Origin of the sequence: Mesorhizobium sp. CA7, from assembly GCF_020165015.1 — a bacterium.
Taxonomy (GTDB): domain Bacteria; phylum Pseudomonadota; class Alphaproteobacteria; order Rhizobiales; family Rhizobiaceae; genus Mesorhizobium.
In genome coordinates this window covers 730,803-843,880 of record NZ_JAIUHH010000001.1, presented here as the reverse complement: position 1 = coordinate 843,880, position 113,078 = coordinate 730,803, and the positions used below count along the sequence as shown (strand labels likewise).

The 113,078-nt window shown below is 64.3% G+C and carries 105 protein-coding genes, 2 tRNA genes, 3 pseudogenes and 1 riboswitch (2 of these 111 cut by a window edge); of the genes and pseudogenes, 67 read left to right on the top strand and 43 right to left on the bottom strand.

The window, feature by feature from the left end; translation table 11 throughout:
* From modB to LB552_RS04065, 3 genes are all read left to right on the top strand, one after another.
* Positions 1–527 carry the 3' portion of a molybdate ABC transporter permease subunit gene (gene modB / locus LB552_RS04075; RefSeq protein WP_224602039.1) on the top strand. It extends 178 nt beyond the left edge of the window, so only the last 527 of its 705 coding nucleotides appear in the window; its start codon lies beyond the left edge, outside the window; the stop codon is at positions 525–527.
* Entirely contained in the window at positions 524–1,636 is a 1,113-nt protein-coding gene (modC, locus tag LB552_RS04070; protein WP_224602037.1) for a molybdenum ABC transporter ATP-binding protein, read from the top strand. The genes modB and modC overlap by 4 nt, the downstream gene beginning before the upstream one ends.
* Before the next feature lie 88 nt (positions 1,637–1,724).
* Complete coding sequence (locus LB552_RS04065) at positions 1,725–2,075, top strand: winged helix-turn-helix domain-containing protein (protein ID WP_140727877.1); 351 nt, start codon at positions 1,725–1,727, stop codon at positions 2,073–2,075.
* Between the two features lie 65 nt (positions 2,076–2,140).
* Here LB552_RS04065 and cobF read toward each other — a convergent pair whose 3' ends face one another.
* On the bottom strand, positions 2,141–2,905 hold the full coding sequence (cobF, locus tag LB552_RS04060; RefSeq protein ID WP_224602036.1) for a precorrin-6A synthase (deacetylating): 765 nt from the start codon (positions 2,903–2,905) through the stop codon (positions 2,141–2,143).
* Positions 2,906–3,048: 143 nt separating this feature from the next.
* On the opposite strand from cobF, the gene LB552_RS04055 reads away from it, so the two are divergent.
* From LB552_RS04055 to LB552_RS04030, 6 genes are all read left to right on the top strand, one after another.
* The gene (locus tag LB552_RS04055) at positions 3,049–4,062 is read left to right on the top strand and encodes a DUF4424 domain-containing protein (protein WP_224602034.1); all 1,014 of its coding nucleotides are present in this window, start codon (positions 3,049–3,051) and stop codon (positions 4,060–4,062) included.
* A complete protein-coding gene (locus tag LB552_RS04050) occupies positions 4,062–4,580 on the top strand; it encodes a dihydrofolate reductase (RefSeq protein ID WP_224602032.1) in 519 nt (172 codons plus the stop codon). Before LB552_RS04055 ends, LB552_RS04050 begins: the two co-directional genes overlap by 1 nt.
* A gap of 246 nt (positions 4,581–4,826) precedes the next feature.
* Complete coding sequence (gene hflK, locus LB552_RS04045; protein ID WP_224602030.1) at positions 4,827–5,942, top strand: FtsH protease activity modulator HflK; 1,116 nt, start codon at positions 4,827–4,829, stop codon at positions 5,940–5,942.
* The gene (gene hflC / locus LB552_RS04040; protein WP_224522814.1) at positions 5,942–6,892 is read left to right on the top strand and encodes a protease modulator HflC; all 951 of its coding nucleotides are present in this window, start codon (positions 5,942–5,944) and stop codon (positions 6,890–6,892) included. Before hflK ends, hflC begins: the two co-directional genes overlap by 1 nt.
* A gap of 5 nt (positions 6,893–6,897) precedes the next feature.
* On the top strand, positions 6,898–7,083 hold the full coding sequence (locus tag LB552_RS04035) for a DUF2065 domain-containing protein (RefSeq protein WP_095764777.1): 186 nt from the start codon (positions 6,898–6,900) through the stop codon (positions 7,081–7,083).
* A 147-nt stretch (positions 7,084–7,230) separates the two neighbouring features.
* Entirely contained in the window at positions 7,231–8,748 is a 1,518-nt protein-coding gene (locus LB552_RS04030; RefSeq protein ID WP_140545373.1) for a DegQ family serine endoprotease, read from the top strand.
* Between the two features lie 46 nt (positions 8,749–8,794).
* Here the strand turns inward: LB552_RS04030 and LB552_RS04025 are convergent, their stop codons facing one another.
* Both LB552_RS04025 and serB read right to left on the bottom strand, forming a co-directional pair.
* Positions 8,795–9,367, bottom strand: coding sequence for a GNAT family N-acetyltransferase (locus LB552_RS04025; protein ID WP_224602028.1), 573 nt, complete (start codon positions 9,365–9,367; stop codon positions 8,795–8,797).
* Entirely contained in the window at positions 9,364–10,251 is an 888-nt protein-coding gene (gene serB, locus LB552_RS04020; RefSeq protein ID WP_224602026.1) for a phosphoserine phosphatase SerB, read from the bottom strand. The genes LB552_RS04025 and serB overlap by 4 nt, the downstream gene beginning before the upstream one ends.
* Between serB and miaA the strand changes: the two genes are divergently transcribed.
* Positions 10,241–11,185: a tRNA (adenosine(37)-N6)-dimethylallyltransferase MiaA gene (miaA, locus tag LB552_RS04015; RefSeq protein ID WP_224602273.1), complete on the top strand. Its 945-nt coding sequence runs from the start codon at positions 10,241–10,243 to the stop codon at positions 11,183–11,185. The genes serB and miaA overlap by 11 nt on opposite strands.
* A 124-nt stretch (positions 11,186–11,309) precedes the next feature.
* Complete coding sequence (locus LB552_RS04010) at positions 11,310–12,101, top strand: GGDEF domain-containing protein (RefSeq protein ID WP_140839836.1); 792 nt, start codon at positions 11,310–11,312, stop codon at positions 12,099–12,101.
* A gap of 166 nt (positions 12,102–12,267) precedes the next feature.
* Here LB552_RS04010 and LB552_RS04005 read toward each other — a convergent pair whose 3' ends face one another.
* A complete protein-coding gene (locus LB552_RS04005; RefSeq protein ID WP_140839838.1) occupies positions 12,268–14,100 on the bottom strand; it encodes an ATP-binding protein in 1,833 nt (610 codons plus the stop codon).
* A gap of 152 nt (positions 14,101–14,252) precedes the next feature.
* On the opposite strand from LB552_RS04005, the gene LB552_RS04000 reads away from it, so the two are divergent.
* From LB552_RS04000 to LB552_RS03990, 3 genes and pseudogenes are all read left to right on the top strand, one after another.
* A complete protein-coding gene (locus tag LB552_RS04000) occupies positions 14,253–14,819 on the top strand; it encodes a helix-turn-helix domain-containing protein (protein WP_095764782.1) in 567 nt (188 codons plus the stop codon).
* Between the two features lie 5 nt (positions 14,820–14,824).
* Positions 14,825–15,133 carry a hypothetical protein gene (locus LB552_RS03995; protein ID WP_140839842.1) on the top strand — a complete coding sequence of 103 codons (309 nt, stop codon included), beginning with the start codon at positions 14,825–14,827 and terminating at the stop codon, positions 15,131–15,133.
* A gap of 38 nt (positions 15,134–15,171) precedes the next feature.
* Positions 15,172–15,696, top strand: a pseudogene (locus LB552_RS03990) (N-acetyltransferase family protein); the annotation flags it as partial.
* A gap of 12 nt (positions 15,697–15,708) precedes the next feature.
* Here the strand turns inward: LB552_RS03990 and LB552_RS03985 are convergent.
* Positions 15,709–16,587 carry a LysR family transcriptional regulator gene (locus LB552_RS03985; RefSeq protein ID WP_224602024.1) on the bottom strand — a complete coding sequence of 293 codons (879 nt, stop codon included), beginning with the start codon at positions 16,585–16,587 and terminating at the stop codon, positions 15,709–15,711.
* A 110-nt stretch (positions 16,588–16,697) separates the two neighbouring features.
* Here LB552_RS03985 and LB552_RS03980 point away from each other — a divergent pair, with 110 nt between their 5' ends.
* Positions 16,698–17,849, top strand: coding sequence for a gamma-butyrobetaine dioxygenase (locus tag LB552_RS03980; RefSeq protein ID WP_224602022.1), 1,152 nt, complete (start codon positions 16,698–16,700; stop codon positions 17,847–17,849).
* Positions 17,846–18,436: an HD domain-containing protein gene (locus LB552_RS03975; RefSeq protein WP_224602020.1), complete on the top strand. Its 591-nt coding sequence runs from the start codon at positions 17,846–17,848 to the stop codon at positions 18,434–18,436. The genes LB552_RS03980 and LB552_RS03975 overlap by 4 nt, the downstream gene beginning before the upstream one ends.
* Before the next feature lie 52 nt (positions 18,437–18,488).
* Here the strand turns inward: LB552_RS03975 and LB552_RS03970 are convergent, their stop codons facing one another.
* Together LB552_RS03970 and LB552_RS03965 are read right to left on the bottom strand one after the other, a co-directional pair.
* Positions 18,489–20,297, bottom strand: coding sequence for an NAD(P)/FAD-dependent oxidoreductase (locus LB552_RS03970; protein WP_224602018.1), 1,809 nt, complete (start codon positions 20,295–20,297; stop codon positions 18,489–18,491).
* 83 nt (positions 20,298–20,380) lie between these two features.
* Complete coding sequence (locus tag LB552_RS03965) at positions 20,381–20,536, bottom strand: hypothetical protein (protein WP_224545423.1); 156 nt, start codon at positions 20,534–20,536, stop codon at positions 20,381–20,383.
* Positions 20,537–20,881: 345 nt separating this feature from the next.
* On the opposite strand from LB552_RS03965, the gene LB552_RS03960 reads away from it, so the two are divergent.
* The 10 genes and pseudogenes from LB552_RS03960 (at position 20,882) to LB552_RS03915 (ending at position 32,817) form a co-directional block, all read left to right on the top strand.
* Complete coding sequence (locus LB552_RS03960) at positions 20,882–22,663, top strand: acetolactate synthase 3 large subunit (RefSeq protein ID WP_224602016.1); 1,782 nt, start codon at positions 20,882–20,884, stop codon at positions 22,661–22,663.
* A gap of 83 nt (positions 22,664–22,746) precedes the next feature.
* Positions 22,747–23,322 (top strand): acetolactate synthase small subunit, encoded by a 576-nt coding sequence (ilvN, locus tag LB552_RS03955; RefSeq protein WP_027169049.1) that lies wholly within the window; start codon positions 22,747–22,749, stop codon positions 23,320–23,322.
* 111 nt (positions 23,323–23,433) lie between these two features.
* Positions 23,434–24,029: pseudogene (locus LB552_RS03950) on the top strand (LysE family translocator).
* A gap of 357 nt (positions 24,030–24,386) precedes the next feature.
* Positions 24,387–25,691: an efflux RND transporter periplasmic adaptor subunit gene (locus LB552_RS03945; protein WP_224602014.1), complete on the top strand. Its 1,305-nt coding sequence runs from the start codon at positions 24,387–24,389 to the stop codon at positions 25,689–25,691.
* Positions 25,688–28,840, top strand: a complete 3,153-nt coding sequence (locus tag LB552_RS03940) for an efflux RND transporter permease subunit (protein WP_224602012.1) — start codon at positions 25,688–25,690, stop codon at positions 28,838–28,840. The genes LB552_RS03945 and LB552_RS03940 overlap by 4 nt, the downstream gene beginning before the upstream one ends.
* Positions 28,841–28,904: 64 nt before the next feature.
* Positions 28,905–29,522: a nitrile hydratase subunit alpha gene (nthA, locus tag LB552_RS03935; RefSeq protein WP_224602010.1), complete on the top strand. Its 618-nt coding sequence runs from the start codon at positions 28,905–28,907 to the stop codon at positions 29,520–29,522.
* A complete protein-coding gene (gene nthB, locus LB552_RS03930) occupies positions 29,519–30,178 on the top strand; it encodes a nitrile hydratase subunit beta (RefSeq protein WP_224602009.1) in 660 nt (219 codons plus the stop codon). Before nthA ends, nthB begins: the two co-directional genes overlap by 4 nt.
* Positions 30,165–30,509 carry a nitrile hydratase accessory protein gene (locus tag LB552_RS03925; RefSeq protein ID WP_224602007.1) on the top strand — a complete coding sequence of 115 codons (345 nt, stop codon included), beginning with the start codon at positions 30,165–30,167 and terminating at the stop codon, positions 30,507–30,509. Before nthB ends, LB552_RS03925 begins: the two co-directional genes overlap by 14 nt.
* A 135-nt stretch (positions 30,510–30,644) precedes the next feature.
* Positions 30,645–31,524: pseudogene (gene fusA / locus LB552_RS03920) on the top strand (elongation factor G); the annotation flags it as partial.
* Between the two features lie 165 nt (positions 31,525–31,689).
* Positions 31,690–32,817 (top strand): ATP-dependent RecD-like DNA helicase, encoded by a 1,128-nt coding sequence (locus LB552_RS03915; protein ID WP_224602005.1) that lies wholly within the window; start codon positions 31,690–31,692, stop codon positions 32,815–32,817.
* 231 nt (positions 32,818–33,048) lie between these two features.
* On the opposite strand, the gene LB552_RS03910 is transcribed toward LB552_RS03915, so the two are convergent.
* The gene (locus LB552_RS03910) at positions 33,049–33,447 is read right to left on the bottom strand and encodes an STAS/SEC14 domain-containing protein (protein WP_140626916.1); all 399 of its coding nucleotides are present in this window, start codon (positions 33,445–33,447) and stop codon (positions 33,049–33,051) included.
* Positions 33,448–33,556: 109 nt separating this feature from the next.
* Between LB552_RS03910 and LB552_RS03905 the strand changes: the two genes are divergently transcribed.
* The 3 genes from LB552_RS03905 (at position 33,557) to LB552_RS03895 (ending at position 38,361) form a co-directional block, all read left to right on the top strand.
* Positions 33,557–34,297 carry a pyridoxine 5'-phosphate synthase gene (locus LB552_RS03905; RefSeq protein WP_224602003.1) on the top strand — a complete coding sequence of 247 codons (741 nt, stop codon included), beginning with the start codon at positions 33,557–33,559 and terminating at the stop codon, positions 34,295–34,297.
* An 86-nt stretch (positions 34,298–34,383) separates the two neighbouring features.
* Entirely contained in the window at positions 34,384–36,297 is a 1,914-nt protein-coding gene (locus tag LB552_RS03900; RefSeq protein ID WP_224602001.1) for a potassium transporter Kup, read from the top strand.
* Between the two features lie 147 nt (positions 36,298–36,444).
* Complete coding sequence (locus tag LB552_RS03895; protein ID WP_224601999.1) at positions 36,445–38,361, top strand: potassium transporter Kup; 1,917 nt, start codon at positions 36,445–36,447, stop codon at positions 38,359–38,361.
* A 145-nt stretch (positions 38,362–38,506) separates the two neighbouring features.
* Here the strand turns inward: LB552_RS03895 and LB552_RS03890 are convergent, their stop codons facing one another.
* Complete coding sequence (locus LB552_RS03890; RefSeq protein WP_224601997.1) at positions 38,507–39,400, bottom strand: SDR family oxidoreductase; 894 nt, start codon at positions 39,398–39,400, stop codon at positions 38,507–38,509.
* A 168-nt stretch (positions 39,401–39,568) separates the two neighbouring features.
* Here LB552_RS03890 and LB552_RS03885 point away from each other — a divergent pair, with 168 nt between their 5' ends.
* Both LB552_RS03885 and LB552_RS03880 read left to right on the top strand, forming a co-directional pair.
* On the top strand, positions 39,569–39,979 hold the full coding sequence (locus tag LB552_RS03885; RefSeq protein ID WP_140543143.1) for a winged helix-turn-helix transcriptional regulator: 411 nt from the start codon (positions 39,569–39,571) through the stop codon (positions 39,977–39,979).
* 83 nt (positions 39,980–40,062) lie between these two features.
* Complete coding sequence (locus tag LB552_RS03880; RefSeq protein ID WP_224601995.1) at positions 40,063–41,292, top strand: FAD-dependent oxidoreductase; 1,230 nt, start codon at positions 40,063–40,065, stop codon at positions 41,290–41,292.
* On the opposite strand, the gene LB552_RS03875 is transcribed toward LB552_RS03880, so the two are convergent.
* The gene (locus tag LB552_RS03875) at positions 41,246–41,965 is read right to left on the bottom strand and encodes a glutathione S-transferase family protein (RefSeq protein WP_224601993.1); all 720 of its coding nucleotides are present in this window, start codon (positions 41,963–41,965) and stop codon (positions 41,246–41,248) included. The genes LB552_RS03880 and LB552_RS03875 overlap by 47 nt on opposite strands.
* A gap of 1 nt (position 41,966) precedes the next feature.
* Positions 41,967–42,272 (bottom strand): Rieske (2Fe-2S) protein, encoded by a 306-nt coding sequence (locus tag LB552_RS03870; protein ID WP_224601992.1) that lies wholly within the window; start codon positions 42,270–42,272, stop codon positions 41,967–41,969.
* Positions 42,273–42,368: 96 nt separating this feature from the next.
* Here LB552_RS03870 and LB552_RS03865 point away from each other — a divergent pair, with 96 nt between their 5' ends.
* Positions 42,369–42,824 (top strand): MarR family winged helix-turn-helix transcriptional regulator, encoded by a 456-nt coding sequence (locus LB552_RS03865; RefSeq protein ID WP_224601990.1) that lies wholly within the window; start codon positions 42,369–42,371, stop codon positions 42,822–42,824.
* Positions 42,825–42,845: 21 nt separating this feature from the next.
* Here the strand turns inward: LB552_RS03865 and LB552_RS03860 are convergent, their stop codons facing one another.
* Positions 42,846–43,280 (bottom strand): DUF1772 domain-containing protein, encoded by a 435-nt coding sequence (locus tag LB552_RS03860; protein ID WP_411965452.1) that lies wholly within the window; start codon positions 43,278–43,280, stop codon positions 42,846–42,848.
* Between the two features lie 118 nt (positions 43,281–43,398).
* On the opposite strand from LB552_RS03860, the gene LB552_RS03855 reads away from it, so the two are divergent.
* Both LB552_RS03855 and ilvC read left to right on the top strand, forming a co-directional pair.
* The gene (locus LB552_RS03855; RefSeq protein WP_224601988.1) at positions 43,399–44,052 is read left to right on the top strand and encodes a TetR/AcrR family transcriptional regulator; all 654 of its coding nucleotides are present in this window, start codon (positions 43,399–43,401) and stop codon (positions 44,050–44,052) included.
* 26 nt (positions 44,053–44,078) lie between these two features.
* Positions 44,079–45,098: a ketol-acid reductoisomerase gene (gene ilvC, locus LB552_RS03850; RefSeq protein ID WP_224522787.1), complete on the top strand. Its 1,020-nt coding sequence runs from the start codon at positions 44,079–44,081 to the stop codon at positions 45,096–45,098.
* Positions 45,099–45,385: 287 nt separating this feature from the next.
* Here ilvC and LB552_RS03845 read toward each other — a convergent pair whose 3' ends face one another.
* Both LB552_RS03845 and LB552_RS03840 read right to left on the bottom strand, forming a co-directional pair.
* Positions 45,386–45,670, bottom strand: a complete 285-nt coding sequence (locus LB552_RS03845; RefSeq protein ID WP_095764807.1) for a PilZ domain-containing protein — start codon at positions 45,668–45,670, stop codon at positions 45,386–45,388.
* A gap of 170 nt (positions 45,671–45,840) precedes the next feature.
* A complete protein-coding gene (locus tag LB552_RS03840; RefSeq protein ID WP_224601986.1) occupies positions 45,841–46,425 on the bottom strand; it encodes a BA14K family protein in 585 nt (194 codons plus the stop codon).
* Between the two features lie 167 nt (positions 46,426–46,592).
* On the opposite strand from LB552_RS03840, the gene LB552_RS03835 reads away from it, so the two are divergent.
* Together LB552_RS03835 and LB552_RS03830 are read left to right on the top strand one after the other, a co-directional pair.
* The gene (locus LB552_RS03835; protein WP_224601984.1) at positions 46,593–47,705 is read left to right on the top strand and encodes an endonuclease/exonuclease/phosphatase family protein; all 1,113 of its coding nucleotides are present in this window, start codon (positions 46,593–46,595) and stop codon (positions 47,703–47,705) included.
* 5 nt (positions 47,706–47,710) lie between these two features.
* Complete coding sequence (locus LB552_RS03830) at positions 47,711–48,427, top strand: hypothetical protein (protein ID WP_224545534.1); 717 nt, start codon at positions 47,711–47,713, stop codon at positions 48,425–48,427.
* A gap of 73 nt (positions 48,428–48,500) precedes the next feature.
* Here the strand turns inward: LB552_RS03830 and LB552_RS03825 are convergent, their stop codons facing one another.
* From LB552_RS03825 to LB552_RS03815, 3 genes are read right to left on the bottom strand one after another with little or no spacing between them, the layout of a single operon-like run.
* Complete coding sequence (locus tag LB552_RS03825) at positions 48,501–49,718, bottom strand: ABC transporter permease (RefSeq protein ID WP_224601982.1); 1,218 nt, start codon at positions 49,716–49,718, stop codon at positions 48,501–48,503.
* Complete coding sequence (locus LB552_RS03820; protein ID WP_140839896.1) at positions 49,715–50,419, bottom strand: ABC transporter ATP-binding protein; 705 nt, start codon at positions 50,417–50,419, stop codon at positions 49,715–49,717. Before LB552_RS03820 ends, LB552_RS03825 begins: the two co-directional genes overlap by 4 nt.
* A 4-nt stretch (positions 50,420–50,423) precedes the next feature.
* Positions 50,424–51,710: an efflux RND transporter periplasmic adaptor subunit gene (locus LB552_RS03815; RefSeq protein WP_224601980.1), complete on the bottom strand. Its 1,287-nt coding sequence runs from the start codon at positions 51,708–51,710 to the stop codon at positions 50,424–50,426.
* Positions 51,711–51,843: 133 nt separating this feature from the next.
* Here LB552_RS03815 and LB552_RS03810 point away from each other — a divergent pair, with 133 nt between their 5' ends.
* Both LB552_RS03810 and LB552_RS03805 read left to right on the top strand, forming a co-directional pair.
* Positions 51,844–52,746: a PhzF family phenazine biosynthesis protein gene (locus LB552_RS03810; RefSeq protein WP_224601978.1), complete on the top strand. Its 903-nt coding sequence runs from the start codon at positions 51,844–51,846 to the stop codon at positions 52,744–52,746.
* 163 nt (positions 52,747–52,909) lie between these two features.
* Positions 52,910–52,985: transfer RNA gene (locus LB552_RS03805), tRNA-Lys, on the top strand.
* A 181-nt stretch (positions 52,986–53,166) separates the two neighbouring features.
* On the opposite strand, the gene LB552_RS03800 is transcribed toward LB552_RS03805, so the two are convergent.
* The 8 genes from LB552_RS03800 to cbiE all read right to left on the bottom strand — a co-directional run bounded on the left by LB552_RS03800 (position 53,167) and on the right by cbiE (position 60,038).
* A complete protein-coding gene (locus LB552_RS03800; RefSeq protein WP_224601976.1) occupies positions 53,167–53,592 on the bottom strand; it encodes a hypothetical protein in 426 nt (141 codons plus the stop codon).
* 136 nt (positions 53,593–53,728) lie between these two features.
* A complete protein-coding gene (cobT, locus tag LB552_RS03795) occupies positions 53,729–54,739 on the bottom strand; it encodes a nicotinate-nucleotide--dimethylbenzimidazole phosphoribosyltransferase (RefSeq protein ID WP_224601974.1) in 1,011 nt (336 codons plus the stop codon).
* A 24-nt stretch (positions 54,740–54,763) separates the two neighbouring features.
* Positions 54,764–55,531, bottom strand: a complete 768-nt coding sequence (locus tag LB552_RS03790) for an adenosylcobinamide-GDP ribazoletransferase (protein ID WP_224601972.1) — start codon at positions 55,529–55,531, stop codon at positions 54,764–54,766.
* Positions 55,528–56,844 (bottom strand): cobyrinate a,c-diamide synthase, encoded by a 1,317-nt coding sequence (locus LB552_RS03785; RefSeq protein WP_224601970.1) that lies wholly within the window; start codon positions 56,842–56,844, stop codon positions 55,528–55,530. The genes LB552_RS03790 and LB552_RS03785 overlap by 4 nt, the downstream gene beginning before the upstream one ends.
* Entirely contained in the window at positions 56,841–57,638 is a 798-nt protein-coding gene (gene cobA / locus LB552_RS03780) for a uroporphyrinogen-III C-methyltransferase (RefSeq protein ID WP_140839908.1), read from the bottom strand. Before cobA ends, LB552_RS03785 begins: the two co-directional genes overlap by 4 nt.
* A 14-nt stretch (positions 57,639–57,652) precedes the next feature.
* Positions 57,653–58,417: a precorrin-4 C(11)-methyltransferase gene (gene cobM / locus LB552_RS03775; RefSeq protein ID WP_224545449.1), complete on the bottom strand. Its 765-nt coding sequence runs from the start codon at positions 58,415–58,417 to the stop codon at positions 57,653–57,655.
* Positions 58,414–58,800: a cobalamin biosynthesis protein gene (locus tag LB552_RS03770; RefSeq protein WP_095764849.1), complete on the bottom strand. Its 387-nt coding sequence runs from the start codon at positions 58,798–58,800 to the stop codon at positions 58,414–58,416. The genes cobM and LB552_RS03770 overlap by 4 nt, the downstream gene beginning before the upstream one ends.
* A complete protein-coding gene (cbiE, locus tag LB552_RS03765) occupies positions 58,797–60,038 on the bottom strand; it encodes a precorrin-6y C5,15-methyltransferase (decarboxylating) subunit CbiE (protein WP_224601968.1) in 1,242 nt (413 codons plus the stop codon). Before cbiE ends, LB552_RS03770 begins: the two co-directional genes overlap by 4 nt.
* A gap of 1 nt (position 60,039) precedes the next feature.
* Between cbiE and LB552_RS03760 the strand changes: the two genes are divergently transcribed.
* Complete coding sequence (locus tag LB552_RS03760; RefSeq protein WP_224601966.1) at positions 60,040–60,807, top strand: cobalt-precorrin-6A reductase; 768 nt, start codon at positions 60,040–60,042, stop codon at positions 60,805–60,807.
* Here LB552_RS03760 and LB552_RS03755 read toward each other — a convergent pair.
* The 8 genes from LB552_RS03755 to LB552_RS03720 form a co-directional block, all read right to left on the bottom strand.
* Positions 60,771–61,535 (bottom strand): precorrin-3B C(17)-methyltransferase, encoded by a 765-nt coding sequence (locus LB552_RS03755; RefSeq protein ID WP_140839917.1) that lies wholly within the window; start codon positions 61,533–61,535, stop codon positions 60,771–60,773. The two genes, LB552_RS03760 and LB552_RS03755, sit on opposite strands and share 37 nt — an antisense overlap.
* Complete coding sequence (locus LB552_RS03750) at positions 61,532–62,281, bottom strand: precorrin-2 C(20)-methyltransferase (protein ID WP_224601964.1); 750 nt, start codon at positions 62,279–62,281, stop codon at positions 61,532–61,534. Before LB552_RS03750 ends, LB552_RS03755 begins: the two co-directional genes overlap by 4 nt.
* Positions 62,278–62,910 carry a precorrin-8X methylmutase gene (locus LB552_RS03745; RefSeq protein WP_224601962.1) on the bottom strand — a complete coding sequence of 211 codons (633 nt, stop codon included), beginning with the start codon at positions 62,908–62,910 and terminating at the stop codon, positions 62,278–62,280. Before LB552_RS03745 ends, LB552_RS03750 begins: the two co-directional genes overlap by 4 nt.
* Positions 62,911–64,386: a precorrin-3B synthase gene (gene cobG / locus LB552_RS03740; protein ID WP_224602270.1), complete on the bottom strand. Its 1,476-nt coding sequence runs from the start codon at positions 64,384–64,386 to the stop codon at positions 62,911–62,913.
* On the bottom strand, positions 64,383–68,147 hold the full coding sequence (locus LB552_RS03735) for a cobaltochelatase subunit CobN (protein ID WP_224601960.1): 3,765 nt from the start codon (positions 68,145–68,147) through the stop codon (positions 64,383–64,385). The genes cobG and LB552_RS03735 overlap by 4 nt, the downstream gene beginning before the upstream one ends.
* 15 nt (positions 68,148–68,162) lie before the next feature.
* Complete coding sequence (gene cobW / locus LB552_RS03730; RefSeq protein WP_224601958.1) at positions 68,163–69,200, bottom strand: cobalamin biosynthesis protein CobW; 1,038 nt, start codon at positions 69,198–69,200, stop codon at positions 68,163–68,165.
* Complete coding sequence (locus LB552_RS03725; protein ID WP_224545536.1) at positions 69,197–69,628, bottom strand: DUF1636 family protein; 432 nt, start codon at positions 69,626–69,628, stop codon at positions 69,197–69,199. Before LB552_RS03725 ends, cobW begins: the two co-directional genes overlap by 4 nt.
* 39 nt (positions 69,629–69,667) lie before the next feature.
* Positions 69,668–69,872: riboswitch (cobalamin riboswitch) on the bottom strand.
* 509 nt (positions 69,873–70,381) lie between these two features.
* A complete protein-coding gene (locus tag LB552_RS03720; RefSeq protein ID WP_224601956.1) occupies positions 70,382–71,581 on the bottom strand; it encodes a winged helix-turn-helix domain-containing protein in 1,200 nt (399 codons plus the stop codon).
* A 334-nt stretch (positions 71,582–71,915) separates the two neighbouring features.
* Between LB552_RS03720 and LB552_RS03715 the strand changes: the two genes are divergently transcribed.
* The 23 genes from LB552_RS03715 (at position 71,916) to LB552_RS03605 (ending at position 96,968) form a co-directional block, all read left to right on the top strand.
* On the top strand, positions 71,916–72,281 hold the full coding sequence (locus LB552_RS03715) for an NADH-quinone oxidoreductase subunit A (RefSeq protein ID WP_042643187.1): 366 nt from the start codon (positions 71,916–71,918) through the stop codon (positions 72,279–72,281).
* Positions 72,272–72,853, top strand: coding sequence for a NuoB/complex I 20 kDa subunit family protein (locus tag LB552_RS03710; RefSeq protein ID WP_015317338.1), 582 nt, complete (start codon positions 72,272–72,274; stop codon positions 72,851–72,853). Before LB552_RS03715 ends, LB552_RS03710 begins: the two co-directional genes overlap by 10 nt.
* A gap of 4 nt (positions 72,854–72,857) precedes the next feature.
* Positions 72,858–73,460 (top strand): NADH-quinone oxidoreductase subunit C, encoded by a 603-nt coding sequence (locus tag LB552_RS03705; protein WP_224545455.1) that lies wholly within the window; start codon positions 72,858–72,860, stop codon positions 73,458–73,460.
* An 8-nt stretch (positions 73,461–73,468) separates the two neighbouring features.
* Positions 73,469–74,659, top strand: a complete 1,191-nt coding sequence (locus LB552_RS03700) for an NADH-quinone oxidoreductase subunit D (RefSeq protein ID WP_224522764.1) — start codon at positions 73,469–73,471, stop codon at positions 74,657–74,659.
* Positions 74,660–75,982: an NADH-quinone oxidoreductase subunit E gene (locus LB552_RS03695; RefSeq protein ID WP_224601954.1), complete on the top strand. Its 1,323-nt coding sequence runs from the start codon at positions 74,660–74,662 to the stop codon at positions 75,980–75,982.
* A 10-nt stretch (positions 75,983–75,992) separates the two neighbouring features.
* The gene (gene nuoF, locus LB552_RS03690; RefSeq protein WP_095764862.1) at positions 75,993–77,297 is read left to right on the top strand and encodes an NADH-quinone oxidoreductase subunit NuoF; all 1,305 of its coding nucleotides are present in this window, start codon (positions 75,993–75,995) and stop codon (positions 77,295–77,297) included.
* A 75-nt stretch (positions 77,298–77,372) separates the two neighbouring features.
* Positions 77,373–78,056 carry an NADH-ubiquinone dehydrogenase gene (locus tag LB552_RS03685; RefSeq protein WP_224545457.1) on the top strand — a complete coding sequence of 228 codons (684 nt, stop codon included), beginning with the start codon at positions 77,373–77,375 and terminating at the stop codon, positions 78,054–78,056.
* A 74-nt stretch (positions 78,057–78,130) separates the two neighbouring features.
* Positions 78,131–80,212, top strand: a complete 2,082-nt coding sequence (gene nuoG / locus LB552_RS03680) for an NADH-quinone oxidoreductase subunit NuoG (protein WP_224545458.1) — start codon at positions 78,131–78,133, stop codon at positions 80,210–80,212.
* A gap of 2 nt (positions 80,213–80,214) precedes the next feature.
* Entirely contained in the window at positions 80,215–81,258 is a 1,044-nt protein-coding gene (nuoH, locus tag LB552_RS03675) for an NADH-quinone oxidoreductase subunit NuoH (RefSeq protein ID WP_095764865.1), read from the top strand.
* Positions 81,258–81,749, top strand: a complete 492-nt coding sequence (gene nuoI / locus LB552_RS03670; protein WP_095764866.1) for an NADH-quinone oxidoreductase subunit NuoI — start codon at positions 81,258–81,260, stop codon at positions 81,747–81,749. The genes nuoH and nuoI overlap by 1 nt, the downstream gene beginning before the upstream one ends.
* A gap of 229 nt (positions 81,750–81,978) precedes the next feature.
* Positions 81,979–82,599: an NADH-quinone oxidoreductase subunit J gene (locus LB552_RS03665; RefSeq protein ID WP_140545674.1), complete on the top strand. Its 621-nt coding sequence runs from the start codon at positions 81,979–81,981 to the stop codon at positions 82,597–82,599.
* A 1-nt stretch (position 82,600) separates the two neighbouring features.
* On the top strand, positions 82,601–82,909 hold the full coding sequence (gene nuoK / locus LB552_RS03660) for an NADH-quinone oxidoreductase subunit NuoK (RefSeq protein WP_027168992.1): 309 nt from the start codon (positions 82,601–82,603) through the stop codon (positions 82,907–82,909).
* Positions 82,910–82,920: 11 nt separating this feature from the next.
* A complete protein-coding gene (gene nuoL / locus LB552_RS03655) occupies positions 82,921–84,894 on the top strand; it encodes an NADH-quinone oxidoreductase subunit L (protein WP_224601952.1) in 1,974 nt (657 codons plus the stop codon).
* Complete coding sequence (locus LB552_RS03650; RefSeq protein ID WP_224601951.1) at positions 84,894–86,399, top strand: NADH-quinone oxidoreductase subunit M; 1,506 nt, start codon at positions 84,894–84,896, stop codon at positions 86,397–86,399. Before nuoL ends, LB552_RS03650 begins: the two co-directional genes overlap by 1 nt.
* A 14-nt stretch (positions 86,400–86,413) precedes the next feature.
* A complete protein-coding gene (gene nuoN, locus LB552_RS03645; protein WP_224601949.1) occupies positions 86,414–87,850 on the top strand; it encodes an NADH-quinone oxidoreductase subunit NuoN in 1,437 nt (478 codons plus the stop codon).
* 4 nt (positions 87,851–87,854) lie between these two features.
* Complete coding sequence (locus tag LB552_RS03640; protein WP_224601947.1) at positions 87,855–88,676, top strand: biotin--[acetyl-CoA-carboxylase] ligase; 822 nt, start codon at positions 87,855–87,857, stop codon at positions 88,674–88,676.
* 96 nt (positions 88,677–88,772) lie between these two features.
* Positions 88,773–90,443 carry a ribonuclease J gene (locus LB552_RS03635; RefSeq protein ID WP_224601945.1) on the top strand — a complete coding sequence of 557 codons (1,671 nt, stop codon included), beginning with the start codon at positions 88,773–88,775 and terminating at the stop codon, positions 90,441–90,443.
* 113 nt (positions 90,444–90,556) lie between these two features.
* Positions 90,557–90,961 (top strand): methylmalonyl-CoA epimerase, encoded by a 405-nt coding sequence (gene mce, locus LB552_RS03630; RefSeq protein ID WP_140542006.1) that lies wholly within the window; start codon positions 90,557–90,559, stop codon positions 90,959–90,961.
* On the top strand, positions 90,958–91,242 hold the full coding sequence (locus LB552_RS03625; RefSeq protein ID WP_224601943.1) for a DUF1467 family protein: 285 nt from the start codon (positions 90,958–90,960) through the stop codon (positions 91,240–91,242). The genes mce and LB552_RS03625 overlap by 4 nt, the downstream gene beginning before the upstream one ends.
* A gap of 574 nt (positions 91,243–91,816) precedes the next feature.
* Positions 91,817–93,145 (top strand): proline--tRNA ligase, encoded by a 1,329-nt coding sequence (proS, locus tag LB552_RS03620; protein ID WP_224601941.1) that lies wholly within the window; start codon positions 91,817–91,819, stop codon positions 93,143–93,145.
* Positions 93,142–94,428 (top strand): lipoprotein-releasing ABC transporter permease subunit, encoded by a 1,287-nt coding sequence (locus tag LB552_RS03615; protein WP_140839951.1) that lies wholly within the window; start codon positions 93,142–93,144, stop codon positions 94,426–94,428. Before proS ends, LB552_RS03615 begins: the two co-directional genes overlap by 4 nt.
* Entirely contained in the window at positions 94,425–95,108 is a 684-nt protein-coding gene (locus tag LB552_RS03610) for an ABC transporter ATP-binding protein (RefSeq protein ID WP_176476897.1), read from the top strand. The genes LB552_RS03615 and LB552_RS03610 overlap by 4 nt, the downstream gene beginning before the upstream one ends.
* 609 nt (positions 95,109–95,717) lie before the next feature.
* Positions 95,718–96,968, top strand: a complete 1,251-nt coding sequence (locus LB552_RS03605) for a site-2 protease family protein (RefSeq protein ID WP_224601939.1) — start codon at positions 95,718–95,720, stop codon at positions 96,966–96,968.
* Between the two features lie 154 nt (positions 96,969–97,122).
* Here the strand turns inward: LB552_RS03605 and lipB are convergent, their stop codons facing one another.
* Positions 97,123–97,866 carry a lipoyl(octanoyl) transferase LipB gene (gene lipB / locus LB552_RS03600; protein WP_224601938.1) on the bottom strand — a complete coding sequence of 248 codons (744 nt, stop codon included), beginning with the start codon at positions 97,864–97,866 and terminating at the stop codon, positions 97,123–97,125.
* Between the two features lie 240 nt (positions 97,867–98,106).
* Here lipB and LB552_RS03595 point away from each other — a divergent pair.
* Positions 98,107–98,191: transfer RNA gene (locus LB552_RS03595), tRNA-Leu, on the top strand.
* Between the two features lie 150 nt (positions 98,192–98,341).
* Here LB552_RS03595 and LB552_RS03590 read toward each other — a convergent pair.
* From LB552_RS03590 to LB552_RS03565, 6 genes are all read right to left on the bottom strand, one after another.
* Positions 98,342–100,978 (bottom strand): phosphoenolpyruvate carboxylase, encoded by a 2,637-nt coding sequence (locus tag LB552_RS03590; RefSeq protein WP_224601935.1) that lies wholly within the window; start codon positions 100,976–100,978, stop codon positions 98,342–98,344.
* Between the two features lie 242 nt (positions 100,979–101,220).
* Positions 101,221–102,120 carry a succinate--CoA ligase subunit alpha gene (gene sucD, locus LB552_RS03585; RefSeq protein WP_095764879.1) on the bottom strand — a complete coding sequence of 300 codons (900 nt, stop codon included), beginning with the start codon at positions 102,118–102,120 and terminating at the stop codon, positions 101,221–101,223.
* Positions 102,121–102,133: 13 nt separating this feature from the next.
* Positions 102,134–103,321 carry a malate--CoA ligase subunit beta gene (locus tag LB552_RS03580; protein ID WP_224545537.1) on the bottom strand — a complete coding sequence of 396 codons (1,188 nt, stop codon included), beginning with the start codon at positions 103,319–103,321 and terminating at the stop codon, positions 102,134–102,136.
* A 20-nt stretch (positions 103,322–103,341) separates the two neighbouring features.
* The gene (locus tag LB552_RS03575) at positions 103,342–104,304 is read right to left on the bottom strand and encodes an HpcH/HpaI aldolase/citrate lyase family protein (RefSeq protein WP_224601933.1); all 963 of its coding nucleotides are present in this window, start codon (positions 104,302–104,304) and stop codon (positions 103,342–103,344) included.
* Between the two features lie 8 nt (positions 104,305–104,312).
* Entirely contained in the window at positions 104,313–105,503 is a 1,191-nt protein-coding gene (locus LB552_RS03570; RefSeq protein ID WP_224601931.1) for an aminotransferase class V-fold PLP-dependent enzyme, read from the bottom strand.
* Positions 105,504–105,624: 121 nt separating this feature from the next.
* The gene (locus LB552_RS03565) at positions 105,625–106,296 is read right to left on the bottom strand and encodes a response regulator transcription factor (RefSeq protein WP_224545470.1); all 672 of its coding nucleotides are present in this window, start codon (positions 106,294–106,296) and stop codon (positions 105,625–105,627) included.
* 361 nt (positions 106,297–106,657) lie between these two features.
* On the opposite strand from LB552_RS03565, the gene mgtE reads away from it, so the two are divergent.
* Together mgtE and LB552_RS03555 are read left to right on the top strand one after the other, a co-directional pair.
* Positions 106,658–108,076, top strand: coding sequence for a magnesium transporter (mgtE, locus tag LB552_RS03560; protein WP_224601929.1), 1,419 nt, complete (start codon positions 106,658–106,660; stop codon positions 108,074–108,076).
* Positions 108,077–108,217: 141 nt separating this feature from the next.
* Complete coding sequence (locus LB552_RS03555) at positions 108,218–108,604, top strand: MerR family transcriptional regulator (RefSeq protein WP_027168973.1); 387 nt, start codon at positions 108,218–108,220, stop codon at positions 108,602–108,604.
* Positions 108,605–108,851: 247 nt separating this feature from the next.
* Here the strand turns inward: LB552_RS03555 and LB552_RS03550 are convergent, their stop codons facing one another.
* A complete protein-coding gene (locus LB552_RS03550; RefSeq protein WP_140839969.1) occupies positions 108,852–109,331 on the bottom strand; it encodes a methyltransferase family protein in 480 nt (159 codons plus the stop codon).
* Entirely contained in the window at positions 109,328–110,329 is a 1,002-nt protein-coding gene (locus tag LB552_RS03545; RefSeq protein WP_224601927.1) for a heparan-alpha-glucosaminide N-acetyltransferase, read from the bottom strand. The genes LB552_RS03550 and LB552_RS03545 overlap by 4 nt, the downstream gene beginning before the upstream one ends.
* A gap of 227 nt (positions 110,330–110,556) precedes the next feature.
* Here LB552_RS03545 and LB552_RS03540 point away from each other — a divergent pair, with 227 nt between their 5' ends.
* Complete coding sequence (locus LB552_RS03540; RefSeq protein WP_224601925.1) at positions 110,557–111,756, top strand: MFS transporter; 1,200 nt, start codon at positions 110,557–110,559, stop codon at positions 111,754–111,756.
* Here the strand turns inward: LB552_RS03540 and LB552_RS03535 are convergent.
* The gene (locus LB552_RS03535; RefSeq protein ID WP_224601923.1) at positions 111,725–112,915 is read right to left on the bottom strand and encodes an aromatic ring-hydroxylating oxygenase subunit alpha; all 1,191 of its coding nucleotides are present in this window, start codon (positions 112,913–112,915) and stop codon (positions 111,725–111,727) included. The genes LB552_RS03540 and LB552_RS03535 overlap by 32 nt on opposite strands.
* A gap of 103 nt (positions 112,916–113,018) precedes the next feature.
* Here LB552_RS03535 and LB552_RS03530 point away from each other — a divergent pair, with 103 nt between their 5' ends.
* Positions 113,019–113,078 carry the start of a gamma-glutamylcyclotransferase gene (locus LB552_RS03530; protein ID WP_224601921.1) on the top strand. 627 nt of this gene lie beyond the right edge of the window, so the window shows 60 of its 687 coding nt (coding positions 1–60); its start codon is at positions 113,019–113,021; its stop codon lies off the right edge, out of view.

Below are 113,078 nucleotides of genomic sequence, written 5' to 3'. Positions count from 1 at the left end.
TCCTGCCGCCGGTGGTGACCGGCTATCTGCTCTTGCTCACCTTCGGCCGGCGCGGCCCGGCCGGCGCCTTCCTTGCCGAGCATTTCGGAATCGTCTTCTCGTTCCGCTGGACAGGCGCGGCACTGGCCTGCGGGGTCATGGGCTTTCCGCTGATGGTGCGGGCTATCCGGCTCTCGATCGAGGCTGTCGACCGCAGAATCGAAGCGGCGGCCGGCACGCTTGGCGCCAATCCGCTCTGGGTGTTCGCCACCATCACGTTGCCGCTGATCCTGCCTGGCCTGATCGCGGGAGCGATCCTTTCCTTCGCCAAGGCGATGGGCGAATTCGGCGCCACCATCACCTTCGTCTCCAACATCCCTAACGAAACGCAGACGCTGCCCTCGGCGATCTACACCTTCACGCAGGTGCCGGGTGGCGATGAAGGCGCGCTCAGGCTGACGCTGATCTCGATCGTCATCTCAATGGTCGCGCTCATCGCCTCGGAGGTGCTGGCGCGCCGCGTCGGCCGGCGGATGGACATCGAATGACGCTCTCGGCCGACATCAGCCATCGCCTCGGCGATTTCGCCGTGGAAGCCCGTTTCGAGAGCTCCGGCCGGCTGACGGCGCTGTTCGGGCCCTCCGGCTCGGGCAAATCGACGCTGATCAACCTGATCGCCGGCCTGATCCGTCCGGACAAGGGGCGTATCTCGGTCGACGGCAATGTGCTGGTCGACACCGCCGCGCGCATCTTCGTGCCCATGCACAAGCGGCGCATCGGCATGGTGTTCCAGGATGCGCGGCTGTTCCCGCATATGAGCGTCGCCGGCAATCTGCGCTACGGCCGCTGGTTCACGCCGTCTTCCGAGCGCTACGCCAAGATGGATGCGGTGGTCGACCTGCTCGGCATCGGTCACCTGCTCGATCGGCGGCCGGCGAAACTGTCGGGCGGCGAAAGGCAGCGCGTCGCGATCGGCCGCGCGCTGCTTGCCAGCCCGAAACTGCTTCTGATGGACGAACCGCTCGCCTCGCTCGACGAAGCGCGCAAGGCCGAGATCCAGCCTTACATCGAACGGCTGCGGGACGAGACGAAGATCCCGATCGTCTATGTCAGCCATTCCGTCGCCGAGGTGGCGCGGCTGGCGAGCGACGTGGTTGTGCTTTCGCAGGGCAAGGTCGCGGCCGCGGGGCCGACCGAGGCGATCATGCGGCGGCTCGACCTGTTGCCGGCGGAGGAGCGCGGCGAGGGCGGTGCGGTGCTCGATACCAAGGTGCTGCGTCACGACGAGGTCTTTGGCATGACGGTGCTTGCCTCGCAGGCCGGCGAAATCCGCGTGCCGAAACTGGCGCGGGCGGCGGGCGCTCCGGTGCGCATTCGCATCCGGGCCCGCGACGTGATGGTCGCTACCGAGAAACCCGCCGGCCTCAGCGCGCTCAATATCCTGTCGGGAACGATCGTCGGCATGAAGCCGGGCGAGGGGCCCGAGGTCGAAATCGGCATCGATTGCCATGGCGCGGTTGTGATCGCGCGGATTACCGAGCAATCGCGGCAGGCGCTTGGCCTCAAGCTGGGAAGCCAGGTCTTCGCGGTCATCAAGACGGTGAGCTTCGATCGCGCAAACACCGGCGCCGGCCTGCCGGCCGAAGCCGACGTTTGAGGATCTCGATCATGTCGCTATGTATATTTGGAATAGCGCTTCCTTCCCATAGGGACTATTGTCGTGCCGTGGAATCCGAGGATATGAAATGCCGTCGCTCAGCCTGCGGATAAATCTCGACCCCGATGGCCGGATCGGCCCGGGCAAGATCGAGTTGCTGGAGCAGATCGCCGCCTTCGGCTCGATCTCGGCCGCGGCGCGCGGCATGGAGATGTCCTATAAGCATGCCTGGGATCTGGTCGAGGACATGAACCGCGTGTTCGGCAAGCCGCTGGTCGCGGCGCAGACCGGCGGCCGCAAAGGCGGCGGCGCGCAACTGACATCGGCGGGTTTGGCGGTCGTCAGCCGGTTTCGCGCCATAGAGCGCGCCGCTTCATCGGCCGCCGCCGTCCATATGCAGGCCCTGCAGGCGGAGATCGATGCTGGAGTAGGGGAGTAGGGGAGTAGGGGAGTAGGATATGACGTCCTGGCCGCCTGCGCATGCGATGTGCGCCCCCTATTGCCTTACTCCCCTGATTTTCTCAGCAGATAAATGTCCATGATCCAGCCCTTCTTGCGGCGGGCTTCTTCGCGGACCTTCTCGATTTCGGCACCGACGTCACCCAGGCGTCCGGAGACGACGATCTCGTCCGGCGTGCCGAGATAGGCGCCCCACTGGATAAGGACGTCCTTGTCGGCAAGCGTGTTGAAGGCGCATTTGCCGTCGAGCATGACGACGGTGGAGCCGGCATTGGCGGGCAGTCCTTCTTCGGTTAGCCGGCGACCGGTCGTCACCAGGATCGAATCGCCGATGCGGTTGAGCGCGGTCGCGTGGGCGGCGGCCAGCGCCTGGATCGCGGTGATGCCGGGGATGACCTCGAGCTCGAAACCGACATTGCGTCTCAGGCGCACGCGCTCGAGGATGCGCAGCGCGCTGTCATAGAGCGACGGATCGCCCCAGATCAGGAACGCGCCGCAGCCATCTTCGGCAAGCTCGTCGCGGATCAGAGCCTCATAGATCTCGGCGATCGCTTCGTGCCAGTCGTCGACTGTCACACGATAGGACGATGTCGGTTCGGCCCGAACCGGCACATCGAACTCGACCCGGCGCGATTTCGGATTGGTGACGAAGCGGTCGCAGATCTGCCGGCGCAGATCGGCAAGATCGTCCTTCTTCGCTCCCTTGTCGGGAATGAACAGCGCGTCGGCGCGGTTCAGCCCGTCGATGGCCTGGACCGTCATGTGGTCGGGATTGCCGGCGCCGATGCCGATGACGAGAAGCTTGCGCATGGCGATCTCCTGCCCGATCAGCGACGCGGTGTCCAGAAGTACCCGTATCCGGTGACGAAGGGCTTTGAAACGCTATCTTGAAACGGGTAGATGGAAGAGCGCATCCGGCTGATCCGGGTATCGCGGCACAGAGGAGGGGGTCCATGTTACGCACCGTAACGACCGCAGCGCTTGTAATAACGGCCGCTCCGGCCTTCGCCAATGATTCCGTCGCCGAGCTCGGCACAGGCGGGCTGATCCTGTCGCGCAGCGACGCCGTCGCCATGCAGAGCGAGGACCTTTTCATCTCGCCGGAGAAGGTGACGGTCGACTATGTCTTCCGCAACAACACCGACAAGGATGTCAGCTCCATAGTCGCGTTCCCGATGCCCGACATCGAGGGCGATCCGAACGAGATGCCGGCAATCCCGGAGACTCAGAGCGATAATTTCCTCGGCTTCGAGGTGACGATCGACGGCGTCGATGCGAAGCCGCAGCTGGAGCAAAAGGCGCTGGCGCTCGGCATCGACATCACCGCTGACCTCAAGGCGCAGAACGTGCCGCTCTATCCATTCGGCGGCGCCGCCAAGGCGGCGCTGGCGAAGCTGCCCAAGGATATCGCCAAGGACTGGGAAGATCGCGGCATCATCATCGAAGATACCGCCGATGACGGCTCGGGCATGCAAACCACCTTTGCGCCGTTCTGGCAGCTGCGCTCGACCTACTGGTGGCGCTCGACCTTCCCGGCCAACAAGGAGGTTCATGTCTCGCACCGCTACAAGCCCAGCGTCGGGGGCACCTCCTCGGTCAGCTTTTTCTATGATGGGCAGTTCCAGGGCCAGTATGCGGCCTACAAGACCCGCTATTGCATGGATCAGACGTTCGAGAACGCGGTGCGCAAGGCGGCCAAGGCAAATCCGGACGGTTATCCGAAATATTACGAGAGCCGCATCGCCTATATCCTGACCACCGGCGGCAACTGGGCGGCCGGGACGATTGGCAATTTCAAGCTCACTATCGACAAGGGCAGCCCAAAAAACCTCGTCTCGTTTTGCGGCGACAATGTCAAAAAGGTCGGGCCGACGACGTTCGAGGTCACCGCGAAGGATTTTTATCCCGAGCACGATATCGACATCCTTCTGCTTGAGCCGTCGGACAATGGCGGGAACGGCGGCTGATGGATATCGCGATCTATGTCGCCATCGCCGAAAACGGCGTGATCGGCCGCGAAGGCGGCCTGCCGTGGCGGCTTTCCACCGATCTCAAGCGCTTCAAGGCCGACACGATGGGCAAGCCGATCATCATGGGCCGCAAGACCTATGAAGGCATCGGCCGGCCGCTGCCCGGCCGGCTCAATATCGTGGTGACGCGCGACAAGGCCTGGCGCACCGAGGGCATCGAGGTGGCCCACTCGCTGGATGACGCGATCGCGCTGGCCAGGGTGCGCGGACGCTGCATGGCGGGAGTTGAGGAGGTCTGCGTGGTCGGTGGCGGCGAGATCTATGCCCAAGCCTTGCCGCTTGCCGACCGGCTGCATGTGACCCATGTGCTGGCCAGCGTCGATGGCGATGCGCATTTCCCGCCGATCGATCCAAGCATCTGGCAAGTCGTCAGCGCCGAGGATTTTCCTGCCGGAGAGAAAGACAGCCACGCCACGCGTTATACGGTTTACGAGCGCCGGCGCGACGATCGTTGACGACGACAAAGGGTCGCTACCCGTCCAAATCGCACGGGACGATGGCACATCGCGTTGAAAGCGGGTCAAGGCGTCCCTATAGAAGAACGGTGTTGCAGCGGCGCGCGTCCAACCGGACGCGCAACAGGCCGCCGTAATACTTTGATTTTGGGGCATGATTCCTTTTCGAAAACCGATATGGGTTTTCGTGGTCATGCGCTAGGATTGCGCCGCAAGGCCCGAGGGAACCGAAGCGAAAGGACATTCATGCCCTGGAACGACAAGAGCGGTGGCGGCGGCCCATGGGGCGGCGGCGGCAATCAGGGGCCCTGGGGGCAGGGACCGAAAGGGCCAAGCGGCCCGCAGGGTTCGCCCCCCGATCTTGAGGACATCATCCGCCGCGGCCAGGACAGGCTGCGGCGCGCGCTTCCGGGCGGCGGCGGCGCGAGCCCCGCCGTGCTCGGGCTGATCGCGGTGGCGCTCATCGTGCTGTGGGCCTTCAAGGCGATCTACACCGTGCAGCCCGACGAGGTTGCGGTCGAACTGCGCTTCGGCCAGCCGAAGTCCGAGCTTTCGCAGCCGGGCCTGCATTTCCACTGGTGGCCGATCGAAACGGTCGAGACCGCCAAGATCTCCGAGCAGCTCGTCAGCATCGGCGGCGGGTCGAGCAGCGGCTCCGGGCTGATGCTCTCCGGCGACCAGAACATCGTCAACGTGCAGTTCTCGGTCGCCTACCAGGTCTCCGATCCCAAAGCCTATCTGTTCGATGTTTCAGATCCCGACGGCATGCTGACCCAGGTCGCCGAGAGCGCCATGCGCGAAGTCGTCGGCCGGCGGCCGGCGCAGGACATCTTCCGCGACGACCGCCAGGGTATCGCAACCGGGGTGCGCGAGATCATCCAGGGCACGCTCGACGGCTACAAGACCGGTCTCCAGGTCAACGCAGTCTCGATCGAGGACGCAGCGCCCCCGCGCGAGGTGGCCGACGCGTTCGACGAGGTGCAGCGCGCCGAGCAGGACGAGGACAAGTTCGTCGAGCAGGCCAACCAGTATTCCAACCAGAAGCTCGGCCAGGCGCGCGGCCAGGCGGCTCAGGTCCGCGAGGACGCCGCCGCCTACAAGAATCGCGTGGTGCAGGAGGCGGAAGGCGAGGCGCAGCGCTTCATCTCCGTCTACAACGAATATGCCAAGGCGCCCGACGTTACGCGCAAGCGCCTCTACCTCGAAACCATGGAGAAGATCCTGAAGGACTCCAACAAGGTCGTCGTCGAGCAGGGCAACGGTCAGGGCGTGCTGCCTTACCTGCCGCTGCCGGCCTTGCAGCCGAAAGCGCAGCCGGCGCCGGCTCCGCTGGGCGGCGTCACGACGGGAGGCAACCAGTGATGGCCAACCGTCTTCCCATCATCGCCGTCATCGCGGCTGTCCTTCTGTTCCTGCTCTACTCCGCGGTGTTCGTGGTCAATGCCGGCCAGCAGGCGATCGTGCTCAGGTTCGGCGAGATCATCGACGTCAAGAACGAGCCCGGCATCTACTTCAAGGCGCCGTTCGCCTTCTTCGATGCAGACAGCGTGCAGATGGTCGAGAAGCGGGTGATGCGCTTCGATCTCGACAACATCCGCGTCCAGGTCTCGGGCGGCAAGTTCTACGAGGTCGACGCCTTCATCGCCTATCGCATCTCGGATCCGCGCACGTTCCGCGCGGCGGTGTCCGGTCAGGTTGAATTGGCCGAGGCACGGCTGCGGACACGTCTCGACGCGGCGCTTCGCCGTGTCTACGGCCTGCGCGACTTCGAGGCCGCGCTTTCGGAGGAACGCGGCGTCATGATGCGCGAGGTGCGCGATCAGCTTCGCCCCGATGCGACCTCGCTCGGCCTCGACATCGAGGATGTGCGCATCCGGCGGACCGACCTGACGGCGGAGGTCTCGCAGCAGACCTATGACCGCATGAAGGCCGAGCGCCTGGCGGAAGCCGAGCGTCTGAGGGCGCGCGGCAACGAGGCCGCACAGCGCATCAGGGCAAGGGCCGACCGCGAGGTCGTCGAGATCGTCGCCGAGGCGCAGAAGGAATCGGAGATCCTGCGCGGCGAGGGCGAGGCGCAACGCAGCGCGACCTTCGCGGACGCCTATAAGCGCGATCCGGCCTTCTTCGATTTCTATCGCTCGATGAATGCCTACGGCACGGCGCTGGACAGCACCGGAACGACGATGGTGCTCTCGCCCGAATCCGAGTTCTTCCGCTACTTCCGCGATCCGGGCAGCAAGCCTCAGCCCGGGCAGCCGGCCGCGCCCGCGACGCCTGCTGCACCGGCCGCGCAACCCAGCACCGCCCAGTAGCGGCGGTGCAGGACTTTGTCGCGGCGATCGGGCTGGTCCTGGTGATAGAGGGCCTGGTCTATGGCGGGTTTCCGGGCCTTGCCCGGAAACTGGCGAGCGAAATGCAGTCGATGCCCGAGAACGCGCTGCGGTTCGGAGGATTGGCGGCAATCGCGGTTGGCGTCGCCATTGTGTGGCTGGTTCGCGGCTGATGAAATTCATTGGTGCCGCGGCGACGGACGATTTATCCTGAGAAGACTGGCATAGCCGCAAACGTGCCGTATTTCTTGCCAACATGAGCCGGACAGGGCGTCTTTGCGGAAAACGCCTGTCCTTTTCAGACACACCGGGAGGCCACGATGATATCCGACACCCTGTTGCGCGCGGCGCGGCGCATGGTCTTCGCCGGCGCCACCGCATTTGCGGTCGGCATTGTTGCCGTCCCGTCCTTCGTCACACCGACGATCGCCTCCGACGGGCCCCCCTCGGTCGCCGATCTCGCCGAGCGCCTGCTTGGCGCGGTGGTCAACATCTCGACCTCACAGACGGTGAAAGGCACGGAAGGGCCGGGCGCGGTGCCGATGCCGCAGCTGCCCGAGGGCTCCCCGTTCCAGGACTTCTTCGACGATTTCTTCAAGAACCGTGGCGGTGACAAGGGCGGCGCCGGGCAGAAGGTGCAGTCGCTCGGCTCCGGCTTCGTCGTCGACGCCGAGCAGGGTATTGTGGTGACCAACAACCACGTCATCGCCGATGCCGACGATATCGAGGTCAATTTCTCCGACGGCATCACGCTGAAGGCGACGCTCGTCGGCACCGACACCAAGACCGATGTCGCGGTGCTGAAGGTCGACCCCAAGGGTCACAAGCTGACGGCGGTGAAATTCGGCGATTCCACCAAGATGCGCGTCGGCGACTGGGTGATGGCGATCGGCAATCCTTTCGGCCTGGGCGGCACGGTGACGGTCGGCATCGTCTCGGCGCGCAACCGCGACATCAATTCCGGCCCCTATGACGACTTCATCCAGACCGACGCCGCCATCAACCGCGGCAATTCCGGCGGCCCGCTGTTCAACGCCGAGGGCGAGGTCATCGGCATCAACACGGCAATCATCTCGCCGTCAGGTGGCTCGATCGGCATCGGTTTTTCCATCCCTTCGCAGCTTGCCGCCGGCGTCGTCGACCAGCTTCGCCAATATGGCGAGACGCGGCGCGGCTGGCTTGGCGTGCGCATCCAGCCGGTGACGGCGGACATCGCCGAAAGCCTCGGCATGGCGACCGCCAAGGGCGCGCTGGTGGCCGGCGTCATCAAGGGCGGGCCGGTCGACAACGGGTCGGTGCAGGCCGGCGACGTCATCATCAAGTTCGACGGCAAGGATATCCATGAAATGCGCGACCTGCCGCGTGTCGTCGCCGAAAGCCCGGTCGGCAAGGCGGTCGACGTCGTCATCGTGCGCAAGGGCGTCGAGCAGACCGTCAAGGTGACGCTCGGACGGCTGGAGGACGGCGAGAAGCTGGCCAGCGGCGAGAACGGCAACACCGACCAGGACAAGGGCGACAAGGCGACGCCTCCGGTGTCGACGGCCTCGGTGCTCGGCATGACGGTCGGCGAGCTCAACGACCAGACACGGCAGAAGTTCGGCATCGCGGCCGATGTGTCCGGCGTGGTCATCACCGACGTCGCCAAGAATTCGGCGGCGGCCGAGCGCGGCATCCAGCCCGGCGAGGTGATCACCGAGATCGCGCAGGAATCGGTCGGCACGCCGAAGGACGTGATGGACCGGATCGGCGCGCTGAAGGAGCAGGGCCGCAAGAATGCGCTCTTGATGCTGGCGTCGAAGACCGGCGAACTGCGCTTTGTAACGATCCGGATGGATTGAGTCCGGAACGTCCGGTAACCGATTGATGTTTCAATGAACAGGGCGGCTAGCGAGCCGCCCTTTTTCGTGCCTGCCAATCCTGGCGCGACAGCCTGTAGAGGACATGCCGCTTGAGATGCGGGTGGGTGTCCGGCACGGCGGGGTGGTCGAAATCGGCACCAGGATCCGCTCGCATGCCGAGGCGCTTCATCACGGCGATGGAGCGATAGTTTTTGGCGACGGCGAAGGAGACGATCTCCTCCAGCCTCAGTGTTTCGAAGCCATAGGCGAGCCAGGCTTCAGCCGCTTCGGTGACATAGCCCTTGCCCCAGAATTCCGGCCCCAGCCGCCAGCCGATCTCGATCGTGCCGTCGGGTAGCGATGGCACATCATCCGTATCCAGGAGACCGACGAAGCCGATGCATTCGCCGGTGGCCGCGATCTCGGCGGCGGCGAAGCCGTAGCCATCCTCCTCGATCCAGCCGCGGAATTCGTCCATCATGGCGTCGGCGGTCGCACGGTCGCGGCGGAACGGGAAGAATTCCATCACGCGCTCGTCGGAGTTGATGCGCTGGAAAAGCGCGCGGTCGCGCTCTTCCCAGTTGCGCAGGATCAGGCGCTCGGTGCGGATCGGCTTCATTCTGAAAACTCATCCCGGCGATAGCCCTGGAGATAGAGCAGCGCGGTCAGATCGCCGTGATCGATGCGGATGCGGGCCTGCTCGGCCACAGCCGGCTTGGCGTGAAGCGCGATGCCAGTGCCGGCAAGACGGATCATATCGAGGTCGTTGGCGCCGTCCCCAACCGCAATCGCGTCCTCGGTGGTCAGTCCGAGCCTCTTCGCGATATCGAGCAGCGCTTCGGCCTTGGCGGCGCGGCCGAGGATCGGCTCGGCCACCATGCCGGTGAACGTGCCGTCTTTCTCGATCAGGCGGTTGGCGCGGTTTTCCTGGAAGCCCAGCATGGCGGCGATGCGGCTGGTGAAGACGTCGAAGCCGCCGGAGACCAGCGCCGTCCAGGCGCCATGGGCGCGCATCGTTTGCACCAGCGCCCGGCCGCCGGCGGCGAGCGTCAGCCGGTTGGCGATGATGCGGTCGACCACGGCTGTGTCGAGGCCTTTCAGCAAGGCGACGCGCTCGCGCAAGGCGGGCTCGAAGGCGATCTCGCCATTCATCGAGCGCGCGGTGATCGCCGCCACATGGTCCTTGACGCCGATCTCGTCGGCAAGCTCGTCGATGCATTCTTGGTCGATCATGGTCGAATCCATATCGGCGAGCAGGATCTTCTTGCGCCTGCCTTCGGCCGGTTGGACGATGACGTCGACCGGCTCGGAAGCCAGCGCCGCGCGCAGATTGGCGGTCATTTCGCCGATATCCGGCGTCTGTGGCAAAACGAGATCGCAGGCGACGTCCTCGGCCAGCCAATGAACGGCGCTTGCGCCGGCGGCCCGCAAGGCCATATTCGCAAGCGAGGCCGGCACGGCGCGGGCTTCTGGACGGGACACTAAAGTGGCGATCAGCGGCATCGAAGATTCCGGCAGGCAGGCGGGCGAAGGCCGCATCAAGAACGCGATCCTGATAGCCGGGCCGACAGCCAGCGGCAAGTCGGCGCTGGCGCTCGATCTCGCCGAACGCAATGGCGGGGTCATCGTCAACACCGATTCCATGCAGGGCTATTCGGTGCTCGACGTCCTGACGGCGCGGCCGAGCGCCGCCGAAATGGCACGCGTTCCGCATTTCCTTTACGGCCATGTCCATCCCGCCACCGCCTATTCCACCGGCGCCTGGCTGCGCGACGTGACAAAGCTGATCGACGACGGCGTGCTGTCGGGCCGTCCGGTCGTTTTCGTCGGCGGCACCGGGCTTTATTTCCGCGCGCTGGCCGAAGGTATCTCGGATATGCCGGACATTCCGGCGTCAGTCCGCGAGCGCTGGCGCTACGAACTCAAGGAACAAGGCGCCGAAAGGCTGCATCGCCTGCTGATGCACGAGGATTCGGCTATGGCCATGCAACTCAGGCCGACCGACGGCCAGCGTATCGTGCGGGCGCTCGAAGTGCTCGACGCTTCCGGGCGCTCGATCCTCAAATGGCAGGCGGTGCGCGGACGGCCGCTAATCGATCGCGACAGCGCGCGCTTCCTGGTCATCGAGCCGGACCGCGAGCAACTGGTCCGGCGCATCGAGGCGCGTTTCGACCAGATGCTCGACAAGGGCGCTCTCGACGAAGTGCGTCGACTCACCGCGCTCGGCCTCGACCCGGACCTGCCGGCGATGAAAGCGATCGGCGTGCGGGAGCTGCAGGCGGCCATGGCCGGACAATCGGATTTTCCCGAAGCCATCGAGCGCGCCAAGATCGCGACCCGACAATATGCCAAGCGTCAGTCGACATGGTTCAGGCATCAGCTGGGCGCGGAGTGGCGCAGGCTGCGGCCGGGCGACAAACCGGCTGTTCAGGACTGACTAAAGCTTTTTCAATCAGCGCCTTAAAATCGCCGGCTCCAATTCTCGCCAGGGTTGTTCGGATTAACGGTCCGTAAGGTCGGCCATGCCATAACCTTTGGGGCTACAGTGCCGCGGGGAGTTGATGCGTTTCCATAAGGCGGAATCCGCATTTTTCGTCTTTATTTTTGTGATCCTGGCCGCGGGCCTGGTGACCTTCCATGCCTATGGCCAGTTGCAGGACATCGCCGCCGACCTCGATGCCGCATCGCGCGTCGACAGAATCGTCTATCTCAACAAACTTCTGTTCGTCACCGGGGCGCTGCTGGCAACTGCGCTGTTCTTCGGCACCTTCTTCATCTACCCGCTGATCCGCGGCCAGGTGCGGGAAGAGGGCAAGCTCAGGGCCATGACGGTTTCGCTCAGTGCCCGCTCGCAGACGCTCGAGCAGGCGGCGCTCACCGACAGTCTCACCGGAATGCAGAACCGCCGCTATTTCGATGATGCGCTGCGCGAATATCTCCACGAGTTTCGCCGCATCGACAGGCCGGTCGGGCTGATGATCCTCGATCTCGACCATTTCAAGCAGGTCAACGATACGCATGGCCATGACGTCGGCGACGAGGTGCTGAGGGCCGTCGCCACCTGCCTGCGGGGCATGACGCGCTATCACGACGTGGTGGCGCGGCTGGGCGGCGAGGAGTTTGCCGTCGTCACCCCCAACATGGATGTCGAATTGCTCGCCAGGTTCGCCGAGCGCATCCGCAAGGCGGTCGCCAACATGTCGATCATGTCGGGCAACGTGCGGCTGAAGGTCACCACCAGCGTCGGCCTTGCCGTCTGGGACCACAAGGAGAGCGCGGAGGACTTCTACCGCCGCGCCGACCGCCAGCTCTATGAGGCGAAGAAGCAGGGCCGCAACCGTGTCTGCGCCTAAAATTCCGACATGAATTCATGAGGCCGGTCAACTGACGCGCCTTTCTCGACTTCCGGTGCTCACGGACTACATGTCCGCTCCGCTCCGGCTTCTCGAAAGCCACGTCATTCGATCCGGCCTGATGAATTCCTGTTCGGAATTTGGCTGTGCTTGCGAAGTTGGTCGTTCAATCGTTGAGCTGGCGCATGCCGAAGGTCGAGGGCTTCAGGCCGTAGCGCGTGTCGAAGTCGTCGTCCGGCTGCACGCGCGCGGCGGTGGCCGGCTTCTTGTAGTCCGGGTCGCCGGCCTGGCGGGAAGAATCCACAGCCTCGGCGAAGGCCATGGCCTGCTGCGGCTTCGGCACGTTGCGCAGCCGCTCGACGATCATGGCGAGATCGACGTCGTTGCCATCCACGGAAGACTCGATCTTCTCGCCCTTAGCGGTGCCCGGGATGAACTCCTGCGGCAGCTTCTCGAACTTCAGCCGCATGGTGGTCGCCACGCCTTCGCCGAAGGCGATGGCTTCGCGCTGCCCCATCGAGGAGAGGAACGCCAGGGTCGAGGCCGAGGAATCGGCGATCGCCGAGCGGATGATGGCCTGGTCCTGCTCGTTGGCAAGCCGCATGGCGAAGAAGGTCGAGCATTGCGACAGGATGGTCGGGTCGAGCTCGCCCGGGCGCTGGGTGACGACGCCGAGATAGCAGCCATATTTGCGGCCTTCCTTGGCGATGCGCGACAGCGCGTGCCTTGTCGGCGCGAAGCCGAGACGCGGATCGGCCGGCATGTAGCGATGGGCTTCCTCGCAAAGCAGCAGCAGCTTCAGCCGGCCCTCGCTCCACAGCGCCAGGTCGAAGGCCAGGCGTGCCAGCACCGAGCAGACCGAATTGACGACTTCCGAAGGCATGCCCGCCATCTCGAAGCAGGTGACCGGGCGTCCATGGTTGGGGACGCGGAAAATGTTGCCGATCGTTTCGTGGATGGTGTCCTCGATCAGCCGCGAATTGAACATGAAGCGGTAGCGCGGATCGGCTGCCGCCGATTCGATGCGCGTTTTCAGCGACTTCAAGGTCGGGCGGTCGTTCTTGCTTTCGAGCATGCCCATGCGCTCGTCGATCTGCTTGATGAGATCAGCGACACGGTAGGGCACTGGCGTGTCCGCCGTCAGCGCGTCGCTGCCGCGCCTGACATAGGTGCCGGAATTCGGGTTGCGATAAAGGTTCTTGGCGGCGGGGATCAGGTCGCGCAGGACATCCACTTCCTCGGGCACCGTCTCGCGGCCGCGAAACAGCACTTCGGCGAACTCCTCCAGCCTGAACATCCAGAACGGCAGGTCGAGCGTCTTGGAATCGACCTTCACGCAATATTCCGGCAGCGAGGCGGCGAACTCGTTATGCGGGTCGAGGATGAGCACGCGCAGATCCGGACGCGCTTCGATCGTCTTGCGCAACAGCAGCGAGACAGCTGTCGACTTGCCGACACCGGTGGTGCCGACGATGGCGAAATGACGCGCCAGCGTGTCGTCGATGGCGATGTTGGCATCGATCGATTCATCCTGCGACAGGGTACCGATCGTCACTGAATGGCGCCCGGCCAGATCGTAGACCGCCTGCAGGTCGCGGGTTCGGATGCGGTGAGCAATGGCGCCGATATGCGGGTAGGTGGTGATGCCACGGTCGAACACCGGCTTGGCGCCGGGCTCGACGCCGTCGCGAACCTCGCCGACCAGTTCGACGCTGACTTCGATCGGATTCTGCCCTTCGTGGTTCCAGGCGCGATCCGATTTGCCGATGGCATAGACAAGGCCGACCGTTCGTGTCGAACCGAGATTGATGGAGATCATCTTACCGACGGTCCAAAGGCCGCTGATCGCGCCTTCGGTGTCTTCGGCATGGGCACTGATGGTTGCACGCGCGCCGTCGCATTGCACGACATTGCCCAGAATCCGCTTGTCGTTCTGCTGGATGTTGCGGCGCTCCTGCGAAGTCGGTTCGCCAACGGAGGCTTCGCGTTCGACAAACATAGCTGACCTGATCCCATTCCATGGAGCCTCGACCCTACCCAATCGGGGTTAAAGTCAGGTGAGGTCGGATGGTGTAGGCGGCGTTAAGCCTAGCGCGACAATTCGATCGACTGACCTCTTTCCAGGCCGAGAAAATCCGATATATTGGACGGATGGATGATATATCGAATAGCATTACCGCCACGATCGGCCGGCGGATACGCTCCGAAAGAACGCTGAGGGGCTGGTCGCTTGCCGAATTGGCTGAGCGCTCGGACGTTTCGAAGGCGATGCTGAGCGCCATCGAACGCGGTACGACCAGTCCGACCGCAGCGCTTCTGGTGCGCATCGCGGCGGCCTTCGGCATGACGCTGTCGACGCTGATCGCGCGGGCCGAGATGCAAGGCGGCGGTATTTCGCGCCGGGACGAGCAGCCGATCTGGCAGGATCCGGCAACCGGGTACATCAGGCGGCATCTATCGCCGGCATCGCAGATGCCACTGGAACTGGTCAGGGTCAGCCTTCCGGCAGGTGCCAAGGTCATTCTGCCGGCGGCGTCCTACGCCTTCATCAAACAGCAGATATGGCTGATCGACGGAAGGCTGGATTTCACCGAGGGCGATGTGGTGCACCGGCTCGAGCCTGGCGACTGCCTGGCGCTGGGCGCGCCCTCGGATTGCGTCTTTCATGCTCCCGGACCGGATGCGGCGGAGTATCTCGTGGCGCTGGTCAGGGACTGACTCCGATGTCTCGCCGGCCAAAACGCTCGCACAATGGCGGGCCGCCGCTCGACGACTATGACGGCCCGCCCTGGGGCAAGGGCGATGCCTACATTTTCCTCGCCTGGCGCGCCGCCCACGACAAGGCTTGGAAGGCGCCAAGCCACGCCGTCATGCTGATGCGGCTGGAGAGAGCCGAACGGCTCGGTCTGACCTACGAGGAATATACGCTCGAGATTTTGGAGCGCGGCCGTCATCTCAGCGAGGACGACGCCGACCGCATCGCCGAAATCAGGCGGGCGCGACGACGCAAACGCATCAGCCATTTCGAATGACCTCGTCAACGACATATCATCACCTGGAGAGCGCCAGCATGAACTCCCTTGAAATCCGGGCGTTGCGCGACGATGCAGCGACCATCGCTATGCTCACCGATCTGCTGATCGAGACGGTCGCCGCCGGCGGATCGGTGAGCTTCATGCATCCATTGTCGGCGGAGGCCGCGCGGGAATTCTGGCGCAAGTCGCTTGCCGCGGCGGCGCGCGGCGAAAGGGCGGTGCTGGGCCTATGGCAGGGCGAGGTGCTTGCCGGCACCGTCACGTTGTTGCTCGACTTCCCGCCCAACCAACCGCACCGCGCCGAGATCGCCAAGCTGATGACCGGCCGGAACCATCGCGGCAAAGGCATCGCGACCGCCCTGATGCGGGCGGCGGAGAAACTGGCCGTCGACAAGGGCCGTACGCTGCTGGTGCTGGACACCGCCAGCGAAGAGGGCGCGGCCGGGCTTTATGAGAAACTTGGTTTCACATTGGCCGGTGAGATCCCCGATTTCGCGCTTAAGCCACACGGCGGGCTCACCGGCACCCTCATCTACTGGAAACGGATCGGGGCAGCGGCCGACGCGCTATCCTCAACTTCCGGCCACATGCGACAGAAGCCAACGGCGGAAATCCTGCTCGGCGCCGGAGAGTCGCGACGATGAGGGTCTCGTCAGGAAATGGCCCGACGGGCTCGAAAGCTCGAAATCCGAAAGCCTGACGAGAACCTTGTCCTTGAGGGCCGCGTCGATCAGCGGCCGCGAGCCGAGCAGCGCCCCGGCGCCGACCTTCGCGGTTTCCATAGCGGCGACGAAACTGTCGAAGCGGTGCGAGCGCCGGGGATGGCCGGCAACTCCCGCGGCTGCGAACCATTCCGCCCACATCTCGCGCGCGCCCGCCACCAGGAGAAGCGGCAACGACGTCCACTCGCCACCTTGGGCGAGCGGCGGAGCCGCGACCGGGACAAGCCGCTCGACGGTCAGCCGGTCGGCCTCGCGCCCGGGAAAGGATCCGTTGCCGAAACGTATGTCGAGCGCCGAGCCCGGCTGGTCGTAGTCGGTCGGCCGATGGATGGTCACCAGATCGAGCCGGATCTGCGGCAGCACCTTTGCCAGGTCCGGAAGAGCCGGGACCAGCACCAGCATCGCGAAAGAGATGGGGACGCGGATGCTGACGATCTGCACGGCACGCGGCTCGAACAGCTCGTTCGTGCTGTTGCCGATGGTCGCGAATGCCGACTGGATGTGCGGGAGATAGGACGCACCTTCCGGCGACAGAGCCACGCCGCGCGCCAGACGCGCGAACAATCGCGTTTTGAGCCGCTCCTCCAGAAAACGGATGTGCTGGCTGACGGCGGCTTGCGTGAGTCCGAGCTCGGCGGCCGCGGCAGTGAAGTTCGACAGGCGGGCGGCCGCCTCGAAACTGCGCAGCCAGTCGAGCGGAGGCATCGTATCGAGAGCTCTTCCAGCCATCAGAAATTTAGCGCCAATACCCGTAAAACGATAATTTGAATTATGCCTCTGGTGAAGCCACCATGCAATCCATGCTCGCGGTAATGATAGAGAATGGGAGCTTCCGGGATATGCTGACGACGGCAAGGCTGAGCGACGACGGGCGAGTGATCGAGCTTGGCTGGAAAGACGGAAGGGTGAGTCGCTTCCATGCCATATGGCTGCGCGACAATGCGCTGGACGACAAGACGCGCAGCGCCGGCAACGGACAGCGGCTGATCACCATCCTCGACATTCCGGCCGAGACGCGGATCGGCGCGGCTGAGATCAGGGGCGGAGCGCTGGAGGTCACATTCGCTCCTGAAGGCAAGGCCGTCAGCTTTCCCTCAAGCTGGCTCCGCTCTCATGCCTATGATCGCCAGCAGGCGCGCGAACCCGGCTGGACGGGAGGCGACATAGAGCGCTGGACGAAAGCCACGATGCAGAATTCCGTGCCGCGCGCAACCTATACGGAGGCCAGCCGCGACAGCAACGTCTTGCGGCAATGGCTCGCCGCGGTCCGCAGCTTCGGCTTCGCTATCATGGACGGCCTGCCTGCCCAATCCGGCGCGCTGTGCAAGGTGGCCGACCTGTTCGGCTACATCAGGGAGACCAATTACGGGCGCTGGTTCGAGGTGCGCGCCGAGGTCAATCCGAACAATCTGGCCTACACCAATCTCGGGCTGCAGGCGCATACCGACAACCCCTATCGCGATCCGGTGCCGACGCTGCAGATCCTCGCCTGCATCGAGAACACGGTGGAAGGCGGCGAATCCAGCGTCGTCGACGGGTTCGCGGTGGCGGCGGCGCTTCAGGCGGAGAACCCGAACGGCTTCCGGCTGCTCTCTTCCTATCCGGCGCGTTTCGAATATGCCGGCTCGTCGGGCGTGCGGCTGCAGTCCAAGCGGCCGATGATCGAGCTCGGGCCCGATGGCGAGTTGATTTGCATCCGCTTCAACAACCGCTCGCTGGCGCCGGCGGTCGACGTGCCCTTCGCCGAGATGGAGAAATACTATTCGGCCTATCGCCGTTTCGCCGAACTGATCGAGGATCCTGCCTTCGAGGTGACCTTCAAGCTTGAGGCGGGAGAATCCTTTATCGTCGACAACACCCGCGTCATGCATGCGCGCAAGGCGTTTTCCGGCAGCGGCAAGCGCTGGCTGCAGGGCTGCTACGCCGACAAGGACGGCCTGCTGTCGACGCTTGCGGCGATCGAGCATGGTTTCAAGGAGGCGGCGGAATGAAGCCCAACGAATTGAACGCAGGCAACATCGTCGAATTCATCGCCGATATTTTCGAGCGCCGCGGCGCCGAATCCTATCTCGGCGAGCCGGTCACCATGTCGGAGCATATGCTGCAGGGCGCGTGGCTGGCCGAGCAGGACGGCGCGCCGGACGAGCTTGTAGCGGCGGCGCTGCTGCACGACATCGGCCACTACACCAGCGAGTTCGGCACCTATTCGCCCGACGACGTCGAGGACAAGCACCATGACGAGGCGGGCGGTGAGGTGCTGGCGCCCTTCTTCCCGCCGGTCATCGTCGAATGCGTCAGGCTGCATGTCTCGGCCAAGCGCTATCTCTGCGCCACCGATCCGACCTATTTCAGCAAACTGTCGCCGGCCTCGGTGCATACGCTGTCGCTGCAGGGCGGGCCGATGAGCGCGAAGGAGGTGGCTGAGTTCCGCAGCAATCCCTTCCACGACGAAGCGGTGCGCGTGCGCATCTGGGACGAGGGCGGCAAGGTCGCCGACATGAAGACGCGGGCCTTTCGCGACTACGTGCCCTTGCTGGAGCGGGTGGTGAAAAAGTTCGCTGCTGAAAAGGCAGCATAGATGGCAGAAGCCCGGCCGGTCGGGCTTCTACCATCCGCGAGAGCGCCGTGCGTCAGCTCTTGTGATGGACCTCCTGCAGCCCGTAGACAGGCGTCGGCAGGCCAACTTGGCGCGCCTTCAGCTGCAGCGACAGATATTGCGAATAGTGGCGCGACTGGTGCAGGTTGCCGCCGTGGAACCACAACGCTTCCTGCTGCGTCGGCTTCCACATGTTGCGCTGCTCGCCCTCCCAGGGACCCGGATCCTTGGTGGTGGCGGAGCCGAGGCCCCAGACCTTGCCGACCTTGTCCGCCACCTCTTGCGAGATGAGGTCGGCGGCCCAGCCGTTCATCGAGCCGTAGCCGGTGGCATAGATGACGAGGTCGGCCGGCAATTCGGTGCCGTCGACGAATTTGACACCGGCTTCGGTGAGTTCCTGCACCGCGGCGCCCGGTCCGCTCTTCAATTTGATCGAGCCGTCGATGACGAGGTCGCAGGCGCCGACGTCAATGTAGTAGCCGGAGCCGCGGCGCAGATATTTCATGAACAGGCCCGAGCCGTCGTCGCCCCAGTCGAGCATGAAGCCGGCCCTTTCCAGGTCGTCGTAGAATTTCGCGTCGCGTTCCTTCATCTGCCGGTAAAGTGGGATCTGGAACTCATGCAGGATGCGGTAGGGCAACGAAGCGAAGATCATGTCGGCCTTGCCCGTCGTCATGCCGTTCTCCACCGCCTGCTCGGAGTAGAGCGCGCCAAGCCCGATATCCATCAGCGTGTCCGACTTGACGATGTGGGTCGACGAGCGCTGCACCATGGTCACGTCGGCGCCGCCTTCCCACAGCGCCGCGCAGATGTCGTGGGCCGAGTTGTTGGAGCCGATGACCACCACCTTCTTGCCGCGGTATTTGTCCGGTCCGGGATGGGTCGAGGAGTGCTGTTGCTCGCCCTTGAAGATGTCCTGGCCTTTGTATTTCGGCCAGTTCGCCTTGCCCGACATGCCGGTCGCCAGCACCAGTTGCTTCGGCTTGAGCACGATCTCCTTGCCGCCGCGCTCGACGACGATCGTCCATTCCTTGGCCTTCTCGTCGTATTTGGCGGATTTGGCGGTGGTGGAAGACCAATAGTTCAGCTCCATCACCTTGGTGTACATTTCCAGCCAGTCGCCGATCTTGTCCTTGGGCGCGAAGACCGGCCAGTTCTTCGGGAAGTCGATATAGGGCAGGTGATCGTACCAGACCGGGTCGTGCAGGCAGAGCGACTTGTAGCGCTTGCGCCAGGAGTCGCCCGGACGCTCGTTCTTCTCGACGATGATGGTGGGCACGCCGAGCTGTTTCAGCCGGGCGCCGAGCGCGATACCGCCCTGGCCGCCGCCGATGATCACGACATAGGGTTGCTGGGTGTGGCCGAGCTCGGTGATCTCGTCGTCGCGCTCCTCACGCCACGTCTTGCGGCCCTTGCCGTGGCCGTGCTTGGCGCCGAGAGGACGCGTGAAGCCGGCCTTCTCCTCATGGCCTTTCAGCTCCGCCATGGTGGTGAGCAGGGTCCAGATCAGGTCGCCCTTGAACCGCACGAGGCCAAAGCCGCGCGCCACGCTCGTCTCGAAGGTGATCCAGGCAGTGGTGACGCCGCTGTCCTCGCTCGCTTCCTCGCCCTTGGCCACCGCCCATCCGGTCGGCTTGGTGCTGGCCAGCGTCGCCTGCAGCATGTCGCGGATCTGGTCCTGGCCCTCCATCGTCTTCAGGTTCCAGGTGAAGGTGACGAGGTCGCGCCAGTAGCAATCGGCCTGGAAGCAGTTGACGGCGCTGTCGATGTCGCCGGCTTCCAGCGCCTTGCCGAACTTGTCGAGCAGCGCTTGCGCCTTGGTGGTGGGTGTTCTCTCGAGCATTTGTTCTCCTCCACTTTGCTAGAGTCCGGCATGAGCAGTAAGCAGCCTGCCAACCGCGATGCTCATGAGCGATTGCAATGAAATCAATCTGTTAGGACGATATGGGCTTCGATCGGCCGTGCCGGGTCGAGTCGATGGGTATCGATGCAGCGCAGCCAGGATTGAACTATGACATCGTCGCGAGACGATCGCACGCCGGACAGGACCTGCTCGATCTCGCGTATGTGCTCGCCAGCCATGCGTCCTCCTCGCACGTCTTTTGCCAGCGTATAGTGGTGCGTCGGAGAGCGACGCTCAACTGTACTATGGTAGCTGTGGGGTGGTTGCGCGCAGGCGCCGTCTCTCACAGGCGAGTGAATTCGCGTTGGACCCCATTGACGAGCTCGCGTTTTGGCCCTTATTGTCCGCGCCCATGAAAACGGCACTCATTCTCGTAGGCTGGCGCGTGGGCAAGGCGGTGTAACCGCCGGGCGAAAACCTCCCATGCGCATCACACAGGCTCCCTCGGGGGCCTTTTTTATTGCCTTGAACACGACTAAACGACCAGCAAATCGCCAGGCGGCGAACATTACGGGACCAGACCGATGAGCAACGGACAGAACGAACGGCGCGAAATGACGGGCGCTGAAATGGTGGTGCAGGCGCTGAAGGACAACGGCGTCAAGCATGTGTTCGGCTATCCGGGCGGCGCCGTGCTTCCGATCTACGACGAGATTTTCCAGCAGGACGAGGTCGAGCACATTCTGGTGCGGCACGAGCAGGGCGCCGGCCACGCGGCCGAAGGCTATGCGCGCTCGACCGGCAAGGCCGGCGTGCTTTTGGTGACGTCCGGTCCCGGGGCCACCAATGCGGTGACGCCGCTGCAGGACGCGCTGATGGATTCGATCCCACTGGTCTGCCTCACCGGCCAGGTGCCGACCTCGCTGATCGGCTCCGACGCCTTCCAGGAATGCGACACGGTTGGCATCACGCGACCCTGCACCAAGCACAACTGGCTGGTGAAGGACGTCAACGAGCTCGCCGCCACCATCCATGAGGCGTTCCATGTCGCGACGACCGGCCGACCCGGCCCGGTCGTGGTCGATATTCCGAAGGACGTGCAGTTCGCCAAGGGCACCTACGTGCCGCCGCAAACGGCGCCGCGCACCAGCTACCAGCCGAAGGTCCAGGGTGACCTGGAAAAGGTGAAGGCCGCGGTCGAGCTGATGGCCGGCGCGAAGAGGCCGATCATCTATTCGGGCGGCGGCGTCATCAATTCCGGTCCGGAAGCCAGCCATCTGCTGCGCGAGCTGGTCGATCTCACCGGTTTTCCGATCACCTCGACGCTGATGGGCCTCGGCGCCTATCCGGCATCCGGCAAGAACTGGGTCGGCATGCTCGGCATGCACGGCACCTACGAAGCCAATATGGCCATGCATGATTGCGACGTGATGGTCTGCATCGGCGCGCGCTTCGACGACCGCATCACCGGCCGGCTGAGTGCGTTCTCGCCGAACTCGAAGAAGATCCACATCGACATCGATCCATCCTCGATCAACAAGAACGTCCATGCCGATGTCGGGATCCTCGGCGATGTCGGCCGGGTGCTCGAAGATATGGTGCGGCTGTGGCGGGCGACCGCCAAGGTCGACAAGAAGGCGCTTTATCCGTGGTGGGAGCAGATCGCGAAATGGCGGGCGCGGGATTCGCTCGCCTACAAGATGAACAACGACGTCATCATGCCGCAATACGCGATCCAGCGGCTCTACGAACTGACCAAGGATAAGGACACCTACATCACCACCGAGGTCGGCCAGCACCAGATGTGGGCGGCGCAGCACTATCATTTCGACAAGCCGAACCGCTGGATGACGTCGGGCGGCCTCGGCACGATGGGCTATGGCCTGCCGGCCGCGCTCGGCGTGCAGATCGCGCATCCCGACGCGCTGGTCATCGACATTGCCGGCGACGCTTCGGTGCAGATGACCATGCAGGAGATGAGCTCGGCGGTGCAGTATGAAGCGCCGATCAAGATCTTCATCCTCAACAACCAGTATATGGGCATGGTGCGCCAATGGCAGCAGCTGCTGCACGGCAACCGGCTGTCGCATTCCTACACCGAGGCGATGCCGGATTTCGTCAAGCTGGCGGAAGCCTATGGCGGCCACGGCATACGCTGCGACAAGCCGGACGAGCTCGACGACGCGATCAAGGAGATGATCTCGGTCAAGAAGCCGGTGCTGTTCGACTGCCGCGTGGCGACCTTGGCCAACTGCTTCCCGATGATCCCGTCGGGCAAGGCGCACAACGAGATGCTTCTGCCCGACGAAGCGACCGACGAGGCGGTGGCCAACGCCATCGACGCCAAGGGCAGGGAACTGGTGTAGGCAGCCATCAAGGCGGGGCTGTCGCGAGAAAGCCGTGCGCAAACAGAGAATTAGCTCAAAAGTTTGAAATCGAGATTCACGTCATGAACGCACAGCACCTTCAACCGACCGGCTCCGCCTATTTTATCGCCAAGGAAACCGAAAAGCCGGAAACGCACACGCTTTCAGTGCTGGTCGACAACGAGCCGGGCGTGCTTGCCCGCGTCATCGGCCTGTTCTCAGGCCGTGGCTACAACATCGAAAGCCTTACCGTTTCCGAGACCGAGCATGAGAAACATCTGTCGCGCATCACCATCGTGACGCGCGGCACGCCGCATGTGATGGAGCAGATCAAGCACCAGCTCGAGCGCATCGTGCCGGTGCACCGGGTGGTTGACCTGACCGTGCGCTCGCATGAGCTTGGGCAGGAGCGGCCGCTGGAGCGGGAGCTGGCGCTGGTCAAGGTCGCCGGCACAGGCGACGCCCGGGTCGAGGCGCTGAGGCTCGCGGATGCTTTCCGCGCCTCGGTCATCGACGCCAACACCGAGCATTTCATCTTCGAGATCACCGGCAAGGGGTCCAAGCTCGACCAGTTCATCGCCATCATGAAGCCGCTCGGCCTGGTCGAGATCTGCCGCACCGGCGTCGCCGCGATGAACCGCGGCCCGCAGGGAATGTGAACAGGGCGACCGTACCGTCCTGTTTCAAAACTTTGGCCCGGCGGTTGCCCGCTTCTGGCTTTTGCGCATTTGCTAAAAGGACAGTAAGGCTGACATATCTGGGAGGATAACATGTCGCTCGACACATTCCTTGCCCTGTTGGTCTATGCCTTCGTGACTTCGATCACGCCGGGGCCGAACAACCTCATGCTGCTCGCTTCCGGCGTCAATTTCGGCATCGCCAGGACGGTTCCGCATATGCTGGGCATCAGCATCGGCTTTCTGGTCCTGCTGCTGGCCGTCGGCTTCGGGCTCGGCGCGGTGTTGACCGCGGTGCCGGCGCTGCATACGGCGCTGAAGATCGCCGGCGCCGCCACCTGCTCTACCTCGCCTGGAAGATCGCCATGTCGCGCTCGATAAGCGACGGAAAAGGGGCGCAGGGGCGGCCGATGCGCTTCATCGACGCCGCCGCATTCCAGTGGGTCAATCCCAAGGCATGGGTGATGGCGATCACCGCGATGGCCGTCTACACCAATGCCGATCACCCGTTCGTCTCGGTGGCGCTCATCTCGATCGCCTTCACCATCGTCAACCTGCCCAGCGTTTCGGTATGGGCCGGCTTCGGCACGGCGCTGCGCGGCTTCCTGTCGGATCCGGTGCGGCTGAAATGGTTCAACATCGCCATGGGCGTGCTCTTGGCGGCGACGCTGTGGCCGATGCTCCGTTAGATGTGCCGATATTCAGGTGAGGCCGGCCTGCAAACGCTGGCTTTCTGCGCTTCCGATGCTCACGTACGAAAAGTACGCTCCGCTCCGGTTCTCGAAAACCATCGTTTTCGATTCGGCCTGACCTGAATCTCAACACATCTGACAGTTTTCGGACTGGTCGCAGAGGCGTTCGTTGGGTTCGTTTGCCGGCTGCTTAGCTATTGTGCAGTGCACATTAAATCTTCGTAATGCCCCGTTTTGGCCCTTTTCCGCCAAAGCCATGTCCTATCTACTCCACGAAAATCGCGGCACGAGGTCGTGAAGCGAGCTACAATGGACCACCGGGATCGGCGTGTCGGGTAGAAGGCTTATTTGTCGATGCGCGGAAAAATCGCCTTTGCAGTTGTCGCGGCCGCCTGCGTGGCCGGCGCCGGGCTCTATCTTTCGCCCACGACGTCGGCCAAGGTCCAGCAGCTGATTTCGGGCAAGCAGGAAAGCGCGGCCGCCACGGACAAGGCATCGAGCGGCGATAAAGCGGCCGGTGCCCCGGACAATGCGAAAGGCGACAATGCGAAAGGCGGCGGTCCGCGTTCAGCCTCGATCGTCTCCGCCACCGCGACGACAGCCGATTTTCCGATCCGCCGCTATGCCATCGGCTTCGTCTCGTCACCGGAGGTGGTCAATATCAATGCCCGTGTCTCCAGCCAGATCGTCTCCATCGCGGTCAAGGACGGGCAGATGGTCAAGGCCGGCGATCTGCTTATTTCGCTTGATGATCGCGCGCTGAAGGCGCAGCTCGCCAAGGACCAGGCGCAGCTCGCCAAGGACCAGGCGATGCTGGTAAGCGCCCAGGCCGATCTGCAGCGCGCGAAGGACCTCGTCGCCAAGCAGGCCGGCACGCAGCAGACCTACGATCAGGCGCTGGCGGCGCAGAAGGCCGCGGCCGCCACCATCGACGCCGACAAGGCGACCATTGATGCCGACACCGTGCAATTGAGCTATGCAACGATTACGGCGCCGATCTCGGGCCGGCTCGGCGCTGTCAACGTCTCGGTCGGCGATCTCGTCACTACCAGCAACGGCAACTCGAGCAGCTCGACGCCGCTGGTCACCATCACGCAGATGGATCCGCTGCAGGTGAACTTCACGCTGCCCGAGAGCAACCTTGCCCTGTTGCACAAGGCGCTCGCCGACCCGCAGCAAGGCGACGTGACGCTGACCAAAAACGGCGATCCCACGCCGATCGGCAAGGGCACGCTCGATTTCGTCGATTCCAGCGTCGACACGGCCTCCGGCACCATCGCCACGCGGGCAAGCATACCGAATCCGGATCTTTCGCTGTGGCCTGGGCAGTATGTGAACGTGGTGCTCGACGCCGGCATGATGCCGCAGATGACCTCCGTTCCGACGGTCGCGGTGCAGCCGAGCCAGAAGGGGCCGTTCGTCTATGTCGTCAAGCCGGACAACACCGTCGAGATGCGGCCGGTGCAGGTGGCGCTGACGGAAGGCCAAAACAGCGCCATCAGCGACGGGCTCAAGAGCGGCGAGAAGGTCGTCGTCGAAGGCCAGACACGGTTGAAAAACGGCGCGGCGGTGCATGAAGGCAAAGCGGCGGCCGGATCCGGGGATCAGGCATCGCCCAAGGTCGCGGAAGCCGACAAGGCCGGCGGGGCGAGCCAATGATCTTCGAATTCTGCATCCGCAAGCCTGTCGCTACGCTTCTGATGTCGTTCGCCCTTATTCTGGGCGGTATTTTTGCCTACAAGTTCCTGCCGGTGGCGGCGCTGCCCAGCGCCGAATTTCCGGTGGTCAACGTTTCGGCCAGCCTGCCCGGCGCCTCGCCGGAGACGATGGCGACATCGGTGGCGACGCCGCTGATCAAGCAATTCGCGACGATCGCCGGCATCGATTCGATCTCGACCACCAATTCGCTCGGCCAGACCTCGATCGCCATCCAGTTCGTGCTCAACCGCGACATCGATGCCGCGGCGGCGGACGTCCAGGCGGCGATCGCGCGCACGCAAAGATCGCTGCCGCCGGAAATGACCTCGCCGCCAAGCTATCGCAAGGTCAATCCGGCCGACGCGCCGATCCTTCTGATGTCGCTGGTCAGCGACACGGTCCCGCTGACCGACCTCGACGCCTTCGCGGAAAACGTCATGTCACCGTCGCTGTCGACCATCGACGGCGTGGCCCAGGTCTCGATCTTCGGCCAGCAGAAATACGCCGTGCGCATCCAGATCGATCCGACCGCGCTGGCCGCGCGCGGCATCTCGATCGATCAGCTGCAGGCCGCAATCACCTCGGCCAACAGCAACACTCCGCTCGGCGTGCTGCAGAACAACAAGCAGCAGCTGACGATTACCGCCAACACGCAGCTTACCGACGCCGCAGGCTTCTCCAACCTCATCATCGCAACCAAGAACGGCCGTCCGGTGCGGCTGGGCGACGTGACGCGCGTCGTCGATTCCGTGCAGACCACGACGACGGCGAGCTGGTATGACGGCACGCGCGCGATCATCATGGCCGTGCAGCGCCAGCCCGACGCCAACACCGTCGACGTCGTCGACAAGGTCAAGGCGATGCTGCCGTCCTTCCAGGACCAGATGCCGGGCGCCGCCCAGATCAAGCTGCTCAATGACCGCTCGACATCGATCCGCCAGGCCGTCGACGACGTCCAGTTCACGCTGCTCTTGACCATTGCGCTTGTGGTGCTGGTGATCTTCGTATTCCTGCGCCGGGTGACGGCGACGATCATCCCGGCGGTGGCGGTGCCGATCTCGCTGATCGCCACGCTTGGCGCGATGTTCCTGTTCGGCTTCTCGATCGACAATATCTCGCTGATGGGACTGACTTTGGCCGTCGGCCTTGTCGTCGACGACGCCATCGTCATGTTGGAAAACATCTTCCGCCATATGGAAGAGGACGGGCTGTCCGCCTTCGACGCTTCTTTGAAGGGAGCGCGCGAAATCGGCTTCACCATCATCTCGATCTCGATCTCGCTGGTGGCGGTGTTCATTCCGGTGCTTCTGATGGGCGGCGTCATCGGCCGCATCTTCAACGAATTCGCCGTCGTGGTGACCGTCGCCATCCTGGCCTCGATGTTCGTGTCGCTAACGCTGACGCCGATGCTCTGCTCGCGTCTGTTGTCGGTGACCAAGGCCGATCGCGAAAAGCACGCCCCCGGTCATAAGCCGGACCTCATCACGCGCGGCTACGACCGGATCCTGGGCTTCTGCCTGCGAAACACTTTCCTGGTGTTCCTCGTCTTCATCGCGACCGCCGCGGCGTCGGTGTGGGTGATCCAGGTCTCCCCGAAGGGCTTCTTTCCGCAGGAGGATATCGGCCAGATATCGGTGACCACGATCGCGCGCCAGGACATCTCGTTCGACGCCATGGCGAAGCTGCAAGGGCAGGTGGCCAGCGTGTTTTCGAAGTCCCCCTATGTCGACCATGTGGCCTGGTCGGCGGGCAGCGGCAACAACGCGCTCAACCAGGGCCAGCTCTTCGTCCAGCTCAAGGGCAAGGATCAGCGGCCCAACATCGAGAAGGTACTTTCGGATCTCAGACGCCAGTTGGCCGGCGTGGCGGGCATCGAGACCTATATGCAGCCCGTGCAGAACCTGCGGCTCGGCTCGCGGTCGTCGGCCAGCGCCTATCAGCTCGTGGTGCAGGGGCTCGACACCGGCCAGACCGACATCTGGGCGCAGAAGCTGAACGACGCGATGGCCGCGGACCATACGAAATTCACCGACGTCACCAGCGATCTGCAAAACAACGCATTGCAGGCCTCGCTGGTAATCGACCGCGACAAGGCCGCCCAACTCGGCATCGACACCGACACGCTGCGTTCCGCCCTCTATGGCGGCTTCGGCACCGACCAGGTTTCGACGATCTTCGGTTCGGCCGACAGCTATGAGGTCATCACCGAGCTTGATCCCAAGATCGAATGGTCGCCCGAGCGGATGCTCGCCATCCAGATGCGGACGGCGAGCGGCAGCCTGGTGCCTCTCGGCGCCTTCGCCCATGTCGACCGCACGGCCGGCGCGCTGACGATCAATCAGCTCGGTCAGCTTCCGGCGGTGACGATCTCCTACAACCTGCCGCAAGGCGTATCGCTCGGCGACACGGTGACCCGCATCGACCAGCTCAAAGACCAGATCGGCATGCCGAAGGAGATCTCGACGAGCTTTGCCGGCACGGCCAAGACCTTCCAGGATTCGCTTGCCAATCAGGGGCTGCTGATCGGCGGCGCGATCCTGACGATCTATATCGTGCTTGGCATGCTCTATGAGAGCTTCATCCACCCGCTCACCATCCTCACCGGCCTGCCGTCGGCGGTGCTGGGCGCCGTGGTGGCGCTGCGCGTCGCCGGCATGGATCTGTCGGTGATCGCGGTGATCGGCATCCTGATGCTGATCGGCATCGTCAAGAAGAACGGCATCATGATGGTCGACGTCGCGCTGGAGCTCAGGCGGCAGGGCATGTCGGCGAGGGACTCCATCCACAAAGCCTGCCTGATGCGCTTCCGGCCGATCATGATGACGACGCTTGCGGCGTTGATGGGCACGTTCCCGATCGCGCTCGGCACCGGCGCCAGCGCCGAATTGCGCCAGCCGCTCGGCGTTGCCGTGGTCGGCGGCCTGCTCGCCTCGCAGGCGCTGACGCTGTTCGTCACGCCGGTGATCTACGTCTATTTCGAGAATTTCTCGGGCTGGCTGCTCAGCTTCTCGTCGAAGAAGAGCCGGCCGGCGCTGCATGTGGTGGAAAGCGGCGAGCAAGCCTCGCTGTTCGACGGCGAACCCGAGCCGCAGAAGACGGCAGCCGAGTAGATCGCTCCGACTGGCCCAAGCCGTGGCGCTTGCGGCCAGCCGCAGCCGATCCTAGTCTGTGACCATGTCCCATGATCATGACCACGACAACGAGCTCGATCCGTTCGCGGCGCGCGTGCGCGCGCTGGAGACGATCCTGACCCAAAAGGGCCTGATCGACCCTGCGGCCATCGACGTCATCGTCGACACCTATGAGACGAAGATCGGCCCGCGCAACGGCGCGCGGGTGGTGGCGAAGGCCTGGAACGATCCAGCCTATGCCGAATGGCTCAAGCGCGACGCGACCGCGGCAATCGCGTCGCTGGGCTACACCGGCCGGCAGGGCGAGCACATGCAGGCCGTGTTCAACACCGAGGAGACGCACAACCTCGTCGTTTGCACGCTCTGCTCCTGCTATCCGTGGTCGGTGCTCGGCCTGCCGCCGGTCTGGTACAAGGCGCCGCCTTACCGCTCTCGGGCGGTCATCGATCCGCGAGGCGTGCTGGAGGAGTTCGGATTGATACTGCCGGCGGAGAAGAAAATCCGCGTCTGGGATTCGACGGCAGAGCTTCGCTACCTGGTGGTGCCGATGCGTCCCAAGGGGACCGAGGGCTGGAGCGAAGAGCAGCTCGCCGGACTGGTCAGCCGCGATGCGATGATCGGCACCGCGCTTGCCAAAGAGCCGGAAGGGGAACCGGCATGAACGGGCCGCAGGATCTCGGCGGTCAAATGGGTTTCGGGCCGGTCGCGCCCGAGAAGGACGAGCCCTATTTCCACGCGGTGTGGGAGCGGCGGGCGCTGGGCGTGACGCTCACCGCCGGCGGCATGGGGGCCTGGAATATCGACGAGAGCCGGCATGCGCGGGAATCGCTGCATCCCGCCGACTATTACTCATCGAGCTACTACCAGATCTGGATCAAGGCGCTGGAAACGCTCCTGAAACGCCACGGGTTCATCACCGAGCGCGACCTTGCCGCCGGCAAGGCCGTGGATGCGGCCACGGTGCCGAAAAGAGTGCTGAAGGCGGCGGATGTACCCGCAGTGCTCGCCAAGGGCGGGCCGTGCAGCCGGCCGGTCGCCGCGCCGGCGCGTTTCCGCGCGGGCGATCGCGTGCGGACGAAGAATTTCAACCCGACCGGCCATACGCGCCTGCCGCGTTATGCGCGCGGCAAGAACGGCAGGATCGAGGCGGTGCGCGACGGCTTCGTCTTCCCCGACAGCAATGCGCACTGCAAGGGCGAGAACCCGCAATGGGTCTACACCGTGGTGTTCGACGGGGCCGAGATCTGGGGCGAGGGCGCCGATCCGACGCTCAGCGTCTCGATCGACGCCTGGGAGAGCTATCTTGAACCGGCATGAAGGTGCGTTGCCGGCCGGTTTCGACGAGCCGGTCTTTGCCGAGCCGTGGCAGGCCGAAGCCTTCGCACTGACCATTGCGCTGCACGGCAATGGCCTGTTCTCGTGGAGCGAATGGGCGGAGGCCTTATCCGCCGCGGTGAAACAGCCTGCCGCGGCGAGCGACGGGCACGATTACTACGAGCACTGGCTGACGGCGCTGGAGAAGCTTTTGTCCAGGAAGGGTGTCGCCCGCAAGAGCGAGGTTGATGAACTCGCTGCCGCCTGGGAACGCGCCGCGCATGCGACGCCGCACGGCAAGCCGATCCTGCTGGAGAACGATCCGGGCCCCTGACGGCGGACTATGTGCTGCCGGACTAAAAGGTCAGTTTATATTTCCGTTATCCCAGTTCGGGTTCCGTATGCGCACTCGGTTGCAAATATTAAAGCTGCCTGCGACCATGCAATCATGATGAAAATATCCGGCGCGCCATGGCCTTTGCTGCAAATCGCGATCGAGGCGAAGTTGAGAGCCGATGAGGAGAAGTTACGTGTCGCCCTGTCGACGCTGGCCGAGGAGGATCCGTCCTTCCGCGTCAAGACCGACGCGGAAAGTGGCCAGAGCATCATTTTCGGCACAGGCGAGCTTCACCTCGACATCATCGTCGACCGCATCCGCCGCGAGTTTCAAGGTCGAGGTCAATGTCGGCGCGCCGCAGGTGGCTTATCGCGAGGCGATCACCCGCAAGCAGGAGCAGGACTACACGCACAAGAAGCAGACTGGCGGTACGGGTCAGTTTGCTCGCGTCAAGATATTGTTCGAACCGAGCCCGGAAGGCATTGAGTTCGAGTTCGAATCGAAGATCGTCGGTGGCGCGGTTCCGAAGGAATACATCCCGGGTGTCGAGAAGGGCATCGGCAGCGTCATGACGTCCGGCCCCTTTGCGGGCTTCCCGATGATCGGCGTAAAGGCGACACTGATGGACGGCGCCTATCATCATACCGACTCTTCGGCGCTCGCATTCGAGATCGCCGGCCGCGCCTGTTTCCGTGAAGCCGCACCCAAGCTTGGCGTACAATTGCTCGAACCGATCATGAAGGTCGAGGTGGTGACGCCGGAAATCTATGTCGTCAGCATTATCGGCGACCTGCACGGCCGCCGCGGTCTGGTCAAGAGTCGGATAAGCCGCGGCGAGGCCATCGTCGTCAACGCGATGGTGCCGCTGGCCAACATGTTCAAGTACGTCGACAATCTCCGCTCGATGGGCCTGGACCGCGCGGCCTACACGATGCAGTTCGACCACTACGCGCCCGTTCCGAGACCTGACCGCGACCCGCCGCCGCCGCCGGCAGTGGCTGCCTACGGCTGACTTGTTCTTCGTCGGAGCCAACCGAGGTACTGCGATTTTGTTCTCTTTACGTTCCAGTTCGTGACTGATAGCCTGAGTTGTTGGAGGCGGTAACGAACGTCGCCGACAACGGTCGATATGGCGGCCAATCTTGTCTTTCGCCTGCGAATCCGGTCTGTCGCACTGATGGAATTTTCTCCCCAGCAGGATGAGGCTTTGAAAGCGGTCGGGCGCTGGCTCAAGGAGGGCCGGCCGCAGGTCTTTCGGCTGTTCGGCTATGCCGGCACCGGCAAGACGACGCTGGCGCGCTATTTCGCCGAGCATGTCGACGGCCAGGTGCAGTACGCCGCCTTCACCGGCAAGGCGGCGCAGGTGCTGCGCTCGAAGGGGGCGACCAACGCCCGCACCATCCATTCGCTGATCTATAGGCCGAAGGGCGAGGAATCGGTTGAGGACGAGGTGACCGGCAAGACCTCGATGTCGCCGACCTTCTCGCTCAACCGGCAAAGCCCGATTTCGCGCGCCAAGCTTGTCGTCATCGACGAATGCTCGATGGTCGACGAGCAGCTCGGTCGCGACCTGCAGAGTTTCGGCACGCCGATCCTGGTGCTCGGCGACCCGGCGCAGCTGCCGCCGATCTCGGGCGGCGGCTTCTTCACCGAGCATGAGCCGGACGTTCTGTTGACCGAGATCCATCGCCAGGCGCGCGACAATCCGATCATCCGGCTGGCGCTCGACGTGCGCGAGGGCCGCGAATTCATGCATGGCGACTACGGCACGGCGCAGGTGATCGGCAGGGAAGCAGTCAACCAGGAGCTGGTTCTCAAGGCCGATCAGGTGCTGGTCGGCACCAACCGCACGCGCCGGCGCTACAATCAAAGGCTGCGCGAGCTGAAGGGGTTCAACGCCGACTTCCCGCAAGCCGGCGACAAGCTGGTCTGCCTGCGCAACGACCCGGCCAAGGGGCTGCTCAACGGTTCGCTGTGGAAGGTGATGACCTCGTCGCGCGAGACGGTGAAGCCCGGCATCAACCTTTTGGTCTCGCCGGAAGAGGACGACCCCGACCGCGGCGTCGCCAAGATCAAGCTGCTCAAGGCGGCATTCGAGGATCCGGATGCCGAAATCCCCTGGCAGCAGAAGAAGCGCTTCGACGATTTCGATTACGGCTATGCGCTGACCGTGCACAAGGCGCAGGGCTCGCAGTGGAACGACGTGGTGCTGTTCGACGAGAGCTGGGCGTTCAAGGAGACCAGGCAGCGCTGGCTCTACACCGCCATCACCCGCGCCGCCGAGCGGCTGACGGTCGTGCGCTAGAGTTGTTGGGATTTCAGGTGAGGCCGGCCTGCAAATGGCGGCTTCCTGCGCTTCCGGTGCTCACGCGCGTCAAGCACGCTCCGCTCCGGCCTTCGCCGGCCGAAGCTCTCATAAGCGTCTCCGCTCTATGAAGGCTACGGCCGGCGTAGGCCGGTTCCCGGAAACCATCCAGTTTGGTCGCTTCGCGCCCGTCTTCGACTCCGGCTCGGCCTGACCTGAATCTCAACAACCCTAGTCCGTTGGTCTTGCGCCAAGCCATTGCCAGGCGGCTTCCTCGTCGTCGACGCCAAAGCGCCTGAATTCGAAAGGCAGCGTCTTGGGGAAAAGACCGGCGACGAGGGGGGCCCAACTCGGCTCGCCGATGGCCGCGCAGCGCACGACATGTTGCATCGCGTCGGCCACGCCCTGCTTGAGCGTGTCTTGCTTGATATTGGCCCAGTCGACGCTTTCCTCGTCGGTCAACCTGACCAGCACGTCGATCCTGGGATGCAGCGCGTAGGCGGCCTCCAGCAGGCCGAACAGGTTTTCCGCATCGGCCGGCGAGACATCGCCGACGACGTCGATGGCGAAAAGCGCATCGCGATTGGTCTCGATGCGGCGGATCGCCGGCACGGCTTCGAGGAAATTCACTGGCAAATCCTTATCTTAGCCTCCATCTATCCCCTGGAACACGCGAAACCCTCTATCTGTTCCCGTCAAAGGCGCTATAGATGCGCGCCGATCCACTGGACCCCAGCTCATGCCCGCCAAGCTTTCGGTCAATCTCAACGCCGTCGCCATGCTACGCAACCGTCGCGACCTGCCATGGCCGAGCGTGACCGGACTTGGCCGCATAGCGCTTGCCGCCGGCGCGCACGGGCTGACGGTCCATCCGCGCCCTGACGAGCGGCACACCAGGTATTCCGACCTGCCGGAGATCAGGGCGCTGATCGATGATGAGTTTCCGGGCGCGGAGTTCAACATCGAGGGCTATCCGACCGAGGATTTCCTGGCGCTTGTCGAAAAGAACCAGCCCGAGCAAGTGACGCTGGTGCCGGACGACCCGGCGCAGGCGACTTCTGACCATGGCTGGAACTTCGTCGCCCAGGCGGCGTTCCTCACTCCGATCGTCAAGCGGTTGAAGAAGGGCGGGTTTCGCGTGTCTTTGTTTTCCGACGCGGATCCGGACGCGGTCAGTGCGGCTCGCGACACCGGCGCCGACCGCATCGAGCTCTATACCGGGCCATATGGAGGTTGCCACTCTTATTCCGCAAAGGCGGCGAAAGAACTGGAAAGGTTGGGAAAAACCGCTGATGCGGCGTTCGCGGCCGGGCTCGGTGTCAATGCCGGCCACGATCTCACCGTGAAGAACCTGCCGCCGCTGGCCAAACGCATTCCGGCATTAGCCGAAGTATCGATCGGACATGGGTTGACAGCGGATGCGCTGGAGTATGGCATGGCCGGCACTGTCGGGCGGTTCTTGAAGGCCTGCGGATGGTAGGGCGCCTTGCGTAACTCCGGCAGTTTCGGTGCGTCCCGCGCGTTGCGGCGACCTCGAAGCGTGGCGAATCTGATGAAATGGGGTTCATGGTGCTAGCCAACGCCAGCGAGACGGAATCCCTCGAACGCTCGGGCCATGCCGAAACCGAGCGGCAGCACAGCACCAAGGTTCTCATGCTTGGCGCGCTGGGCGTCGTCTACGGCGATATCGGCACGAGCCCGATCTACGCCTTCCGCGAGGCGCTGCATGCCTCGTCGAGCTCGGTCGCCCGCCATGACGTGCTCGGCGTGCTGTCGCTGATCGTCTGGGCGCTCACCATCATCGTCACGATAAAATATGTCGCCTTCGTGCTCAGGGCCGACAACAAGGGCGAAGGCGGCACGCTGTCGCTGATGTCGCTGGCGCGCAGCGCCTACCCCCCGGGCTCGCGTTTCATCCTGGTTATCGGCCTTTGCGGCGCGGCATTGTTCTTCGGCGATTCGATCATCACGCCGGCGATCTCGGTGCTTTCGGCGGTTGAGGGCCTGAAAGTCGTCACCCCGGCGCTCGAGGCCTATGTGGTCCCGATCACGCTGGTCATCCTGGCCGTGCTTTTCGCCGTGCAACGCTTCGGCACGGGCAAGGTGGCGGCGGTGTTCGGACCGGTGACGGCGACATGGTTCGTGGCGATCGGAGCGGCTGGGGTCTATCATATCGTCGACGACCCGTCCGTCTTCCTGGCGATCAATCCATATTACGCGATCTATTATCTCGCCACCACGCCGACGGGCGCCTTCGTCACCGTGGGTGCCGTGTTCCTGGCCGTCACCGGCGCTGAGGCGCTCTATGTCGACCTTGGCCATTTCGGCCGCAAGCCGATCGTGATGGCCTGGTTCGCAATCGTCTTCCCTTGCCTGCTCCTCAATTATTTCGGGCAGGGCGCCTTCGTGCTCTCGCATGGCGGCAAGCCCACCAACCCGTTCTTCCAGATGCTGCCTGAATGGGCGCTGATGCCGATGGTGGGCTTGGCGACCGCAGCCACCGTCATCGCCAGCCAGGCCGTCATTTCCGGCGCCTTCTCGCTGACACGGCAGGCCGTGCAGCTCAACCTTCTGCCCCGTATCGAAGTGCAGCACACATCCGAGATGCAGAGCGGCCAGATCTATATGCCGAGGGTCAATCTCCTGGTGGCACTCGGCGTCATGCTTCTGGTCGTCGGTTTCGGCAGCTCGAGCGCGCTCGCCTCGGCCTACGGCATTTCGGTGACCGGCGAGATGCTGATGACGACGATCCTTTTGTTCGTCGTCATGCGCTGGCTCTGGAGATGGCAGGTTGCGGCCGCGCTGGCGCTGGCATTGCTGTTCGGCGTCATCGATCTCGGCTTCTTCTCGGCCAATGTCGTCAAGATCGTCGAAGGGGGCTGGGTGTCGATCACCGTCGCCTGCCTCATGGGCCTGATCATGTGGACCTGGATCCGCGGAACCCGCTACCTTTTCGATAAGACTCGCCGCAACGAGATCCCGCTCGATTTCCTCGCGGCGAACCTGTTGAAGAAGAAGCCGCAGCTCGTCTCGGGCACCGCCGTGTTCCTGACTAGCGATCCGCTGAGCGCCCCCACGGCGCTGATGCACAGCCTGAAGCACTACAAGGTGCTGCACGAAAAGAATGTCATCCTGTCGGTGGTGACGGCGCCGCAGCCGGTCGTGCCCGACAGCGAGCGCGTCAAGCTGGAGACGGTCAACGAGCTGTTCATGCGGGTGACTTTGACCTTCGGCTACATGGAGCAGCCCAACATTCCACGCGCCTTGGCTATCTGCCGCAAGCAGGGCTGGAAGTTCGACATCATGACGACGTCCTTCTTCCTGTCGCGACGCTCGCTTAAGGCCTCGCCCAATTCCGGCATGCCGGTCTGGCAGGACCGGCTGTTCATCGGCCTTGCGCGGACGGCAGCGGATGCGACGGAGTATTTCCAGATTCCCACCGGACGCGTGGTCGAGATCGGCACGCAGGTCGCTATCTGACGAGGCCGTTTCTATCGGATGACGATGCAGGCGCGCTCCGTGCACAGTGAAGCCGTGCGTCGGCGGCATGGGAGCCCTCACGCTAGGGCACTTGATATTGCACTGCAGCAAGCGTAGAGCACCGCGCGTTTTATCGGAGTGTGGTCCATGGCCCTTGCCAATGGTGCTGAGGCAGAACCCGTCGACCAATCGAGCCATCCAGAGATCGAACAGCACAGCGCCAAGGTGTTGATGCTGGGGGCGCTCGGCGTCGTCTATGGCGATATCGGCACGAGCCCGATCTACGCCTTCCGCGAGGCGCTGCACGCCTCGTCGGGCGGCGACGTGGCTAACCGCGCCGACATTCTCGGCGTGCTGTCGCTGATTATCTGGTCGCTCACCATCACGGTCACGGTGAAGTACATCATGTTCGTGCTGCGCGCCGACAACCGCGGCGAGGGCGGCGTGCTGTCGCTGATGGCGCTGGCGCGCGGCACTTTTCCGACACGCTCGGCGATCGTGCTCGGCATCGGCATCGTCGGCGCGTCGCTGTTCTTCGGCGATGCCGTTATCACGCCCGCCATCTCGGTGCTGTCAGCGGTCGAGGGCATGAACGTCGTCACCCCCGCCTTCCAGCCCTATGTGGTGCCGCTGACATTGCTCATTCTCGCAGCCGTGTTTGCCGTGCAGCGTTTCGGCACGGGCGGCGTGGGCCTGGTGTTCGGGCCGGTCACCGCCATATGGTTCCTTGCCATCGGCGTTTCCGGGCTGAAGCACATCATCTCGGACCCGGAAATCCTGTGGGCCATAAGCCCGCACTACATCGTGGCCTTCTTCATCAATTCGCCCGACGTGTCCTTCGTCACGGTTGGCGCCGTCTTCCTGGCCGTCACTGGCGCCGAGGCGCTCTATGCCGACCTCGGCCATTTCGGCCGCAAGCCGATCGTGCTGGCCTGGCTTGCGATCGTGTTTCCCTGCCTGCTTTTGAACTACGCCGGGCAGGGCGCCTATGTGCTTGCCAAGGGGGGCACGGTCGGCCACCCGTTTTTCGAGATGAATGAGGGCTGGGCACTCATCCCCATGGTGGTCCTTGCGACCGCAGCGACCGTGATTGCCAGCCAGGCCGTCATCTCCGGCGCCTATTCGCTGACCAGACAGGCGGTGCAGCTCAACATGCTGCCGCGGCTTGAAATCCTGCATACGTCGGAGAAGCAGTCCGGCCAGGTTTATATGCCGCGCGTCAACATGCTCCTGGCGCTGGTGGTGATGCTGTTGGTGGTTGGCTTCGGCGAATCCAGTAGGCTCGCCTCGGCCTATGGCATTTCCGTCACAGGCAACATGCTGGTGACGACGACGCTGCTGTTCATCGTCATGACACGCATCTGGAAGTGGAATATCTGGCCGGCGATCGGCCTGACGGCGGTGTTCGCCCTGATCGACATAGGCTTCTTCGCCTCCAACATCGTCAAGGTGTTCGAGGGGGGCTGGGCCTCTCTCGCGGTCGCCTTCGCCATCATCCTGGGCATGTGGACCTGGGTGCGCGGCAGTCGCTACCTCTTCGACAAGACGCGGCGCAACGAGATCCCGCTCGATTTCCTGGCGGGAAACCTGTTGAAGAAGAAGCCGCAGCTGGTCTCGGGCACCGCCGTGTTCCTGACTAGCGATCCGCTGAGCGCCCCCACGGCGCTGATGCACAGCCTGAAGCACTACAAGGTGCTGCACGAAAAGAACGTCATCCTGTCGGTGGTGACGGCGCCGCAGCCGGTCGTGCCCGACAGCGAGCGCGTCAAGCTGGAGACGGTCAACGAGCTGTTCATGCGGGTGACTTTGACCTTCGGCTACATGGAGCAGCCCAACATTCCACGCGCCTTGGCTATCTGCCGCAAGCAGGGCTGGAAGTTCGACATCATGACGACGTCCTTCTTCCTGTCGCGACGCTCGCTTAAGGCCTCGCCCAATTCCGGCATGCCGGTCTGGCAGGACCGGCTGTTCATCGGCCTTGCGCGGACGGCAGCGGATGCGACGGAGTATTTCCAGATTCCCACCGGACGCGTGGTCGAGATCGGCACGCAGGTCGCTATCTGACGAGGCTGGGCCATGCCTGCCGCGGCTGGACACCGCATCTCGGAAAGGCGCGCTTGTCGCGACCGGTGAAAGCCCGATCCGGCTCGGATGCCCAAGAAGTCGAAGTGAAGCGCGCCGGGGGAACACCTCCCAGGCGCGCCAGACTTCAGCCGAGCAATGCGGCCTTGTTCGCTTCGAGGAACTGCTTCAGCGTCCGCGGCTTGCGGCCTGAGAGCTTCTCGACCGCATCGGTCACCTCGCCTATGCGGCCGGCGCGGGTGTTGGCATCGAAGGAGACGATGATACGGGCGAAATCCTCGGGAACGCCCGCCGCTTTCACCCCTTCGGTCAGCGCCTCGTCCGGCAGTTGGATGACCTCCAGCGGCTTGCCGGTCACCTCGCTTACGAGCGCCGCAATTTCATTCGTGGTATAGGCCTGCGGGCCGGTCAGCGTGTAGATGTGGCTTTCCTTGGAGCCGGATGCGAGGCCGGCGGCGATGGCGGCCGCCATATCGTCGCGCGCGCCGTGAGCGACGCGGCCGTCGGCGGCCGAGCTGTACCACTTGCCCGACGAAATGGCATGCGGCAGCGACATGAACAGGTTCTCCTGGTACCAGCCGTTGCGGAAGATGGTGTAGGGGATGCCGCTCGCCTTGATCGCCTCTTCGGTGCCGTAATGGTCGCCGGCAAACAGCACCGGCGAGCCGGGCTCCGGATTGGGCATTGAGGTATAGAGCAGGTGCGAGACCTTGGCCGCCTTGGCCGCCGCCACCGCTGCCTGGTGCTGCTTCAGGCGCCGGTCGCTTTTCAGATCGAGCTCGCCGGTCGAGATGACAAGCACCCGGTCGGCGCCCGTGAACGCTGCTTCCAGCGAAGCCTCATCGTCGAAGTCGGCGGCTCTCACAGCGACGCCCCGCGCGGCCAGATCGGCGAGATTTTCCGGGTTACGCGTGGTGGCGATGATATTGGCTGGCGCGACTTTCCGTTCGCCAAGCAGATGATTGATGACGGCGCGGCCAAGATGGCCGGAAGCACCGGTTACGAGAAGGGTTTCGGTCATCGGGTTATCCCTTGAAAATGCCAATGGGGGGTCTGATTCGTGGTCTCAAAAAGAGACCAGCGCTAAAATAGGAATTGACCGCAGGCCGTAAAGAAGGCAGTTTTTCGGGAGGTAGGCACTGCCAGGGAACCACCCCGGCCGGCCACGTGTCGACCAAAGGATGTCGCGATGGACAGCAAGATCTTCAATCTGAAAGCCAAGCTCGAGGTCTACAAGGCCATGACGAACGGCGCCAATTTCGCCGATTGTCCGGTCCGCGACGTGATCCAGGGCATCAGCGGCAAATGGAGCTCGCTGCTGGTGATGGCGCTGGCCGAGAAGCCCTATCGCTTCGGCGAGCTGCGCCGGTTGGTTCCCGATATCTCGCAGCGCATGCTGACGCAGACGCTCCATGATCTGCAGCGGGACGGCTACGTGCACCGCGAGGTGTTCCCGACCAAGCCGCCGAGCGTCGAATACAGCCTGACCGATCTTGGACGTTCGATGTTCCTGCCTCTGCAACAGCTCGTTCAATGGGCCGAACTCAATCATGACGCGGTGCGCGATGCGCGCGCCGCCTTCGACGCCGCCCAAGGCTGATCTCTCGATACAAGCGTCAAAGCGCCCGATTGATCCGGCGCGTTCCAAGCGGGATTGTCCCCGCAGGGTCGGGTCGGGGGACGATGGGCAAGTCTTACGAGATCGCGATTGCCGGCGCTGGTCCGGCCGGGCTGGCGGCAGCGCTTTACCTCAAGCGGGCCGGACACAAGGTCACCATTTTCGAGCGTTTCGACGCGCCGAGGCCTGTCGGCTCAGGCCTGATCCTGCAGCCGACCGGGCTGACCGTGCTCGCCGATCTCAGTCTGCTCGACGAGATCCTTTCACTTGGCAGCCGCATCGAGCGGCTGCACGGCACTGACGCCGGCAGCGGGCGCACGGTGCTCGAAGTCCGCTATGACGCGCGGCGCGGCCGCCGCTTCGGCCTCGCCGTGCATCGGGCGGCGCTGTTCGGCGTGCTCTACCGTGCCGCCCTGCGCAAAGCGATCGCCATCGAAACCGATGTCGAGGTCGAAACGCTGGAAGTCGGCGAACGGGCGACGCTGGTCTGCGGCAACGGCAGGCGGCTCGGGCCGTTCGACCTCATTGTCGATGCCAGCGGCGCGCGCTCGAAACTGCGGTCATATCTCGGCGATAACGCCATGCCACGGCCGCTCGCCTATGGCGCATTCTGGGCGTCGCTTGGCTGGCGGGACGGCTTTGACAGAAGCGCGCTGCTGCAGCGCTATGACAAGGCGAGCGTCATGGTCGGCGTGCTGCCGATCGGCCGGCCGGAGCCCGGCGCGCAAGAGATGGCGGCCTTCTTCTGGAGCCTCAAGCCGGCCGATGCCGAACAGATAAAGGCGAAGGGCCTCGATGCCTGGAAGGCGAGGGTAGTCTCTGTGTGGCCAGAGTGCGAGGCTTTCACCAGCCAGATCGACAGTTTCGAGCAGCTCTCGCTCGCCCGCTATGGCCACCATACGATGACATTGCCGGCCGGCCGGCGGCTTGCCGTCATCGGCGATGCCGCGCATTCGACCAGCCCGCAGCTCGGGCAAGGCGCGAACATGGCGCTGCTCGACGCCGCGGCGCTCAGCCATGCGCTGGAGCATGCGAACGGCATAGATGAAGCGCTGGCGACCTATGTAAGTGCGCGCCGTTGGCATGTGCGCGTCTTCCAGGCGCTATCGCTGTCGCTGACGCCGTTCTACCAGTCGGACTCCGCGGCCTTGCCCTTTGTCCGCGACCGTGTGGTCGCGGCGCTGGCGAGAGTTCCGCCAGGGCCGCAACTCCTTGCGGCCATGGTCGCTGGTACGGTAATCGACCCGTTCAGGCGGATCGGGCTTGCGGAGTTGCAATGGCCTGCAGCCGGATGATCTCGGACAGGTAAGACCCCTTTGCCCGAAGGAAGGCATGCAGCCGCCGCGGATAGTCCGGGCTGACGGCTTCCTTCACCGATTTCCGTTCGCTCAACGCCTCGCGCAAGGCTTGGACGAGCGGCTTGCCGTCCAGAATGCCGAAGTCGCCGATGCGGTCGAACGTGTCGAAATAGCGGAAGACCGGTCCGTAGACGGCGTCGACCAGCGAGAAACGATCTCCGGCGAACCACGGACCGCTTTGCCTTGCCGCGAGTTCTGCTTCCACACGCGCGAACATCCCGGACAAGCCTCTGCTTTCACGGAGGAAAGCGGCTTCATCGGCAGCGGAATAGAAGCGGCCGATGGCATTGAGGATGGCCGAGCCGAATTCGATCCAGGCGCGATGCCTGGCCCGCAGCAGCGGATCGGCAGGGTGCAAGGGATTGGCCTCCGTCTCCTCGAGGAATTCGAGGATGACGGCGGATTCGAAAATGACTTCCTGCGCGTCGCCATGCCGGACGCGCAGCAGCGGCACCTTGCCGAGCGGCGAGACCGCCTTGAACCAGTCGGGCTTGTTGGCAAGGTCGACATCGACCCGTTCGAACGGCACGCCTTTCTCGGCAAGCGAGATCGCGGCGCGCTGGACGTAGGGGCAGAGGTGATGGCTGACGAGGGTGAGCCTGGCGGTCATCTCATTCCCCCCAGACATAGTTCAGCGCGCCGTCTTCGACGCGGGTCGACAGGAACATCAGGCGGGAGCCCTTCGGCGCCGGGCCTTCCAGGCGCTCGCCGCTTGCCATGTCGAATTTCGCGCCATGCCATTGGCAGACAAGTGAGCCGTCCTTGCATTCCAGCGGCCCGCCGAAATGCAGGCAGACATTGGCCGCGGCGCGGATGCGCTCGCCGCTGCGCCAGACATGGACCTCGCGGCCGAAGAACGGCGCGAGCAGGCTGCCGGTTTGCGGGATATCGGCGATCTTGCAGATTTCATGTTTCATCGGAGAACTCCATATCGATGCGTTTGCATCTATATAAATGCATTTGCATCGATCGTCAAGCTTGATGCATTTGCATCTATCCGCTAGGCTGCGCCGATGACGACGAAATCCCCATCGCCCGAAGCCGTCACCGCCTGGGCGCGCCTCATGCGCGTCTCGCGCCAACTGGTCGAAAAGACCGAGGACGCGCTGAAGGCCAGCGAACTGCCGCCGCTAGGCTGGTATGATGTGCTGCACGAGCTGGCGGAAGCAGGCGAGGGAGGGCTGCGGCCGTTCGAGTTGATCGATCGCGTTCTGTTGGCACAGTACGGCGTTTCAAGGCTGCTGGCCCGGCTGGAGGCGGATGGCCTGGTCGAAAAGCTGCCGGTCTTCGATGACGGCCGGGGCCAGACCGTGCGCATCACGCCAAGCGGTCGGGAGATGCGCCGCCGCATCTGGGCTGTCTATGGCGCTTCGATCGCGGAACTGATGGGCGACAGGCTTTCGGCCAAAGAGCTGGAGATGCTTGCCGGGTTGCTCGGGCGGCTGCGCGATCCGCCGGTCACGGACTGAAATCCATGAGCCGACGAGCTTTCAGGGCAGGCGCAAGGCCCATAGAAATGCGATCGTCGCCAGCCCGCCCAGCGCGACACGGACCAGATGCATCTCGCCCCACCTGACGATCAATGACCTCGCCTGAGAGTTGGCGGCCTCGGCATCCATCGCCTCCAGCATCCGGTTCGTCGGCATCATCGCCAGCAGCGTCCATGGCCAAGGCAGAATGATGAACAGCGCACCGGCCAGATAGGCCAACGCTCCGGTCAGCCACCAGGCGATCAAGCCGAGAATGCAGGCGACCATGGCAATCGAGGCCTGCATGGCGGCGCCGCGCTTATAGGAGGGCTGCCATTCGCGCAGCAACGCCTGGTCATCGAGGCCAAGCCGCGCAGGCTGCTCCGCGACGCTGACATAGACAGCGGCCCCGGTGAAGGCGGCGGCTACAGCCAGCGCGAGCAGACCGACCAGCATTTTATCCCTCCGGCAAGGAGATGGAAAATAGGGCTTGCATGACGTCCGGCAATACGGCATAGAACCGAACCGTAACGTACGGTACGCACCGGTCTTGTTGACGTAGCCGAGGGCAAACGTGTTGCACAGCGTGCAGGATATCGACAACAGCGAGACGCTCACCGAGCGTCAGCAGGCCGTTCTGGATGCAGCGCTTCGCCTGCTGGTCGAGGAGGGCGACAACCTGACCATGACTGCGGTGGCGCGGCGGGCAAGCTGCTCCAAGGAGACGCTCTACAAGTGGTTTGGCGACCGCGACGGGCTGCTGACGGCGACAGTGCAGTGGCAGGCGTCCAAAGTGCGCGTGGCGCCGGTCGATCGCGAAGGGCTCGACCTTGCTTCGCTGACCGCGAGCCTCGAACGCTTCGCATCCGACTGGCTCAAGGTAATTTCCAGCGACACCTCGATCGCGCTCAACCGTGTCGCGGTCAGCCATGCCGGCTCGGGCAAGGACGATCTCGGCGCCGTCGTGCTGCAGAACGGCCGCTTTGCCTTGGCGAAGCGCCTGAAGCCTGTGCTCGAAGCCGGACGCCAGGCAGGACTGCTCGATTTCGAGGACGCCGAGACGGCGTTCCGGACCTTTTTCGGCCTGGTCGCCCGGGACGTGCAGATACGCCTGCTGCTCGGCGATCGGGTGGAATTGACTGGGGCGACGATCGGCGGCGATGCCCGCCGCGCGACGCAACAGTTTCTCGCTCTTTTCGGAGCAAAAACCGGGCCGCAGGCCCTCTGATCTTCAAAACGGGAAGGAAGACCACAATGCGTGTCTATTACGATCGTGACGCCGATCTGAACCTCATCAAGGGCAAGAAGGTCGCCATCATCGGCTATGGCAGCCAGGGCCGGGCGCACGCGCTCAATCTCAAGGATTCCGGCGTCAAGGAAATCGCCATCGGCCTGAAGGCCGGCTCGGCGACCGCCAAGAAGGTCGAGGCCGACGGGCTCAAGGTGATGAGCGTGGCGGACGCCGCCAAATGGGCCGACCTGATGATGATGGCGACGCCCGACGAATTGCAGGCCGACATCTACAAAAACGAGATCGCGCCGAACATCCGCGACGGCGCCGCGATCGCCTTCGCGCACGGTCTCAACGTGCATTTCGGCCTGATCGAGCCGAAGGCTTCGGTCGACGTCGTCATGATCGCGCCGAAGGGCCCGGGCCACACGGTGCGCGGCGAATACCAGAAGGGCGGCGGCGTGCCGTGCCTGGTGGCCGTCAACCAGGACGCTTCGGGCAACGCGCTCGACCTCGCGCTCTCCTACGCCTGCGGCGTCGGCGGCGGCCGCTCGGGCATCATCGAAACCAATTTCCGCGAGGAATGCGAGACCGACCTGTTCGGCGAGCAGGTGGTGCTGTGCGGCGGTCTGGTCGAGTTGATCCGCGCTGGTTTCGAGACGCTGGTGGAAGCCGGCTACGCGCCGGAAATGGCCTATTTCGAGTGCCTGCACGAGGTGAAGCTGATCGTTGACCTGATCTATGAAGGCGGCATCGCCAACATGAACTACTCGATCTCGAACACCGCCGAATGGGGCGAATATGTCTCGGGTCCGCGCATCATCACCGCCGAGACCAAGGCCGAGATGAAGCGCATCCTGAAGGATATCCAGACCGGCAAGTTCACCTCGGAATGGATGCAGGAATATCGCGCCGGCCTGTCGCGCTTCAAGGGCATCCGCCGTGGCAACGACAGCCATCAGATCGAAGAGGTGGGCTCTAAGCTCCGCGCGATGATGCCGTGGATCGCCAAGAACAAGCTGGTCGACAAGGCGAAGAACTAAGGCGATCCACGTCTTTTTGCCTGCGCGTCCTCGGGCTTCGCCCTGCGGTCGCGCGGGTGATCGCCAAGAACAAGCTGGTCGACAAGGCGAAGAACTAGACTAAGGCGATCCACATCTTTTTGCCTGCGCGTCCTCGGACTTCGCCCTGCGGTCGCGCGGGTGATCGCCGAGAACAAGCTGGTCGACAAGGCGAAGAACTGATCTTCGATTTCACCGTTGCATCCCAAAGGCCGGCGGAGCGATCCGCCGGCCCTTTCTTTGCCAAGCAAGCTGGTCGGGTCCGGGATCTAGCCGTAGTGCCAGTGCGGCTTGGGCTCGGTGCCGGTGAACTCGACGCCGATGCGGTCCTCGCGGCGCCAACGGACCACCGCCCTGTAGCCGATGCCGTCGATCGGCACATAGAGAAGGAATTCGTCCGGCACGCGTGCATCGATCGGCACTTTCAACTCTGCGCCGTTAGCATGCATGTTGCGCACCGTGCATCTGACCTCGGAATTGTTGATGCCGGTCAGGATCGCCGCGCCTTTGAGCACGCGTTGCCTGTGTTGGTTTCTGTGTTCGTTTTCGGCCATGGCGTGCACGTCTCGCACCCCGTTCGCGCGAATCGTCATATTGAGGGACAACGGCATGGATGAATAGCCGCCGCCGATGAATTTAGGGTTATCGGCCGATGGCGGACACAGGTTCGGCAAAATAAAACGGCGCCGCGAAGGGCGCCGTCTCATCCTTCTTGCCGAAGGGCTCAGATATAGGGCGAGATGCACTGCCGGCGCGGGCCGTAATTGGGCTGGAACGTGTTGTCCCAGGCCCGATAGGACCGGTAGCGGTCGTAGCACCATTGGACATGGGCCCTGGAAAGCCGCTCGGTCCGGTAGATGCGCCGCGGCTGAACGTAGCGCGGGTAGGGGTCGTAATAATATGGATCGTAGTAGTTATTGTAGGCGAGGCTACCCAGGCCCAGGCCTAGCCCAAGCCCCAGAAGGGCGGCGTCACCATTGTCGAAACGCCGATGATGGCGATGATGCCGCCAGCGCCAGTCGTCGCCATCCCAATTGCGGGAGAAATGACGAGAGCGGAAGTCGTCGCCGCGCCATCTGAAATCCCGGCCCCGCCAGTCGCCACCGCGCCGCCAGCGCCAGTCATACATCCCCCGCCGGTCGTTGCCGCCGGCCCAGCTGTCGCGGATGGGTATGATGGTTGCCGCCGTGCTGGTTGCGGTCGACAGATCGGGTTGCAGGATCGGACCGGCCACCGACGGTGCCGTCACGCCGGCAACGAAACCGAGGGCCAGGAGCCCGGATCGAAGGGAAGAGAAAAGCGGTTTCATTTCACTCTCCAAGGAGCAAAGGCCCCACGCCCAGCACACCCCGGGAAGAGGCCCATTGTTGGAACTTTCCGTCTGAACGGAAGATGAACGGAAAGGTTCCATCAACCATAACGAGTATCGCGCCTGGCTCTTGTTTTCGTCCCCGCTTGCGGGCAAAGGTCACGGCCATGTCGCTTCGGCTTGCCACCTTCAACGTCGAGAACCTGATGAGCAGGTTCGATTTCTCGGGCTATCGCAACCAGCTCAATGAAGACCGCACGCTGGCGCTGTTCGATATCCAGAGCGAGGCCGAATACCGGTTTCTCGAGCAGGCTCGTGCCATCGCCCAGTCCGACGACACGCGCCAGCTGACGGCGCTCGCCATAGCAGCCACCCGCGCCGACATCATCTGCATGCAGGAGGTCGACAATATCGAGGCGCTGAAGGCTTTCGAATATGGCTATCTGTTCAAGATGATCGGCCAGGGCTATCGGCAGAAATACACCACCGCCGGCAACGATACGCGCGGCATCGATGTCGCGGTGATGATGCGCAACGAAACAGCGCAAGGGCAGCCGATCGACTTCGTGCGCATGACCAGCCATGCCTATGTCACCTTCGAACAGTTCGGCCTGTTCACGCCGGAGCTCGCCGCGCTCGGTTATCTCGCCAATGAGCGTGTCTTTCGCCGCGACTGCCTGGAGATCGACCTGAGGGTCGGCGGCGTGCCGTTGACGCTCTATCTGGTGCATTTCAAATCGATGGGGCCGCCGCGCAACGGGCTGGATGGCCGCCAGGCGTCGATGCCGCTGCGCATCGCGGAAGCGCAAGCGGTGCGCCGAATCGTCGAGGAGCGTTTCGGCAAGGACCATGCCGCCGACAAACGCTGGGCCATCTGCGGCGACATGAACGATTACCGGCAACGCGTGAAGATCGATGGCGACGCCATCGACGGCTACCGTTTCGAGGTCATAGACGAAGCCCGGTCCTCGATTGATGTGCTCACCGCCGGCGGCTTTTGCGAGAATGTTGTCGAGCGGCGTCCGGAGATGGACCGCTGGAGCTTCTACCATACGCGCGGCCCGGAGGAGCGGCACCTTTGCCAGCTCGACTATATCCTGCTGTCGAAGGCGCTGGCCGCGAAGAACGCCACCGCCGTTCCCGACATCATCCGCAACGGCCAGCCCTGGCGCACCATCTTTCCGCCCGGACAGGAGGTCGAACGTTTCCCGCGCGCGGGCTGGGACAGGCCGAAAGCGTCGGACCATTGCCCGGTGGCGATCACACTGGACATGGCATGACGCTGTTGAGTTTCGACCTGCCGCGCAACGTCATCCTTCCGGTCGATGCGGTCGATGTCCGCCTCGATCCCGGCCCGCATCCCTTCGCGCTGAGCAATGCGGCAGCCATCGCCGAGAACTGGCGGCGGGAGATCGCCGCCAATCCGGCATTGTTCGACGGTGCCGTGGTGCTGCTTGCCGAGCTTGCCTACCGCGACGGCCGCCTCGTCGGCCGCTGCCATGCGGTCAACTATTCGACCTTCATGCTGTGGCGCAAGCGGCGCGAGAATTCCGGCGCCGAGCACGCCTACGCGCATGCCGTGCTGGTCGCCGGCGACAATGCGCTGGTCGCGATCCGCATGGGGCCGCACACTGTCAATGCCGGCCGCGTCTATTTCGCCGCCGGCTCCTTCGAGCCGATCGATTTCCGCGACGGACTGGTCGATGTCGACTTCAACATGATCCGCGAGGTGAGGGAGGAGACCGGCCTCGACCTTTCGACGGCTGAACGCGGACAGCGCTATCACGCGCTATCGACGGCAAGCGGTACGGTCATCTTCCGCCGCTACCGGGTCGCGGAATCCGCCGACGAGTTGGCGCGGCGTATCACCGCCTTCGTCGCCGCCGAGACCGACCCGGAGATCGAAGGGCCGGTGATCATCCGCCACGCCGGCGATCTGCCCGCCGGCCTGATGCCGCACATGAAGCCGCTGGTCGAGTGGCATTTCGGCGGCGATCGTTAGCAGCACCCCCCGCTCTTTCAGCGCTGCCTCACCGCAAGATCAGGGGGCACAGGCGCGAAACGTTGTTTTCTGACTATTCGTGCCTGAGCGCGTCGATCGGGTTGAGCCTTGCGCCGCGCAGCGCCGGGAAGAAGCCGAACACCATGCCGATCAGCGCAGAGAAGCCGACGGCGAGCAGGACGACGGCGGGACTTGGCGCGAAGGGTATCGTCAGCGTCATCGAGGCGAGGCCAGCCAGCGAAAGCCCGGTCAGGATGCCGATAATGCCGCCAAAGAGCGACAGCACCGTCGCCTCGACCAGGAACTGGATGAGGATGTGTTTTTCATGCGCGCCGATGGCCAGCCTGATGCCGATCTCGCGCGTGCGTTCGGTGACCGAGACCAGCATGATATTCATGATGCCAATGCCGCCGACCAGCAGGCTGACGCCGGCGACGGCGCCGAGCATGCCGGTCATGGTCGTGGTGGCGCTGGTCATCGCATCGGCGATCTGGGTCATGTCGCGGATGGCGAAATCGGGATCTCGGTCGGGCGTGATACGGCGTGTGTCGCGCAAAATGTCCTCGACGCGCGACTGCAGCTCGGTGGTCGGGGTGCGGTCGTCGGCGGCGATATAAATGTTGTCGATGTCGCGGTTGCCGGCGATGCGCCGTTGATAGGCGTGCAGCGGCATCAGCACGACATTGTCCTGGTCCTGGCCGAAGCCGGTGTAGCCCTTGGGCTCGAGCAGGCCGATGATCTTGCAGGAGGTGCGGTTGACGCGGATGATCTCACCCTCCGGATCGCCGGCGCCGAAGAATTGCTGGCGCACGGTTTCGCCGATCAGGCACACACCGGCGCCGGCGCGCGATTCGGAATCGCTGAACGGGCGGCCTGACACCAGCTTCCAGTCGCGGGCGTCGAGATAGGCGCTGTCGGTGCCGGTCACGCCCGAGGTGAGGCTTTCGGTGCCGAAGATGACGCGGACCTGCTTTTGCGAGGCCGGCGAAATCGCGCGCGCGCCGCTCAGATGCGCGACGAGCGCGGCGACATCCTTTTCGGCCAGCGGCCGCACCGCCTGGTCGAGCCCTCCCGGTCCGCCGGGGCCTGCCGGCCGGCCGGCGCGGACGACGAGCAGGTTGCTGCCGAGCTTGGAAATATCGGCCTTGACCTTCTCCGTCGTGCCGGAACCAATGGTGAGCATGGCGATGACGGCGGCGACGCCGATGACGATGCCAAGCAACGTCAGGAACGAGCGCAATACGTTGCGGCGGATCGAGCGCAGCGAGAGGCGCACGGTCTCCCAGATCATGCCGCTTGCTCCGCTAAGGTGTCGGAGGCGACATGGCCGTCGAGGAAACGGACGGTGCGGCCGGCATAGTTCGCGACGTCGGCCTCGTGCGTGACCATGACGATGGAGAGCCCGAGCTCGGCGTTGAGCCTTGTCAGCAGTTCCATGATCTCGTGTGTACGCGCCGTGTCGAGATTGCCGGTGGGCTCGTCGGCGACCAGTAGCGTCGGTCTGGTGACGATGGCGCGGGCGATCGCCACGCGCTGCTGCTGGCCGCCGGAAAGCTCGGCCGGCGTGTGGTGCTCGCGCCCGACCAGTCCGACCTCGGCCAGCGCCTGCATGGCGAGATCGCGGCGCTCGCGCGCGGCAACGCCGCGATAGATCAGCGGCAGCTCGACATTTTCCGCCGCAGTCGTGCGCGGCAGCAGATTGTAGCCTTGGAAGACGAAGCCGACATAAAGGTTGCGCAAAAGCGCGCGGCGGTTGCGGTCGAGGCGGCCCGCATCGATGCCCATGAAACAGTAGGTTCCGGCCGTCGGCGTATCGAGGCAGCCGATGATGTTCATCGCCGTCGATTTGCCCGAGCCCGAGGGACCCATGATGGCAACGAATTCGCCGCGCCGGATGGCGAGGTCGACGCCGGCCAGCGCGTGCACGCGAGCCTCGCCCTCGCCATAGCTCTTCCAGACCTTGTCGAAGGTGATGAGCAGGGGAGCCGACATTTCGTCAGCTCCGCTGCTGCGCGCCGGTGATGACTTGCGCGCCTTCGTCGAGGCCGGAGGTGATCTCGGTCAGCTCGCCGTCGGTCGAGCCGATCCTGACGTTGACCGGACGTGGCCGGCCGTTCTCCAGCACATAGAGCGTGCGCGAGCCGTCGGTCGGCGCCTTCGTTGCCTCGCGCTGCCGATTGGGGCGGCCCATGCGGCCGGTGAAGAGGTCGCTAAGGCTCCAGCCGCGTGCCTGCTGTTGCATCGGGCGATAGCGGAAAGCGGTCGACGGGACGGTAAGCACGCTTTTGGCCTGCCGAGTCACCACCGAGACCGTGGCCGTCATACCGGGTCGCAAGAGAAGCTCGCCATTGTCGACTTCGAGGCGGGCATTGTAGGTGACAACGCCGTCGGTGGTGACCGAGGCGTAGGAGATGTCGCGGATCTCGGCGTCGAAGGGTCGGTCCGGGAAAGCGTCGACGGTGAAGCGGGCGTGCTGGCCGGGCTTGACTTCGCCGATATCGGCCTCGTCGACCGCAGCCTGCAATTCCATGTTACGAAGGTCGGCGGCGATGACGAAGAGCACCGGCGCCTGCAGGGAGGACGCGACGGTCTGGCCGGGATCGACCGAGCGCGTCAGCACGATGCCGTCGATCGGCGCATAGATGGTGCTCTTGGCGAGATCGGTCTGCTGCGCCTTGAGATCTGCCTGGGCGATGGCGAGATTGGCTTCGGCGCTGTCGAGCGCCGCCTTCGAGCGGTCGCGCGTCGCCGTCGCCGCTTCGAGCGACTGGTCCGTCGCCATGCCGCGCTTGGTCAGCGCGCTGGCGCGCACAACCGCGTTCTGGTTTTCCTGCAAGGTAACCTTGGCGTTCTCGACGGCGGCCGCCGCCGCCTTGGCGGAGGCGGTGGCGCGCTCGATCTGGACTTCGAGCTTGGCGGTGTCGAGCGTCGCCAGCACGTCGCCCTTCTTGACCTGCTGGTTTTCATTGGCCGCGACCGAGCGGACGATGCCGGAAAGCTCGCTGGAGATGTCGACCTGGGTCAGCGGCTGCAGCGTACCGGTGGCCGATACCGCGACAGTGAGGTCGGCGACCGCCGCGGGCACGGCGGTGTATTCGATCCTGGGAGGTGCTGCGGCATACGACCGATAGAGGGCAATGCCGGCCGTGATTATCGCTATCGTCAGCAGCGCGTAGAACCAGAAGCGGCGACGCTTGCGGCTTACGCCCTTGCGGTCGAGCCCGAGCGCTGCCTCTATGGAAGTACCGGATTCCGCGTTTGGCGGATTGACAAGCTGGTCCACGCCGGACCCCTATGCTGAAAATGGATGTCCCTATCCGTCCACAAATCAGGCCTTAAGGTTCGAATTTCAAATTAAATTTCCCTCATGTTTGGATTGAGGCAGAAATTCGGGGGCGAGGCGAAAGGTTTTCTCCATGGCGCGCAATTACTTGCTTTACGATGTGTTTACCACCGAAAGGCTGGCCGGAAATCCGCTTGCGGTGGTGCTGGACAGCGACGGGCTCGACACTGCCGGCATGCAGGCGATCGCACGTGAATTCAATCTGTCTGAGACAGTGTTCGTGCTGCCTCCCGACAATCCGAAGCATCGCAACCGCATACGCATCTTCACGCCCGACTATGAGATGCCTTTCGCGGGGCATCCGACGGTCGGCTCGGCGATCGCGCTGGCCGAACTCGCCGGCGAGGCCGCCGGCATTTTCGTGCTGGAGGAGAATATCGGGCCGGTGCGTTGCGCGGTGAGCAAGCATGACGGCTCGACATTCGCTGAGTTCGACCTGGCGAAACTGCCGGAACCGCTGGAGCTCAAGGCTGACCCGGACGCGATCGGGGCCGCGCTCGGCCTTGCCCCGCACGAGATCGGCTTCGAGAATCACCGCGTCGCCTTCTGGTCGGCCGGCGTGCCTTATGTGACGATTCCCGTTGCCGGCCTGGAGGAGGCGGCCAAGATCCGGCTCGACAACCAGGCGTGGTCGGAATTGGCGCCGCGCAAGAGCGAATGGGCCTTCGCCAGCCCCTATGTCTATTGCCGCGAGCGGGTCCATCACGACAGCGCCTTCCACGTGCGCATGATCGTGCCCGGCACGCCTTCCTATGAGGACCCGGCGACCGGTTCGGCCGCGGCCGCCTTTGCCGGCGCCATCATGCATTTCGACGCCCCGACCGACGGCATCTCGCAGCTCTGGATCGAGCAGGGGCTGGAAATGGGCCGGCCGTCGCGCATCCGGCTCGAGCTCAATGTCGATGGCGGGAAACTGGCCTCCGCGCGCATTGGCGGCCACGCGGTCAAGGTGGCTGAAGGCGAGCTATTTGTGTGACACCTGCGGGCTTTTTTGGCAGGCATGATCTTTTCCCGAAAAACCGGAATCCACTTTTCGCGATCATGCTGTGTCGATTTGTCGGGAAATGATCCGGCAGGGCCTAGACACAGCCGAAAGCGGCGGCTATATGCGCCGCCGACGCTGAGTTTTCCGGCGGTGTGGGTGTGTAGCTCAGTTGGTAGAGCAGCTGACTCTTAATCAGCGGGTCCACAGTTCGATCCTGTGCACACCCACCATTTTTTCCGATGGTATTTCTCCTTTTTAGCCCGCCTTCGCGGCGGATTGAGCTGTTAAAGCTCAAGACCTGCAACGATCGCCCGTCAGACAGCTCTCATGACGCTTGATGCCCAACCGGCGATCGAAGGATCAAGCCGCAAGTGCCAATGCCGCACTAGTCTAGCGCACGGAAAATGTCCGCTACGCCTGGAAGAATTCCTCGATGTCATCCAGAACGGTGATGGTCGCAACGATGTCCAATGGGTTGTCCCAGTCGACATGAAGAAGGAATTCAACGCCTCCTGCTTCCCCGCCGGCCACGCCGTGGGGGCCAACATTGGTCACATAAATATTAGCTGAGCCAAGATTTGGGCGTCCAAGCGTCTTCGGTCCGCCACCAAAGCCACCGAAGGCAGGTATAAATTCCGCTGCTGTTATGATCACCACCGAGTCTAGGTTGATCGGGTCCCAATTGAAGTTCTGACGAATTGTACCTTTCATTCCACGGTAGAGTACTCTAATTGAGCGAGCCATGCCTTCCTCCTTTTCTGAAGAAACCTCAATTCTTGGGTAATAACGAGGTATGATTTGGCATGGCGTCAGAGTTTGATCTGTGAGGATGATCACAAATCATTTGCAATTGTTGATAAGAGGATCTTTAAATTATCCGGCGTCAGATCAGTGCAGCCATCAAATCCGCTAAGTTTAGATAATATTAAGCCGATTTGCAGAAACAGAAATTGCGCAAGGGCGACCAATCCCGTCACTTTTCAGAAACGCCTGCCTCGGCAAAGCTCGCCATCTTCGCGTGGCATTCCAGTGCCGAACGCACGATGTTGACGGCAAGGCAGGCGCCGGAGCCTTCGCCGAGCCGCATGCCGAGATCGAGCAGCGGCGGCAGGCCGAGCGCCTCGAGCAGGCGGCGGTGGCCGGCTTCGGCCGAGACATGGGCGGCGATGGTGTGGGCCAGCCCGGTCGGATGCAGCCTCGCCAGAGGTGCTGCGGCTGCGGTGCAGACGAAGCCGTCAAGCAGCACCGGCACGTTGTTCTTGCGCGCGGCGAGTGTGGCGCCGAGGATTGCTGCCAGCTCGCGCCCGCCAAGGGCGGCAGCGATCTTCAGGGGGTCGGAGAGCGCATCGGCATGGCGCTTGAGGCCGGCCTCGATGGCCACGACCTTGCGCAGCAGCCCGGCATCGTCGACGCCGGTGCCGCGGCCGGTCCATTTTTCCGCGCCGCCGCCGAAAAGCGCCGTCGAGATCGCCGCCGCAGGCGTCGTGTTGCCGATGCCCATCTCGCCGAAGCAGATGAGGTCGAGATCCTTGGTCACCGTGTCGTAGCCTGCCGAGACGGCGGCGAGGAACGCCTTTTCGTCCATTGCCGGCACTATCGTGAAATCGCCGGTCGGATGGTCGAGATCGAGCGGGATGACGTCGAGCTTGGCACCGGCAATGCGGGCAAGCTGGTTGATGGCCGCGCCGCCGCCGGCGAAATTCGCCACCATCTGTACCGTGACTTCCGAAGGATAGGCCGACACGCCCTGCGCGGTGACGCCGTGATTGCCGGCGAAGACGACAACCTTCACATGGTCGAGCTTCGGCATGTCGCGCGCCTGCCAGCGGCCGAGCCAGGCGGCGATCGCTTCCAGCCGGCCGAGACTGCCCTGCGGCTTGGTCAGCGTGTCCTGGCGCCTCGCGACGGCGCTGGCGGCCGCATCGCTGCCGGACGGGAGGTCGAGGCAGGCGGCGCGAAGGTCTTCGAGGGATTTGAAGCTCATGGGGGCAAGGTCTCCGAAAGTGAATCAGGAAAGGCAGATGGAAGCGACGAGCAGCACGGCGATCTCGCCGAGCTGCTGCAGCGCGCCGATCGTGTCGCCGGTCTGCCCGCCGATCTGGCTTAGGCAAAGAGCGCGGAACGCCATGAAGATCAGGCCGAGCAGGATCAGCGCCGCGATCGCGCCGCCAAGGCCGAGCGCCAGCAGCGCCACGGCACCAAGCGCAGCACCTATGACGGCGGTCTCGGCTGTTACGGTCCCGGCGTTGGCAGACAGGCCGTCGCTGCGGGCCGGCGGCAGAAGATGCATGAAGGCGCCGAACAGGCCACGCGAGCCGGCATGCGCGGCGAGCAGCGCCAGGAAGACGTGGCCTGGACCGGCGAGTTCGGAAAGCGCGCTCCAGCGGATGAGCAGCGACAGCCCAAGCGCTGCAGCACCATAGGCGCCGATGCGGCTGTCGCGCATGATTTCCAGTTTCCTGTCGCGCGTCCTGCCGCCCCAAAAGCCGTCGGCGATATCGGAAAGCCCGTCCTCGTGCAGGCAGCCGGTGACGAGCATCGTCGCGGCGAGGGTGAGCGCCGCGGCCGGGCCGCTGGCAAGACCCAAACTATAGGCGATGGCGTAGATGAGCGCGCCGATGATCGCCACCGCGAGGCCGGCGAAGGGCGCCGCCCAGATCGCATCCGCCAGGCTGCGGCCGCCGAAATCACCCGACGGCAATCTCAATCTGGTGAAGAAGACGAGGCTGAGGCCGATATCGTCAAGCACTTGCCGGGGCGCGGAAGGGCCGCTCATGCGCCCCTCGCAATGGCATGGAAGAAGGTGCCGCTGACATGGCCGCGCCGGTAGCCGGAGGCGCCGAGCGGATTGCCCTGGCCGTCGGCGAGATCGGCCAAGGGCTCGTCATTGCCGGTGCCCGTCATCTGCGCGTAGTGGAATTCGTGACCGCGGATCAGCGTGCCCTCCGGCCCCAACGGACAGGCGGCGCGCAGCCGCGCCTCGCGATAGCCGAGATTCATCTTGCGTTTGGCGAAGCTGGTCGAATGGCCAAGCAGGCCAAGCATCTTGTGGCTCTCGCCCTCCGCGTCTTCCAGCACTTCGCCCAGCACCATGAAGCCGCCGCACTCGCCGTGAATCGACTTGGTCGCCGCAAAGCGCGCCATTCCTGCCTCGAAGTTGGTCGCGGCCGCGAGCTTGCCGGCATGCAGTTCGGGATAGCCGCCAGGCAGCCAGCAGACATCGCAGTCGGGCGAGGGCGCCTCGTCGGCAAGCGGCGAGAAAGGCACGATCTCGGCGCCTGCCTTGCGCCAATGCGTGGCGACATGTGGATAGAGGAAGGTGAAGGCCGCGTCTTCCGCCAGCGCGATGCGTTGCCCAGCCGGTTGCAAGGCATCGCCAAAGTCGCCAGCCGTCGGTTCCAGCGGGGATGCCAGCGCCAAGATGGCGTCGATGTCGAGCGACTTCTCGACCATGTCGGCCAGCCGGTCGAGATGCGCCATCAGGTTCTCGTATTCGCCGGCCTGGACGAGGCCGAGATGCCGCTCCGGCAGGTTGAGCGTCGGATCGCGCAGGATGGCGCCGACCACGGGCAGGCCGATCGCCTCGATGGCGTCGCCGGACAGGCGGCGATGGCGTTCGCTGCCGAGCCGGTTGAGAATGACACCGGCCATGCGCACGTCCGGATCGTAGGTGGCAAACCCCTTGGCCACTGCCGCCGCCGTGGTCGACTGCCCGGAAACGTCGAGCACCAGAAGCACAGGCAGGCCGTAGAGGCGGGCGAGATCGGCAGCCGAGCCGGAGCGGCCTTGCGGCGCGGGGATGCCGTCGAACAGGCCCATCGCGCTTTCAAGGATAATGTATTCGGCGTCGTCCGCGGCTTCGGCCGCTAGCGCATTGAGCAGAGAAGGCGACATCGCCCAGCTGTCGAGGTTGACGCCTGACAGGCCGGTCGCGGCGGCGTGGAAGCCCGGGTCGATATAGTCTGGTCCGGACTTCGCGCCGCGCACTTTCAGCCCGCGCCGCGCAAGCGCACGCAACAGGCCGATGGTGACGCTGGTCTTGCCCGAGCCGGAGCGCGGCGCGCCGACGATGATTGCGCGCGCCGTCATGCGCCGCCCGTCAGTGCCGCGCGCATGGCGACGATGCCGCCGACAACGATCAGCGCCGGCGAAGCGAGCCCGGCGGCCGCGGCCTCGTCAGCGATGTTGGCGAGCGTGGCGACCACGATGCGCTCCTGCGGCGTGGTTGCCGCCACGATCACGGCGGCCGGGGTCGATGGCGCGAGGCCGCCCTCGAGCAGCTTTGCCGCGATCACCGGCAAATTGGCCATGCCCATATAGACGACGACCGGCTGTCCGGTGCGGGCGATCGCGGTCCAGTCGATGTCGTCATCGGTGCCGGCGGCGTGGCCGGTGGCGAGAATGACCGCCTTGTTGATGCCGCGCATGGTGGTGGGAATGCCGGTGGCAGCCAGCGCGCTGAGGCCGGAGGTCAGGCCGGAGAGCACCCGGAACGGAATTTCTTCGCCTGCGAGCGCCAGAGCTTCTTCGCCGCCCCGGCCGAAAATATAGGGGTCGCCGCCCTTCAGGCGCACGACACGGCGGCCCTCGCGCGCCAGACGCACCAGGAGGGCGTTGATGTCGTCCTGCTTCATCGAGGGCTGGCCGCCGCGTTTTCCGGCGTAGAAAAGCTCGGCACCCTGGGCTACCGCCACGACATCGGGCGAAACCAGCGCGTCATAGACCAGCGCATCGCATTGCCCGAGTGCCGCCAGCACTTCCAGCGTCAGGCAGCCGGGGTCGCCGGGGCCGGCGCCTGCCAGCCAGACATGGCCTGGCTCAAGCTCGCGCGGCTTGAAGTTCAGCCGCGCCAGCGCCTGCTCCACATTAGCCCGTCCGTTCATATTGGCGCCGCCGTTCACAATCCGTCCCGTCCGCGAAAACGCCGCTGGTAGTGGGCGTCGTACAATGAGCTTTCGCCGAAATCCTGCGCGGCGAGAGCGCTGCCGACGAAGATGATCGCGGTGCGTTCCATCGGGCTCTCCGCCAGTTGCGCTTCGATGGTGCCCAGCGTGCCGGTCAGGATGCGCTCGTCCGGCCAGGAGGCGCGGAAGACGACCGCGACCGGACATTCGGCGCCGTAAAGCGGGGTTAGATCCGCCACGATGCGGTCGATGGCATGGATGGCGAGATGGATGGCTAGCGTGGCGCCGGTGCGGCCGAAGCCGGCCAGCGTCTCGCCCGGCGGCATTTTCGAGGCGCGGCCGGAGATGCGGGTCAGCACCAGGCTTTGCGCGAGCTCGGGAATGGTGAGCTCGCGGCGAAGTGCTGCCGCCGCCGCCGCGAAAGAGGGCACGCCTGGGGTCAGCGAGTAGGGGATGCCGTGCTTTTCCAGCCGCCTGATCTGTTCGGCCACCGCGCTCCACACCGAAAGGTCGCCGGAATGCAGGCGCGAGACGTCGTGGCCGGCCTTGTGCGCGGCGACATATTCGGCCTCGATCTCGTCAAGCGACATCGGCGCGGTGTCGATCAATTTGGTGCCTGGCGCGCAATGCTCGAGCAGTTCCGGCGCGACGATCGAGCCGGCATAGAGGCAGACCGGGCAACTGGCCAGGAGCCGGGCGCCGCGCAGCGTGATGAGATCGGCGGCGCCCGGGCCGGCGCCGATGAAATGGACGGTCATGCGGCGCCTCCGCCAAGAGCGATGGCGCAGGTCACCGGACCGAGCACGATACGCGGTCCAAGCAGTCTCGCACCTTTTCCGGCCGCGGCCAGAGCCGAGGCTTCCGAGACAGAAGGCGTGCCGGCCTGGGCCTGCGACGCTTCGGAGCGACTGACCGTGCCGGACGAGACGGATCGCAGCGCGGCGTCGGAGATGACGAGCACGGGGAGGTCGAGGTCTCGGCCGGCAAGGAAGATCGCCGGCTCGTCGCGCTTGATTTCGCCTGTCGCCAGCGCGGAAAGCGCCGTCATCGCCAGCCCGTGCGCTTCGAGCGCGGTCTCGACCGCGGCGCGAACGTCGCCCGCCGTCACGCCTTTGCGGCTGCCGATGCCCGCGACCATCATGGCTTGACCCAGCTCCACTGCGTGACCGGCATGGCCGGACGCCATGATTGCATCGATCCGACAGGCGCCGCGCGCGACAGGGCGATGCGGGTGAGATCGCCGCCACGCCTGTTGTGCTGGTCGAGCAGCAGCGCCTCCATCTCCAGCGTCACCGCATTGGCGACTAGCCGGCCGCCGGGACGCAGCGCCTTGATCGCCTGCTCCAGCACCCCGGCATCGCTGCCGCCGCCGCCGATGAAGATGGCATCGGGCGTCTCCAATTTTGCCAGCGCCTTAGGCGCGGCGCCCTCGATCACGACGAGGCCGGGCACGCCGCAATGCGCGGCGTTGCGAGCGATGCGGGCGGCGCGTTCTGCGTTAGCCTCGATGGCGATGGCGCGCAGCGAGGAATGAGCCAGCATCCACTCGATGCCGATCGAGCCGGAACCGGCGCCGATGTCCCACAGCAGTTCGCCGCGCCGGGGCGCCAGCGCCGACAGCGTGATGGCGCGGATCTCGCGCTTGGTGATCTGACCGTCATGCTCGAACAGATGATCGGCGAGGCCGACGGTCAAGGGCAGGATGCGCGCATCCGGCGTCGATTCAATTTCGAGCGCCAGCACGTTGAGCGAATTGATGTTTTTGAGATCGAAGGCATCGGCTCGAGCGGCGCGGCGCATCTCATCGGGGCCGCCCAGCGCTTCGAGGACCGTGAATCGCGAAGGGCCGAAACCGAGCTCGTCGAGCAGTGCGGCGATGGCCGCCGGCGCGTCGGCGTCGGAGGTGAGCGCCAGGATGCGCGCGCTGGCATGGAGCAGGGGCCGGATCAGATCGATCGAATGGCCGTGCAGCGAGATGGTCTCGACGTCCTGCAAGGCCCAGCCGAGGCGCGATGCCGCGAGCGACAGAGACGAGGGCGCCGGCAGGACGAGCATCTCATCCGGATTGACCTTGCGCGCCAGCGTGGCGCCGACACCATGGAAAAACGGGTCGCCGGACGCGAGCACGCAGATTTTTTTGCCCGCGACCGCCAGCACGTCGCGCATTTCGGCATCGAAGGGCGTCGGCCACGGGCGCGCTTCGCCCTTGGCCAGCGAGGCGACAAGGCCGAGATGCCGCTTGCCCCCGAAGACGATCTCGGCCTCGGCAATCCGCTGCTTGGCCTCGTCGCCGAGACCCGCTACACCGTCCTCGCCGATGCCGACGATGGTGAGCCACTTTGAGGCGGGCTTGGCGGCGCGCGGACCCTTAGCAGGCATGATGACCCACCATATCCTGATCCTCGGCGGAACGACGGAAGCCCGGCAATTGGCCGGGAAGCTCGCCCGTCGCGACGATTTTTCGGTCACGCTGTCGCTGGCCGGCCGCACTGAAAGCCCGGTCGCGCAAGGCGTGCCGGTGCGTGCCGGCGGCTTCGGCGGCGCAGATGGGCTGGCTGCCTATCTTCGGGAAGAACACGTCGATCTGCTGATCGACGCCACGCATCCATACGCCGCGCGTATCTCGGCCAACGCCGCAGAAGCGGCTGCGCAGGCTGGCGTGCCGGTCCTTGCGCTGCGGCGTCCTGGATGGGAGCCCGTGGCCGGTGATCGCTGGACGCTGGTCGACAGCGTCACTGAGGCGGCGAAGGCGCTTGGCGAGGCGCCGCGCCGCGTTTTCCTGGCGATCGGCCGTCAGGAGGCCGGCGCCTTCGAAGTCGCTCCGCAGCACCGCTACCTGATCCGCAGCGTCGACCCGGTCGAGCCGAAGCTTGCCGTGCCCGATGCACTTTACCTTTTGGCGCGCGGACCGTTTCCCGAAGCGGATGAACGGGCGTTGCTCGAAAAATACGGTATCGATGCCGTCGTTTCCAAGAACAGCGGCGGCGAGGCGACCTATGGCAAGATCGCCGCTGCGCGGGCGCTCGGCATCGAAGTGATCATGATCCGCCGACCGCCTTTGCCGGACGTTCCTTCGGCCAAAACCGTCGATGCGCTGGCGGCAAAAGTCGATCATCTTTTCGACCCTGTTGCCGAGCGCGGCGTGTAGACCAGCGCGGGTTTTTCGCCGCGCTTGATGATCCGGGTTTCGGGCGAGCCGATGATGATGCAGGTCGCCATGTCGGCCTTTGCCGCATCGGCATCCGCCAGCAGAGAGACTTCGATACGCTCGTCGGGCCGGCCGGCAGCGCGGCCGAAGATCACCGGCGTGGTGCCGGGCAGGATCGCCTTCAGGCATTCGAAGGCGCGGCCAAGCTGCCAGGGGCGAGCCTTGCTGATGGGATTGTAGAGCGCGATGACGAAGCCGGCGCCGGCCGCTGCCAGCAGGCGCAATTCGATCAACTCCCACGGCTTCAAATTGTCGGAGAGCGAGATGGCGCAGAAATCATGGCCGAGCGGCGCGCCGATGCGGGCGGCGACGGCGAGCATTGCAGTCACGCCCGGGACAACCGAGATGTCGATGGCACGCCATTCTTCAGGGCCGGCTTCGATCGCCTCGCAAACGGCCGCGGCCATGGCGAAAACGCCGGGATCGCCGCCGGAAACGACGGCGACATTGTGGCCTTCTGCGGCCTTGGCCAGCGCTTCGTTGGAGCGGGCGAGTTCCTCGCGGTTGTCGGAGGCGATGCGGGTCTGGTCCGGCCGCAATTCCAGCCGGTCGAGATAGGGCTTGTAGCCATAGAAGAAGGAAGCCTCGGCGACGGCATTGGCAGCCTGCGGCGTGACCTGGTCGGCATTGCCGGGTCCGAGACCGATGACGGTAAGGCGGCCGCTCACGGCTTGGCACCCGGGCGAGCCGACCAGCCGGCAACCAGCACGATGGCGAAATAGGGCGCCTTGTCGTCCGGCTTTTCGGCAAGCCGCATCGAGACGCTGCCCGGCATGGTGCCGCGCTCGACATAGACGGCCTTCGCCAGCTTGCCGGTCGCTTCCAGCGCGCGGCGGATCTTCGGCAGGTTGCGGCCGACCTTCATGATGACGGCCGCATCGGTGTCGGCGAGGCGGCGGGTCAGCTCGAACTCGCTCATCGTGCCGGGCAGCACACTCAGCACGTCGTCGCCCTGCACGATCGGCAGGCCCGTGCTCGACCAGCAGCCCGACATGGCGGTGATGCCAGGAATGACTTCGGTCGGGAAGCGGTGCGCAAGCCGCACATGCAGATGCATGTAGGAGCCGTAGAAGAGCGGATCGCCCTCCGACAGCACCGCCACCATCCTGCCGGCGCCGAGATGCTCGGCCACCTGTTCGGCCGATTGCTCGTAGAAATCGGCGATCTGCGCGCGGTAGTCGTCGTGATCCTTGTCGATCTCCGTCGTCACCGGATAGAGCAGCGGCAGCTCGATCATGTCCGGCCGGAAGCGCGCCTCGACGATGGCACGCGCATTGCTGTTGTTGCCGCGCTTGGCGAAATAGGCGACGACGTCCGCCTCTGCCAACGCGCGCGCCGCCTTCAGTGTCAGAAGCTCCGGATCTCCAGGGCCGGTGCCGACGCCGACCAGACGGCCTTTCACGATCGCGTTCACAGGCCGGGCCTCGCCAGAGAGTTGAGCGCGGCGGCGGTCATGGCGCTGCCGCCCAGCCTGCCGCGCACGATGGCATAAGGCACGCCGTAGGAATTTTCGGCCAGCGCATCCTTGGATTCGGCAGCACCCACGAAGCCCACAGGCATGCCGATGATCGCGGCCGGCCTCGGCGCGCCGTCGCGCAGCTTCTCAAGCAGATAGAAGAGCGCGGTCGGCGCGTTGCCGATGGCGACGACAGAGCCGGCCATGCGCTCGCCCCAGAGGTCGATCGCCGCGGCCGAGCGGGTGTTGCCGATTTGCCTGGCGATGTCGTGCGTGCGCGGGTCGCGCAGCGTGCATATCACATCGTTGCCGGCCGGCAGACGGGCGCGGGTGACGCCATGCGCCACCATCTCGGCATCGCAGAAGATCGGCGCGCCGGCGGCGAGCGCGGTCCGCGCGGCGGCAACGAAATTATTCGAGAAGACGAAATGGCTGGCGGCTTCAACCTGGCCGCAGGCATGGATCATGCGAATCGCGACATCGGCTTCCGCCTCCGAGAAGCGCGACAGATCCGCCTCGGCGCGGATGATGGCGAAAGACCGCTCGTAGATCGCCGTTCCGTCATGGATATAGTCGTAGGCGGCCATTCACTGGTTCCGTCGATAGAGTTCGGCGATGCCGGCCGCGCCAAGCCTTGCCAGGCAGGCGGCGGCGGTTTCGCCCTGATGTCTTCCGTCGCGGATCGCGGCAAGGATGCCGGCGACCCCGCGCGCGGCGTCATAGCCCGGCCTGTACGCGGCAGGAAGAGCCTTCGCAGTCCCGTCCACGACAAGTCCGGCTCCGTTTTCGTCGCCGACCAGGGTGAGCGCAGCGGTGCCGGGATGCGCGCAGCCCTTGGCGCAGCCGGAGATGTGGAGAGACAGCGAGGCGTCGAGAAGGTCCGCGCTTTCCTTTGCGATGGTTTCGGCGATGGCGCGGGTGGCGATGCGGCCGGACGCGCAAGCCGGCGTGCCGGGGCAGGCGGCGATGCGCGTGCGCGGGTCGGCGGGGTCGGTGACGAAGCCGAGCGTGGCGGCAGAGGCTTTGAGCGAGGAGGGCGCGGAGAGGCCGAGGAAGAGCAAGGCGCGGCCTGGGGCAAGGCGGATTTCGGAGGCGCCGAGGTTTGCGGCTTGGGTGGCGAGATCGACGAGGTTTTGCGCCGGCATGCTGCCGTAGGGCAGGGCGATGCCTAGGGCGTGGGTGTTGCCTAGATTGAATAGGCCAATGGGACTTCTCGCGGGCTGGCGTTCCTGCGCCCCCCTCTCTGTCCTGCCGGACATCTCCCCCGCAAGGGGGGAGATTGCCTTGTCACCGCGGCTTTCGCCAATCTCCAACGCTGAAAGTGGAGAGCCGGCGCGGAAACTGCCAATCTCCCCTCTAGAGGGGGAGATGTCCGGCAGGACAGAGGGGGGCGCGACGGAATGCCAGCCTGCGAGAGAAGCCAACTGTCTCTCCGAAAGATCCTGGGTATGTGCCTCGCGACCTTTTTCGGCGACCATCCGAAGAGCCGCGACTGCAATGTCGCGCGCGCCATCAGCATCGACCGCCGCGAGCGGCTTCGCACTCCGCCCGTCGCCGGCAATCGACACGCTCCACCAGATGTTCGCCGCAGCCTGCATCGCCTTCAGCCGCACATCGGCCGTCACCGCATCCATCGTCAGCTGTCCGCCGCCATCGACAACCACCGACACCTTCGGCCCCAGCCGCGGCGTCAACCCGGCTTCCTCGATCGCCGCCCTGATCCGCTCCGCCACCGGCCGCGGATCGGCGTTCTCTTCCGGATCGATTCCAGCCAGCGGCCCCGTCTCGACCGGCACTCCGGTGCGCACTGCGATGCCTAGCGCATCCACTTCGGCCGCCAGCAACCGGGCGCTTTCGGCCGTCAAACCACGAATCTGCAGGTTGCCGCGCGCCGTCACCTCCATGATGCCGTTGCCGTGACGCAAGGCGGATTCGCCGAGCCCGATCAGCGACTTCGGCGAAATTCCTCCAGCGACTGGGTTGAGCCGCACCAGCAGCCCGTCGCCGGTCTGCATCGGCGCGCTTAGAGCAGGGCAAGCGCCACGGCGCGAAAACGCGTTCATGCCGCCACTCCACCTGCCTGGGCCTCGGCAATCAAGGCCGCGAGGTCGTCGTCGATGGAGTTGCGCAGCGGGTGCCACAGGCCGCGCCGACGGGCGGCGAGGAACCGTTCGGCGATGACCTTGGCAGCCGCCGGATTCTCGCGCAGCAGGAAGGCACGGACGTCCGGGTCGCCAACATAGGCGTCGTGAACGGCCTCGATCAGCGCCCCCGAAATGGCATGCGTGGTTTCGGCGAAGCCGACCAGACGGTCGACCGTTTCGGCGAATTCCGAGGCGCCGCGCGGGCCGTGGCGCATCTGGCCGGCAATGAAGCGCGGGTTGACGGCGCGGGCGCGGACCACGCGCGATACCGCTTCGCCGACCGAACGCGGCTTCGGCTTTTTCGGGTCGGTCGTGTCGAGCACGATCACGTCGGCATTGCGGCCGAGCGTGGCAAGGGCGGCCGAAAAGCCGCCGATGAAGGCGACGTCGGCCGAGCCTTCGAGGATGTCGCGGCCCGGATCGTCGCCGGTGTGGACGAGGAGATCGGCTTCGGCGATGCGGCCCTCGAAAGCGCCGGGCGCCGAGATCGCTTCGCCATCGCCGCCGCCATAGGCGTGCGAGGTGGCGTCGAGATAGGCACGGCCGATCTCTTCGCGCGCGTCCCATTCTCCGCGCGACAGCAAGTCCTCGACGCCGGCGCCATAGGTGCCGGGCGAGGTGCCGAAAATGCGCGGACTGATCTTCCCCTGAGCGCGCGTCGCTGCGGCGAGCGGGTTCTCGGTATCGTCCTCGTCGCGGCTGGCGACCGCGTTGGCAGCGGCGTCGATCAGCGCGATCTGGGTCGGGAACATGTCGCGGAACAGGCCGGAAATGCGCCAGGTGACGTCGACGCGCGGGCGACCGAGCGCTGCCGGCGGCAGCACCTCGATGCCAGTGACGCGGCCGGTGGCACCGTCCCATTGCGGCCGGCAGCCCATCAGCGCCAGACCTTGCGCGATCTCCTCGCCGCCGGTGCGCAACGAGGCGGAGCCCCAAAGGTCGATGACCAGCGAGCGCGGCCAGTCGCCATGGCTCTGCATATAGCTGCGCACCACTTCTTCCGCCGCCGCCTGGCCGAGGTCATAGGCGGTCGGCGTCGGCATGGTGCGCGGATCGGAGGTGAAGAGGTTGCGGCCGGTGGGGAGCACATCGGAGCGACCGCGCGCCGGGGCGCCGGCAGGGCCGGCCTTGATGTGACGGCCGTCGAGCGCGGCGAGGAGGGCTGCCTTTTCGGTTTCCGCGCTTTGCCGGCGCAGCGGATCGGTTTCGTGTTCCTGCGCGCGGCCATAGACGTGCAGCCCATCCTTGAAGGCGAAATCCTTGAGATCGCAAAGCCACGCGTCGATGCGGCGCAGCGCCTCGTCGGGTTGATCGGCCTTGGCCACGCCCGCTTCAGAAGCGAGGCCAGTCTTCTGCGCGGTCTCGACGATCAGCTTTGCAAGTTGGTCACGGCGGCGGCGGTCGAGGCCGTCGGCCTGCGCGTATTCGTCGACCAACCGCTCGAGTTTCTGTTGCGCCTCGTCTAGGCCGGCGCCGCTCAGCGGCGGCGGCAGATGGCCGAGGGTGACGGCCGAAATGCGGCGCTTGGCCTGCGCCGCCTCGCCCGGATTGGAGACGATGAAGGGATAGATGACGGGCAGCGATCCGGTGACGATCTCCGGGAAGCAGGTTCCGGAGAGGGCCACCGTCTTGCCCGGCAGCCATTCGAGCGTGCCATGCGCGCCGACATGGATGATGGCATGCACGCCGAGCGATTTTTGCAGCCACAGGCCGAAGGCGATCAGCTCGTGGCGCGGGGGCAGCGTCGGGTCGTGATAGTCGGCGCGGCGGTCGGCCGAGCGGCCGCGGTCGGGGGCCAGCGCCACGGTGACGTTGCCGAAGGTCGCGGCGCGGAAGGGGAAGGTTGTTTCACCCGCTAGCTGCCAAGGCTGGCGTTCTGTCGCGCCCCCCTCTGTCCTGCCGGACATCTCCCCCTCTAGGGGGGAGATTGGCAGTTCGGGCGCCGGCGCTCCACCTACAACACTGCCGATTGGCGAAAGCGGTAGTGACAGGGCAATCTCCCCCCCTGAGGGGGAGATGTCCGGCAGGACAGAGGGGGGTGCCTCGCGCGAACCTATCCCCTTTGCCTTGCCCCATGTCGCCTCAACTGAAGCTCGCGCTTCCCTCGGCAGTTCCGCTGAAAAGGCAACGTAATCCGTCAACGTAAGGCCAAGCCCACCCACCTCCAACGCATCCAGCAACGCGCGCGGCGATTGCGGAATCCCCTCAACCGCATAGCCCTGTTCCTTCAGGTCATGCAGCATGGCGAGCACGCTTGAAGGCACATCCAGCCCAACGGCGTAACCGGTTCGCCCTGGCGCGCCCGGATAATCAGGGATCAGGATCGCGAGCTTGCGCTTGGCCCGCTCGGTCCGCTGCAGGCGTATAAACGCCGCGATCCGCTTGGCCACCTGCGCGATGCGGTCCGGCTCGGGCCGGTTGGCGAAGGCGCGGAAGGCGAGCGCCGGATCGGTCTCGACCTCGCCCTTGAACGAGACCGCGCCGGCCAGGATGCGGCCGTCGAGCTCGGGCAGCACCACATGCATGGCAAGGTCGGCAGGAGCCAGGCCGCGCTGGTTCTTTTGCCATACCTCGCGCCTGGTGGTGGCGACGATGACCTGGAACACCGGTACGCCCGCGCGGTCGAACAGGGTTTCGGCGCCGGGTTCCGCGCCGGAGGCGAAGGCGGTGGCGGTGACGATGGCGGCGGGGTTCAGGGAGGTGAGGGCGGTTTCGACGAAGGCCAGGGATGCCGCGTCTTTGAGGCTGGACACGAAGATCGGCACGGGGGTGAGCCCTTGCAGCTTCAACGCTTCCACGAGAACGTCGATCGGTGCCACGTCGGCGGCAAGCAGCATCGAGCGGTAGAAGAGGACGGGGATGACCGGGGCGCTGAAGTTGGTCGCGTCGAGTTCTGTCGCCCCCCCCTCTGTCCTGCCGGACATCTCCCCCTCAAGGGGGGAGATTGCTCTGTGGTCGACGGTTTCGCCAACTGTAGATGTTTCAGCTAGCTCGATATTTGACGAAGCAGAGATAGAGCCGGCTTGGGTGACAGCTGATCTCCCCCCTTGAGGGGGAGATGTCCGGCAGGACAGAGGGGGGGGCGAAGGATCGCCGACGCTCGACAGGACTGGCTTTTCGACAACTCCCAGCCCAGGCTGATAAAATCCCGCCTTCGGCACGCTGACCGGCTCGGCCACGGCCGCATCCGACCCGGCAAGCCTTGCCAGCCTTTGCACCAGCGCGCGCATATTGGCCGGGCCGCCTTCGCGGAAATAGCCGAGCAGGGCGTTGAGCTCGGCGCGCGGCAGGGTCGAGCCTTCGACCAGCCGCAGGTCCTCGTCATGGCTTTCGCCGGGCAGCAATGCCAGCTTGATGCCGCGTTCGCGCGCCAGGGCGGCGAGCTGGTCACAGCCGTAGCGCCACCAGTCATAGCCGCCGAGGATGCGGACGAGGATGACCCTGGCGTGGCGGGCGACGCTGTCGATCCACAGGTCCACCGACATCGGGTGGCGAAGGTCGCGCAGCGCCGCAAGCCGCATGGACGGCAGCCGCGCCGCATCCGTCTTCCAGGCCGTGGCCAGGCCGGCGAGATCGCTGTCGGTGAAGGACAGCGCCACCACATCCGCAGGCGTCTGCCTGAGGTCCATCGGCTCGGCGAGATCGTCGAGCGAAGCGGATGTGGTGGCGAGGATGTGCATTGTGGTCGGATTGCCTCAGCCGGCGAGGATACGCTCGATTGCCGGACGGTTCAGCCCCTTGAGGCCGATGACGACGAGCCGCGAGCGGCGGTCGTCCTCGGCCGTCCAGGCGCGGTCGTAATAGTGGTTGACGCGCGGGCCGACAGCCTGCAGCAGGAGCCGCATCGGCTTGCCGCCGACCTCGACGAAACCTTTGACGCGCAGCACATTTTCCTGCTCGGCGGCAAGGGCGACGCGCTTGGCCAGCTCGTCGGGATTGGCGATCGACGGGATGTCGAGGACGAAGGAATCAAAATCGTCGTGCTCGTGATCGAGCTCGTCGTCGTGATGGGTCTTGCGGTTCTCGATGTCGTCCTCCACCGCAAGACCAAGGCCGAGCAGCACCGAGGGATCGACCTTGCCCTGCGACGTCGGCACGACCTTGACCGCACGCGCGACATGCTCGCCGATGACGGCGTTGGCACGGGCGGAGCCCGCCGCATCCATCAGGTCGCTCTTCGACAGGATGATCAGGTCGGCGCAGGCGATCTGGTCCTCGAATACCTCCTCGACCGGATCGTCATGGTCGAGGGAATCGTCCGCCGCACGCTGCGCCTGCAGCGCGTCCATGTCGGAAGCGACGCGGCCGTCGGCCAGAGCGGGGCCGTCGACCACGGCGACGACGCCGTCGACGGTGACGCGGCTCTTCACGGTCGGCCATTGGAAGGCTTGCACCAAGGGCTTCGGCAGAGCGAGACCGGAGGTTTCGATCAGGATGTGGTCGACCTTGGGGTTGAGCGACAGGATCTGGTCGAGCGCCGGCACGAAATCGTCGGCGACGGTGCAGCAGATGCAGCCATTGGCGAGCTCAACAATGTTTTCTTCCGGACAAGAGTCGATGCCGCAGCCTTTCAGGATCTCGCCGTCGATGCCGACATCGCCGAACTCGTTGACGATGATCGCCAGCCGCTTGCCCTTGGCGTTCTCGATCAGGTTGCGGATCAACGTGGTCTTGCCGGCGCCGAGGAAGCCGGTGACGACGGTGCAGGGAACACGGGAAACGGATGCGTTCATGGTCGGTCCTTCAGCATGTCGAGGGGAGGGATGCGGGCAACCAGGCCGCGCTTGAGAGAATCGGGCCGGCCGCGCCAGGGGATGAGGCCATCGGTCGAGGTGGCGAAGAGCTTTGCGCCGGCGACGAGATCGGCGCCGCTGGTCGTGTTCAGATCGCCGAAGACGTAGCTCCAGCAGCCGTCGCGCAGCAGCGCGGCGCTTAGCCGGCGCTTGCAGTTGCCGAGGCATTCGACGGTACGGATGTCGATCTTTTCGCCGCAAGCAGCCCGACGCGTGTCTTCGGCAAGCAGCGCGCCGGCGCGCGGATGCGCATCCGACCCGGTCTCGTCGCGGCAGGATGAGCAGACGATGACGGTGGCGCCAGCCAAAGCATCGGGCTCGGACGGAATGTCCGCGCTGTTTGCCGGGAAACTGCCGTTGCGATCCAAAACCATGCTCCTTGCCCGGAAAACCCGCCGGGCATTCGGATACTTAAAGTCTCAGACGGCAGGTCTCCTGGCTCGCGGGTCGTCACCCTGAATGCCGCCTTCCCGGGAACATCCCAGTGGTTTTCGGCAGAGGCTCGTCGCTTACAGTTGCGGGGACAGCCGCGGATTTGGGCTTTCGGCCCGCACCGCATTCCCTCTTGGCTCCTCCCTTTGCCGGGAGAAGACCGTCTGGGTCAGGATTTAGAGGGTTCAGGGGGCTGGAGTCAACGACTGGCTTAGTACCAGCCTTTTGGCGGCTTTATGGGTTTGAGGTATGGACCCACAAGTTTGCGAGGCGGTGAGGCCACGGGCGCCATACTTAACGAACAGCCGTGCTGGCAAACCGGTTCCCACATCAAGACGAAGCGATTGGCGTCGAACTTCGGCTCATGAACTATTATATAGCGCTGCCCTACCGGCAATAAGCCACAGGCGCCTGCGATCTGCTTGTCGATCGTTCCAAACTCCAACCACCGCAGAAGAAGCGCCGTCACTTCTTTTGGCTGCATACCGGGTGCAATGTGGCCGCCACAGAAAATGACTGGACGCGTGACCTCTACCCATTCCTCTCGGTAAGCACCTGTCGCATATGATGGCGACGCTAAGGTCAGGTAGGCCAAGACCAGACATATCGAGCGCCTGAAAACCATCGCAACCGATCCTAACCACAGTTGGGATGTTCTATTTTTGTTCACTCTCCCTGTCAACGCGCAGCTACGACACCGCGATGTCGGCCAGCGCCGGCCCGAGGTCGCCGGCCGGCGTCACCTCGATCGCCTCCAGGCCAAGCCAGCCTTGCATCTGCTTCAACTCGTCGAAGAGCTGTGCGGCCGTTTCGGCGGGGGCCTCGGCTTCGGCATAGGCGGCATGGACGCGCAGCACGCTGGCTGGGCGGTCGGCCCTCAGGTCGACGCGGGCGACGATGCGGTCGCCGAGCAGGAAAGGCAGCACATAATAGCCATATTGGCGCTTTTCCGCCGGCGTGTAGATCTCGATGCGGTAGTGGAAATCGAAGAGTTTCTCCGTCCTGGTGCGTTCGAAGACGACGGGATCGAAGGGGGCGAGCAGGGCGCGCGCTTCTATCCGGCGCGGGAAACGGGCGTCCTTGTGGAGATAGGCGGTCTTGTCCCAACCTTCGACCTTCACCGGCAGCAATTCGCCGGCTTCGACCAGGTCCTCGATACGATCCTTCGTGTCGCCCGGCGCGAGACGAAAATAGTCGCGAAGGTCGCCATAGGTGGCGATGCCATGGGCGCGGGCGGAAATGCGCAGCAATTCGCGATGCGCGTCCTCGACCGAGGGTACGGGCAGGTCGAGGACCGCCTGCGGCAAAACGCGCTCGGGCAGGTCGTAATAGCGTTCAAAGCCGCGGCGGTAGGCGGTGGTGATGCGCCCGGCCCAGAACAGCCATTCGAAAGCGTGCTTGGCCTCGCTCCAGCCCCACCAGCCGCCATTGCCCTTGTGGCCTTCGATATCGGAGGCGGCGATCGGACCGCGATCGGCGACCTCTCTATATATCTCATCGATCATTTCCTTGCGCTCACGGCCCCATTTCGCCAGGCCGAGATACATCTCGTCGCCCTGCTCGGCGCGCTCCATGCGCCAGCGCATCAAAGGGTAGGTCTCGACGGGCAGGAACGACGCCTCATGCGCCCAGTATTCGAACACGGCGCGCTTGCGGGTGACTGCGGCATTGTCGAGCAGCGTAAGCGGGTAGGGGCCGAGGCGCGAATAGAGCGGCATGTAATGCGCGCGCACCACCGCGCTCACGGAATCGATCTGCAGAAGGCCGGTTCGCGAAAGTACCCGCGCAAGGTGGCGGCGATCCGGAACACCACTGGGCCTAGGGTCGTTGAACCCTTGCGCGCCGAGCGCGACGCGCCTCGCCATGGCCAGCGAAATCTTGTCCTTCATCAGGTGTCCTTGCCCCGATCGTCCGTTGGATTTTTAGCCGGTGATTCCTGTCATGCTAGCAGGCAAATGGCGGTAGATATGTCAGGAGAGAAAACTGGAGTAAAAACTGAAGGAAATCAAACAGGAGCGGATCGGACCAGTTTCTTCCGATAAGGCGTCCAGAGCCGCGATTTGAACAACGTTTGACTTGCGTCACCGAAACCGCTGCGCTAACCCTCGCCGCGTTGCAGCATGGGCCCCTTAAAACGGTTCAGCGGTTAATCTGTCACGCTTCCGCATTAGAGTTCGTTGCTGTAATCAAAATGAACTGCCCCCGCCGAAGGAAAGTCGCCGCATGAGCGCACTCCTAAGTTCGTACCTGCCTATCGTGCTGTTCATCGCCGTGGCGATGATCGTCGGTCTGGCGCTCATCATCGCTCCGTTCCTTGTGGCCTACCGCAATCCCGACCCGGAAAAGCTTTCCGCCTATGAATGCGGGTTCAACTCGTTCGACGACGCCCGCATGAAGTTCGACATCCGCTTCTACCTGGTGTCGATCCTGTTCATCATCTTCGATCTCGAGGTCGCCTTCCTGTTCCCGTGGGCGGTGTCCTTCTCGAAGCTTGGCATGCTCGGCTTCTGGTCGATGATGGTGTTCCTGGCGGTGTTGACCATCGGCTTTGCCTATGAATGGAAAAAAGGAGCGCTGGAATGGGATTGAACGACAGTTCAGGCACCCTCGTCGCGCCGAAGCCCAAGGGCATCATCGACCCCAACACCGGCAGGCCGGTGGGGGAGGACGATCCCTTCTTCCTCGAAATCAACAATGAGCTGGCCGACAAGGGTTTTCTCGTCACCTCGACCGAGGCGCTGATCACCTGGGCGCGCAGCGGCTCGCTGATGTTCATGACCTTCGGCCTCGCCTGCTGCGCGGTCGAGATGATCCACACCTCGATGCCGCGCTATGACTCGGAGCGTTTCGGCGTCGCGCCGCGCGCGTCGCCGCGCCAGTCCGACATTATGATCGTCGCCGGCACGCTGACCAACAAGATGGCGCCGGCGCTGCGCAAGGTCTACGATCAGATGCCGGAGCCGCGCTACGTCATCTCGATGGGCTCCTGCGCCAATGGCGGCGGCTACTATCACTATTCCTATTCGGTGGTGCGCGGCTGCGACCGCGTCGTGCCGGTCGACATTTATGTGCCCGGCTGCCCGCCGAGCGCGGAGGCGCTGCTCTACGGCATTCTCCTTCTGCAGAAGAAGATCCGCCGCACCGGCACGATCGAACGGTGAGCCGATGACCCTGGCGTTGAACGAACTCTCCATCTATCTCGGCGAGAAGCTCTCCGGCCGCATCGGCGAAGCCGTGCTTGCCTATGGTGAGCTCACGGTTTCAGTTGAACCGGGCAACCTGATCGAGGTCGCGACCTTCCTGCGCGACGATCCGCGCTGCCAGTTCATCTCGATCATCGATGTCTGCGGAGCGGACTACCCGTCGCGCGCCAGGCGCTTCGACGTCGTCTATCACCTATTGTCGCCGAAGCAGAATGTCCGCATCAGGCTCAAGGTCCAGGCCGACGAGGAGACGCTGGTGCCGTCGCTGACCGGCGTCTATCCGGGTGCCGACTGGTTCGAGCGCGAGACCTACGACCTTTACGGCGTGCTGTTCTCGGGCCATCCGGACCTGCGCCGCATTCTCACCGACTATGGTTTCGAGGGGCATCCGCTGCGCAAGGATTTCCCGCTGACCGGTTTCGTCGAGGTGCGCTACGACGACGAGGCCAAGCGGGTGATCTACGAGCCGGTGGAATTGAAGCAGGAATTCAGAAATTTCGACTTCTTGAGCCCGTGGGAAGGAACGGATTACGTCCTTCCCGGGGATGAGAAGGCGAAACAGTAGGGCGACCCATGGCTGAAACCTCCGTCCGCAACTTCAACATCAACTTCGGCCCGCAGCATCCTGCGGCGCATGGCGTTTTGCGCCTGGTGCTGGAGCTGGACGGCGAGGTGGTCGACCGCGTCGATCCGCACATCGGTCTGCTGCATCGCGGCACCGAGAAGCTGATCGAGGCCAAGACCTATCTGCAGGCCGTGCCTTATCTCGACCGGCTCGATTATTGCGCGCCGATGAACCAGGAGCATGCCTTTGCGCTCGCGGCCGAGCGCCTGCTCGGCATCGAGGTGCCGAAGCGCGGTCAGCTGATCCGCGTGCTCTATTCCGAGATGGGCCGCATCATGTCGCACATCTTGAATGTGACGACGCAGGCCATGGACGTCGGCGCGCTGACGCCGCCGCTGTGGGGCTTCGTCGAGCGCGAAAAGCTGATGGTGTTCTATGAGCGCGCTAGCGGTTCGCGCATGCATGCGGCTTATTTCCGGCCGGGCGGCGTGCACCAGGACCTGCCGCAGAAGCTCGTCGAGGACATCGGCAAGTGGATCGACCCGTTCCTGAAGTCGATCGACGATCTCGACGCGCTCTTGACCGGTAACCGCATCTTCAAGCAGCGCAATGTCGATATCGGCACGGTGTCGCTGGCCGACGCCTGGGCCTGGGGCTTTTCTGGCGTGATGGTGCGCGGCTCGGGCGCCGCCTGGGACCTGCGCAAATCGCAGCCCTATGAATGCTATTCCGAAATGGATTTCGACATTCCGATCGGCAAGAACGGCGACTGCTACGACCGTTACCTGGTGCGCATGGAAGAGATGCGCCAGTCGGCCAGGATCATGCGCCAATGCGTCGATCTCTTGCTCGGCAAGGAAAGCGCCGGCCCGGTGTCGAACCTCGACGGCAAGGTCGTGCCGCCGAAGCGCGCCGCGATGAAGCGCTCGATGGAAGCGCTGATCCATCACTTCAAGCTCTATACCGAGGGCTACCGCGTGCCGGCCGGCGAGGTCTATGCGGCCGTCGAGGCGCCGAAAGGCGAATTTGGCGTCTACCTGGTCTCCGACGGCACCAACAAGCCCTATCGATGCAAGCTGCGCGCGCCCGGTTTTGCGCATCTGCAAGCCATGGATTTCCTGTGCCGCGGCCACATGCTGGCCGACGTCACCGCCGTGCTTGGCTCCCTCGACATCGTGTTTGGTGAGGTCGATCGCTAAATGTCAGTCCGCCGTCTTGCAGAAGCCAGCCTCCAGCCTGCCACCTTCGCCTTCAACGAGGCGAACGCGGCGGCCGCCCAGCAGTGGATCGCCAAATACCCGAAGGGGCGCGAGCAGTCGGCGATCATCCCGTTGCTGATGATCGCGCAGGAGCAGGAAGGCTGGGTCACCAAGGCGGCGATCGAGACGATCTCGGACATGCTCGGCATGCCGCGCATCCGTGGCCTCGAAGTCGCGACTTTCTATACGCAGTACCAGCTCAATCCGGTCGGCACGCGCGCGCATATCCAGGTCTGCGGCACCACGCCCTGCATGCTGCGCGGCTCCGAAGCGCTGATGGATGTGTGCCGTTCGAAAATCCATCACGACCAGTTCCATACTAACGACAAGGGCACGCTGTCGTGGGAGGAGGTCGAATGCCTCGGCGCCTGCGTCAACGCGCCGATGGTCATGATCTTCAAGGACACTTTCGAGGACCTGACGCCCGAGCGGCTGGCCGAGATCATCGATCTCTACGACGCCGGCAAGGGCGCCGAGGTGAAGCCTGGCCCGCAGAACGGCCGCCACGGGTCCGAGCCGGCTACCGGGCTGACGACGCTGACCAGCGAAAAGGCGATCCTGAAGTCGACGCGCGACAAGGAAGCCAGGGCGGCGGCGAAAGCCGCCAAGGAAGCTCTCGCGTCGGCGCCGCCTGCAACTCCCGCCGCAGCCCCGGCACCCGCTGCGCCGGCAGCTTCGGCGCCGGCTACGGCCGCCCCTGGCCCGATTGGACCGTCAAAATCCAGCAAGCCGAAGACCCATGCGGCTGAAACCAGCCCGGCGCTCAACACGCCGTCGCCGGTCAAGGTCGCCCCGGCCACCGAGAATGGCGCCAGCGTCAGGGCGCCGCGCCACTCGGCCGCCAACGCCAACCAGGCCGCTCCGGAAGTCGAGGCGGTTTCAAAGCCGCGCAGCGGGCCGAAGACCAAGGCCGAGCCGGCCACCGCTTTCAAGGCGCCGGAAACCAAGCAGCCTGTCGCCAAGACGACGAAACCTTCGCTCGACGACAAGAACCGGCCGGCCGGCATCGAGCGCCCGGCAACGGTCGACGATCTCAAGCTGATCTCAGGCGTCGGCCCGAAGATCGAAGGCACCCTGCATTCGCTGGGCATCTACACCTTCGCGCAGGTCGCCGCCTGGAAGAAAGCCGAGTGCGAATGGGTCGACGGCTATCTCAATTTCCGCGGCCGCATCGAGCGCGACGACTGGGTGAAGCAGGCCAAGGCGCTCGCCAAGGGCGGCGTCGCCGAATACATCCGCGTCTTCGGCAAGAAGCCGGTCTGAGGGACGACAAATGCTTCAGGACAAAGACCGCATCTTCACCAACATCTACGGCCTGTTCGACAAGTCGCTGGCCGGCGCGCAGTCGCGCGGCATCTGGGACGACACGCCAGGCCTCGTCGCCAAGGGCCGCGACTGGATCATCAACGAAATGAAGGCGTCGGGCCTGCGCGGGCGCGGCGGCGCCGGCTTCCCGACCGGGTTGAAGTGGTCGTTCATGCCCAAGCAGAGCGACGGACGGCCGAGCTATCTGGTCATCAACGCCGACGAATCCGAGCCCGGCACCTGCAAGGACCGCGATATCCTGCGCAACGATCCGCACACGCTGGTCGAAGGCGCGCTGGTCGCCGGCTTCGCCATGGGCGCGATCGCCGCCTACATCTATGTGCGCGGCGAGTTCATCCGCGAGCGTGAGGCGCTGCAGCGCGCCATCGACGAGGCTTACGCGGCCAAGCTGATCGGCAAGAACAACACGTCCGGCTACGACTTCGACATCTACATGCATCATGGCGCCGGCGCCTATATCTGCGGCGAGGAGACGGCGCTGCTCGAAAGCCTGGAAGGCAAGAAGGGACAGCCGCGGCTGAAGCCGCCATTCCCGGCTAATGTCGGCCTCTATGGCTGCCCGACCACCGTCAACAACGTCGAATCGATCGCGGTGGCGCCGACCATCCTGCGCCGGGGCGCCGCCTGGTTCTCGTCCTTCGGTCGCCCGAACAATGCCGGCACCAAGCTGTTCTGCGTGTCCGGCCACGTCAACAATCCGTGCACTTTCGAAGAAGCGATGTCGATCCCGTTCCGCGAGCTGATCGAGACGCATTGCGGCGGCATCCGCGGCGGCTGGGACAATCTGCTTGCGGTCATTCCGGGCGGCGCTTCAGTGCCGCTGGTGCCGGCCGAGCAGATCATCGATGCGCCGATGGATTTCGACGCGCTGCGCGACCTGAAATCCGGGCTCGGCACGGCGGCCGTCATCGTCATGGACAAGTCGACGGATATCGTGAAGGCGATCGCCAGGCTGTCCTACTTCTACAAGCATGAGAGCTGCGGCCAGTGCACGCCGTGCCGCGAAGGCACCGGCTGGATGTGGCGGGTGATGGAGCGGCTGGTGCGCGGCGAGGCGCAGAAGCGCGAGATCGACATGCTGCTCGACGTCACCAAGCAGGTCGAGGGCCACACAATCTGCGCGCTGGGCGACGCGGCTGCCTGGCCGATCCAGGGCCTGATGCGGCATTTCCGCGGCGAGGTGGAACGCCGCATCGACGAGTTTTCGCGCAACGCGCACCGGGTCGAGCCGGTGATGGTGGCGGCGGAATAAGACTACGAAATACGGGCTTGGCCCGAAGACTGAAAAACTGGGGCGGGCATACGAAGAAACGACCAGGAGATCTCTATGGCGCCGTATTCGATACCCTATCCGTTCGTGCCTGATTTGGACCAACTCGAGAAGATGAACCAGGACCTGACCAAGATGATGCCGAAGGAGATGGCCAGCGCCGTCAACCTTCTGGCGCATCCAGTCGCGGGCGCCGCCGCGATGTCGGCGCTCAGCATCGGTCTGGCCAACCACGCCGTCGGCATGTGGATGGGCGCGTTCACCGGCGCGCTGGAGGCTTCGCAGCGCATGTTCCAGCCTTTCCTCGACGATCTCGAGGCGCAGCATGAAGCGGCCGCCAACGCCTCCAAGGCGCGCAAGGCGACCGAGACGTTGATCGCCAGGGCTCAGACCTTCGCCCAGGATGTGACCGACATAGCGGCGAACGCGACCGAGAAGGCGCTCGACGCGACCGGGGCCGATATTGTCGCCCAACCGGCCGCAACGGGGCTGATGCCTGAGGATTTCAGGCAGCCTAAGGCCGTCGACAAGCCGGCGAATCCGTCGGACCTGAAGGCGATTTCGGGTGTCGGACCGAAGCTGGAGAAGGTGCTCAACGGTCTCGGCATCTGGACCTATGGCCAGATCGCCGCCTGGACCTCGGAAGAGATCGCCTGGGTGGAAGATTACCTGTCGCTCGCCGGCCGTATCGGCCGCGACAACTGGACTGCCCAGGCCGCGGCGCTCGCCGCGAAGAAGTGAATTGAAATGCCGGGCGCGGCTTCAGTCGCGCCCGGAAGGATAGATTGCGGGACATCCGCAGAGGTTTGAGGCGAATGGCAAAGCTAAAGGTCGACGGGAAAGAGATCACGGTACCCGACCATTACACGCTGCTGCAGGCGGCCGAGGACGCCGGCGCGGAAGTGCCGCGCTTCTGCTTCCACGAGCGGCTGTCGATCGCCGGCAATTGCCGCATGTGCCTGATCGAGGTGAAGGGCGGTCCGCCCAAGCCACAGGCCTCCTGCGCCATGGGCGTGCGCGACCTGCGTCCCGGCCCGAATGGCGAGCCGCCGGAAATCTTCACCAACACGCCGATGGTCAAGAAGGCCCGCGAAGGCGTGATGGAATTCCTGTTGATCAATCATCCGCTCGATTGCCCGATCTGCGACCAGGGCGGCGAATGCGACCTGCAGGACCAGGCGATGGCCTTCGGCGTCGATTCCTCGCGCTATCATGAGAACAAGCGCGCGGTCGAGGACAAGTATATAGGCCCGCTGGTCAAGACGGTGATGAACCGCTGCATCCATTGCACGCGCTGCGTCCGCTTCACCACCGAGGTTGCCGGCATTTCCGAGCTCGGCCTGATCGGCCGCGGCGAGGATGCCGAGATCACCACCTATCTCGAACAGGCGATGACGTCGGAGCTGCAGGGCAACGTCATCGATCTGTGCCCGGTCGGCGCGCTGACCTCGAAGCCGTTCGCCTTCCAGGCGCGGCCGTGGGAACTGACCAAGACGGAATCGATCGACGTCATGGACGCAGTCGGCTCGGCGATCCGCGTCGACAGCCGCGGTCGCGAGGTGATGCGCATCCTGCCGCGCGTCAACGAGGCGGTGAACGAGGAGTGGATCTCCGACAAGACCCGCTTCATCTGGGACGGCCTGCGCACGCAGCGCCTAGACCGCCCTTACGTGCGCAAGAACGGCAGGCTCGTTTCGGCAAGCTGGGCGGAAGCCTTCGCCGCGATCAAGGACGAGGTTGCAAAGACCGCACCCGAGCGGATCGGCGCCATCGCCGGCGATCTCGCCGCGGTCGAGGAAATCTACGCGCTCAAGCTGCTGATGGCCGCGCTCGGCTCGAAGAACATCGACTGCCGCCAGGATGGAGCAGCGCTCGACCCGTCGCTCGGCCGCGCCAGCTACATCTTCAACCCGACCATCGAAGGCATCGAGCAGGCCGATGCGGTGCTGATCATCGGCGCCAATCCGCGCTTCGAGGCCTCGGTGCTGAACGCCCGCATCCGCAAGCGCTGGCGTGTCGGCAATCTGCCCGTCGGCGTCATCGGCGAGATCGGCGACACACGCTACGACTATGAGCTGATCGGAGCCGGCCCGGAATCGCTCAAGGACCTTGCCGACGGCAACGGCAAGTTCTTCGAGGTGCTGAGCAAGGCCACGCATCCGCTGATCATCGTGGGCCAGGGCGCGCTGGCGCGCACCGACGGCGCAGCGGTGCTCGGCCAGGCAGCCAGGCTCGCGGCCGCTGTCAACGCGGTCACAGCCGAGTGGAACGGCTTTGCGGTGCTGCACAACGCAGCGGCAAGAGTCGGCGGCCTCGATGTCGGCTTCGTGCCGGGCGAGGGCGGCAAGAACGTCGCCGGCATGCTGGGCGACACCGATGTGCTCTTCCTGCTCGGCGCCGACGAGATCGACATGGCCAAGACCGGCGGCGCCTTCGTCGTCTATATCGGCACGCATGGCGATGCCGGCGCGCACCGCGCCAATGTCATCCTGCCGGCCGCGGCCTATACCGAGAAGTCGGGCACCTATGTCAACACGGAAGGCCGCGTGCAGCAGACCAACCGCGCCGGCTTCGCTCCTGGCGAGGCGCGCGAGGACTGGGCGATCCTGCGGGCGCTCTCCGACGTGCTCGGCAAGAAGCTGCCCTTCGATTCGCTGGCGCAACTGCGTGCCAAGCTCTATGGCGAATTCCCGCATCTCGCCCGCATCGATCAGGTGCAGGCGGGCAGCGGCGACGACATCGCCAAGGTGGCGAAGCTCGGCGGCCGGCTTAACAAGGGCACGTTCACCTCGCCGGTGAAGGATTTTTATCTCACCAACCCGATCGCGCGGGCGTCGGCCGTGATGGCCGAATGCTCGGCGCTGGCCAAGAGCGGCTTCAAGCAGGCGGCGGAATAAGCATGGACACCTTCTTTTCCTTCTATGTGCTGCCGACGCTGCTGATCCTGTTGAAGTCGGTCGTGCTGATCGTCGTGCTTCTGATCGGCGTCGCCTATCTGCTTTATGCCGACCGCAAGATCTGGGCGGCGGTGCAATTGCGGCGCGGGCCGAACGTCGTCGGTCCGTGGGGAACGCTGCAGGCCTTTGCCGACCTTCTGAAATTCGTCTTCAAAGAGCCGGTGATCCCGTCGGGCGCCAACAAGGGCGTGTTCCTTCTGGCGCCGCTGGTCTCGGCGGTGCTGGCGATTTCGGCCTGGGCGGTCATTCCGGTCAATGAGGGCTGGGCGATCGCCAACATCAATGTCGGCATCCTTTATGTTTTCGCCATCTCCTCGCTCGAGGTCTATGGCGTGATCATGGGCGGCTGGGCATCGAACTCGAAGTACCCGTTCCTCGGCGCGCTGCGCTCGGCCGCGCAGATGGTGTCCTACGAAGTCTCGATCGGCTTCGTCATCGTCACCGTGCTGCTCACCGTCGGCTCGCTCAACCTCTCCGACATCGTCATGTCGCAGCAGGACGGTCTCGGCACGCGGCTCGGCCTGCCCAACACCTTCCTCGACTGGCACTGGCTGTCGCTGTTGCCGATGTTCGTGGTGTTCTTCATTTCCGCGCTTGCCGAGACGAACCGCCCGCCCTTCGACCTGGTGGAAGCGGAATCGGAACTCGTCGCCGGCCACATGGTCGAATATTCGTCGACGCCGTTCCTGCTGTTCTTCCTCGGCGAGTATGTCGCCGTCGTGCTGATGTGCGCGCTGGCGACCATCCTCTTCCTCGGCGGCTGGCTGCCGCCGTTCAACTTCGCGCCCTTCACCTGGATACCTGGGGTGATCTGGTTCGTGCTGAAGATCTGCCTGATGTTCTTCATGTTCTCGATGGTGAAGGCTTTTGTGCCGCGCTACCGCTACGACCAGCTGATGCGGCTGGGCTGGAAGGTGTTCCTGCCGATTTCGCTGTTCATGGTCGTCGCCACCGCGGCCTTCCTCAAGATCACGGGGTTTGCGTGATGTCCGCTCTGGCCCAGGCCGCAAAATCGCTGCTGCTGAAGGATTTCGTCAGCGCCTTCTTCCTGTCGATGCGCCAATTCTTCGCACCGAAGGAAACGATCAACTATCCGCATGAGAAGGGGCCGATCAGCCCGCGTTTCCGCGGCGAGCATGCGCTGCGCCGCTATCCGAACGGCGAGGAACGCTGCATCGCCTGCAAGCTTTGCGAGGCGATCTGTCCGGCGCAGGCCATCACCATCGAGGCCGGCCCGCGCCGCAATGACGGCACGCGCCGCACCGTGCGCTACGACATCGACATGGTGAAGTGCATCTATTGCGGCTTCTGCCAGGAAGCCTGCCCGGTCGACGCCATCGTCGAAGGGCCCAATTTCGAATTCGCGACCGAGACGCGCGAGGAGCTCTACTACAACAAGGAAAAGCTGCTCGCGAACGGCGATCGCTGGGAGCGGGAGCTGGCGCGCAACATCGCGCTGGATGCGCCGTATAGGTGATTAGCGTGCTTCTCCCCGTTTACGGGGAGAAGACGCCGGCAGGCAGATGAGGGGCCGCGCCAGCTTCTGGAAACTTGGCGTACCCCTCATCCGGCCCTTCGGGCCACCTTCTCCCAGTAAACGGGGAGAAAGAACAAGAAAGTGGACGGCGCAACGTCGTCCGTCTAAGGAACACGCGGTTTCGAACCGGAGGCGGGTCGGAGTCGGAATTTGGAACCCGGGGGAACCCATGCTGAGTGGACTAGAGGCGGCCTTTTTCTACCTCTTCGCCTTTATCGCCGTGGCGTCGGCCTTCATGGTCATTTCGTCGCGCAACCCCGTGCATTCCGTGCTGTTCCTGATCCTCACCTTCTTCAACGCCGCGGGGCTGTTCATGCTGACCGGCGCCGAGTTCCTGGCGATGATCCTGCTGGTCGTCTATGTCGGCGCGGTTATGGTGCTGTTCCTGTTCGTCGTCATGATGCTCGACGTCGACTTCGCCGAGATGAAAGAGGGCGCGCTGCAATACGCGCCGATCGGCGCGCTGGTCGGGCTGATCCTGGCGGCGGAGCTGATCGTCGTGCTCGGCGGCTACACATTTGCGCCGCAGCTCGCCTCGACGGTCGCCAAGGCGACGCCGGATCTTGCCACGCGCTCCAACACGGCGGCGCTCGGCGACATCCTCTACACGGACTACCTCTATTATTTCCAGATTTCCGGCCTTGTGCTGCTGGTCGCCATGATCGGCGCCATCGTCTTGACGCTGCGCCATAAGGAAGGCGTCAAGCGGCAGTCGATCGCCGCGCAGGTCGCCCGCACGCCGGCGACGGGCATGGAAATCCGCAAGGTCAAATCGGGCGAGGGCATCTGAGATGGTCGTCGGCATTGCACACTACCTGACGGTATCGGCGATCCTGTTCACGCTCGGCGTGTTCGGCATCTTCCTGAACCGCCGCAACATCATCGTCATCCTGATGTCGATCGAGCTCATCCTGCTTGCGGTCAACATCAACTTCGTCGCTTTCTCGGCGGCGCTCCATGACCTTGTCGGACAGGTCTTTGCCCTGTTCGTGCTGACGGTCGCAGCCGCTGAAGCCGCGATCGGACTTGCCATTCTTGTCGTCTTCTTCCGCAACCGCGGCTCGATCGCGGTCGAAGACGTGAGCGCGATGAAGGGTTGACGGGAACCATCATGTATCAGGCTATCGTCTTCCTTCCGCTGCTCGGCTTCCTGATTGTCGGCCTGTTCGGCAATTCGCTCGGCGCCAAGGCTTCCGAATACATCACCTCCGGCTTCCTGGTGATCGCGGCGGTGCTGTCGTGGGTTGCCTTCTTCACCGTCGGCTTCGGCCATGGCGAAGTGTTCACCGTGCCGGTGCTGCGCTGGATCCAGTCGGGCGGCATCGACGCCTCCTGGGCGCTCAGGATCGACACGCTGACGGTGGTTATGCTGGTCGTCGTCAACACCGTGTCGGCGCTGGTCCATATCTACTCGATCGGCTACATGCACTACGATCCGAACCGGCCGCGTTTCTTCGCCTATCTGTCGCTGTTCACCTTCGCGATGCTGATGCTGGTGACGGCCGACAACCTCATCCAGATGTTCTTCGGCTGGGAGGGCGTCGGTCTCGCCTCGTATCTGCTGATCGGCTTCTGGTACAAGAAGCCGTCGGCCAATGCCGCCGCCATCAAGGCTTTCGTCGTCAACCGCGTCGGCGACTTCGGCTTCGCGCTCGGCATCTTCGGCGTGTTCGTGCTGTTCGGCTCGGTCAATCTGAGTACCGTGTTCGCCAATGCCGCATCCTTCCTGCCGGCCGAAGGCGCGCCGGCGGGTGCTGCCGTGCTCACTTTCCTCGGCCAAGCGCTCGACAAACAGACGGCGCTGACGGTGGTCTGCCTGCTGCTCTTCATGGGCGCCATGGGCAAGTCGGCGCAGGTGCCGCTGCACACCTGGCTGCCGGACGCGATGGAAGGCCCGACGCCGGTCTCCGCGCTCATCCACGCGGCGACCATGGTGACCGCCGGCGTGTTCATGCTGGCGAGGCTTTCGCCGCTGTTCGAGCTGTCGCATTCGGCGCTGACCGTCGTCACTTTCATCGGCGCATTCACCGCCTTCTTCGCGGCGACCGTCGGCCTCGTCCAGAACGACATCAAGCGCGTCATCGCCTATTCGACCTGCTCGCAGCTCGGCTACATGTTCGTGGCGCTAGGCGTCGGCGCTTATGGCGCGGCGATCTTCCACCTTTTCACGCACGCCTTCTTCAAGGCGCTGCTGTTCCTTGGCTCCGGCTCGGTCATCCATGCCGTGTCCGACGAGCAGGACATGCGCAAGATGGGCGGCCTGCGCAGGCTCATCCCGGCGACCTACTGGATGATGATCGTCGGCACGCTGGCGCTGACCGGCGTCGGCATTCCGGCAACGGTGATCGGCACCGCCGGCTTCTTCTCCAAGGACGCCATCATCGCGACCTCCTTCGCCAGCCACAATGCGGTCGCCGGCTTCGCCTTTATCCTGCTGGTGGTCGCCGCCTGCTTCACCAGCTTCTATTCCTGGCGGCTGATCTTCATGACCTTCCACGGCGAGCCGCGCGCCAGCCACGAGGTCATGCACCATGTCCACGAATCGCCGCCGGTGATGCTGGTGCCGCTCTATGTGCTGGCCGCCGGCGCGCTGTTTGCCGGTATCATCTTCCACGGCGCCTTCATCGGCGAGGGTTACGCCGAATTCTGGAAGGCTTCGCTGTTCACGCTGCCGGAAAACCAGATCCTGCATGAGATCCACGAATTGCCGCTCTGGGTCGAGCTCGCCCCGTTCGTCGCCATGCTGATCGGCCTTGCGGTGGCCTGGAAATTCTATATTCGCTCGCCGGAACTTCCCCGAAACGTCGCCGCCAATCATCGCCTGCTTTATGGGTTCCTGCTCAACAAGTGGTATTTCGACGAGCTCTACGACTTCCTGTTCGTGCGGCCGGCGAAGCGCCTCGGCAGGTTCCTGTGGAAGACCGGAGACGGCGCCGTCATTGACGGCCTCGGCCCCGACGGCATCTCGGCGCGCGTCGTCGACGTCACCAACAGGGTCGTCAAGCTGCAGACCGGCTATCTCTATCACTATGCCTTCGCCATGCTGATCGGCGTGGCCGCTCTCGTCACCTGGATGATGCTCTGATGACCGACTGGCCAATCCTCTCGCTGGTCACCTTCCTGCCTCTGGTTGGTGTTCTGCTCATCCTGTTCATCAGCGACGACAGCGAAAACGCGCGCCGCAACATCCGCGCGATCGCATTCATCACGACGGCGTTCACCTTCGTCATCTCGCTGTTCATCTGGACGGGCTTCGACAATTCGCAGGCCGGCTTCCAGTTCGTCGAGAAGCACGCCTGGCTGGATTCGGGCATTTCCTACCACATGGGCGTCGACGGCATCTCGATGCTGTTCGTCATCCTGACCACCTTCCTGATGCCGCTTTGCATACTGGCCTCCTGGGATGCGATCGAGAAGCGGGTCAAGGCCTATATGATCGCCTTCCTGATCCTCGAGACGCTGATGATCGGCGTGTTCTGCGCGCTCGACATCGTGCTGTTCTACGTCTTCTTCGAGGCTGGCCTGATTCCGATGTTCATCATCATCGGCGTCTGGGGCGGCAAGCGGCGCGTCTATGCCTCGTTCAAGTTCTTCCTCTACACGCTCGCCGGCTCGGTGCTGATGCTGCTCGCCATCATGGCGATGTTCTTCCAGTCGGGCACGACCGACATTCCGACGCTTCTGACGCATAATTTCCCGGCCAACATGCAGACCTGGCTGTGGCTCGCCTTCTTCGCCTCCTTCGCGGTGAAGATGCCGATGTGGCCGGTGCATACCTGGCTGCCGGACGCCCACGTCGAGGCGCCGACCGCGGGCTCCGTCATCCTGGCCGGCATCCTGCTGAAGATGGGCGGGTACGGCTTCCTGCGCTTCTCGCTGCCGATGTTCCCGGAGGCGTCGGCGATGTTCGCGCCGCTGGTGTTCACGCTCTCGGTCGTCGCCATCATCTACACCTCGCTGGTGGCGCTGATGCAGGAGGACATGAAGAAGCTGATCGCCTATTCGTCGGTCGCTCATATGGGCTTCGTCACCATGGGCATCTTCGCGATGAACCAGGAAGGCGTGCAGGGCGCGATGTTCCAGATGCTCAGCCACGGCCTCGTCTCGGGCGCGCTGTTCCTGTGCGTCGGCGTCATCTACGACCGCATGCATACGCGCGAGATCGACGCCTATGGCGGCCTGGTCAACAACATGCCGAAATACGCCACCGTGTTCATGATCTTCACCATGGCCAATGTCGGCCTTCCCGGCACCAGCGGCTTCGTCGGCGAGTTCCTGACCATGCTCGGCGTGTTCAAGGTCAACACCTGGGTGGCGTTCTTCGCTGCCACCGGCGTCATCCTGTCGGCGGCCTACGCGCTGTGGCTCTATCGCCGGGTGATCTTCGGCGCGCTGACCAAGGATAGCCTGAAGAACCTGCTCGACCTTTCGCCGCGCGAGAAGGCGATCGTCTACCCGCTGGTGGTGCTGGTCATCTTCTTCGGCGTCTACCCGGCGCCGGTGTTCGACGCGACGGCCCAGTCGGTCAAGACGCTCGTCACCAACGTCACCGCATCCATCAATTCCGCGCAGACCGCGGCGGCGAACTGACTGGGGAATAGACCATGACGCCGGACCTTCTCTCCAGCTTTTCGCTCTCGACGCCGGAACTGATCCTCGCCGTGGGCGCGCTGGCGCTCCTGATGATCGGGGCCTATTCGCGCTCCAACAACACCATGACCGTGACCGGCCTGGCCGTCCTCGTGCTGGTGGTGGCCGGACTGTGGCTTGGCTTCTCCGGCACGCAAGGCGCTGCTTATGGCGGCGCCTTCGTGCAGGATTCCTTCAGCGCCTTCATGAAGATGCTGGCGCTGATCGGATCGGCAGTGACGCTGGTCATGTCGATGCGCTTTGCGCGCCAGGAGCATTTCGACAAGTTCGAATTCCCGGTTCTGGTGTTGCTCTGCACGCTCGGCATGATGTTGATGATTTCGGCCAACGGCATGATCGGGCTTTATCTCGGGCTCGAGCTGCAGTCGCTGGCGATCTATGTGCTGGCGGCGATCAACCGCGACAATCTGCGCTCGACCGAAGCCGGCCTGAAATACTTCGTCCTCGGCGCGCTGTCGTCGGGCATGCTGCTCTACGGCATCAGCCTCGTTTACGGCTACACCGGCAATACCGGCTTCCAGGAAATCGCGGCGGCTCTTGGCAGCGGCGAGCGCCAGCTCGGCCTCGTCTTCGGCCTGGTGTTCGTGTTGGCAGGCCTCGCCTTCAAGATCTCGGCCGTGCCGTTCCATATGTGGACGCCGGATGTCTATGAGGGGGCGCCGACGCCGATCACCGCGTTCCTGGCAGCCGCCCCGAAGATGGCGGCGATGGCGCTGATCGTGCGCGTCACCATGGGCGCCTTCAAGCCGATTGCCTCGGACTGGCAGCAGATCGTCGTCTTCATCTCGATCGCCTCGATGGCGCTTGGCGCTTTCGCGGCCATCGGCCAGACCAACATCAAGCGCCTGATGGCCTATTCCTCGATCGGCCATATGGGCTATGCGCTGGTCGGCCTTGCCGCCAACAGCCAGGCCGGCGTGCGCGGCGTCGCCATCTACATGCTGATCTATCTGGTGATGACGCTGGGCACCTTCGCCTTCATCCTCGCCATGCGGCGCAAGGAAGGCAATGTCGAGCAGATCAGCGATCTTTCCGGTCTCGCCTCGACCAACCCGATCATGGCCACCATCCTCACAATCCTGATGTTCTCGCTGGCCGGCATTCCGCCGCTCGCCGGCTTCTGGGGGAAGTGGTACGTGTTCCTCGCCGCCATCAACGCGCATCTCTACGCGCTGGCGATCATCGGCGTGCTGGCCTCGGTAGTGGGCGCCTATTATTACCTGCGCATAATCAAGATCATGTGGTTCGACGAGCCGGTCGGCGGCTTCGTGCCGATGGCCAGCGAGCTGCGCCTCGTGCTCGGCGTCAGCGGCGCCTTCGTGCTGTTCTATGTGCTGATCGGCGGGCCGATCGGCAGCTATGCCGAAGCCGCCGCCAAGACCTTCTTCTGACGGGATGGCATTTCGGCTGGCTCCAACCGCGGCGTCGGAGGGGTTCCGGCTCGAGGCGCATGACAGCGTCGGCTCGACCAACGCGCTGGCGCTGGAACACGCGCGCGCCGGCCATCCCGGCAAGCTCTGGGTCGTTTCGAAGAAGCAGGAAAGCGGCCGCGGCCGCCGCGGCCGTGTCTGGGCAACGCCCGAAGGCAATCTCGCGGCGACGCTGCTTCTGGTTCCGGGTGGCGAGCTCCGGCTTGCCGCGACGCTCGGCTTCGTCGCCGGGCTTGCGCTGGCCGACGCTCTCGACGCCGTCGTGCCGAAGGGCCGGATCGCCGTCGCCGTCGACGGCGCGAGCCAGGGCCGCAACCGCTTCGAATTGAAATGGCCGAACGACGTGCTGGCGTCGGGCGCCAAGCTTGCTGGCATCCTGTTGGAATCGGCGATGCTCGATGGCGGCCGCTTTGCCGTCGCCATCGGTATCGGCGTCAATGTCGTGGCTTACCCTGAGGATTTGCCTTATCCGGCGACGTCGCTGCAGGCGCTGGGCGCGACTTGCGATGCCGAAACGCTGTTCCTGGCGCTTTCGGATGCCTGGAGCGAGAATGCCCGGCTATGGGATGACGGGCGCGGGCTCGATGCTATCAGAAAGCGCTGGCTTGCCCGCGCGGCAGGGCTCGGCGGCGAGGTTGCTGTCAGAATTGACGGCAATGTGGTGCGCGGCGTTTTCGAAACCATTGACGAGGACTGCCGTTTTGTGATCCGCGACGATGAGGGATCGGTTTTGACGATCGCGGCCGGCGACGTGCATTTCGGCGCGGTCGCCTCGGCCCGGGTATAATTTTGTTTCTGTGCAATTCCGGACGGAAAGCCGTGCCGCGCTTTTCCCGGGTTTGCGCCAACGGCTTGGCCAAAGCGGCCAGGAAGGAAAGAATTGATGGCGAATAGAGAAAACGCCGAGCTCGTCTTCGCGCCGCTGGGCGGCGTCGGCGAGATCGGCATGAACTTCGCCCTTTACGGCTATGGGCCTGCCGACGCACGCGAATGGATCATCGTCGATGTCGGCGTCACCTTTCCGGACTCGGCGCATCCCGGCGTTGATCTCATCCTGCCCGATACGCGTTTCATCGAGGAGAATATCGACGGCCTGCGCGGCATCGTCATCACCCATGCGCATGAGGATCATTACGGGGCGCTGCTCGATATCTGGCCGAAGCTCAAAGCGCCGGTCTGGATGACGCCGTTCACCGCCGGCCTGCTCGAAGCCAAGCGACAGGGCGAGCAGGGCGCGCCGAAGATCCCTGCGTCGATCTACCGGGGCGGCGAGAAATTCACCATCGGACCTTTCGAGATCGAGGCCATTCCAGTGGCGCATTCGATTCCCGAGCCGATGTCGCTGGCGATCACCACGCCCGCCGGGATCGTCATCCACACCGGCGACTGGAAGATAGACCCGGCGCCGACGATCGGCCCGAAGACCGACGAGGCACGCTTCCGCGCCTATGGCGACAAGGGCGTGCTGGCGCTGATCTGCGATTCCACCAACGCGCTGAGGGAAGGGGAGTCGCCGTCGGAAGTCGCTGTCGGCGAAGGCCTCAAGGGTGTCATTGAGAGCGCGAAGGGGCGCGTCGCGGTCACGACCTTCTCCTCCAATGTCGGGCGTATCGTCTCGATCGCCAAGGCGGCACGCGATGCCGGCCGGCAATGCCTTGTGCTCGGCCGATCGCTGAAGCGTGTTATCGATGTGGCGGGCGAGCTCGGCTACATGGACGGGCTGCCGGAGTTCATCGCCGAGGAGGACTATGGCTATATCCCGCGCGAGAACCTGGTGATCATCTGCACCGGCAGCCAGGGCGAGCCGCTGGCGGCGCTGGCAAAGCTTTCACGCGACGAGATGAAGTCGGTGGCGCTGACGGCCGGCGACACGGTGGTGTTTTCCTCGCGCACCATTCCCGGCAACGAAAAGGGAATTCTCGAGATCAAGAACCGGCTGATCGATCTCGGCATGAAGATCATCGAGGACGGCGACGCGTTGGTGCATGTCTCCGGCCACCCGCGCCGCAGCGAATTGCGCAAGATGTATGAATGGGTGCGGCCGCAGATCGGCGTTCCCGTGCATGGCGAGGCGGCGCATCTGGTGGCGCAGGGCTCGCTGATGTCGATGTCGGGCATCGGCCAGGTGGCGCAGGTGCGCGACGGCGACATGCTGAGGCTCTGGCCAGGGCCGGCGACGATCATCGACCAGGTGCCGTTCGGGCGGCTCTACAAGGATGGCTCGCTGATCGGCACCGACCAGGCGATGGGCATACGCGACCGCCGCAAGCTTTCATTCGCCGGGCATGTCGCGGTCAATGTCGTGCTCGACGACAAATATGAGCTTGCCGGCGACCCCGACCTGGTGGCGATCGGCGTCGCCGAAGCGGACGCCCGCGGCCAGACGCTGGAGGATCTGATGCTCGATGCGGCAATCGGCGCGGTGGACTCCATTCCGCGTCAGCGCCGAAAAGACCTCGACCTGGTCCAGGAGGCGGTGCGCCGCGCAGTGCGCGGCGCCGCCAACGAAGCTTGGGGCAAGAAGCCGCTGGTGACGGTGTTTGTTACGAGATGAGGGAGTAGGCAGTAGGGACTAGGCAGTAGGCAATAGGAAAGGCGATTGCTTTTTAGCTCGCCAAATTTGCTTCTTCTCTACTGCCTACTGCCTACTGCCTGAGGAAACGGCCGATGCTTGGACGCCTGAACCATGTCGCGCTTGCTGTGCCGGATCTGGCCGCGGCAATGGCAGCCTATCGGGATACGCTGGGCGCGCGGCTGAGCGAGCCGCAGGCGCTGCCGGAGCATGGTGTGAGCGTGGCGTTCGTCGATGTCGGCAACACCAAGATCGAGTTGCTGGAACCGCTGGGCGAGGCATCGCCCATCGCCGCGTTCCTCGAGAAGAACCCTTCGGGCGGCATGCATCACGTCTGCTATGAGGTCGACGATATCCTAGCCGCCCGCGATCATTTGAAGCAAAGCGGCGCGCGTGTGCTTGGCGACGGCAATCCGAAGATCGGCGCGCATGGCAAGCCGGTGCTGTTCCTGCATCCCAAGGATTTCTTCGGCACGCTGGTCGAACTGGAGCAGGCATGAACTGGATCCTGTTCGCCGCGCTGTTCTTCGTCACCTGGTGGCTGGTGCTGTTCGTCGTTCTGCCGTTCAGCCTGCGCGCCCAGGACGACGACCAGGATGTCACGCTTGGCACCGTTTCCAGCGCACCGCGCGGCCCGCACATGCTGCGCGCCTTCGCCCGCGCGACGATCGTGACGGTGGTCGTGATGGGCATTCTCTACGGCCTGACGATGGGCCTGGGATTCAGCTTCGACGATATCATGCGGATCATGCCGGACTTTAGTCCGAATGCCCATCACTGACGCTGAAGATACAGTCTCCGCAAGTATTAAGCAGCATAAGCGCGCCAAGGTTGAATTCGGAAGCCGGCTTCCGAATTCGACGGCTAACCATGGCTGACGCTGTTTGGCAGATGATCGCGCTAAGCAGATGATTGCACAAAAAAAATGCAAGGCACAAGGCCTTGCAATTTAAACGCGTCCGATCCGTTTCCGGTGTCCGGCGGCAGCGAGTTACCGCGCCTAGATCGCATCCTCCCAAGACTTTGACCGCGTAGGAGAGCAGATTTTTCTCCGCCCTCTCGGTTATCGGCGCACACTAGACCAAGGCAGGTGAAAATGTCACGAAGAATTTTGCCTCGAAACAGGCAATATCGTGCTGCACTGCACAATAGTGCGGCAGGGCTTGCTTGTGAATCGATCAAATAGCCATTTGCGGCACTTTGCAGCCAAAATCGCCTTTTTGGTAAGGTGCAGAAGGCCCGATACTTTGGGGCACTCGGGTTTCCATTCGGCCATGAAATGGCTATGAAGCCCGGGCAAGCAGCCTCGGTTGCGCCGATTCCCCGCGCCGCCATTTTCACTCACGGACCAGTCCATGCGTTTGTCGCGCTATTTCCTGCCCATTCTCAAAGAAAATCCCCGCGAGGCCGAGATCGTCTCGCATCGGCTGATGCTGCGCGCAGGCATGATCCGCCAGCAGGGGCAGGGCAGCTTTTCGTGGCTACCGCTCGGCAAGCGCGTGCTGGACAAAGTCTGCCAGATCATCCGCGAGGAACAGAACCGCGCCGGCGCGCTGGAAATCTTGATGCCGACCATCCAGTCGGCGGATCTTTGGCGCGAAAGCGGCCGCTACAACGACTACGGCAAGGAGATGCTGCGCATCAAGGACCGCCAGGACCGCGACATGCTCTACGGGCCGACCAACGAAGAGATGGTCACCGAGATTTTTCGCGCCTATGTGAAGTCCTATAAGGACCTGCCGCTCAACCTCTACCATATCCAATGGAAGTTCCGCGACGAGGTGCGTCCGCGTTTCGGCGTCATGCGCAGCAGAGAGTTCCTGATGAAGGACGCCTATTCCTTCGACCTCGATTTCGAGGGCGCCAAGGCCGCCTACAACCGCATGTTCGTCTCCTACCTCAGGACCTTCACACGCATGGGCCTGCAGGCCATTCCGATGCGCGCCGACACCGGTCCGATCGGCGGCGACCTCAGCCATGAGTTCATCATCTTGGCCGAAACCGGCGAGAGCCAGGTGTTCTGCGACCGCGCCTATCTCACCCTCGACGTGCCGGGCGCCGGCACCAACTTCTCCGACGACGCCGAGATCGGCGACATCGTGAAGAAGTGGACGACGCCTTATGCCGCCACCGACGAGATGCATGACGAGGCGGCCTGGGCGAACGTTCCGCCAAGCGAGCAGGTCTCGGCGCGCGGCATAGAGGTCGGCCACATCTTCCACTTCGGCGAGAAATACTCCAAGTCGATGAACGCCAAGGTGACCGGCCCTGACGGCAAGGACCATTACGCCTCGGGCGGTTCCTATGGCATCGGTCCATCGCGCCTGGTCGCGGCGATCATCGAGGCCAGCCATGACGAGAACGGCATCATCTGGCCGGAAGCGGTGGCGCCCTTCGATATCGGCCTGATCAACATGAAGGTCGGCGACGGCGAATGCGACCGCGTCTGCGCCGAGCTCTATGCGGCGCTCAACGCAGCGGGCAAGGACGTGCTTTATGACGACACTGACCAGCGTCCGGGCGGCAAGTTCGCCACCGCCGATCTGATCGGCCTGCCGTGGCAGGTGATCGTCGGCCCGCGCGGCGTGGCCGCGGGCGAGATCGAGATCAAGAACCGCAGGTCGGGCGAGCGCGAGACGCTGCCGATCGCCGAGGCCAAGAAACGCCTGGGTATCGCCGCATGAACGAGGCGGCGGCAGCGGCCAGGTCAGCGGCGGGCGCTTTCTCCGGCTTCGAGCGCATGGTGGCGTGGCGCTATCTGCGCTCGCGCCGCAAGGAGACGGTGATCTCGGTCATCGCTTCGATCTCCTTTCTCGGCATCATGCTCGGCGTCGCGACGTTGATCGTCGTCATGGCCGTGATGAACGGTTTCCGCGCCGAGTTGCTGACCCGCATCCTCGGCGTCAACGGCCATCTCATCGTGCAGCCGCTCGATTCGCCGCTGGAGGACTACGCCCAGGTGGCGAGCCGCATCAACGGTGTTTCGGGCGTCAAATACGCCATCCCGCTGATCGACGGCCAGGTCCTGGCGCAAGGCAATGTCGGCGGCGGCACTGGCGCCCTGGTGCGCGGCATCCGCGGCGAGGACCTCGGCAAGATTTCGATCGTCGCCAGCAACATCAAGCAGGGCACGCTCGACGGCTTCGACACCGGCGACGGCGTGGCGATCGGCAAGCGCATGGCCGAAAGCCTCGGGCTAGTGCTCGGCGACACCATCACGCTGATCTCGCCGGACGGCGACGTGACGCCGCTCGGCACCACGCCGCGCATGAAGGGCTACAAGGTGGCGGCGATCTTCGAGGTCGGCATGTCGGAATATGACAGCTCGATCGTCTATATGCCGTTCTCGGAAGCGCAGCTCTATTTCAACATGGACGGGCGAGCCCAGACCATCGAGATCTATGTCGACAATCCCGACAATGTCGACGCGCTGAAGCCGCTGGTCGAGCAGGCGGCGCAGCGGCCGGTCGACCTCGTCGACTGGCGCCAGCGCAACGAGACCTTCTTCTCGGCGCTGCAGGTCGAGCGCAACGTCATGTTCATGATTCTCACGCTGATCGTGCTGGTGGCGGCGCTCAACATCATTTCCGGCCTCATCATGCTGGTGAAGGACAAGGGCCACGACATCGCCATCCTGCGCACGATGGGCGCCTCGCGCGGCGCGATCCTGCGCATCTTCCTGATGACGGGCGCGGCGATCGGCGTCACCGGCACGATCGCCGGCGTGCTGCTCGGCGTCGTCATCTGCCTCAACATCGAATCGATCCGCCAGTTCTTCTCCTGGATGACCGGCAGGATCCTGTTCAATCCCGAGCTCTATTTCCTCAGCCAGCTGCCGGCGAAGATGGATCCGCGCGAGACGACCTATGTCGTCATCATGGCGCTTGGCCTGTCGTTCCTCGCGACGGTGTTCCCGGCCTGGCGGGCCGCCCGCCTCGATCCCGTCGAAGCCTTGAGGTACGAATGATGGCCGAGGCCATTATCGAGTTGAAGGGCGTCGAGCGGCACTACGTCCAGGGGCCGCGCAAGCTCACCATTCTGAACGGCGCCGACTTTTCGCTCAGGCGCGGCGAGATGGTGGCGCTGGTGGCGCCGTCGGGCACCGGCAAGTCCACCCTTTTGCACACGGCGGGGCTATTGGAGCGGCCCGATGCGGGCGATGTGATCCTCGCCGGCCGTGCGTGCGGACGGCTGTCGGACGAGGAGCGCACCGCGATCCGCCGCAACGACGTCGGCTTCGTCTATCAATTCCATCATTTGCTACCGGAGTTCTCCGCGCTCGAGAACATCATGATGCCGCAACTGATCAAGGGGCTCGGTCGCAAGGAAGCATCCGAGCGCGCGGCGCAGCTCCTCGACTACATGCAGATCGGCAAGCGCGCGCAGCACCGGCCGGCCGAGCTTTCCGGCGGCGAGCAGCAGCGCGTCGCTATTGCCCGCGCGGTCGCCAACGCGCCGCTGGTGCTCCTGGCAGACGAGCCGACCGGCAATCTCGATCCGGTCACCGCCTCCTATGTGTTCGATGCGCTGGAGGCGCTGGTCAGGCAGTCGGGCCTCGCGGCGCTGATCGCCACCCATAACCACGAGCTGGCCTCGCGCATGGACCGGCGCGTGACGTTGGCCGAGGGTAAGGTCGTGCCGCTATAGGCCAATGTCGTCATCCTAGGGCGAAGCTCCGCGAAGCGGAGCGAAGACCCTAGGATCCATTCCGTTACCTCTGCCGAAGAATGCGACGCCGCAGAGGGGGCAGAGGGGCTTTTAGAAGCCTTGTTCCGCACCGTAGCGAAGCATCAATCTCACGGAATGGATTCTAGGGTCTGCGCGCGTCGCTTCGCTCCTTGCTCCGCCCTAGAATGACGAAGCCATCGGCGTGTTGACTAATCGCAAACGGCTGCGGTGTGCCCGCGGAGCAAGGCCCTCAACCTTTCCTTAACCCTGCCCAAACGGATCGCCCAAAATCAATCTGGCACACCTCCGACGGTCGTTGACATTCGAACAAAATTAGAACAAATTACGAACATAGCAACAACAGGAGAGAGTTATGAGCGATCTTGTTCAGGACGTCGTTTCGCTGGTTTGCATGAGCACCTTTCTCGTTTCCATGGCGATCTGGATCGGCGCCATGTGATCAGGCGGTTTCGCCGCCGTACGGGACGGGCAGACCCGCCTGGAACGGACAAGAGCCCGCCCCGTTGTTAAGTCTTTCTTGGCCGCGCTGCCGCTAGGCTGTTCCTTCAAGACGGGGAGCCAAGGCAAGTGTCGGTCATCGTCACGGTCACGCTCGTGGCCGGCAATCTCGGACTGATCTTTCTTTTGATGACCGTGCCGCTCGGACTGCGCACGGTGACGGTCAGCCGCGTGATCAAGGCCGATCGCAATCGCCTTTGGCAGGCGCTGTGGCCGTTCGGCGGCGACGCCGGCTGGTCGGGCGAAATCCTTGCCGCCGAACCCCTGGATAGCGAAGGGACGGCGCTGATCCGGCTCTCCTGGGAAGGACGGGACGGCCGGCCGATCGACCGCAAGGCGCGGCTCGAGGATGTGAGGGAGGGAAGCTACTTCTCGATGACCGTCATCGAGGACACGGCGCTCGATCCCTCGTTCTGGGCGAACTATCGCGAGACCGCCGAGCTTGTGCCGGAAGGCGAGGCCGTGCGAGTGACGCTCACCCAGACCGACCGCTATCGCGGTGTCGCGTTCCTGATCTTCCGCTTCTTCGCCATGCGTCGCGAATTGCGCAAGCTCGACGTCTGGGCGGCGACGGGCACTTATCGCAGGGGCGGCTGGTTCGAGCATCCGCTGAGCCAGGTCGGCTTCGCCGTGCTTTCGGCTCTGATCCTGTGGCCGTTCTTCGGGCTCAATCTTGGCGGCCTGGCGCTGGCGGCGATCCTCACCTCGGTGGTCGCCCTGCACGAGCTTGGCCATATGGCCGCCTTCCGCCTGACGGGGCATCGCCGCGCGCGGATGATCTTCATTCCGCTGCTGGGCGGCATCGCCATCGGCGGCAGGCCCTATGACAGCCGCTTCGAGGTCGCCTTCGTGGCGCTTATGGGCGCCGGCTTCTCCGCCTTCCTGGTGCCGGTGCTGATCGCCGCCAGCGGCTTCGCCAATGGCGAAGGACATCGGCTGGCCGCCATGCTTTTGGCCACGCTTGCCGGCTGCGCGTCGCTGTTCAACATCGCCAATCTGGTGCCGGTGTGGAAATTCGACGGCGGCCAGGTGCTGCGCCAGATCTGCCCGGGGCCGGCCGCACTTGCGCTGGCGTCCTTTCTGCTTTTGTCGGCGCTTCTCGCGCTCGGCTGGCGGGCTGGTTTTTCGCCGGGCTTCCTGCTGATCGCCGGCGCGGTGTTCGCGATGCTGAGCCTGATCACCATGGGCAGCGGCGTGAAGCCGCGTCACGAGTTGAAGCCGATCAAAACCTTCGACCGGCTGGCCATGGCCGGCGCGCTGCTCGCCGTCTTTGCCATCCATGGCTACGGCATGCTGTGGGCCTCGGCGCAGCTCATGTAGGGTGTGTCGACATTCAGGTGAGGCCGGTCTGCAAATGGCGGCTTCCTGCGCTTCCGGTGCTCACGTACGAAAAGTACGCTCCGCTCCGGTTCTCGGACCCCGCCATTTTCGACTCGGCCTGACCTGAATCTCAACACACCCTAGGCGGAGCGGCTTAGCTAGCCTTGCGAGCGGGCTCAGCGACCGGAACGGCGGCAGGTCCGAACACATCCTCGAACGCAGCTTTCAGCGCGAGGTCGAGATCGGCCATGGTGACGGGCAGCCCGAGATCGACAAGGCTGGTCACGCCATGGTCCGAGACGCCGCAGGGCACGATGCCGCTGAAATGGCCGAGATCCGGCTCGACATTGATGGCGATGCCGTGAAAGCTCACCCAGCGCCGCAGCCGGATGCCGATGGCCGCGATCTTGTCTTCGGCGGGCGTGCCGTCCGGCAGGGCGGGCCGGTCCGGCCGCACCACCCAGACGCCGACGCGGTCCTCGCGCCGCTCGCCGCGCACGTTGAAGGCGGCGAGCGTGGCGATGATCCATTGCTCGAGCGCCGCGACGAAGGCGCGCACATCCTCGCGCCGGCGCTTCAGGTCGAGCATCACATAGGCCACGCGCTGGCCGGGACCGTGATAGGTATATTCGCCGCCGCGCCCGGCGGCAAAAACTGGAAACCGGTTGGGATCGATCAGGTCATCGATTCGCGCGCTGGTTCCGGCGGTGTAGAGCGGCGGATGCTCGACCAGCCAGACCATCTCGCCGGCGGCCCCGCTGCGGATCGCCTCGGCGCGCGCCTCCATGAAGGCGAGCGCATCCGGATAAGACGTGAGGCCGGGTTCGATCACCCATTCCACCGGCGCCGAACCAGGCAAAGGAAGGAACGACGTGGCGATCTGGCTGCGTTCTGTCATGGAACTTTCTCGATGCTCCTCTCATATGGCGGCAATCGGCCAAAACGTCCAGTTCCGCCAAACGTTAAGCCGAGCCGCGGAGGCTTGTGCCAGCCGCTTTGTCTGATGCACGTCGCCCTCCCAAAACCTCTGCGCACTTGTGGCTGATACGCATTCGCGAATATTCCGCTCGGCGCACTTGTTTCGCCGGAAACGATTTGCTACAGGCCCCGGGCCGGACGGTTCCGGCTCCTACCACGTGCGGTCGTGGCGGAATTGGTAGACGCGCAGCGTTGAGGTCGCTGTGGGGCAACCCGTGGAAGTTCGAGTCTTCTCGACCGCACCATTCTCCCCAAAAGCCTGTCGAATTTGGCATCGGCGAGCGATCGTTCTCGTCGCTGCCGGCGGTAGACCAAAGTGAAGCGGCGGCGGGCCATGAGACCGCACCGCCGCTGATGCTTGACGCGAGGCAATTCCGGCAACGGGCAAACCGAGCCTATCCCGTCCACCCCAGACCGGCCGAGATGCAGTTGATCGAGACGAGCAGGGCGTCGGTCGCCCGCCTTTGATCTGCGCCTGTGCCTGCCCGAACTTCGCGCAGCAGATTGACCTGCAGCCGGTGGATGTCGTGCATCTGCCGGCGCAGATTGTCGAAACGCCTTTTGAACATCGGAAAGCGCGCGGAAAGGTCGCCTCCCGTAAGGTCGCCGATCAGGCGTCGCGTCAGCTCGTATTCGGCCGCGATGCGGGCGTGGATTCTTGCCGCCGCATCGCTGTCGGACACCAGGTCGGCATAGAGCCGTGCAATCTCCATGTCGGACTGGTAGAGCGTCTTTTCGGCCTCGTCGACGATCAGGCGGAAAAAGCGCGAGTGCTCGAACATGCGGGTCAGAAGCTCGCGCCCGGCCTCGCCGCGCACCGTGACGAACGCGCTCAGCGCGCTGCCGATGCCGTACCAGCCGGTCAAGAGATGTCGGTTCTGGCTCCAGGCGAACACCCATGGAATGGCGCGCAGGTCGGCAATGCCGCTGGCGCCGAAACGGCGATCCGGCCGTGAGCCCATTTTCAAGAGCGCCAGTTCGGCGACCGGGCTCGCCTGGTTGAAATAATCGAGGAAGCCCGGCTCGGCCATCAACCTGGCATAAGACGCCTGCGACATGCCGGCCAGCGCTTCCAGCGCTTCGTCGAACTCCGGCGATTCCTTCGGCCCGGCATCGCCGGGCGATCGGACCCCGTGCGCCAGCACGGCGGCGGCGAGAACCTCAAGCTGGTTGAGGCCGGTGCCGCGATTGGCAAATTTCGACGAAACGACCTCGCCCTGCTCGGTCACCCGCATGGATCCGGCGACGGTGCCCTGCGGCTGCGCCGCGATGGCGCGGCCGGTCGGCGCGCCGCCCCGGCTGACGGAGCCGCCGCGGCCGTGAAAGAAACCGATCCTGACCTTGTGCTTGCGGCCGATGGCGGCGAGGCGCTTCTGCGCCTTTGCCAGTTCCCAATTGGAAGCGAGGAAGCCGCCATCCTTGTTGGAGTCCGAATAGCCAAGCATGATTTCCTGGCGCGCGCCGAAATCCCGCACCGTGCGCCGCACAAGGGAAACGTCGAGCAATGCGTTCAGGACGCCCGGTGCAGCCTGCAGATCGGCGATGGTCTCGAACAACGGCACAATCCGCAGCCTGATCGAGCCGTCGCCGCCGGGCGCGGTAGAGAGCCCGCAATATTGAGCCAGCAGATAGACCGCGAGCAGATCGTCGGCCGAGCGTGTCATGCTGAGCACGAAAGAGCCGACCGCATCGGCATCGGAGCCCGAGATCTGCTTGGCGATAACCGAGAATGTCGAAAGCAGCTCGGCAGCTTCTTGCGAGAGCCGTGCTTCGTCGATCTCCAGCCGCTCGCCCTGGCTGAGCGCCGCGCGGATGCGCGCCGACCATTGCGGCGTGCCGGCGGCGATCGGATCGGCGGCGTCTATCAGCGCAAACAGCTCGGCCAGCACCCGGTTGACGACTGTGGAGTTCTGCCGGATGTCGAGCGAGACCGTGCGGAAGCCAAAGCTTCCGACCTGCCAAACGAGCGGCTGGATGAAACGCCTGGCGACCGCGCGGCCGCCGATCGCTTCGAGGACTGATGAGAGGGCGTTGAGATCGGCGCGAAACGCCTCCGCCGAGGGGTAGGCCGCCTTGCCGCCGTCACGGGTGGCGACCAGCCGGGCCAGCACGGCCGAAGCGAACTGGCGCAGCGGTTCGTCAGGGTTGCGGGCGGCTATCTCTTGCGCCTCTCCACTCTTATCCAGCGCTGTCTGCAGCACCGGCCTGAAGCCGGCCGGCAGCTCGATGACGTTCGTGCTGGCGCTGAGCACCGACACCAGCCGCTGCAACTGCGCCAGATACCAGCCTATGGCGGTGTTGCGGTATTCGGCCATGGCGTAGGCGGTGACTTCGGCTGTCACATTCGGATTGCCGTCGCGGTCGCCACCGATCCAGGAGGCATAGCGCATGAAGGAAGGAATTCGGATCGGCTCGCCCGGATAGTGGCGCTCGCAGGCGCTCTGAAGCTTGCCATAGAGCTGTGGCGTTGCCTCAAAGATGACTTCGCGGAAGAAATGCAGTCCCCAGGCGATCTCGCGCTCGACCGTCGGTCGCTCCAGCCGCAGCTCGCCTGTCATCCACAGAAGCTCTATCTCGCTTTCCAGATCGGCGACCAAAAGATCGCGCTCGCGCGGTGCCCAGCGCGGCTGGTCGAGCTCGGTCAGCTTGCGATAGATGCGGCGGTGGATTTCCAGCACCGTGACGCGTTTGGCCTCCGTCGGATGCGCGGTCATGGTCGGGCCGACGCAAAGTTCGTCGAGCATCGCCTGGACATCGTCCGCCGAGTGGCCGCTGGCCGCCATCTCGGCAATCACGCTGGCGAAGGAGCCAGGCACTTCGTCGGCGCCTGCGCCTTGCTCGAGCTCGCGCCGGGCCCGCATGGCAAGCAACTCGTCGACAATGGTCAGCAACTGGAACCACACGCCGCTCGCCTGGAGCGCCGGGATGCGCTGCTCGGGAGCCAGCGAGACGAGTGACCTGCGTCCGTTCAGGACTGCGGCGATCTCGGGCTCGCGCGCGCTTGCGACCTGAAGCAGCAGGCGTAACAGCAAGCTGCGCTCGTCCTCACGAAACTTGATGGGTTTGCTCTGTTCCAAAGCCGCTTTCCCGATCGTCAGCCGATTTGCCGCTGCGCTGCTAAGCAGTTGTTTTCAGGCAATCCCGGACGGCCGCAGCGCACGTTTCCTGGGATTGCCCTTCATAGGGCAGCGCCGAGCGCACGGGCCGACGACCATCGAGGAGGCCGGCCCGAAACAGGCTTCACATCCTGTCGCGATTCTCGCCTGGTCGGCCGTCACGCCGCCTTCTTCGTCCGCGCCAGCGTATCGGCCACAACTTCGCCGAAGGAGGCGGGGGTCGGCACGATGACGACGCCGGCTTCCTTCAGGATCTCGACCTTTTCCTGGGCCGATTCGCCGAAGGCGGAGATGATCGCGCCGGCATGGCCCATGCGGCGGCCCTTCGGGGCGGAGAGGCCGGCGATATAGGCGATCAGCGGCTTCCTCATGTTATCGCGCGCCCAGATCGCGGCTTCGGCTTCCTGCGGGCCGCCGATCTCGCCGATCATCACCACGGCGTCGGTGTCGTCGTCGCGCTCGAAGAGCTGCAGGATGTCCTTGAAGGACGAGCCGTTGATCGGATCGCCGCCGATGCCGACGCTGGTCGACACGCCGATGCCCAGCGCCTTCATCTGCGAGGCCGCCTCGTAGCCCAGCGTGCCGGAACGGCCGACGATGCCAACGCGTCCCGGCAGATAGATGCTGCCCGGCATGATGCCCATCAGCGCCTGTCCGGGCGTGATGACGCCGGCGCAGTTCGGTCCGACGAGGCGCATGCGGTCCTCGAAGCGGTAGCGGCGCATGTAGCGCTTGACCTGCATCATGTCCTGCGAGGGGATGCCGTCGGTGATGCAGACGCAAAGCTTGATGCCGGCGTCGGCCGCTTCCATGATCGAATCGGCGGCGAAGGGCGGCGGCACGAAGACGATGCTCGCCTCGGCGCGGGTCTCGCGCACGGCGCCCTTGACAGTGTTGAAGACGGGCAGGCCGAGATGCGTCTGGCCGCCCTTGCCGGGGGTGACGCCGCCGACCAGCTTGGTGCCGTAGCGCTTCATGTCGTCGGCGTGGAAGCTGCCGATCTTGCCGGTGAAACCTTGCACGATGACGCGCGTGCTGCGGTTGAGCAGGATTGCCATTTCTCGACCTCCCTCAGGCTGCTTTTTTGTTCTTGGCGGCTTCGCGCCAGGCGGCGACGGCCTTTTCGGCGGCTTCGGCCAGCGTGTCGGCGACGATCACCTTCTCGCCGGAATCGGCCAGGATCTTGCGTCCTTCCTCGACCTTGGTGCCGGATAGGCGCACCACCAGAGGGACGTCGACGCCGACCTCGCGGATCGCCTTGATGACGCCTTCGGCCACCCAATCGCAGCGGTTGATGCCGGCGAAGATGTTGACCAGGATTGTCTCGACATTCTTGTCGCCGAGCACCGCGCGGAAGGACTTTGCTACCCGCTCCGGTGAGGCACCGCCGCCGATGTCGAGGAAGTTGGCCGGCTCGCCGCCGGCGATCTTGATCATGTCCATCGTCGCCATGGCGAGGCCAGCGCCGTTGATGATGCAGCCGATATTGCCTTCGAGCCCGACATAGGAGAGGCCGCGGTCGCTGGCGAAAGTCTCGCGCGGATCTTCCTGGCTCTTGTCGCGCAGCTCGGAAATTTCCGGGCGGCGAAACAGCGCGTTCTCGTCGAACGACATCTTGGCGTCGAGCGCGACCAGGCTGCCGTCGCGCGTCACCACCAGCGGATTGATTTCCAGCATCGAGGCGTCGTAGTCGCGGAACACCTGGTAGCAGCCGAGGATGGTTTCGGTCGCCTTGCCGATCAGGTTGCTTTCGAGGCCTAGTCCGAAGGCGATTTCGCGCCCCTGGAAGCCTTGCATGCCGACGCCCGGATCGACGGTGGCGCGGATGATGGAGTCCGGCTTCTTTTCGGAGATGTCCTCGATCTCCATGCCGCCGGCGGCCGACGCCACGATCATGACGCGCTCTTCCTTGCGGTCGAGGACGAAGCCGAGATAGAGTTCCTGCGCGATGTCGACGGCCTCCTCGAGATAGAGGCGCGAGATCAGCTTGCCGCGCGGGCCGGTCTGCTGGGTCACCAGCTTGCGCCCGAGCATGGCTTCTGCCGCGTTGGAGATCTCCTCGTCGTTCGAGCAGAGTTTTATCCCGCCGGCCTTGCCGCGCGCGCCGGAATGGACTTGCGCCTTCAGCACCCATTTGGCGCCGCCGATCTCCCGGGCACGGTAGGTCGCCTGTTCGGGGCTGTAGGCGAGGCCGCCGCGCGGCACATGCACGCCGTGGCGGGCAAGCAGTTCCTTGGCCTGGTATTCGTGGATGTCCATCATGTCCTCCCAGTAATTTTTTAGTGCGCCGCGCTATGCGCCTGGCCGGCGCGCTCGATCGCCTCGCTCACCACCAGCACGTTGCGCGCCATGCGCTCCGACGCCGCGTCGATCATCTTGCCGTCGAGCGCCGCCGCGCCTTTGCCGAGCGCCTCGGCCTCCTTCAGCACTTCGAGGATACGCCTGGCCCGCGTGACTTCTTTCTCCGGCGGCGAGAACACATCGTTGGCCAGGGCGATCTGCGAAGGGTGGATCGCCCATTTGCCTTCGATGCCGAGCGCCGCGGCACGCCTGGCGGCCGCCTTGTAGCCTTCCGAGTCGGAGAAATCGCCGAACGGCCCGTCAATGGCGCGCAGGCCATAGGCACGGCATGCGACCGTCATGCGCGACAGGGCGAAATGCCACTGGTCGCCGGGATAATCGGGATTGAGGCCGCCGATGTTGACGGTGCGCGCCTTGTTGGACGCGGCATAATCGGCGACGCCGAAATGCATGGCTTCCAGCCGGCCCGGCGTGGCGGCGATCGCCTCGACATTGGCCATGCCAAGCGCCGTCTCGATCAATGCCTCGAGGCCGACACGGGTCTTGAAACCCTTGGCAATCTCGATCTGATTGACCATGGCCTCGACCATATAGAGGTCGGCCGGCACGCCGACCTTCGGCACCAGGATCGTGTCCAGCCGGTCGCCGGCCTGCTCCATGACGTCGACGACGTCGCGGTACATGTAATGCGTGTCGAGGCCGTTGATGCGCACCGAGACGGTCTTGCCCTTGGCGCGCCAGTCGATGTCGTTCAGCGCCTGGATGATGTTCTTGCGCGCGCGCTCCTTGTCGGGCGGCGCCACCGCATCCTCGATGTCGAGGAAGACGAAGTCGGCGGCGCTGTTGGCCGCCTTGTCGATCATCTCCGGGCTGGAGCCCGGCACCGCGAGCTCGCTGCGCTGCAGCCTCAGCTTCTTCAGATGGTTGATGGTGTGGCTCATGGTACCCCTCACGCCGCTCTGGCGACCGGCACGTCGGCCGTGCGGCGGAAATGCTCGATCGCCGCCGCCACGCCCGAGCCGGGCGCCAGGCGCACGCCGCAATCGAGCAGCGCCATTTCGGCGGCCGACAGCGAGGCGCAGACCATAACCTCGTTCAGCCAGCCAAGATGACCGATGCGGAAGACTTTTCCGAACACCTTGTTCAAGCCGCCGCCGAGGGAGGTGTTGTATTGCTGGTAGGCGCGCTTGACGACATTGGCGCTGTCGATGCCTTCCGGCACCAGGATGGCGCTGACCGTGTCGGAGTGCCATTGCGGTGTCTTGGCGCAGAGCTTCAGGCCCCAGGCGTCGACGGCCTTGCGCACGCCCTCGGCCAGGCGATGGTGGCGGGCGAAGATGTTTTCCAACCCTTCCTCGGCAATCAGGTCGAGCGAGGCGCGCAGGCCGCGCAGCAACTGGGTGGCCGGCGTATAGGGGAAATAGCCCGCGTCATTGGCGCGGATCATGTCCTCGAAGGAAAAGTAGCAGTGCCGGTGTGTCGCCACCCGCGAAGCGGCAAGCGCCTTCTTGCTGACCGACAGGAAGCCGAGGCCGGCCGGCAGCATGAAGCCTTTCTGCGAACCGCTGACGGCGCAGTCGACGCCCCATTCCTCCTGGCGGAAGTCGATCGAGCCGATCGAGGAAACGCCGTCGACGAAGAGAAGGGCAGGATGGTTCGCCGCGTCGAGCGCGGCGCGGCAGCCGGCGACGTCGCTGGTGACGCCGGTCGCGGTCTCGTTCTGGGTGCAGAAGACAGCCTTGATGCGGTGCGCCTTGTCGGCCCGAAGCTTCTCGGCATAGAGCTCGAGCGGGACGCCAGTGCCCCATTCGCAATCGATGACATCGACATCGAAGCCGAGCCGCTCGGCCATGTCGACCCACAGATGCGAGAATTGGCCGAAGCGCGACATCAACACCCTGTCGCCGGGGCTGAGCACATTGGTCATCGCCGCTTCCCAGGCGCCGGTGCCCGAGGAGGGGTAGATGAAGACGCGGCCGGTCTCGTTCTTGAAGACCTTTTTGATGTCCTCGAACAGCGGTAGCGTCAGGTTGGGGAAGGAGGAGGCGCGCATATCCTCCATCGGCAGGTTCATGGCTTGCCGGACCTGTTCCGGAATGTTGGTGGGTCCTGGGATAAAGAGATGGGTAAACCCAGCCATGCGCGAAACTCCTCCGATCGTTGGGATATTGGAGGCAGTTTCGTTTCGATGAGGCCTTGCAACAACACCTTCCCGGGTAAGTTGTTGGCCCTTGCGGGTGGGATGATCCTACCCGGTTGGCCTACCCTATAGGTGATTTGGAGGTGCGGCGTTTCTCGCTCGAATAGAGCGCGACGGCCATGGCGCGGTTGCGGACGTCCAGCTTGTCGTAGAGGTTCTTCAGGTGATACTTCACCGTGTTCTCGGAAATCCCGGTCCGCGTCGCGATCTGCAAATTGGTCCAGCCGTCGGAAAGCACCGCCAGCAACTCGCGCTCGCGCACGGTGAGCCTGGACAACGGCGTGTCGTTGACCTTGTTGATGTCGATATAGGGAATGCAGATACGCCCGTGGGCGACCGCCAGGATCGTCTCGAAGATCACCGGCGGATCGTCGAACTGGAAGCAGTAGCCTTGAGCGCCCAGGCGCACGCATTGCTTCAGGATGCCGATGTCGTGGTCGTTGGAGAAGATCGCGATGCGCACGCCAAGCTCGCGGCTCTGGACTTCCGTAAGCACATCGGCGCCGTCCATGTCGGCCAGCTTCCAGCCAACGACGGCGACATCGAATTGCGTGGCGGCGGCCAGTTCCAGGAATTGCGCGCCGCTGTGCACGACACCGAGCAAATCGAAACGACCGTCGCATTCCAGCATCTCGCGCAACGCCGATACGACGAAAGGATTGCGTTCGGCGACGACCACGCGAACGCGCCGTTCGGCATTGCCCTCGTTCGTCTTTGCGGACTTGATGTTCAAGGCCAGCGTTTGTCCTCGGAGCGATTGGCGATGCGCTGATCCTGCTGGATCATGCATCATGACAATTCTGCCTCAATAGGGAAGGGGTGCTCTTTCCCCAGCGACATGCGCTGTCGCGCCGGCTGAAGCGATTGTCGCACCCGCGACCCGGGCGCTCCACGCTACTTCCGGGAGGTTGCGAGGCGACGGCGACCGTCACATTTCCTTGGCTATTCCACGCGCTAGAGCGACATCTTTCCAAGACGAATCCTATTGCCGCGCTATCTGCCGAACAGGGTTTGGATTTCCCGAAAAGCGGTTTCCCCTTTTCGGGATCATGCACTAGACCTCGTTTAGGGATTCCTCGTTGCGGGAGGCGCTGGTGGAAGGCCAGGACACACAGACGACCGGCGCCGCGCCCGCCGAGGAGCGCCACGCCGACATCTATGGCGAGGACGGCGCGGTGCGCGCCTCCTTCCTTGCCCAGATCGGCGCGGCGATCGCCGACCGCGACACGGTCACCCTCAAGCGCGAAGTCGACGACCTGCACCAGTCGGAGCTCGGCGACGTGCTGGAGGCGCTTCATCCTGAACAGCGCCGCGCTTTGGTCGAACTGCTCGGCTCCGATTTCGACTTCTCCGCGCTGACCGAGGTCGACGAGGCGATCCGCCTCGACATTGTAGACAATCTGCCCAACGCACAGATCGCGCAGGCGGTGCAGGAGCTCGATTCGGACGACGCCGTCTACATCCTCGAGGATCTCGAGAAGGAAGACCAGGACGAGATCCTGTCGCAACTGCCTTTCACGGAGCGCATCAGGCTCAGGCGCGCCCTCGATTATCCGGAAGAGACCGCCGGCCGGCGCATGCAGACCGAGTTTGTCGCCGTGCCGCCATTCTGGACGATCGGCCAAACCATCGACTACATGCGCGAGGACAAGAACCTTCCCGAGCGCTTCAGCCAGATCTTCGTCATCGACCCGAGTTTCAAGCTGCTCGGCGCCATCGATCTCGACCAGATCCTGCGCAGCAAGCGCGCGGTCAAGGTCGAGCAGGTCATGCATGAGACCCTGCACGCGATCCCGGCCACGATGGACCAGGAAGAGGCGGCGCGCGAGTTCGAGCAGTACAACCTCCTCTCCGCCGCCGTGGTCGACGAGAACGGGCGGCTAGTCGGCGTGCTGACCATCGACGACGTGGTCGACGTCATCCAGGAAGAGGCGGAAGAGGACCTTCTGCGCATGGGCGGCGTCGGCGACGAGGAATTATCCGACACCGTGCTCGCCACCTCGCGCTCGCGCGTGCCCTGGCTGCTGGTCAACCTTGTGACCGCCTTCCTTGCCGCCTCGGTCATCGGCCTGTTCGACCGCACGATCGAGCATATCGTGGCGCTGGCGGTGCTGATGCCGATCGTCGCCGGAATGGGCGGCAATGCCGGCTCGCAGACCATGACCGTCACCGTGCGCGCGCTGGCGACCAGGGACCTCGATATCTACAACGCCGCCCGCATCATCCGCCGCGAGCTCGGTGTCGGTTTCGTCAACGGGGTGGTGTTTGCCGTGCTCATCGGCATGGTTGCCGGTTTTTGGTTCCGCGATCCCAATCTGGGCGGCATCATCGCGGCGGCTATGATCATCAACATGTTTGCGGCTGCGCTTGCCGGGATACTCATCCCGCTGGTCCTCGACCGCCTTAAGATTGATCCGGCGGTGGCTTCCGCCGTCTTCGTCACCACGGTCACCGACTGCGTCGGTTTCTTTGCCTTCTTGGGGCTGGCGACGTGGTGGTTTAGAGTTCCCTAAATCAACCGGCCGGCGTTAATTGACTTTTACGTAAATGCCGTGCGAGGTTGCCGCGGGGTTACCGTGCCGGTTCCGGTGCGGATGGTATCATCGGAGGAAGGGCGACGCTTCAAGCGGCGATGCCCGGGCTTGGGAGCGGGAATGCGGGAATATTACACGATCACCGAGCTGACGCGTGAGTTCGACGTGTCGACACGGACATTGCGTTTTTACGAGGACGAGGGGCTGGTGCAGCCTGTAAGGCGCGGCCGCACGCGGCTGTTTCGGCCGTCGGACCGGCATCTCATCCGTCAGATCATGCGGGGAAAAAGGCTCGGCTTCTCGATCAACGAGATCCGCGAGATCATTCAGATGTACAAGGAGCCGCCCGGCGAGGTCGGCCAGCTCAAGCTGATGATCAAGCGCATCGAGGAAAAGCGCGAGGACCTGCGCCAGAAGCGGCGCGACCTGGAAGAGACGCTGGCCGAGCTGGACCAGGCCGAGGAGTCCTGCGTGGAGCGGCTGGCCGAGCTGGGCGTGAATACGTAGGGAGTCGAACGAATATTGGCGATTGGCCTGAGCCTCTGAATTTCGTCATCCTAGGGCGGAGCAAGGAGCGTAGCGACGCGCGCAGACCCTAGGATCCATGCCGTGGCGCTAAGGCGTTGCAACGATTACAGAATTCTGCACCGTTGCACCTTACGTCATAGGTCACGGAATGGATCCTCGGGTCAAGCCCGAGGATGACGACGTCCGGAACGCTTAGGCTAATCGCAGGCCACTCAGGAAGCAGCCCTCAAATCCAGCGCCGCACCCGCTTGGCATAATCGCGGTATTTCTTGCCGAACTTCTCCGCCAGGATCTTTTCTTCCTTCTCGATCGCCAGTTTCTGCGTCGCGAAGGCGGCGAGGAAGGCAAAGAGCAGGAACCAGGCGATGCCGGTGATGAAGGCGACGCCGATCAGCAGCAGCGTGTTGGCGAGATACATCGGATTGCGGGTGATGCCGAAGGGGCCCGACGTCACCAGATGATCGGGCTCGGCGTTGGGGTCGAATGTCGTCTTGGCCCGCATCATGACACGGATGGCCGTGACCCAGAGCATGGCGACGCCGAACAGCGCCACCCAGCCGACGCCGAACAGGAGATCGCCGAGAATGTCGCCGATCCAGGGCAGTGGGTAGAGCATGCCGAGGACGATGCTCGCCGCAATCGCCGCGACATAGATCACCGGCGGCCAGGGAATGATCCCGTGTCTGGGCTTTGTGATGCCCGTCATTGCTGCCCTCCCTCCATCTGGTCCTGCGTCGCGGCGGTGCAGGTCTCCGCCATGTCGGCCAAATGCGATTTCCAGACGCTGGACTGATCGTTGGCGTAAAGCTTGTCGAGCGACCCTTCGCCCTTCAGCGTGTCCAGCATGCAGCCACAATAGCTCGTACAGAACTTGCTGTCCCGCTGTTGTTCGCACTGCGCCTGGCAAGCAGGCAGGAAGCCGGCCTCCCTATCCTGAGGGGCGGCGGGCATGACCTGCGAGAACAGCCACACCGAGCCGAACAGAAGCGGCTGGTGGATGAGGTAGAAGGCGAGGCTGTGCCGGCCGATGAAGGTCAGCGGCTTAGACCAGCGGCCGGGCAGCCACCTTCCCAGACGGGCGAGCAAGCCCGATGCGGAAGCGAGCTTCACCGTGGCGATGCCCGCAAGCACCGCGCCGAACCACGGGAAGAGCGGCACGTAGTCGTTGGAACGCGGGTTGGTGGCGGAAAGGCCCACCCACCACAGCGCCGGATGGTCGAAGAACTCCGACCGCAGATAGTAAGGGGCGGCAATGACCGCCGCGGCGATGATCGCCGTTACCGGCCAGGGCAGCCTTAGAAAGGCGAGGCCGAGCAGGCTCGCAAGCGCGATCTCATGCAGGATGCCGAAGAAGATGAACCCGTCGGGCGTGACGATGTAGGTGACTGCCGAGATGGCGGCCGCTGCGATGGCCACCATGGCAAACCGCTTCCAGAAGCCTGGCCAACGGATCTGACGGCCGTGGGCGAGGAAGAGGCTGACGCCGACCAGAAACAGGAAAGTCGAGGCAATGCAGCGCGCGTAGAATTTCCACCAGCCGAAGGCGGTGAGGGCGGGCGCGGTGTAGCCGAAGTTTTCGAGGTCCCAGGTGAAGTGGTAGCTCGCCATCGCGATCAGCGCGATGCCGCGCAGGATGTCGATGGCCTGGATGCGGCCGTGCTTTGGCGCGTCCTGAACAAGGCCGCTCATCGTTTGAAGGCTCATCATCTCGATCCGATTCAGTCCTGCCAAACGACTATCACGGTTCAAGTGGACGACAGAAGCAGGCGGCCATCAATGCGGTTCATGGCAGCCATGAAATTTCGCTTTAGGCCAGAGCTGGAAAGCCTTTGGCAGGCTTCGCTTTTCGGCCTCTCGGAGTCGGTTTCCTGCTACTGGCCGGCAGCTGGCCCGGCCAGATTCGGGCGCGGGATTCACGTTTCGGAGGGCCGATGTCCACCCATGTGCGCCATCCGATCTGGCTTCCGGCCCTGCGGCCGGCGGACGCGCGCACTTTCGCCTCACTCTATGCGGTTGAATCCTTCGCCCGCGCCACGATCTCCAGCGTGATCCCGATCCAGGCCTACGAGATCCTGCACAATGAGCGGATCGTCTCGGTCCTCTACACGATCGTGTCCCTGATGGGCCTTTCGGTCACGCTGTTCATGCCGGTGCTCATCCGCCGCTTCGCGCGGCGCTGGGTCTACACGGCCGGCTGCGTGCTGCTGGCGCTCGGCTCCGCCTTCTTCGTCACCCACACGCTGCCCGGCCAGATTGCCGGCATGCTTTGCCGCGTCATGGGGGCGAGCGCGCTATCGATCACGCTCAACCTCTACATCATGGATCACATCCGCAAGACCGACTTCATGCAGGCAGAATCGCTGCGCATGGCGTGGTCGATGTTCGCGTGGACCGGCGGGCCGACGCTCGGCATCTTCCTCTACACCCATTTCGGCATCTATGCCGCGCATGGCGCGGTCGTCGTGTTTGCGTTCGCGCTGCTTTGCCTGTTCTGGTTCTACCGGCTGAGCGATAACCAGTCGATCCGGCCCGGCAAGTCGCGGCCCGCCAATCCACTTGCCAATATCGGCCGCTTCGTGAAACAGCCAAGGCTCAGGCTCGCCTGGCTGATCGCCTTCGGCCGCTCCTGTTTCTGGACGACGTTCTTCGTCTACGGCCCGCTGTTCATGGTGATCACCGGCCAGGGCGAGCTCGCCGGCGGCTTGCTGGTTTCTGCCGGCAATGCGCTTCTGTTCGTGGCGATCTTCTGGGGCAGGGCCGGCAAGCGCTTCGGCGGGCGCAAGGTCATGACTTTCGCCTATTTCGCCATGTCGGCCATGTTGTTTGCCGCGGGCGGAATTGGCGAGGCGGCGCCGCTGCTCACCGGCGCGCTGCTGCTTTGCGGCGCCTTGTTCACCATCGCGCTCGACGCGCTCGGCTCGACCGCCTTTATGCGCTCGGTGCGCGCTTATGAGAAGGCGCAGATGGCAGCGGTCTACCGCACCTATCTCGATTTCTCCGAGCTGACGCCGCCGCTCGTCTATTCGGTGGTGCTCGCCTTCTTCGGGCTGGGCTCGGTGTTCGTCACGCTCGGCATCCTGGCCGCCTTCTGCGGCTTCGTCACCTGGCGCTACCTGCCAAAGGCGTTTTGAACGCTGCGTGACGGCCGCGCACCCAATCGTGGAAGCGGTGCAGATCGTATTCCTCCGGCATCAGCACGCCGGCCTGATGGCGCATCGAGCGGAGCCCCTTCTGGTTGATCTCGCAGATCACGGCGTCTTCTTCGAGCACCTGGGTGCCGAAGGCGACGATATTTTCGACATCGGTCTCAGCCAACGCTTCCGGGGCGAACAGCCATTCGGCGGTGAGATCGGTCTGCTCGGGACCGAGCGGGGCCAGCCGCACGGTGCGCATATAATCGATATGGCCGACGATGAACATCGAGGGCAGCGAGGTGGCGTAGGTCTGGCCGGCGGCGCGCTCGGCCGGAGTCAGGCCGGAAAAGACCGGGCCATGGACATGGCCGTCCTTCGACCAGGTTTCGGCGCCGGGGCGCAGCCGGCCGGAGAATTCCGGCGCGTCATTGTCGGCGTGGCGCGCCCATTCGGGATCGTCATGCCTGGCCATCAGGCCGCGGCCATAGATCGGCACCAGCCGCGACAAGTCCTTATGCACGCCCGGGCAGTGCAGGCATTCGTTGAAGTTCTCCCAGAAGACCTTCCAGTTGCAGTTCATCACCCTGGTGAGCCGGTGACCGGTGACGAGCGTCTCCAGCGGCCAGTTGGAAAGATCGCCGGAGGCGCGGTCAAAGGCGCTTTCCGCCGAGCCGTCGGGATGCTCGGCGAGATTGACGAAGACGAAACCGCGCCACACCGAGAGCGCCACGCGGTAGAGCGGATAATCGGCCTTGTCGAAGCCCTCGGGCAGCGATTTCGACGGCACGCGCACGAGATCGCCGCGCAGCGAATAGGACCAGGCGTGATAGGGGCAGGTCAGCAGCCTGGCCTTCAGCCGCCCCGCGCTTTCCTGGCAAAGCTGCGAGCCGCGATGCCGGCAGGTGTTGTGGAAGGCGCGCAAGGCGCCGGTCTCGTCACGCAGCACGACGATCTCCTGGGTGCCGATGCGCACCGTGCGGAAGGCGAGGGGTTCCGCGAGATCGGCCTCGCGGCAGACCATCAGCCAGCTTCGGTACCAGATGGCGTCCAGATCGCGACGATACTCGTCGGCGCCCCAGTAGGAGGCGGACGGCAAGGTCGGCTGGAGACTGGTCAGGCCGTTGTAAGGCGCGCGTTCGCTCGGATCGGGCTGCATCGGCTTCTCCATGGCTGCCGACAGCCGACACCCGGGCCAAGGAGTTGTCAATCGCGAGGCGTCCGCATAGTTTCGGTCGCGCAGGAACCTTAAGGTCGCGCGCATGCTGCCAAGAACCATGTCGCTTACCGAGGAACTGGTCGCTCGCTGCTTCCGCGCGGTC

What these genes read in the sequence shown, in the direction of transcription:
- LB552_RS04010 (WP_140839836.1), top strand. Translation starts at nt 11,310, where the DNA reads ATGCGTTTCCATAAGGCGGAATCCGCATTTTTCGTCTTTATTTTTGTG.
- nuoN (WP_224601949.1), top strand. Translation starts at nt 86,414, where the DNA reads ATGACGCCGGACCTTCTCTCCAGCTTTTCGCTCTCGACGCCGGAACTG.
- LB552_RS03735 (WP_224601960.1), bottom strand. Translation starts at nt 68,147, where the DNA reads ATGCACATCCTCGCCACCACATCCGCTTCGCTCGACGATCTCGCCGAG.
- LB552_RS03695 (WP_224601954.1), top strand. Translation starts at nt 74,660, where the DNA reads ATGTCAGTCCGCCGTCTTGCAGAAGCCAGCCTCCAGCCTGCCACCTTC.
- LB552_RS03760 (WP_224601966.1), top strand. Translation starts at nt 60,040, where the DNA reads ATGACCCACCATATCCTGATCCTCGGCGGAACGACGGAAGCCCGGCAA.
- LB552_RS03705 (WP_224545455.1), top strand. Translation starts at nt 72,858, where the DNA reads ATGACCCTGGCGTTGAACGAACTCTCCATCTATCTCGGCGAGAAGCTC.
- LB552_RS03550 (WP_140839969.1), bottom strand. Translation starts at nt 109,331, where the DNA reads ATGACGGGCATCACAAAGCCCAGACACGGGATCATTCCCTGGCCGCCG.
- LB552_RS03575 (WP_224601933.1), bottom strand. Translation starts at nt 104,304, where the DNA reads ATGAGCCACACCATCAACCATCTGAAGAAGCTGAGGCTGCAGCGCAGC.
- LB552_RS03700 (WP_224522764.1), top strand. Translation starts at nt 73,469, where the DNA reads ATGGCTGAAACCTCCGTCCGCAACTTCAACATCAACTTCGGCCCGCAG.
- LB552_RS03720 (WP_224601956.1), bottom strand. Translation starts at nt 71,581, where the DNA reads ATGAAGGACAAGATTTCGCTGGCCATGGCGAGGCGCGTCGCGCTCGGC.
- serB (WP_224602026.1), bottom strand. Translation starts at nt 10,251, where the DNA reads ATGCCGCTGATCGCCACTTTAGTGTCCCGTCCAGAAGCCCGCGCCGTG.
- LB552_RS03825 (WP_224601982.1), bottom strand. Translation starts at nt 49,718, where the DNA reads ATGATCTGGGAGACCGTGCGCCTCTCGCTGCGCTCGATCCGCCGCAAC.
- LB552_RS03625 (WP_224601943.1), top strand. Translation starts at nt 90,958, where the DNA reads ATGAACTGGATCCTGTTCGCCGCGCTGTTCTTCGTCACCTGGTGGCTG.
- LB552_RS03980 (WP_224602022.1), top strand. Translation starts at nt 16,698, where the DNA reads ATGCTGACGACGGCAAGGCTGAGCGACGACGGGCGAGTGATCGAGCTT.
- LB552_RS03970 (WP_224602018.1), bottom strand. Translation starts at nt 20,297, where the DNA reads ATGCTCGAGAGAACACCCACCACCAAGGCGCAAGCGCTGCTCGACAAG.
- hflC (WP_224522814.1), top strand. Translation starts at nt 5,942, where the DNA reads ATGGCCAACCGTCTTCCCATCATCGCCGTCATCGCGGCTGTCCTTCTG.
- cobF (WP_224602036.1), bottom strand. Translation starts at nt 2,905, where the DNA reads ATGCGCAAGCTTCTCGTCATCGGCATCGGCGCCGGCAATCCCGACCAC.
- LB552_RS03890 (WP_224601997.1), bottom strand. Translation starts at nt 39,400, where the DNA reads ATGACCGAAACCCTTCTCGTAACCGGTGCTTCCGGCCATCTTGGCCGC.
- LB552_RS04000 (WP_095764782.1), top strand. Translation starts at nt 14,253, where the DNA reads ATGGATGATATATCGAATAGCATTACCGCCACGATCGGCCGGCGGATA.
- LB552_RS04065 (WP_140727877.1), top strand. Translation starts at nt 1,725, where the DNA reads ATGCCGTCGCTCAGCCTGCGGATAAATCTCGACCCCGATGGCCGGATC.
- LB552_RS03975 (WP_224602020.1), top strand. Translation starts at nt 17,846, where the DNA reads ATGAAGCCCAACGAATTGAACGCAGGCAACATCGTCGAATTCATCGCC.
- cobW (WP_224601958.1), bottom strand. Translation starts at nt 69,200, where the DNA reads ATGAACGCATCCGTTTCCCGTGTTCCCTGCACCGTCGTCACCGGCTTC.
- LB552_RS03895 (WP_224601999.1), top strand. Translation starts at nt 36,445, where the DNA reads ATGGCCCTTGCCAATGGTGCTGAGGCAGAACCCGTCGACCAATCGAGC.
- LB552_RS04055 (WP_224602034.1), top strand. Translation starts at nt 3,049, where the DNA reads ATGTTACGCACCGTAACGACCGCAGCGCTTGTAATAACGGCCGCTCCG.
- ilvC (WP_224522787.1), top strand. Translation starts at nt 44,079, where the DNA reads ATGCGTGTCTATTACGATCGTGACGCCGATCTGAACCTCATCAAGGGC.
- LB552_RS03665 (WP_140545674.1), top strand. Translation starts at nt 81,979, where the DNA reads ATGCTGAGTGGACTAGAGGCGGCCTTTTTCTACCTCTTCGCCTTTATC.
- LB552_RS03845 (WP_095764807.1), bottom strand. Translation starts at nt 45,670, where the DNA reads ATGGCCGAAAACGAACACAGAAACCAACACAGGCAACGCGTGCTCAAA.
- nuoK (WP_027168992.1), top strand. Translation starts at nt 82,601, where the DNA reads ATGGTCGTCGGCATTGCACACTACCTGACGGTATCGGCGATCCTGTTC.
- LB552_RS03875 (WP_224601993.1), bottom strand. Translation starts at nt 41,965, where the DNA reads ATGACCGCCAGGCTCACCCTCGTCAGCCATCACCTCTGCCCCTACGTC.
- LB552_RS03995 (WP_140839842.1), top strand. Translation starts at nt 14,825, where the DNA reads ATGTCTCGCCGGCCAAAACGCTCGCACAATGGCGGGCCGCCGCTCGAC.
- LB552_RS04050 (WP_224602032.1), top strand. Translation starts at nt 4,062, where the DNA reads ATGGATATCGCGATCTATGTCGCCATCGCCGAAAACGGCGTGATCGGC.
- LB552_RS03640 (WP_224601947.1), top strand. Translation starts at nt 87,855, where the DNA reads ATGGCATTTCGGCTGGCTCCAACCGCGGCGTCGGAGGGGTTCCGGCTC.
- LB552_RS03900 (WP_224602001.1), top strand. Translation starts at nt 34,384, where the DNA reads ATGGTGCTAGCCAACGCCAGCGAGACGGAATCCCTCGAACGCTCGGGC.
- modC (WP_224602037.1), top strand. Translation starts at nt 524, where the DNA reads ATGACGCTCTCGGCCGACATCAGCCATCGCCTCGGCGATTTCGCCGTG.
- cobT (WP_224601974.1), bottom strand. Translation starts at nt 54,739, where the DNA reads ATGAGCTTCAAATCCCTCGAAGACCTTCGCGCCGCCTGCCTCGACCTC.
- nuoI (WP_095764866.1), top strand. Translation starts at nt 81,258, where the DNA reads ATGTCCGCTCTGGCCCAGGCCGCAAAATCGCTGCTGCTGAAGGATTTC.
- LB552_RS04025 (WP_224602028.1), bottom strand. Translation starts at nt 9,367, where the DNA reads ATGAAGCCGATCCGCACCGAGCGCCTGATCCTGCGCAACTGGGAAGAG.
- nuoL (WP_224601952.1), top strand. Translation starts at nt 82,921, where the DNA reads ATGTATCAGGCTATCGTCTTCCTTCCGCTGCTCGGCTTCCTGATTGTC.
- LB552_RS03945 (WP_224602014.1), top strand. Translation starts at nt 24,387, where the DNA reads ATGCGCGGAAAAATCGCCTTTGCAGTTGTCGCGGCCGCCTGCGTGGCC.
- LB552_RS03545 (WP_224601927.1), bottom strand. Translation starts at nt 110,329, where the DNA reads ATGAGCCTTCAAACGATGAGCGGCCTTGTTCAGGACGCGCCAAAGCAC.
- LB552_RS03540 (WP_224601925.1), top strand. Translation starts at nt 110,557, where the DNA reads ATGTCCACCCATGTGCGCCATCCGATCTGGCTTCCGGCCCTGCGGCCG.
- LB552_RS03810 (WP_224601978.1), top strand. Translation starts at nt 51,844, where the DNA reads ATGGCGCGCAATTACTTGCTTTACGATGTGTTTACCACCGAAAGGCTG.
- LB552_RS03885 (WP_140543143.1), top strand. Translation starts at nt 39,569, where the DNA reads ATGGACAGCAAGATCTTCAATCTGAAAGCCAAGCTCGAGGTCTACAAG.
- cobA (WP_140839908.1), bottom strand. Translation starts at nt 57,638, where the DNA reads ATGAACGGACGGGCTAATGTGGAGCAGGCGCTGGCGCGGCTGAACTTC.
- LB552_RS03635 (WP_224601945.1), top strand. Translation starts at nt 88,773, where the DNA reads ATGGCGAATAGAGAAAACGCCGAGCTCGTCTTCGCGCCGCTGGGCGGC.
- ilvN (WP_027169049.1), top strand. Translation starts at nt 22,747, where the DNA reads ATGAACGCACAGCACCTTCAACCGACCGGCTCCGCCTATTTTATCGCC.
- hflK (WP_224602030.1), top strand. Translation starts at nt 4,827, where the DNA reads ATGCCCTGGAACGACAAGAGCGGTGGCGGCGGCCCATGGGGCGGCGGC.
- LB552_RS03580 (WP_224545537.1), bottom strand. Translation starts at nt 103,321, where the DNA reads ATGGACATCCACGAATACCAGGCCAAGGAACTGCTTGCCCGCCACGGC.
- LB552_RS03745 (WP_224601962.1), bottom strand. Translation starts at nt 62,910, where the DNA reads ATGGCCGCCTACGACTATATCCATGACGGAACGGCGATCTACGAGCGG.
- LB552_RS03915 (WP_224602005.1), top strand. Translation starts at nt 31,690, where the DNA reads ATGGAATTTTCTCCCCAGCAGGATGAGGCTTTGAAAGCGGTCGGGCGC.
- sucD (WP_095764879.1), bottom strand. Translation starts at nt 102,120, where the DNA reads ATGGCAATCCTGCTCAACCGCAGCACGCGCGTCATCGTGCAAGGTTTC.
- LB552_RS03835 (WP_224601984.1), top strand. Translation starts at nt 46,593, where the DNA reads ATGTCGCTTCGGCTTGCCACCTTCAACGTCGAGAACCTGATGAGCAGG.
- cbiE (WP_224601968.1), bottom strand. Translation starts at nt 60,038, where the DNA reads ATGCCTGCTAAGGGTCCGCGCGCCGCCAAGCCCGCCTCAAAGTGGCTC.
- nuoH (WP_095764865.1), top strand. Translation starts at nt 80,215, where the DNA reads ATGGACACCTTCTTTTCCTTCTATGTGCTGCCGACGCTGCTGATCCTG.
- mce (WP_140542006.1), top strand. Translation starts at nt 90,557, where the DNA reads ATGCTTGGACGCCTGAACCATGTCGCGCTTGCTGTGCCGGATCTGGCC.
- LB552_RS03685 (WP_224545457.1), top strand. Translation starts at nt 77,373, where the DNA reads ATGGCGCCGTATTCGATACCCTATCCGTTCGTGCCTGATTTGGACCAA.
- proS (WP_224601941.1), top strand. Translation starts at nt 91,817, where the DNA reads ATGCGTTTGTCGCGCTATTTCCTGCCCATTCTCAAAGAAAATCCCCGC.
- LB552_RS03615 (WP_140839951.1), top strand. Translation starts at nt 93,142, where the DNA reads ATGAACGAGGCGGCGGCAGCGGCCAGGTCAGCGGCGGGCGCTTTCTCC.
- LB552_RS04030 (WP_140545373.1), top strand. Translation starts at nt 7,231, where the DNA reads ATGATATCCGACACCCTGTTGCGCGCGGCGCGGCGCATGGTCTTCGCC.
- LB552_RS03820 (WP_140839896.1), bottom strand. Translation starts at nt 50,419, where the DNA reads ATGTCGGCTCCCCTGCTCATCACCTTCGACAAGGTCTGGAAGAGCTAT.
- LB552_RS03965 (WP_224545423.1), bottom strand. Translation starts at nt 20,536, where the DNA reads ATGGCTGGCGAGCACATACGCGAGATCGAGCAGGTCCTGTCCGGCGTG.
- LB552_RS03985 (WP_224602024.1), bottom strand. Translation starts at nt 16,587, where the DNA reads ATGGCTGGAAGAGCTCTCGATACGATGCCTCCGCTCGACTGGCTGCGC.
- LB552_RS03715 (WP_042643187.1), top strand. Translation starts at nt 71,916, where the DNA reads ATGAGCGCACTCCTAAGTTCGTACCTGCCTATCGTGCTGTTCATCGCC.
- LB552_RS03865 (WP_224601990.1), top strand. Translation starts at nt 42,369, where the DNA reads ATGACGACGAAATCCCCATCGCCCGAAGCCGTCACCGCCTGGGCGCGC.
- LB552_RS03785 (WP_224601970.1), bottom strand. Translation starts at nt 56,844, where the DNA reads ATGACGGCGCGCGCAATCATCGTCGGCGCGCCGCGCTCCGGCTCGGGC.
- LB552_RS03710 (WP_015317338.1), top strand. Translation starts at nt 72,272, where the DNA reads ATGGGATTGAACGACAGTTCAGGCACCCTCGTCGCGCCGAAGCCCAAG.
- LB552_RS03905 (WP_224602003.1), top strand. Translation starts at nt 33,557, where the DNA reads ATGCCCGCCAAGCTTTCGGTCAATCTCAACGCCGTCGCCATGCTACGC.
- nthA (WP_224602010.1), top strand. Translation starts at nt 28,905, where the DNA reads ATGTCCCATGATCATGACCACGACAACGAGCTCGATCCGTTCGCGGCG.
- nthB (WP_224602009.1), top strand. Translation starts at nt 29,519, where the DNA reads ATGAACGGGCCGCAGGATCTCGGCGGTCAAATGGGTTTCGGGCCGGTC.
- LB552_RS03790 (WP_224601972.1), bottom strand. Translation starts at nt 55,531, where the DNA reads ATGAGCGGCCCTTCCGCGCCCCGGCAAGTGCTTGACGATATCGGCCTC.
- LB552_RS03860 (WP_411965452.1), bottom strand. Translation starts at nt 43,280, where the DNA reads ATGCTGGTCGGTCTGCTCGCGCTGGCTGTAGCCGCCGCCTTCACCGGG.
- LB552_RS04005 (WP_140839838.1), bottom strand. Translation starts at nt 14,100, where the DNA reads ATGTTTGTCGAACGCGAAGCCTCCGTTGGCGAACCGACTTCGCAGGAG.
- cobM (WP_224545449.1), bottom strand. Translation starts at nt 58,417, where the DNA reads ATGACCGTCCATTTCATCGGCGCCGGCCCGGGCGCCGCCGATCTCATC.
- LB552_RS03535 (WP_224601923.1), bottom strand. Translation starts at nt 112,915, where the DNA reads ATGCAGCCCGATCCGAGCGAACGCGCGCCTTACAACGGCCTGACCAGT.
- LB552_RS03840 (WP_224601986.1), bottom strand. Translation starts at nt 46,425, where the DNA reads ATGAAACCGCTTTTCTCTTCCCTTCGATCCGGGCTCCTGGCCCTCGGT.
- LB552_RS03940 (WP_224602012.1), top strand. Translation starts at nt 25,688, where the DNA reads ATGATCTTCGAATTCTGCATCCGCAAGCCTGTCGCTACGCTTCTGATG.
- LB552_RS03960 (WP_224602016.1), top strand. Translation starts at nt 20,882, where the DNA reads ATGAGCAACGGACAGAACGAACGGCGCGAAATGACGGGCGCTGAAATG.
- nuoG (WP_224545458.1), top strand. Translation starts at nt 78,131, where the DNA reads ATGGCAAAGCTAAAGGTCGACGGGAAAGAGATCACGGTACCCGACCAT.
- nuoF (WP_095764862.1), top strand. Translation starts at nt 75,993, where the DNA reads ATGCTTCAGGACAAAGACCGCATCTTCACCAACATCTACGGCCTGTTC.
- lipB (WP_224601938.1), bottom strand. Translation starts at nt 97,866, where the DNA reads ATGACAGAACGCAGCCAGATCGCCACGTCGTTCCTTCCTTTGCCTGGT.
- LB552_RS03610 (WP_176476897.1), top strand. Translation starts at nt 94,425, where the DNA reads ATGATGGCCGAGGCCATTATCGAGTTGAAGGGCGTCGAGCGGCACTAC.
- LB552_RS03770 (WP_095764849.1), bottom strand. Translation starts at nt 58,800, where the DNA reads ATGATGGTCGCGGGCATCGGCAGCCGCAAAGGCGTGACGGCGGGCGAC.
- LB552_RS03650 (WP_224601951.1), top strand. Translation starts at nt 84,894, where the DNA reads ATGACCGACTGGCCAATCCTCTCGCTGGTCACCTTCCTGCCTCTGGTT.
- LB552_RS03880 (WP_224601995.1), top strand. Translation starts at nt 40,063, where the DNA reads ATGGGCAAGTCTTACGAGATCGCGATTGCCGGCGCTGGTCCGGCCGGG.
- LB552_RS03570 (WP_224601931.1), bottom strand. Translation starts at nt 105,503, where the DNA reads ATGGCTGGGTTTACCCATCTCTTTATCCCAGGACCCACCAACATTCCG.
- LB552_RS03870 (WP_224601992.1), bottom strand. Translation starts at nt 42,272, where the DNA reads ATGAAACATGAAATCTGCAAGATCGCCGATATCCCGCAAACCGGCAGC.
- LB552_RS03555 (WP_027168973.1), top strand. Translation starts at nt 108,218, where the DNA reads ATGCGGGAATATTACACGATCACCGAGCTGACGCGTGAGTTCGACGTG.
- cobG (WP_224602270.1), bottom strand. Translation starts at nt 64,386, where the DNA reads ATGAACGCGTTTTCGCGCCGTGGCGCTTGCCCTGCTCTAAGCGCGCCG.